Source organism: Streptomyces sp. bgisy130 (genome assembly GCF_057708345.1).
Genome location: NZ_JBYISA010000001.1, coordinates 57,672 through 171,248, shown reverse-complemented (window position 1 = coordinate 171,248; position 113,577 = coordinate 57,672). Strand labels below are relative to the sequence as shown.

The window sequence follows — 113,577 nt, the reverse complement described above, 5'->3', positions numbered from 1 at the left end:
CGCTCGGGGGAGGGTGCGGTGTCGGACCGTTCCCAGGCACCAATCGCATCCTTGCTCACACCGACTTTGCGCGCCAGCTCGGGTCGCTGGAATCCCGCCGTTCGCCGTGCGGCCAGCACGCGCCGACCATCGAACTGGCGAACCGACACTGCACTCTCCTGACTCTGGATCGCGGCCTTCGATGCGCACAGCCTACCCGCGCTTGATGCACAAGCTCACCTAGCGTAGGTTTTGTGCATCACGGCAGGTGGGGGCTGCTCTGGCATCCGTCTTTGGCGCCTTTCGTCTCAGCCTACTGGCTGATCGCGCCCGCTGGCCGGACCGAGCCCATCGACCATGAACGGAAGAGCGCACGCATGCATTCCGCCTCCCCTGCTCACTCTCTGCAACTAGTACAGAGATTAAGAACCAACTCTGGATCTTGACGCGGGTCCGTGCCATGTTCGTTGTCCCCGGGCGGCCCGCCCGGCGATGCGAATGTGAGGAGCACCGCAGGTACCGACAGACGTCGTAGGTCCGCATACAGCGGCGGCGCCCGAGAGCGGGAACTCCCGGACGCCGAACGCTTAACGGCATAGCCCGCCCCGGCAAGGGCGGAGATTGCCCACCATCACCACGCTGATCCCATTCCACCGGGCGCTTCAGCGTGGCAACACGCAAGGGATTGTTGCATGCCTCCTGCCCTGCGCAAAAGGCCATCCGGCCTCGCCTGCGCGGCATCCACCTTCGCCTCGGCGCCACTTTGCTGCGCAGTGGAGCACACCACCACGGATTCGGCCAGCCGCCGCTCCCGCCTCATGAGCGGGAGCGGCCGATGAGCAGCGAAGCCCGCGAGTGGGTATGGGAGAACAGCTCCAGCAAGGGAGCTGGGCGCCTGGTCATGCTGTCGATCGCCGACCGAGTGACCGACGAGCAGTGCATCGCCTGGGCCTCCTTGACGAGCCTGGAGGAGCGCACCAATTCCTCGCGGTCCACGGTCCGCGAGGCCCTCGACCGGCTGCTCGCAAGCGGTGAGCTGGAACAGCTGGACGACCTCGTCGGCCCCCAGCGCAGCACGGTCTACCGCCTGCCCCTCGCCGCGAAGGCCATAGCGCAGGCCACGATGGAGCAGGCCAGCGACGACACGTCGATGGACGAGCCCGAGGCCGAGCCGACGCTGCGGATCTCGGCCCTGCGGCGATGCGGCATCCGCCCCCGCGAGGTGCCGGAATCCCCCGGCACGGTCCGGAATCCGGCAGGTCCGGAATCCGGCAGGTCCGGAATCCGGTACCTCACGACGGAAACCGGCACAGCGACGTACCGGAAACCGGCACAGCGGTGTACCGGAAACCGGTCCCCAGAACCGTAGTGAACCGAAGGTGAACCGTAGGTACAGCAGTAGTGGTACCGCCGTCACCCCGGCCAGCGAGTGGCAGGTCGACCCAGACACCCACACCTGGGCCCGCCAGCAAGGCCACCTCGACCGCCTCGGCCAAGACGGCCTCGCCGCCGCCGACGCGAAGTGGCGTGCCCACCGCGCCGGCTTCAAGCCCCGGTCGGCCGGTGCCTGGGCTGCCGACTGGCGCTCCTGGATCGCCAGAGAGCACGCCCCAGGCCGCCCGAAGCTCTACGCCGTGCCCGGCAGCGGCACCACCCAGCCGAGCGGCATGACCCTCGCCGAAGCCCACACCGCAGCCCTGCTCGCAGCCCTCGACGAGCCGACCGGATCGGAGTAGCCATGGACCGCCGCGAAATTGCCGCCCTGTTGGCCTACATCGGCCGTCTCGACCCCCGCACCAGCCGCACCGATAAGGCCGAGGCCGGCGATCAGCTCGCCCAGTGGCACGAGCTGCTCGGCGACGTGCCGATGACCACGCCGCACGGCTGGGACGCCCGTGCCGCCGCCCGGCAGCACATCAGGACGTCGCCGTACCAGATCCTGGCCGCGGACATCGCCCGTCCGTGGGAGAGCTACCGGCGCGACCGGCTGGCCCGGCACACCGACCCGACGCCTGGGGCTGACCCTGACGACCAGGCGGCCTGGACCGCCGAGCTGGTCGGCACCCGGCGCGCCGTGGCGACCGGCAGCGCTCAGCCCGCGCAGTACCGGGCAATCACCAGCAGCCAGCTCGCCCCCGAGCTGAAGGCACGGCTGCGGAAGAACGGCTCCTGCATACCGCCAGAGGTCCGAGTCGCCCTCGCGCCCTACCGGCCCGCTCGTGCGGCGCGCGAGGCGGCCATCGCCCAGGGCCAGCCCGATGCCCTCGGCGTCAGGTGCGAGTGGTGCCAGGCCCAGATCGGCGAGCCGTGCCGCCGCCGCCGGGTCGCCCCCGACGGCGGCGCACGCGGAACCGCACCACGAGTCACCCCCCACCCGGGTCGCCTCGACCTCGCCGCCGCCCGGCAGGCCCAGGAGACCGAGCAGGTCCAGCCCGCCCTGGCCTGACCGACCGCCCCGTCGGTGCACCTCATCCGGTGCCCCACCGCGACACCACCATCCCCGGCTGCGGCGCCCGCCCTGCGCCGCAGCCGGCCCCCGACACCGCGTCCATCCGCCACCGGCCCCCGACCGGCCGACGCGGCAGCACATCGGAGCCCCCCTTGCGCTACATCACCACCCACCACGCGCCGGCCACCGGCCTGCGCAGCATCAGCGACACCAGCTGGCACACCCGCGGAGCCTGCCACGGCATGGACCTCGAGGACGCCGACGCCGTCTTCTTCCCGCTCCCCCGGGACCACGAAGCCATCGCCGAGGCGAAGGAGCTGTGCGGCTGGTGCCCGGTACGCCGCGACTGCCTCAACTACGCCTTGGAGAACGACCTCAAGGAGGGCGTATGGGGCGGGCTGACCGAGGCCGAGCGGCGCCCCTGGCATGACGGACTGCCTCAACGCCTCGACTACAGCCGCGTGATCGCGTTCTTCAACGGACGCGACGTGCACCTGACCGAGTCCGAGCGCCAGGTCGTCATCAACCACGCCTACGTCCGGGGCTGGCACACCGACCGGCTCGCCGCCGCCCTACAGATCGGCCACAAGCACGCCCGTGACCTACTGCGGCAGGCAGCCCTCAAGGTCTTCGACCGCGACCGCACCCTCGGCGTGCCCCGCCGCAAGAAGAAGCGGACGCCGAGCACCCGGACGACCAGGCGGCCCACCCCCACCAAACCCGCCACGAAGCAGCCCGTGTCCGGCCCAGTGACCTCGCCCACGACGGGCGCCCCTCTCGGAAAGGCGGCATGACCCTGACCCTCGGCATCGCCCAGGACCCATCCCTCCTCCTCGCCATCGGCATTCCCGTCGCCGCCCTCGCCCTGGCCTTGACCGGTTGGGCAGCCCGCCGCCGGAAAGCGCGTACGCCGAATCGTTTCGGCAGCCCGGCAGTCAAGGTCGCCGCCCTCGCTGCGGTCGGCTGCACCGCTTACTCTGCCGACACGAGCTGGCGGTTCGCCGCCGACTTCTTGGACATGGCCGGCGTCGGCGAGCGGATCGGCATGTTCGCGGCAGCCGAACTTGCACTGTTCGCCACTGCATTGATGGCCCGACAGAATCTTGCGGTCCAGGGGGCACCCGGGCTGCCCGGGACGCTGGTCTGGGTCATCACCGGCGTACAGGTGGTGCCTGCCTATGCCGAGAGCGGCCCCATCGGCGGTACGGTCCGCGCCTTCGTCGGCCCGATCATGGCAGCGATGCTCTGGCATCAGGCGATGGGGATCGAACTGCGTCTGCGCACCCCAGGCGCCGCCTCCCACGGCCTGCTCGCCGTCCTGGGTCGGGAGGCACGCGAGCGGCTGCTGTCCCGCCTTGGCATCGCCGCCCGAGATCGCGACGCCGCGCAGATCACCGCAGACCGCGCCACGGCACGCGCCGTCGCCCTCGTCGTCCGCCTCGCCGAACGCACGCCCAAGCAGCAGCAAGGCTGGCGAGGTCGAGGACTCACGCGGCGGCTGTCCAAGGCAATTGGACGGGCAGGAGTCGGCACCGACCCCCGCCAGCGCGCCGAGCTGCTCGACCAGCTCGCCGCCCGCCGGCACGCACTCGCGCTCGCCACGGTCCCGCTGCCCTCCCCCTGGTCCCCGCTCCACGACCAAAAGCCCGCCGTCACGGTCCCCTCACCGAAGGCCCGGCGCACCACGGTCCCCACCGGCAGCCCGCCCAGTGACACCGTATCGATCGGTGACCGGGGGCCAAGCGGGGACCGCGCCCACCGGGGACCGGGAACCGGGGACCACGCGGGGGCCGGGGACCAGATCGGGACCGGGGACCACGCCGGGACCGCACCCACCGGGGACCGGGAACCGGGGACCAACACCGGGACCGGGGACCAGATCGGGACCGGGGACCACGCCGGGACCGCACCCACCGGGGACCGGGAACCGGGGACCAACACCGGGACCGGGGACCAGGGACACAAGGTGCCCCTCCGGCGGAAGCCGACCTCCAGGACCACAACCCGTGGTCCCCGGTCCCGCAGTCCGCAGACGCAGCGTCCTCCGCGCGGGCCGGAGCAAACCGTGGAGCAACTCGTCCAGCAGCTCCGCCCGCATGTCCCGCCCCTGCTCGACCGGGACGGCAACGAGACCGTAACCCGGGTCCAGCTGCGGGAGATCCTCCGGCGCGAGGGCCTCGTGGGTGGCCGGAATGACCGACTGAGCCTCGTCCTGCAGCAACTGCGCAGCGAGACGAGCACGACGACAAGGAGCACCACCCGATGAAGACCTGCCCCCGATTCGCTGCCCTCCGCGATGAGTACGAGCGGGAGATCGGGTTCCTGAACGCTCACTCAAAGCGCCATGCCGGACGGCCGGCGGCCAAGTCCAGCGCGAAGCACGCGGCATCGGCGAAGGAGCGAATGGCTCGGGCTCTCAGCGGCCACGTGGGGCGCTGCCCCGAGTGCGGCTGACCGCGAAGCAGCAGCTCAAAGACCCGCTAAGGGTGGCCCGGCTCCACGCCGGGCCACCGCCCTCTTCCACGAAGGAGATCGCCATGACACACGCAACCGCTTCCGAGCAGTTCGAAGACCGCTTGGTCTGGGCGTTCCTGCACACCCTCCTGCGGTACGGACTGATCCACTCGGCAGTCGACGGCCCCGAAGGACAGTGGTTTGTCCAGATCGGCCCCGATCACCAGGTCCATCACCTGACCGACACGGAGGATGCTTTCGACTTCGTCCTCGAAATCCTGGAGATCGTCGACGACACACTGGGCGGTGAATAGTGACGACCCCGGACCAGTCCCCCTGCCCCCCGGAACCGTCTCGTTCCGTCAACTCGGTCTCGGGGGGAGCAAGTTATCGGCCAAGCTACTCTTCCTCGTTGGGGAAGGCAGCTCGGCCATCACCCGCCCCGGGGGTGGCGGGAGCCGACCAGCACCGGGGGGTGCAGGTCGGCCAGGCAGCGACCGAGGGCGGTCCGCAGCCAGGAGGGGACAAGCCTCCGCGCCCTATGCGCGCCCGTACGCCTGAAAAGCGCAAACGCTCCCCGCTCAAGAGCGAGCGCAAGCGATCCCGCATGTGCAACGTGCGACTCAATGACGACGAGTGGACACGTCTCCATTCAGCGGCGCGCGTTGCACACACGAGCCTGCCCTCCTACCTCGTGCGCGCCGGCCTCGCCGCTGCCGAGGACTCGGAGAACACCGCCGCCGCCGTGGCCAGCCGCCGGGACCAGGTAACCGAGCTGTTCGCGGCTCGCCGTCACCTGGGCATGATCGGCAACAACCTCAATCAGGCCGCGAAGGCGCTCAACTCCGGTGTCTGGCCTGCCGAACTCGATGCCGTCCTCGCCGCGACCCACCGTGCCGTGCAGCGCGTCCAGGATGCGACCGAGCAGCTCCTCCGGCAGAACTGAGACCGAAACCGCCATGATTCCCAGGAAGCACAAGCGCGGAAAGCGCACCATCGGCATCCTTTATTACCTGTACGGGCCCGGCAAGTTCGAGGAGCACGTCGACCCGCACCTGGTGGCCTCCTGGGACCACTGCGCACCCGATCCCGGCCGGGATGACACTGCCACCCTCAAGCAGCTCCAACAGCTCCTGGACCAGCCGGTCGAGAACCTCGACCCGGCGGATCGACCGGAGCGGCACGTGTGGCACCTGTCCGTCCGCAACGCTCCCGACGACCGGATCCTGAGTGAAGAGGAGTGGGACGACGTAGCCCGCCGTATGGTCGCTGCCGCGGGCATCGATGACCCCGAGGAGGGGGCTGGGTGCCGGTGGGTGGCCGTCCGGCACGCCGACGACCACATCCACATCGTCGCCACCGTCGTACGCGAGGACGGCTACCGCCCCGACATCAACAACGATGCCATGCGCGTCCAGGACGAAGCGCGCCTCCTGGAAGCCGAGTTGGGCCTACGCCGTCTCAGCATGGGCGACGGCACCGCAGCGAAGCGTCCCACCAGCGCCGAGCGTCACAAGGCCGAGCGGCAGGGCCGCGAGCGCACCGCGCGGGAGGAGCTGCGCGAGACGGTGCGCCGCGCGGTCGCCGGCGCGACGGGCGAGACGGAGTTCTTCGACCGGCTGGCCGCCGCCGGCCTTCTGATCCGCAAGCGTGTAGCCCCCTCCGGCGACCTGCTCGGCTACAAGGTCGCCCTGCCCGACGACCTCAACAAGGACGGCGAGCCCGTGTTCTACCCCGGCGCGCGCCTCGCCCCCGACCTGTCCCTGCCACGAATCCGGGAACGCTGGTCCGCCGGCGACTCCGACGAGGCTCCCTCGCCAGATGCTCCTGGCTGCGCGAGCCCGGACAACCCCTCTACCGCGCGTCGCCGGGCCGCGTCGGCCGCCTGGGCAGCGCTCCCGATCGTCGAGCACGGCGACGATGCGGTCGCCGCAGCGCACATCGCGGCGGCCGGCGAGATCCTGGACGCGCTCGCGAAGACCTCCGCCGCTCACACACGCCGTGAACTGTGCGACGCGGCCTTCGCGTTCGAACGAGCCTCCCGCTCTCACATCCGTGCAGAACGCGGGCACGACCGGGCGCTGCGGCAGGCTGCCCGCGACCTCGTCCACGGTGGCCCCGCCCTCGGCCGCGGCGAAGACGGCGCCACGACCGCGATGGCGATCGACATGCTGGTCTTCCTCATCAGCGCCGCCATGCACTGGCACGCCAAGAAGGGCCACGCTCAGCAGGCCGAAGCCGCCCGCCAGGCGGCCGAGCACCTGCGCTCCGCCTACCAGGCCGCCGCTGCCCACCCCCTGGGTACGCTCTATCAGCGCGGCAGGCGCCTGGGCAGCCCTCTGGTCCAGCGGCAGACGTCGGTGCTGCGCGAAGCGCTGCCGGAGCTGGCGGAACAGATCCTGGCCGAGCCCGGCTGGTACGGGCTCGCTGCCACCCTGGCCGACGCTGAAGCCGCCGGCCACGACTCGGCAAGCCTCCTCGCCGACGCTGCCGGGCGACGGGAACTCGGCACCGCAGACTCCGTCGCGGATGTACTCGTGTGGCGGCTGCGGCGGACTGCGGACCTGCCCGCCGACACCAGTGGCAGGGCGAACGACACGCACGCAGCGGAGCGCTCGCCACACCCGGCGGGACAGCGGGCACCGGGACGGTCCGGGCACCGGCGCGGATGACCGTGACTGTGGACTTTGTGAATTGAAGCAGGTCAGGAATCTGAGGCACGATCATGAAGCGAGCAGGACACGACGAGGGAGGACACCACGGTGTTTCACCGGATACGCCGCCGTGCGGCAACAAACGAGATGCGGCGCCTACATGACCAGTCATGGGCACAGCTGGAGGGCCTGGTGCCCCCGGAGGCCGAACGAATGCCGGCCGAGCCCCAGCCCTCCGAGCCGGCGTCGGTCGTGGACGACTTCCTCCCGCCGGAGCTGCGCATCCCGAGCCACGACCAGCTCGACGGCCGGATGATGCCCTGGGCCCAGCCGATCGTTCTCGACGAGGATATGGTCGCCTGCGCCGAGTGCGGTGCGTACCGGGACTGGCTCATCCTCTCCACCCGCGACCAGATCTGGCTGCGCTGCCGCCAGGGGCACCAGCAGGAGGAGACGCGACTCGACACGGCCTGGTACAACCGTCATGCTGGCCCCGCGGATGCGACACATGCGACGTTCGAGGATTGCCTGCGGCACCTCGGCCGCTGACCCCCACTCCTACGACCCGGGCCCATGAGCCCGTACTGACCACCGTCACCTAGCACAAGGGGTCAGTTCCACCATGCGCGTTCGCATCGTCGCCGCCCTCGGCGTCACCGCCGCTGCTCTCCTCGCCCTGCCCGCCTGCTCGGCCAACAACACCGGGGCCAAGCAGGCCACTTCCACCTCCGCTCGCGGCAGTAAGCCGGCCCATGCTGGACACAGTGCGCCGTTGTCGTCGACCGCGCTGAAGAAGCGCCTGCTCGACGAGCACGACCTCGGTAGCGGCTACGCCCGCAAGCCCGAGCGTCCCGCCCAGCACGACGACGTCTCCGTTCTTGGCTGTCCCGCCTTGAACGACATGGGCGGTGATGCGGCCATGGGCGGCTCGCTCGCATTCCCGCACAAGGCAAAGACCACCTTCACCTATACAGCCAGCAGCAACTCGGAGGTCTCCGAGGAGCTGTACAGCGACACCGCGGGGAAGCTCTCGACCGGCACCGGCCGGATCTTCGACGCCATGACCGGCTGCCCGCAGTACCAGGTCCTCGTCGGCAGCGCCAAGGTCGACGTGACGACGCAGAGGAGGACCGCGCCCCGGCTCGGGGACGAGCGCTGGAGTCAGCTCCTCACCTTTTCCGCCGATGGGCGCGACACCGTGGTGAAGCAGACCGCGATCCGTAACGGCAGCATGCTGGTCATCGTCTCCGGCTCGCCGGCCCTCGTCGACCAGCACCTCGACGAGGCCCTCGCCAAGGCGGCAGCAACCCGCTGAAGTGCCGTATGCCGGTGCCCCCGACCGCATGGCCGGGGGCACCGGCGCGTCACCAGGGCACCTGGACGGACATGCCGTCGCCCCGATGGCCTTGCCCGGGTAAGTGCGCCCCAAAAGCTCGCAAGCCCGGCCACCCCTCTCGGGGTGGCCGGGCTTGCGAGCGTCTGATCGGGCGGTGAGCGGACAACGTGGGGGGCTGTGAGGCGGGCGAGGGCCGTGGGCGCCATTCCCACGTGGGGGCTCAAGGCCCGGGGTTGGCTTCGGGCGTACCACGGTCCGCCCGCCTCTCCCGCTCCGGCCGAGAGCGGGGGCCTTCACCACCCTACGGTGAACGCCGCCGCCCTCGGACCGGGCGCCGAGGGCAGGTCACCCTGGCCGGGGCCGGTCGAGAACGGCGACGTCCAGCCACCGATCCGACCAGTCGCACCCTGCGAACAGCAACTACCCACCTCCACCTGGTAGAAGGAAAATGATGTGTTGAGACGGGGACGGCATGCCGTCCCCGTCTCAGCTGGCCGGGGCCCGCAGGAGTCGCTCGCGCGTACTCTCGGGCAGGACCCGGCGCAGGACTGGGGCGGTCGAGCTGAGCCCGTTGGCGAACACAGCGACAAGGTCGTGCGGCACGCTGGCGCTGAAGGACGCGGCCCACAGGATCGGTGCGCCCAGCACGGGCTCGGCCCACGCCTGCCATCCGGCCGGCCCCGCCTCGTCAGCCTGAGCCGTCAGGGCGCGCAGGTCGGCGTCCTGAATGAGAGGCGGCATCTCGCCGAAGCTGAGGTGCGAGGCGAAGGTCGGGTCGATCGCTCCCGCGTGGGGCTGATCGATGTCGCGGAGCCAGCCGTGTGCGGTGACCGCATCGAGGACCAACTCGGCGCCGCCGACCGGGACATCGGGCTGGTCACGGGCATCGAGTGCGACGAGGAAGTCGGCGAGAACTTCCCCCGGTACATCGGGCGTGAAGTAGGCGGACCACTGCGCGAGCGGGCTGCTCGCGTCCGCGCGAGCGGAGATCTGCCAGGCGATCGGCATGTCCCCCAGGTGGAACGGCTCGTCCGCCAGAACCCATTGGGCCCAGCAGAGAGTGTCGGGGCTGACATGCAGGACGGTGCTGCGCAGGACCTGGCGGTCCTCCGGTTGATCGTCCGGCTCCTGCCGTCCGCGGACGATCGTCAGGCTCGTCCAGCCGAGGCCGGCGAGCGTGTCGGCGACGGTGTCGTAGAGGCGTCCGTCGTCACCGGCCAGGTGTCGGGGACCGACCCAGTACGCGCTCTGGGCCTTGTTAGGGGTGGGCGGATCGAGCGGGTGCTCGGGGTACAGGGGCGCCTCCAAAGGCTAGGTGTATGGATCTACTTGCCGATGGCAGTACGGCGGGGGCGACGCGGGGGCGCCTGAACGGGCGACTGCCAAGCCAGCTGGACGGCGACCTCGGGCGGCAGATGACCGAGCTGCGTGTCCGCGGCCCACCCTTCAGCGAGGTAAACGACGGGGCGTCCGGCCTCGTCCACGGACTGGATTACCTGCGCGAGTCGGTGCGCCATCGGGAAGAACGGGTTCATCGCCTGTCGCACCGGCGCATCTCGATCGCAGGTCATCAGAAGGTCGATGACATCGCCGACGGTCAACTCCGTGTGGTCCACGGATAGCCTCCTGGGATGTGGGTGGCGGACTGTGCCGCGGGGGTGAGGAGAGCTCGCGTGGAGGACTTCCGATCCGAGCCTTGGCGTCAACGGCGCCGGGAGATCTCCAACACGCGTGCCACGGCGGCGGCGACCACATCGGCCGGCGTCTCCATGTCGAAGGACATCTGGTAGCCGCGGACCTTGGCAGTGCCGGTGACGGCGATCTTCCACCCCTCCCCGTCGCCACCGGGGCGACCGAGCGGGAACCATCCGAGGTAGAAGCGGCCGTCCTTGCTGCTCACGTGCACGTCCCCCCGGTCGTCCACGACCAGATTGAAGTCCTCGGCGGAGATCTGGTCCAAGACGAGCGTGGGCTGGCCCGGGCCGAGTTGCCACTCGCGCAGCCGCAGGGCTTCGGCAGTGGTGGAAAAACCGGGGCTGACAGGGGCCACGATCACGAGCAATCACCTCTCTGACCTGGGGTTTTCCGGGAAGATGTCTACGTTGACATGCCCCTGCGGCCCTTGGCCAGTCTTTCGTGGATCTTTCGCGTCTGCCCCAGGCGAACTGGTGACCGCTGCCATCCAATCGAGGCGTGACAACGGGAAAATGCCAGCGCCCTCGTTTACGGTGCCTTCATGCTGACGGGCATGCACCCTCGTGACGAAGAGCATCGACTCCGTATCGGGGCTCCCTGCTGTGGACGCCATGAGCCGGCCTAGGCGGCAAAGACGGAACCGTCTGGTGCCGGGCAGAATGGCCCCGCCATCGCAAGTGCCGGAGGACTGTACCGGTCCTCCATCGGAGTCGCTAAGGGTTCTGGTTGGCCGACGGTGACGCTCATGTGCCCTGCGTGGTAACGCGATTGCTCTCTTGTCGCTCGCCGCGGCACCAGTCATGTCGTGGCGGCTCTCCAAGATGCGCCGAGCTCCACGAGCCGCCCCCGCAGCAGGCCGCGCTGCTCCTCCAAGTCCTGCGAGGCGGGCGAGAGAAGAAAGATGTTGTCGCGGTACAGGCGATAGCCGATGCGCTCCCACCCTCGGGCAATCTTCGTGTTCACGCGGTCCCACTCGGTTCGGTCTTTGAGGCGGTGGCTGCTGAGGTCGGTGATGCCTGGTGCGCAGGCAATGGCCCGGCAGCCCGGCATGAGCCGGTGGATCGCCTCGGTGGCCAAGCTGACGGCCAGGCCATGGCCTCGCCACTGCCGGTCCAGGGTCACCCGGTCCATGACGAGCAGGCCGGTGCCGATGTACTCCAACAGCTCGCTGACCTCGCCGGTGAACGAGCCGGTCTGCGGGTCGAGGAGCACCTGCGCGATCTCGTACAGCTCCTCGGATTCCTCTTCCATGGCCCAGTAGGCATTCCGCCCGCGGTCGAGATGCACCCGGTAGAAGGTCATCGACCCGATCGCGACGTCCTCCACAGTGCACGAGGGACAGCCCGCGTGAACGCAGTCAGTGGTCGCCGCCGAGTCCTCGCCGCCGTGATGCGTACGGCGCCGGTGGAGGACGGCCACATCCCACCGCTCCAGCGTGTCGGCCTGCGGAGTGTCGCACAGTCCGTCGTCGTAGGAGATGCGCAGGCGCAGCTCGGAGGGGTCGCCGGGCAGCTCGGAGGGCTCGATCACTGCGGCAGCCTAGCGCGGCATAGGCGGCGTGACGGGACGTCCACCAGGGCTCAGAGTGCAGCGCCAGAACAGCCGCCCGCCATGATCGGTGCTGCGGGGCAGGTGCCAGTGTGACCGAGCGCCGTAGTTGGCCCGCCTGGCCAGATGCGTGCTCAGTCGGGTATCACGCTCCGTCTGCGGCCCGACGATCTCGCAGCCGGCGGCCGTCAGATTCCGGTGGCCTGCAGTTGGGCGAAGGTGCCGACCTTCGCTGACCATGCCTGCTGGCCATGTAGAGGACGCCAACCGAGCAGCGAGTCGGAGGTGGCCGTGTCAGGCCAGAGCATGTAGCCGAGCATGACGAGCTCGCACCCCGCCGCATGGGCTGCGTCGGCCGGGAATGCTGGCCAGTCAGGCCAGTGTGAAAGGTCCGTCTCGGCAAGGGGCTCGCGACTCCCCTCGCGAACCACTTGCAGTAGGTAGCCGCTGTCCGCAGCCTTGCAGATGGCATTGAGATCACGGCGGAAATCGGCAGTCGTCACGGCAAAGGACGCTAACAAGATCAGCGTGGCTGCGAATTTCGGGTATGTCAGGTACCGATGTGGACACTGGTCTGGGGCCTGGACCTCAGGCATCAGCCACCACGTGCGACTATCGGCCCTTCCGGCGGTCTGGTTGGCCTGGGGATGCGGTGTTGTTGGCCCGCAGGCGTGATCTTCGGCGCTGGTTCAGATGCCGGTTCCTCGGGCCCGATGGGACGCCGTGGACCAGCTCCACCGAGTACTGAGCATGGATCTGGCCGGGCGGGCCAACTACGGCGCTAAGTCACAGCCAGGACCACCCGCCCCACCTGCACAGATGCGCCAGAAATCGAACACGTGATGCAATAGCTGGTATGCGATGCCCTTCCTTCCCCGAGGATCTTCTCGCCGCGCAATGCGCCTGGGACAGTACGTACCGGGCCCTCGCCGACCCAGCGCGACGAGGAGGAACGACTGCGCTTCGGCGGCATCTGCTTAAGCTGTCGGTGCAGGTGTGGCGGCACCCGCACTGGTCATCGCGCGATGCGGGATGCGGCGAGCGGGTGGCTCTGCGCGGGCGGGCGAGGCAGCTGGAGTCCGGAGCGCCGTAGATGGGCCGTGGCGCCGAGGACCAGGCGTCGGCCGGAACCGGGCCGGCCGAGATCACGCTGGTTTTGCCGGACGGACAGACCGTACGCGTACGGCTTCACGAGAGGTGTGAGACGCGGGGGCAGCACCCGTGGCGCTATCGCATCGGGGTGCCGTCCTGGGTGGCAACGCAGGCGGGCGTGGAAGCAGCCGAATACGGAGTTTGGGTCACATCCGATCAGCTCCAGCCAATCGAGGGGGTGGATCTGTCCCGCGTTCCGACGCAACGGCTCCCGCCAGAGCTCCCTCCGCCGCGGCCCTCGGGGTGGGTTGTGCGGGCCGATCCGGAGCGGCGCGGCGGAACGGTGGTGCATGCCGCAGACTGCCGACAGGCTGGCGGAGGAGGGGTCGAGCTGGGCGCGATGGAGGCGCTCGACGCGCTGATGCGGCCCAGTGCACGGGCTTGTCACGACTGCGACGCCGCTGCCGTGCTCGTGCCCGCGCTGGAGTTGGGGCAGGGGTACGCGTAGCGGCCTTCGCCGGACCAGTGGCTCTCGGCCGAGGAGGGCATGCGCAGCAGGCCCCCGGAACGGGTTCCGGGGGCCTGCTGTTGGAAGGTGATCATTCGGTCATGGGGTGGCTCAGCGGGTGCGCCCCGCGCTGGGGGAAGCCGGCGGGGCCGGGGCCTGGTGAACGGTCCGGCCAAGGCTGCGAGAGGGCGTCGCCGTAGCCCACGCGCCGGGAAACCACACCTGGCTGTACTGCTCGATGGCGCGGCGCAGGCCGTCGAACTCGGCACCCTGCCAGGGCATTTCCCCAGCGCGGTGGTACTTGTCAAATGTGCCGTGGCTGTAGCCGGGCCGCTCGCTCTCGATCCGATCGCGGCGGAGGAAGGTCTCATGGTCGCTGAATGTCAGAACCGTGGAGTCGACTTCGCCCGTGTGCGGATGGATGACCTGGACGCGCAGTCCGCCGTAGGTGAACGCACGTATGGTTGGGGAGAACTCGATCCGCAGCCGCCGCGGATCGCCGGGGATGGGCGTCGCGTAGTACTTGTTCCCGACGACGGTGCTGTTGGCGAAGGGTATTCCCAGCTCGGTAAAGAACTCACGGGCGTACAGGGGCATATGGGCCTCCAGTTTGCTAGCGATGGTGGCGCGGGGGCAGGGCGGGAGATGCAGGCGGAATCGAGCGCGTGCACCCGGCGGTCGGTGTGGCGGTGATCGGGCGCTTCGGTGTGGTGGCGTTGTAGTGGGAAGCGCGGTCGCGCCTGTGCGGCTTGGGCGGGCCGAGTTCCCTGAGCCTCTCGGGGGCGTCCGCCAGCTCTTCACCGAGAGCGGTGAGCGTGGTGGCGGCCTCCGTGAACCGGTGGTGCAGCTCCGAGCCCTCATCGCTGCCGGACGCCTGGGCCTGCTCGGCCGCAGCCTTGAAGAACTCGCTGAGCCGCGCCATCACGCCGAAGTCCGGGTGCAGCACCTGATCGGCGTGGTACTCGGCGCGGACATAGCTGTCGGCTCCAAGCATCCGGTCGGTCAGGTCCCGTATCTGCAACTGGGCGCTGTGGCTGTCCTGCGCGTCTGCCTCGTTAGCTGCCTCAGGCCCGCGGAGGGCGGGGTCGAGGTCCACGGTGTAGCGGGCGACGGTGAGCATTTGCGCCGCCGCACTGGCCATTGCGTTCTCGCGCTGTTCGCCGATGTTCAAAGGCAGGTGATGCACGGTCCGGTCGTTCCACATCGACCGGAGGAAGCCGGCACGCCCGAGCAACTGGACGGCTAGGTCGTCCTCGCCTTCGGCGTCGACGATGCCGAACACATCTCTGCTGATCTTGACGTCAGGTGTCTCGGGAATAGACGGGTCCTGTCAGAAGCCGGGGTCTCAAGGGCTGATCGGTCTGCGGGAACTGCCTCGTCAGCGACGTGGTCCGGGCCGGGCAGGGCGGCTGGTGGTGCTCCAGCGCGGGACGCTGGAGGTGGGGAAGGCGGCCGGTCGGCTAGGGGCGGCTCTCCGGACTTCCAGCGGCGTCGGTGCCGCAGGCTTGGGCGGTCGTACGGGGGTGAGCTGGGCCAGAGCAGCGAGCCGCGGATCGAGGCCGTGCTTGTAGCGGGGGACGGGGGAAGGGTCGGCCAGCGCAGCGGCAGTGGCCGCGATCAGGTACGACGGGGTGCGGGCGGTGAAGTGTGCTTCCGCACGGGTACCCCAGCCGGGAGGTCCGGCCCACAGAGTCGTTGTCTCGTCGTCCGGGTCATGGAGGCGAACGTCAATGAGGGCTCCCGCCTGCCCGTCGGGGGCGACGATCTCCACTGTGCCTCGTTCGGCCGCCCCCTGCTTCCAACCGGCTGTGAGCAGTGGCTGGATGCTGTCGGGCCAGTAGATCGACGGGGGTGCGAGGAAGGGGGCTGCACTGTCGGCCCAGTCGCGGGCCAGAGCAGTGGTAAGGCCGGCGACGATCTCAGCGGGAGTGTTCTGGTTGAAGGTCGCCGTCCAGCGCGGCGTGGAGGCAGCGTCCTCGGAAGCGGTGATCTTCCACAGGTCGTGGTCGTCGCCGAACCAGCCGATTCGGATGCGGTGGTCCGGAGAGGTCACGACGAGCTGACACGGGCCGTCGTCCAGGTGGTGGTGGGGCCAGGCGGCGACCGGTGCGAAGCCGGGGTCGCCGAATCCGCTGGATCCGGCGAGGTAGCGCGGGGAGACGAAAACGTCCCCGTCGATGGTGGGAGGGTGATCGGGGGGTGCCACGGGATCCTGAGAGGTTGAGGGTGGAGGCGGGTCAGTCGGCGGGCAGCATGGCCGCTTCGAGGTCGGCAGGCCGGCCGGTGTAATGCAGCGTGCGCAGTCCCAGTCGGTGGGCGGCGCTGCAGTTGTCGGCACGGTCGTCCACGAACAGCACGCGCTCCGGCTGGACGGATCCAAGGGTGTTCAGGGCGTGTTGGTAGGTGGCTGGGTCGGGTTTGCACACCTCCAGCCGGGCCGAGTACAGGGCGTGGGTCATCAGTCGGCGCCAGTCGTGGGTGTCGAGCACGTCGCTGAGGTGGGCGGGCGCGTTCGACAGGAGCACCATCGGCAGTCCCCTCTGGTGGGTGCGGTGCAGGACGCTCAGGACGCGGTCGTCGGTGATGATCCACATGTTGGTGTCCGCGACACGTAGTTCGCGCAGCAGGCGCCTGCTGGGATGGAATCCGAGGACCTGAGTCCAGTACGCCTGGTCGCTGAGCTGGCCGGCGTCGTAGAGAGGGCGCGCGCTCCAAAAGGCGTTCTGGAAGGTGGAGAGGTCTGCCTCCCAGCTGGCGGTGCGGGCGAGGCGGAGCCACTGAGTGGTGGTGGGCTGGACGCCTAGCACGCCGTTGTAGTCGAGGATTACGGCGTCGGGGCCGGTGTGCGTGGTGGTGAGGGGCACGGGGCGGTGTTCTCCAAGGCGCGATGGGACAGGGCGGCAACGGAGGCGGCGAGCAGGGCGGGGAGCAGTAGAGCCGCGGGCAGAGCAGTGACGCTGGCGAGGGCGCCGATGAGGGCGGGGCCGGCCAGCAGGCCCACGTAGCCGATGACCGCGACCGTGGCCACGGCTCTGGGGCCACCGGTTCCGGCTGCGGTGATCAGTGAGGGGACGGTGGTGGACAGGCCGAGTCCGAAGACCGCCCATCCAGCCAGTGCCCACGGCACACTGGCGGCGAGGACGCCGGTGGCAAGCCCGGCCGCGGCGAGCACCGCGCCGGCCCGGACCACGGCCGGGGCGCCGAAGACGGTGTGGAGACGGTCGCCGGTGAGGCGTCCGAGGGCCATAGCGCCGCTGTAGAAGGCGAATGCGGTGGCGCTTATGGCCGGTGTGGCATGCAGGCTGTGCAGGTGGACGGCGGCCCAGTCGGCGGCGGCCCCCTCACCCAACAGCGATCCCGCGGCCAGCGCCCCCAGAAGCCACAACTTCGCGGGGGACAGCGGCGGTCGGCGTACGTCGGCCCCTCGGTGGGTGGGCGTCGTCGGTTGATCGGCACCGCTCAGGGACTCGGTCGCCGGTGCGACGCCGAGCGCAACCACCCCCATGGCCAAGCCGGTTACGAGGAAGAGGCTGGTGTGCGCGGTGTGGGCGGTGGCGGCGGTCAGGGCGGCGCCGCCGAGAGCACCGAGGGAGTAGGCGGCGTGGAAGCCGGACATGATCGACCGGCCATACGCGTTCTGGCAGCGCACCGCCGCTGCGTTGGCGGCGACGTCCAATACGCCGTGGGCGGCTCCGAAGGCCAGCGCCGCTGCGAGCAGCGAGGCAAGGCTGTGGCACTGCCCCAGGAGGGCGAGGCAGCCGGCGAGGCCGACGGCTCCGCCGGTCAGCAGGGTGGGAAGTCGCTCGGGGAAGGCGAGACGGCCTCCGAATTTCAGTCCGGCGACCATGCCGAGCGCGGCGGCCAGCAGCACCAGGGCCAGCTGTGCGGTGGTCAGGGGGGCGGCTTGCTGTACGGCCGGCATTCGGGCGCCCCAGATGGCCATCACCACTCCCATGCCGAGGAAGTAGCCGGTCAGCAGGCTCCGGCTGCGCCGGGCGGAGGCGGCTGTCGGACTCACGCGACCGGCCTGCCCCTCCGTGTCGGCTGCGGCAACGCCCAGGGCGACAGGACGGTCGGACAAACAGGCTCCTCAAAGGTACGGACGGGATCGGGTGATGGGATGGGGTGTTCACGGGCTGCGCCGGCGGCGGATCTCGATCACGGATTCCCACTGCGGGTGCTCGGCGAGCAGCCGCCTTGCGTACAGGGCCGTGTAGTCGTTGTTGAGACCCCTGACCTCGTTCGGGTGGCGCCATCGCAGAGCCTCGAAAAGCGCCTTCATCCCGACCTTCTTCGCCCCCGCGCCGAGCCTCTCCACGACGAGCTGCTCCAAGGCGCGGTAGATCCAGGGGTGCTGGGCATCGAAGCCGCGGAACCGATCGGTGATCGTCGGGGAAAGACGAAGGCCCGGCAGTCGGTCCTGCGTGATGGTGGGCATGAGCAGTGGGTCCTCTCTTTGCCGAGGGTCAAGAAGATGCGGCGGGCAGCGTGCGCAGCCGGGTGAAGGCGATCGCGAGACCGAAGGCTTGCAGGAGGGCAGCAGCGGTGACGGCGTGTCCGAGATCGGACGGCGGAATCGCCGCGACCAGGAGTCCGGCTGCGGGGAACGGCAGCAGGAGCAGCAGGATCGTCACCGCGAGGGTGCTGCCGAAGACGTCGCGTGGGATGAAATGGGAGCGCATGGTGCGCAGCACGACGGTGAGGCCGCCTTCGCCGGCCATCAGGACGGCGATCAGCAGGAGGTAGCCGCGGTAGGAGTCGGCCTGGGCGACGGCGAGGGTTGCCGTGGCTGCGATGGCAGCGGAGGCGGTGCCCACCGGCCACAGGCCCCAGCGGTCGATCGCCCGGCGGGCTGCGGTGACGGCGAGCAGGGAGGCGACGGCCGCGGCGGACCAGATGAGTCCAGCATCGGACTGGGAACGCCCGAGTTCGTTGACCACGATCACCGGCATGGCTGCCTGAAGAAGGCCGATGGCTACGTTGGAAACGAGCAGGCCACCGACCAGCCAAGCGAGCGCCGGCAGCGAACGCAACGTCCGCCAGCCGGCCCCGAGCCCGCCCTTCTGCGACATGGCACCGACCGGGTGCGAGCGCTGGCGGGGGCTGAGGGCGGCGGCGAGGAGCGAGAAGCCCGCGAGCGTGCTGAGCATCACTGCCGGGCCGCCGTGCTCCAACACCAGGCCCGACACCACAGGTCCGGCGAGCATGGCGCTCTGGTCGATCCCCAGCAGAACGGACTGCACTCGGTGCGCCCGGCCTCCGGCTGTCCGGCTCGCCTCGCCGCCGGCGGTCTCGGCGGCGACGTAACTGAACTCGGTGAGGACGCCAGATACCGGGGCGAGCACCATGACGATCACCGCCGCGAGCGCCCCGGCATCTTGGACCGTCAGCAGGAGCGCAGCGGCGAGGACGACCAGGGCCCGCAGGACGCACGCGGCTCGGAAGACGCATGCGGTGCCGTGGCGGTCGACGAGGGTGCCGGCCACCACGAAGGCGCCCAGCCGGGGCAGCCATTCCAGTGCGAAGGCCAACCCCGTCAGCCCCGCAGACCCGGTAGTGGCCAGGACGAGGAGGGGAATGCCGTAGGTGGTCATCGCGAACGCGGCGCCGTCGGCCGTCCGAGGCAGATAGACGCCACGCAGCAAGCTTGGAGTGGTTGTGCCGGGCTGCTGGGAGCAGACGGTGGGCCCCGTCACTCGGCGGACTGGGGTGCGCCGAGCTGGACTGCCTGGTTCGCGACCAGCCACTGATCCAGCAGATCGCGTGCCCCGGTCAAGTCGGCGAGAGCGTCCGCGCTCAGCTGGGAGTCGGCTGGTGGACCACAGAGGCCGGGCTCCTCAGTGAGGGCCTGTGCCGCGGCCAAGAGTGCGAAGGTGCTCTGAATGCGGCTGGTGAAGTCCGAGGCGGCGCTCGGATAGGAGTGGCGGCGGGCCCACCGTGCCGTCGCGTCGTAGAGGTCCGCCAACTCCGACCCGGAAGTGGTCAGCCCGAGGCAGCCTCCAGGCCGGACGTGGACAAGGCCGAGGCCACGGGCAAGATCGGTTGCCCTGCGGAGGCGGTACTCGGAGAGATCAGCGAGGGTGCCGACCAGTCGGCGCAGGAGTATCGGTCCGTTGTCGTCGATCTCGGCGATCAGGCGGATAAGGGCCGGATAGGAAAGCGCCGAGCAGGCATCCGGCAGGGTGGCCGTCGAGGGGGAGCTGTTCATCGGCGCGGACCTCCCGCCGCGAGTGCCGCCCCCGAGCGAGCGGGTGTGGCATGGGAGAACAGGTCGCGGTGCTGCCACGTCAGTGAGGAGCTCTGGCCATTCGTGCTCGGTGCGGGCGTGGCGGTGGGGGCCGGTAGCCGCGACTGGTTGCTGACCCACGACTTTGGAGCGGGCGCGGTGTCGGGGCGTCCCCAGAGCGGGTGCCGGGCGGCCTGGGTGAGGGGCTGCCCGGCCGACCACGCGGATAGCGCGCCGAAGACAGGCCCGAGTGCCTCGCCGGCACCGGATAGGCGGTAGGGCTTCCCGATGCCAGCGCTGTCGACCAAGCCATCGGCCACGAGCTGTCGCAGCGGCGGGTAGACGTTGGTCCATTCGTTGTCGGGCATGACCGTCTTGGCCAGGGCCCGACCGCTGGCCTCCCCGCGGGACTTCAGTACCCACAGGATCGCGGCGGCGTGGCGCCGGGTGAGGAGGGTGAGGCTGTCCTCGACCTGCTCGATCGCGGGCAGGGGCCGGTCTGCCTTCTCCAGATGTTCCTCCGCCCAGGTGACGATCAGCGGCAGTACCGGCAGAAGGGCGGCGCCGCGATCGGTGTGGCCGTAGGTGACGTGCCGCGCGGTGTGCTCGGTGCGCTGGACGAGGCCGGCTTCACACAGGGTCTGAAGCTTGGGGTGGAGCTGGCCGCTTTGCAGCCAGGCAACCTTGTCGGCGACCTCGCTGTAGCGCAGCGGGTGGCCGGATCCGGATAGCGCCAGCAGGATCCTCACGTGCCATCGCGGAGTGATCATGGCCAGGGCCTCGGAGACGCGGGCGATATCGGCGTCGGTGTCGGAGGGCAGACCGGTGGTAGCCAATGAACGAACTTCCTGGGTGAGTGAACGGGGCCCGTGGGTCAGCGGCTTGGAGCAGTGCCCGCGGCCGGGACGGGTGAAGCGGGCAGTGCTGGCACGGGGGCGGGTGCCGGCTCGGGTGAGGCGGCACGCCCTGGGGGCGAGGTGACGCGACCGAGGCTCTGGAGGACGGCGGAGGCCGTCTTGGACTGGAGGTCGCGCACGGCGACTGCTTCGGCGAGCCGTCGGGCGCAGTCAAGAACGTGCGACACCTCAGGCCCGCCGATCTGCCGATCCGGGTGGACGAGTTGGGCGAGGCGGTCGCGGTGGACGGAGATGCTCTGCTCGGCGACGGCGAGGTCGCAGTGCATGCCGAGAAGGGCGGCGAGCATGCCGGGCGGCTGGTCCTGGCTGTATGCCTCCAGGTCGGCCAGCGGTGCGCCGTACAGGTCCTGGATCTGTCCGGCTATCTCGGGGGACGTGACGTGATCAGGCAATCGGGGGCTTTCACGGTCGGGCCCGGGCCGCCCCGGCACGCTGCGGTGCCGGGGCGGCGGTGGGGAGGGTGGTGGCCACCGGCTGTGACATGCGGGCGGGCCGGGGCTGCTGGCCAGCAGCCGGCATGGTGCGCAGCAGGTCATCAAGCGCGGCTCGGTAGCCGGTGCGGGCGTCGAGCGCGGCCTCCAGCCACTGCGCGTCAAACCGCAGGTCACCTGCGGACAGCTCGGCCATGTCGCGCTCGGCCGCCATGGCGTGGCGGACGCGGTCGCGGACACGGATGACCTGCTCCTCGGCCAGGGCGAGGAACGAGCGCAGCTCCATGGCGCGGGACAACGCGGCGGAGGCGTCCGGACTGGTGGCTGTCGCGTACAGGTCGGCGATGGGAGCGTGAAAGACCTGCTCCAGCCGGCCGTCCAGGGTGCTGGGCTTGAGCCGGACGCTCACCGCAGGCCCCTTCGTCCCGTTGCCGGTTCCGGTGCAGTCGCTGGCCGGAGTGGCGCGCTGGTCTGCACGGCCGGGCCCTGTCGGGCGCCGCGGCTGAGCCGGGCCAGCCTTTCCGCGGCCAGGCCCTGTTTCCCGTACGCGTTAGGGTCGAGGAGCCACTGCACGACCCCGGCTCGCCCGTTCCTCGCGGTCACGGCCATATTCACTCGGTGAGCCATTGCCATAGCTCGATCGTCGAGTTCAATCGGCTGGGATTCGAGGACGGCAACGAGTTCGTCCTCAGCCCTTTCCAGTGCTTCCTGGGACTCTGCGAGCATGCCGTGCCAGCGGACGATCTCTGTGGCCTCACGGTTGGCCTGTGGAGCCGCAGTGACGGCCTTCTGCAGTTCCGCGAGGTTCATATCGAAATGGGCTTCGATTTGCTCGGTGATAACGCCCATGACGTCGTCGACGCCGTCAAGCACAACGGACTCCTTTCATCTGCGGCAGTTCCGTGAGAGGTCGCCGATAGTCAAGAGGGACTCGGCGTACCGGGTTAGTGCTGGCAGGTGTAGACGGTCGGGTAGACGTAGACACCGGAGACCCAGCCCTTTACGCCGGTCTTCTTGTCCGTGATGTAGACCCACCAGCCGGACTTGGTCACCTTGTGGACGGTGAACTTGTGGCTCTTGTAGAGAACCCCGACGGCGGTCGACTTCGACGACGCCTTGGAGCGGATGGTCACGGCGCTGGCGTGGACCTTGTACGGCCCGGACTTGTCACACGAGGCAGAGGCGGCGAAAGACGCCGGGACTGCGGCGTTGGCGGCCGGAGCGGTGACGGCGGGCAGCGCGATGGCCGCGGTCACAGCTGCGGCAGCGGCAATGCGGGAAAGTCGCAAGGAGATTTCCTAACAGTTGAAGGGAGGTAGCGAGGGGGGTATGCGGAGACAGCTAAATCAGTCGAGGCACATGTAGACCTGCCGGAATACGTAGGTGCCGGAAACCCAGCCCCTTTCACCGGTGGTCGCGTCGGTGATGTAGTGCCAGTTGCCGTGGGTCCTATGGACGGTGAACTTGTGGCCGCGGTACAGAATCCCGATGGCGGTCGAAGTCGACGACGTCTTCGAGTGGGTGACCACAGCCTTCGTACCGATTGCCCACGGGCCAGAACGGTCACACGGCCGGGCGATCTGGGCACTACTCGCCGCAGAAGCCGGGGCGGCCATAGCCACCGCCGCCGAGGCAATTGGCAGGGCGAGAACGCCGAGCATCGCGGCGGATACCGCAATTCGGGTTGAGCGCATGCGAAGTAAGCCTCCTTACGGAAGGTGGAATGCGTGGAGAGGTGGCCAGATCTGTCGTCCCGGCAGCCATATAAGAGTCCGGAGAATCGCCGGTTTGGCCAACCGGCGATCGTCGGCTATGTTGCGCCCTGCACGGCCGCTTTGAGGCTCAGCGTGATCGGCCCGGCGGGTGTGGAGCAGGGGCCTTCGGTACGGGAGCCGAGCGCGCGAACGAGGTGGCTGGCCTGACGGGCGGGAGCGGTCCGGCCGTACCGCTGAGCCGGTCGTCGCACCACTGGAGAGCTTCTTCGACCGTGTCGAAGCCGCCCTCGCGCAGGCGGTAGGTCCACGCGTCGCTATCGAGTTCCTCGACCACGACGCGGAATTCGGACGGTGCCTTGTCGTCCAGGGCACGCAGCGCCGCCACGATGACCGGGTCGCCCGGGTCATCACAGGTGTAGGAGTATCCGAGTGCGAATCGATCTCCGTCGGTCATGAGCCGTCGCTCCAGGGCCCGCGTCGCCTCGTCCGCAGGCGACGGGCCCAGGTCGTTGAGCCCGATGGACTGCGGCGGACAGCCACGGTGGATCAGCCACGACTGCCCCATCGCGGGCAGTGGCAGCAGGGCTCGTTCGAAGCGGAACGTCTTTGACCCAAGGTCGCGTTGAATGTGGAGAGCGATGTACTGGGGGTGGCCTGGCACGTCCCAGGTGGCCGAGGAGTCGTACAGGACGTAATAGCTGTGGACGCCGTCGGCAGTGTGGTGCTCGCCGATCGGGATGAGCTGGTCCTCGATCACGGAGATCTGACCGTAATAGGCCCGGGTGGTCTTCTCGTCGGCCTCGAAGCCGTCAAGCCGAGCATCCAGCTCAGGCGCGCGCCGACTTCGGTCGTCAGGCGGGTTCGATTCGGTAGCTGGCATGAAGCCTTTCGATGGGGAATCGGCGCGTCAGCGCCGATGAGCTGAGGTGGTGGGCCACGCTCCCGGCCTGGGGACCCTCGTGGCCGCTTCGGTCGCCGGCATGCGGCGGGCGGAGACCAGCGCGGTGCGCCCGGCTTCGGTCAGAGCGAGCGACTGACCCGCGTGGAGGGGATGACTGGTATCCCGTGAGATGAGCCCTGCCGATTCGAGCCGCTCCACCTCGGCATAGGGGATGCGGATGCCGGAGGCATTAGTTGCCGAGATCCGCCCGATATGGAGGTGCTGGTAGAGCTTGGCGCCGCCGATGATGGCCAGCAGCGCTGTCTGGTCGGCAGCTGAGATTGGTTCTCTGCTGGCCGCTGGCGCCGTGCGGGCAGCGGACTCGATCGGCTCCAGCGCGGCGATCACCTGCGGAGCGGCGGCGTCGCGTTTGTCGGCGGCGTTCTGCAGCTGTTCCACGGCACTCTTGATGCGCGCGAACAGGGCTACATCGACCGGGAACTCGCCGCTGGTCAAGCGGTGGAGGAGGGTGCGGTAGAAGGTCACAGCGTTTTCGGCCTGAGCCAGTTCGCAGTGCCGGTCGACCAGGCCGGCGTGCTGCTCGTCGAGAACACCGCGGTCGCGGTGGGCTCGCAAGGCATCGACGTCGTGGCCGGTGCTGGACTCGATGCGGTGGTCGAGCTGGGGGACCGCGCGCCGGGCGGATTCCGGCGCGGGATCAGGAGGCATAGGCAAGGCTCCGGGTATTCAGCGGGCGTGGTGGCGCGAGGGGGCCTGTGGGAGGTGGGGCAGGCCCGGAACCGCGGAAGGCATGGGCGCCGGGCTGCGGGTCGTGAGCTGCGGGGAGCGGGAGCGGGCCGCGTGGGTGCGCGCGCTCAGCGGCCGGCTGGTCATCCCCAGGCGGCGTCCGACGGTGTCGTAGACGTCGTTTCCGGCCCGTGGCCGGACAGCGACGACGTGGATCTCCTGTCGGTAGGTGGATGTCTCGGGCGCCGGGCGGAGGCCGTAGACGACGCGCCACTCCTTCCGGGAGTCGACAAGAAGCTTGCGATAGCCCTGCAGGTCACCCGTGAGCCGGATCCCGAATCGCTCCGCGTTCACCACTTCTTGCAGGTACGCGAGGGTGAGGTCGCGGATGTCGGTGGGGGCTTGGAGGAGGTCAGTGAGGGCACGAGGATCAAAGCTCAGGCCGAAGGCCGGCCCGGTCATGACGTCGGCTCGTGCTCACCGGAGACCGATGGCTCCAGCTCAGCCTCTTTCGCCTTCTCGGCTCGCGCCGATGGCGGAGGTCCGGGAAGGATCCGGTGCGCGGGTCGGTCCACGGAGGTCATGCACGCCGACAGCGGACCGCCAGGCGAGCGGATCGCGGCGATGGTGTGGGTCAGGAAATCCCGGTGCCACACGAGCATCCCGGACGGGCCCGCTTCAGGGTCCTTGTGCTGCTGGTAGGCGAGCCACAGGGCATGAAGCCAAGCGACGACGTCGGAGTGCTCCTGCCACTGCAGGCACCAGGGAGTGGCCGTGGTGACCTCCGTCCCGTAGGCGGGTAGGAGGAAGTCGTCCACCCAGTCCGAGAGGCCGTCGAGTTCGTCCTCGTACGCCTCGCCCTCCAGCTCCAAGATGGGACGTGGCTCCGGCGGCGCTGCCGGCACCGGTCCGCCGGGCGCTGGCAGGCCGAATGCCGCGAACGGAGAGCCTCCCCCGGCTGCGGGGGTGGCGGCAAGGTGGTCGAGCTGTTGAGCCTGCTGGGCCGACTGCTCCATCAGCCGTCGGACGCTGGCCTCTATCCCCTCCAATTGAGCATCTGGAATGCGGACTGGTTCCAACTCTCCGTCGGCGGGGAGGTCTACGGATTCAGGCATGACAGGAATGGCCTCCTACGAGCCGTGGAAATGGGGAAGCGGGAGATGTGGTGAGCAATTCCGCCCTCGGACTGTCGGCCGGGCACAATGGGGTGCCGTCGGGACGGCGAAGGTGCAATTTCGCCTCAGGTCGCGCTGTTACGGCGTCAGGAAGCGAGCGTCATGTCGTCCTGGGTGAGGGTTTCGCGGCTTGTCTCCGTCAAACGGTCGGCCGCGATCGAGGCGTAGTGCTTCGTCTTCTCTACGCCGATGAAGTCGCGACCTTCCAGCAGGGCCGCCACTCCGGTCGAGCCGGAGCCGGCGCAGAAGTCGAGCACCGTGCCGCCCTCGGGGCTGATCTTGACCAGCTCGCGCATCACCTCGACGGGCTTTTGTGTGATGTGCTGGCGCTGCTTGCCCGAGGGCTGCGAGGCCGAGTACAGACCCGGCAGGTAGACCGGGTTACGGGAAGCGTCGATGGCGCCGTTGCTAGCCCAGATGATGAATTCACAGTTCTGGGTGAAGCGCCCCTTCTGGGGCCTGGCCTGCGGCTTGTGCCAGGCCAGCACACCCCGCCACAGCCATCCGGCCGCCTGGATCGCGTCCGTTGTGACGGGGAGCTGGCGCCAGTCGGTGAACAGCAGAGCGGTGCCACCGGTCTTGGTCAGCCGGTGCGCCTCGGTCATGATCTGTGTCAACCAGAAGCCGTACGACCTTTGGTCCATGTTCTCGCCGGTGAAGTCGGCTAGGCCGTGACCGGCGTCCGCGGAGGTGTACTTCTGCCTCGCAGTTCGCGAGGTGCGCTCCTTCGCGGTGCGCCCGCCCGAGTTGTACGGCGGGTCGGTGATGACGGAGTCGACGCAGTCGTCCGGAAGATCGGCGAGGACGCTGAGGGCGTCACCCTGGTGAAGGGAAAAGGGCAAAGAGGACCCCGATTCGGGTGGGAGTTTGAGGTGGGATAGTTCCCCCGTCGCACGTGTAAGTCCCCGCGAGCCGAATCGGGCATACAGATGCCCAGGGCTACGAGCGGGAGGCGAGGAGAGTCCCAAAACTGTAGAGGCTAATTCGCCGACGACCAAGAAGTGCCGTACTGAGGGGTCGGATTCCGACCCCTCACGTCGACTTTTTGGTCAACTGCCGATCTGGGCCTACTGTTTTTGAACTGCCCGGCGCACACCGCCGCTGGCTGCTCCCACCCTGCCTCACGGAGGTTTCCCCTGCCCCGGCACCCCTAGCTCGTCTCCTGGACCGGCACGGCGAGCGGCAACTCGCCAAAGCCGACCAACCCCTCGACCGCCCACTACTGGCCGCCGCCCCCTCCACCATCCCAAGCGCACGCGGCACGCCGGAACTGCACTCGAAGGACCGCTTCATGACCTCTCGCCCCTACCCACCCCTGCCCGAAATCGATGATCTGCGAGCGGGCCGCACGGGTTGAAGGCGCTCGCCGCTTGCCTCGGCGTCGTCGTCCTCTCCCCCGTTCTCCTCTTCGGCACGGCCACGATGATGGCCACCGCCAGCCAAGCCGCCCAGAACAAAGCCGAGTTCGGCGACTGCCTAACCACCGGCGGCAACACCGACACGGCCACGAAGAAGGTCACCAAGATCCTCGACGGCGCGGACAGCAAGCACGTCCACATCAAAGACCTCACGCTGCCCGCGACACAGATCCCCAACGCCCAGACCATCGTCACCACCGGCATCAGCCTCAAGATGCCGCCCCGAGGCCGGGTCGTCGCCCTGGCCACCGCGATGCAGGAATCACGCCTGCGCAACCTGGACAGCGGCGACCGCGACTCGGTCGGACTGTTCCAGCAGCGGCCCAGTCAGGGTTGGGGCACCGTCCAGCAGCTCCATGACCCCGTCTACGCCACGACACGGTTCTACAAGGCGCTGGAGAAGGTTCACGGCTGGCAGCAGCTGACCGTCGCGCAGGCCGCCCAACGCGTCCAGAAGTCCGGCTTCCCAGACGCGTACGCGAAGTGGGAAAGCCTGGCTACCGCACTGGATAGAGCCATCACCGCGTCGCTCCCCCACTCCGCCCAGGGCAAAGACGCCACGGGCGCTTCATCGGGCGCCCCCTCGACCTGTGTCCCGGGCAAGGACGGCTCCAGCTGGGGTCCCATCCCCGACGGCACCGTCCCGAAGGGCTACAAGATCCCCAAGGACGCCGATCCGAAGGCCCGCAGGGCTATCGAGTGGGCGATGCACCAGCTCGGCACGCTCTACCAGTGGGGCGGCACCTGCACCGCCGCGCACGGGCCTGACCCGATGCACCGCTGCGACTGCAGCTCGCTGATGCAGCAGGCATACGCGCACAGCGGCGTCCAGCTCACCCGCACGACGTACACACAGGTCCACGAGGGCAAGGCTGTCGCCGCCACGCACCTTCGCCCTGGTGACCTGATCTTCAGCCGCGGCACCGCCTCCCGGCCCGAGCACGTCGGCATGTTCATGGGCGACGGCCTCGTCATCGAGGCCCCCAGGACGACCAAGCCGGTCCGGATCACGCCGATCACGGACTGGACGATTCTCGCCGCCCGCCGCGTCCTCTGACGCCGCCCGCCCGGCCCGTCGCCTCTCCTCCGTCCCAGAGCGCGGCGCCCCTCCCCCTTCTCTTCTCCCCTTCCCGCCGGGCCGGGTCTCACCGGGCCTGCGCACGCAAGGAGCCTTTTCCATCACCACGTCACTCGTAGACCGCGCGGTCGTCTACCTCGCCTACAACCCCGGCATCACACCGCAGGATGGTGGCCTGCCCGGCCTCTCCGTCCTGAAGTCCGTCGTCAACAGCATCAATCTTTTCGGCATCATCGCCGTAGTCGGCGCCCTCGCCGTCTCGCTCGGTGTGTGGGCCTGGGGCCATCACTCGGGCGGCCACCAGGCCGAGGCCAACGGCAAGAAGGGCGCCACCGTCTCCGCCGGTGCTGCCCTCGGTCTTGGCGCCGCGAATGGCATTGTGGCCTTCTTCAGCTCGCTGGGGTCGCAGATCCACTGATGCCCAAGCCCCCCTCTCCCCGATCCGCGTACGGCTTCGGCTGGCCGGCTAACCGACGCATCGCGATCGGCGCCCTCACCCTGACCGTACTGCTGGCCATCGCCGTTGGCGTCGCCTTCCTCACCGGCCGCAGCGAGCAGCCCCCGGACCACCCGACACCGACGAGCAGTTCGTCTCCGCCCGCGCCCTCGCCAGACCGGCCGGCGAAAACCGGGTCCGTGCCAAAGCCGCCGCGGACCGCCGAGCCGGTCGCCTACGCCAAAGCCGCAGCGACGATGCTGTGGTCGTACGACACCAGGAATACAAGCCGTGGCCAGCAACTCGACGGCATGCAGGCGTGGATGACCGGCGAGGCGAAGTACGCCGACTGGACCTCCGTCTCCGGCCAGGTCCCTGATCCGGCGTTGTGGTCGCGTATGGCCGACCAGGACCAGCACGCCACCGGCACGGCCGCCGAGGGCCGCTTCCCGAGCACGTTCAAGCAGGCCCTGGCGGACGATCCGTCAGCGATCACCCAGGCATACATCTACGTCGTCACCGTCAACGGCAAGCAGAAGATCGCCTGGAAGAAGCACGGCGGCGGTGCCGAGGAACGCGCCATCACCCTCGCCGTGCAGTGCCGGCCCCACCACAACTGCTCCCTGGCCGCCATCGCCCCCCGCGTCGCGCCCTGACCGCCTGATCCCGAAAGGAGAGAACACTCTCATGGGCTTTTGTGACTTGCCCTTGGCGGACAAGGTCTGCTCGGCCACCGACGCAGCCGGCGGCGCGATCGACTTCGCTTCCAATCCCGGCAAGGCAATCGGCAACTGGATCGCCCAGAGCGCCGGCGAACTCGCTGCCGCGGCAGCCGACCTCGCCGCGAAAGCGGTCAACTCCACCACCCAAGTCGACCTGAGCGCCAGCTGGTTCCGCGACAACTACGAAATGTTGCTGCCCATCGGACTGACCATCCTGGTCGCCACCTTCTGCGCGCAGCTCATCCGTGCCGCCGTCCGACGCGACGGAGAGGCCCTCGCCCAGGCATTCACCGGCACCATGTCGGGCGTCCTGTTCACCTTTGGCGCCGTCGCCGCCACCACCATCGCCATCGAAGTGGTCGACGCCCTGTCCGACGGGCTCTTCAAAGCCTCGCACCAGTCCATCGAGACGGCCGTGCGACGCACTGTGAAGGTCGCGGAGATCGGCGCGCTAACCGACTTGGGCTGGATGGTCGCCACCGTGGCCAGCCTCGGAGTCGCCCTCGGCGCCGTCCTGTACTGGTGCGTGATGCTGGTCCGCAAGGTCGGCATCCTCGTCATGGTTACCCTCGCGATCTTCGCCGGCGCCGGTGGCGGCTGGGAAGCCGCCCGCCGCTGGCGACGCGGCTGGATCGAAGCCACCGCCACCCTCGTGGTCTCCAAGTTGTTGATGACGATCATCTTCGTGCTCGGCGTGGCCGCGATGGGCAATACCTCTCCCAAGGGTGGGCTCGGTGCGCTCGCCGACGTCCTGTCCGGCATCGTGATCATGGTCTTGGTCTTGCTCTGCCCCTATGCGGTGTTCAAATTCGTGCACTGGGCGGCCGAGGGCACAGACGGGGAGTCGATCCACCGCGCCGGTGGTGCCGGTGCCCAGATGGCCCGGCAGCACGCCGAGCGTGCCGGACGCAAGGGCGCTTCCATGGCCGCCACTGCCGGAACGGGCGGAGCAGCCGCCGGGGCCGGCGCAGCCCCCCAAGGCCCCGACGCAGGCTCCGGAGAATTCCCCGGCGACATTGCCGCCACGTCCTCCGGCGGAGACTCGGGGGTCTCGCCCGGCGGTGACGCCGCCAAGTCGGGTCTGGAGAAAGCCGTCCAGCCGCCACCGACCAGCGCCGCCGATGACACCAGCGGTCTCGTAGGCGGAAGTCCAGCAGCAGACGGCTCCGGACAGGCCGCCGCAGCCGGCCAAGCCGGCGGATGGCAGCTCACGCCGCCCACCACAACCCCGCCGCCACAGGGGGCACCGCCCTCCGCACAGCCCGTCAGCGCCTCTCCACCGCCGCCGACCGGCCCCTAACCCCTGCCCGACCCCTGGGGGCGGGAGGTCTCCGTCTCCCGCCCCCAGCCCCGCGCCCAGGACCACCGCTCCTTGTCTGATCTCTCCGTCGCCCCGGTCTCGGTGAAGTTCCCGCACCGGTCCCGCCGCGGCGTCCTCCTCGGCCTCACCCTTTCCCAACTCACCCTTGTATCCGCTGCACTGGCGCTGCTTTTGGTGACGGTCACGACGACCGGGCTGCTCGGCGCCATCGCACTCACACCTCTGTGGGCAGCCGTCGCCGCCCTGGTCATGATCCGCCGACACGGCCGCTCATTGATCGACTGGGCACCCACCGTGGCCCGCTACGCAAACCGCCGCCGCACCGGGCAGACCCTCTGGCTCGCCCGCCCCATCACCAGACCCCGGCAAGACGGCGCCCTACACCTGCCCGGCAACTCCGCCTCCCTCAAGGTCGTCACCCCCGGCGACTCCGCCACCGGCTCCGCCGCCATCCACGACCCGCATCAGCAGACCCTCACCGCCATCGCCCGCGTCAGCAGCCGCGCATTCGCCCTGCTCGACCCCGCGACACAGAACCACAACGTCAACGGGTGGGGCCGAGCGCTGGCGGGCATCGCCCGCACCGGGCACGTCGCCACCGTGCAGGTCCTGGAGCGCACCGTCCCCGATAGCGGCGACACCCTCGCCCGACACTGGAGCCAGCACGGCCGGCCCGACGCCCCGGTCGCCGGGCACGTCTACTCCGAACTGGTCGCCGCCGCCGGGCCCGCGGCAGCACCGCACGAGACGTACCTCGCGATCTCCCTGGACCTCAAGGCCGCCAAGCGCCTGATATCGCAGGCCGGCGGCGGGCTGCCCGGCGCCTTCACCGTGATGCAGCAGACCACGGCCAGCGTCGCCCAGGCCGCCCGGAACGCCGGATTGACGGTCACCGGCTGGCTGAGCGCACGGGAGATCGCCGCCGTCATCCGCACCGCCTACGACCCCAAAGCCCTGTCGGCCCTACAGCAGTGGTCCGAGACCGGCCGCGCGGAAGCCGACCCCGCCGCTGCCGGGCCCGTCGTCCAGGTCGAGGACTGGGACCGGCTGGCCACCGATTCCGCCCGCCACGCCACCTACTGGGTCGAGGACTGGCCGCGCGTCCAAGTCGGCGCCGGTTTCCTCCACGGCCTGATGTTCACCGCAGGGGTCCGCCGCAGCCTGTCCCTGGTGTACGTGCCCCAGGGAATCGAATCGGCACTGCGCGACGTCCAGCGCCGCAAATCGGCAATCATGGCCGACGCCAGCGAACGCGCCCGGCGCGGACAGGTAGACAGCGAAGAGGACAGCGTCGAATACGCCGACGTCAAGCAGCGCGAGCGGCAGCTCATCGCCGGACACGCCGATGTCGCGCTGACCGGGCTGGTCACCGTCACCGCCCAGACCGACGACCTCCTCGATGCTGCCTGCGCGCAGATCGAGACCGCCGCCGTCACTGCCGGCGTCGACCTGCGACGCCTCAACTACCAGCAGCCCGACGCCTTTGCCGTCTCCGCGCTGCCGCTGGCTCGCACCACTCTCTGACCCCGCCGCCCGCTCCACTGATACGGCGGCAGCAAGGACCCCGCACCTTTGAAGTCTCCTCCCCACGCCGACGACGCGAACCCCTACCTCCGCGCCGCCACCGCCGGCATCCGCCACCACACGCGCAGCCTCGCCTCACTCGCCCAGCACAGCACCTCGTCAGTGGACCGTATGCACCTCGACGTGCTGCACGCCCACCTGACCGCGCTCCACCAGCTGCTCGACCAGCTCGCCGAAGCCACCCGACCGTCGCACCCCGCCGCCGGCAGACACCTCGCCACCGCCCACGCACGGCTGTGGCAGGCCGCCGCCGCCGTGCACGACGCCTTCCACGTCCTGCCCGTGGCGGACGAAACCTCTGCAGACGCCGAATGCCACCCCGAGCGGCTGCCCAAGGGACCCCCCGTCCTCACCATCTGCCAGCGCCACCTCGCCGCCGGTCACGTCGTACGCCGCAAAACCACCCCGAGCGACCTCAACACCCCGCTGCACGGCCACACCGCCCCCAGCAGCCAGTAACCCCTCACCGAAAGGCACCACATGCGCGCCCTTAAGCGATCCACCTCCACCGCCGCCATCCTCGCCGCGCTGGCCGGCACCACCGCCCTGGCCACCGCCACGCCTGCCTCCGCCGCCAGCTACCACTGCACCACCAGCAGCTACACCGTCGACGACCCGTCGTTCAACCCCGACTCCGACAACTGGGACTTCGACGTGAAGCTGTGCGCCAAGCGGAGCGGCGGCTACATCTACACCACAGCCAAGGTCAACTGGGACGGTCCCTACTCGGCCCCGAGGAACCGGTTCAACAAGGCACGCTTCCACCTGCAGACCAAGCGAAGCGTGAAGGGCACGGACCCGGTCGTGAAGTACGCCAACTACACCGGCCTGGGACGCGCGCTTGCACACAGCAGCAGCAACGGCAACGGCTCGTACGAAACCGGCACCCTCAAGCACAAGGCGGGCTCCAGCCGTTACCTCGCCGACGGCTACATCGAGCTGGACTGGGCGGGCGATGGCAAGGGCTACCGGAAGCCGCTGATTTTCCGCGCCTCCCCGCGCGTCTGACCCCGCACCGCGTCCAGACCGTCATCACGTGAAAGCCGCCCTGTCATAAGCCACCGCCCCGCGCGCCGCGCCCGCCGCGCCAGCGCCAGCCCCCTGTTCACCCCGCACGGCACGGACCGCGCCTCCCGGAAGACCGCCCGCCGCCAGCTCGCCGAGGCGACCGCGAAGGCCCGCGTTGAAGCAGCCGCCCACGCCAGCGGCACCGGCATGCAGGAGCCGGAGATGCCGGCGCCCCTCTTCCCGCTCGCGGGGCGACCCGGCTCTGCCTCCTCCCGCAACAACAAGCTCAAGCTGCCCGCCCACCGCATGACCACCGCTACCGCGAGCGGGGCATACCCCTTCCTTGCCGAAGGTGGACTCGGCGCGGAAGGCATCTACATCGGTCGCGACGTGCACGCCGAAGCGTCCTTCTGTTTCGACCCGTGGGCGCTGTACGGCAAGGTCGAGGGCTTCACCAACCCCAACGTGGTCCTCGCGGGTGTGATCGGGCAGGGCAAGTCGGCACTCGCAAAGAGCTTCGCGCTGCGGTCGGTCGCCTTCGGCTACCGGGTCTATGTCCCGTGCGATCCCAAGGGCGAATGGACCCCTGTGGCGCAGGCGCTGGGCGGTACCTCCGTCGCGCTCGGCCCCGGCCTGCCCGGCCGACTCAACCCCCTGGACGCCGCGCCACGCCCTGAGAGCATCTCCGAGGCGGACTGGGTCGGCGAGGTCCGAAAGAGGCGTCTCCTGCTGCTCGGCTCCCTGGCCCAGACCGTCCTCGGCCGGGACCTGCTGCCCATGGAGCACACCGCCCTCGACGTCGCCCTCAGCGCCGTGGTCACCCGCGCCCAAGCCGCCGACCGAGCCCCGCTGCTCGGCGACGTCGCCGCCGCCCTCAACGACCCCACCCAGCTCGACGAAGCCGCAGGGATGATGTCGGGACGGCTCGGCGAGGCAGCGTCCGACCTCGCCCACGCCATGCGGAGATTGGTCCACGGCGACCTGGCCGGCATGTTCGACGCACCCTCCACCGTGCGCTTCGACCCCAGCACACCGATGCTCACGATCGACCTGTCCCGGCTCGGCGGAGGCGGTGACGACACCGCCCTCGTTCTCGCCATGACCTGCGCCTCCGCCTGGATGGAGTCCGCTCTCACCGACCCGCGCGGCGGCCGACGGTGGATCGTCTACGACGAGGCATGGCGCCTGATGAGCCATGTCGGATTGCTGCAACGCATGCAGGCCCAGTGGAAGCTCTCCCGCGGCCTCGGCATCGCCAATTTGATGGTGATCCATCGCCTCAGCGATCTGCTCACCGCAGGCGACGCCGGTTCACAAGGCCGGGCACTGGCCGAGGGCCTCCTCGCCGACTGCTCCACCCGCATCATCTACCGCCAGGAGACCGACCAGCTCCAGGCTGCTGCCTCCCTGCTTGGACTGACCTCTGTCGAGATGGATGCCATCGCGCACCTCAACCGCGGCAGGGGCCTGTGGAAGGTCGCCGGACGATCTTTCATCGTGCAGCACCTCCTGCACAGCCGCGAGCTGGCGCTATTCGACACCGACGCCCGCATGCATTGAATCCCCGTCGATTCCGGGTAGTTGATGCCTGCATTCCCATGAACCCGCAGGCGAATACCCCTTCGACAAGAATCGCCCACCTGCGGAGGCACCTATTCCCCCACCCTCATCGGCGCCGAGGGACGCTCACTTCCTCCGAAAGACTGCATGCCAGATACCGAACCGAACGCACTTGACGACCTGAATTGGCACACGGCTGGACTAGATGTCCGGCTGGACGGCTTCGAGGCGGCGGATGAGCAGACCGCCAATGAGTATCGCCGCCAGATCGGCCTGGACGAGCCCTCGCTCGTCCCGCTCGCCGAGCACCACACCGTCGATGGCGTCCACAGCTTCTACGTCCTGCGCGACTCCTCGGCCACCTATGGCTTCCCCGGCATACCCCAGTACGCCGCTCTCTACCTGCAACGGGACCTAGTGTCACGAACGTTCCGCTTCGAGCAAGCCCGGCTGCCTCTCCCCGCGATGGTCCAGTCCTGGCTGATCCACCGAGGCTGTCCGCCGCAGTCCATCGTATTCAGCGCTGAGCCGGGCCGCCCGACCTCCGCGGACGTCGCAACACGGGTCCTGGAACGGCGGCTCATGGGGGACGGAGACCACTTTGCGCTCGGGTACTCCTATACCCGAGACGATCCAAATGACCCGGTCGTCGTGGCGGCGCTGCGTGCGCTCGATGGCCGCGCCTCCTCCCCCTTCCGCGTCGTGGTCCGGGAAACCGATCCCTACGCGTGGACGTACACCCTGCGCGAAGGCGGCTTCGCCACGGTCCACGAAGCCCTCCAGTGGTGCGACGACCGGCTCCAAGGACAGGCCGGACCGCTCCCCCCTGTCTCAGCACCGGCGTCGCCCAACCGCCCGACTCTCGCGCCGAAGGCACCTGCACCGCGCCCGCCGGGCCGATCGCGCTGAGCATCAAGCCCACCGTGCGCGGCGAAACATCGACGACAAGCGCCGCTCAGCCAAGCCGGCGATTCTCCGGCTCCCCCCGCCCAAGCCGCACACACGCCACCGCTAACCCGAACCGAAGCACCTCGAAGGCGAGTGGAAGCTCCCCCGCGAAATCCACACCGAGTTCATGCTCGTGCAGTTACAGCCCAAGGGCAGGCGATTCCTGCCCACCACGGGTACGACGCTCGTCCGGCGTCTAAGCAGCCCCGCCCAGCCTCCGCCACCTCTCCGCCGCCACGCATGCCCCTGCCTCAGACGCGTGCGCTAATCAACCGACGCGCCCCCTGACCGAGCCCGGCACTGCACCAGCTCAAGTAACACGCACCGCACAAGACGTCGTGCACGACAACGCCCACACCAAGCCTTCCCGACCCCCTCAGCCCCAGGGAGCCCATGCCCCTTCACCGCGCAGACCTGTCCTCCTTCGCCTCCACCCTCGCCGCCCGTCTGCCCGGCACCTGGACCAGCGAATATCGCCAGCACGCCGCCTACCGCGACCAGTTCCCCCTCCAGGAAGAGCTCTGGGACAACGGCCTCGCCAGCTGGGCATTCTCCGAGTTCGTCCTCCGCCACCACGCGCAGCTCGACGGCCCCGCCGGACAGCGGCTCTGCGTCATCGACCGCCCCCAGCACCGCCACCAGTTCCTCGTCGCGCCCCTCCGACCCGACGGCCTCAAGCCACACCACTTCGACGGTGTGATCGAGCCCAACGGCATCAAGGTCTCTGGCGACCCGCTGCGGGCTGCCGCCGCGGTCACCCGACGCCTCTTGCCCCACTACAGGTGGGCGCTGATCGACGTACACCGCAACGCCCTGGTACAGCCCAAACCGCCCCTGCTTCACGTCCCACCCGAGGCCAGCCAGGTCATCACGCTGGTCTGGCATGAAGACGGAGTGCTGGGCACTCCCTATGCCAGCGTGCCCGAGGAGGCACGGGAGCACCTGTACGCGCACGGCTTCCAGTACCACCCGCACCGAGCGGCCTTCCTTCTGCCCACCGCGTACGGCGAGGCAGAGCGCGCACTTCGCATCCAGGCGGTAGCCCACCAGCTCGCGAAGCAGGGCATCGGCGTGAATCTCCGCCATGCGACACCACCCTCAACCAAGTCCCACCAGCGCCGCCGACGACCGCTCCCGCCACCACGCCAGGCAAGCCCCGAACTTCCGCACGTCGCTGACACCGACCGACCGCTCTCCGGAGACCGATCTGCCCACCCCCCGCATCACGATCGTCATCGCGACCCGCCTGCACGACGACCGTCTCGACTACCTGACCGCCATGCATACCAGCCTCACCCGGCAGACCGTGTCGTGGGAAGCCGTGATCGCTATCGACGGCGCGGACCCCGCCCGTCTTCCGGCCCCGCTGGCCGGGGACCGGCGCATCCGTACCCTGGCGCTGCCTCGCCCGGTCGGCGCCGCCTGCGCCCGCAATCTCGCTCTCAATGAGGTCCGCACCCCATATGTGAACTGGGCGGACGACGATGACGAGTTCACCAACGATGCCATGGCGAGGCGGCTCAACGTCCTCGAATCAACCGGAGTGGGCTGGTGCGCAGGATGGAGCGAGGACCGTCACCCCGACGGCTCGACCGCCCTGTGGCGCTGTCCCACCCCGCCCGGCCTGCACGAGGCCGGTGATGTGTGGGCGTACTGGAAGTGCCCGTCAGACACCATTCCGCTTGGCCCCACCACAATCCTGGCTCGCACCGAACTGGTGAGGGCGGCGCCAATGGGCGGCCTCGTCCAAGGCGAGGACTACATGGCGGCGATCGGCGTCACCAGCCTCGCCCCGGGGATCCTGCTGCCCGTCCCGGTCTACCGCTACCGCAAGCACCCAGGCCAGATGACGAAACAGACCACATACGACCAGCTGGAAGCCGCGGCCCGCGAGCACGCCTGGAACTACGGCCGCAGCCTGCGCGCCGCCCTCCGTCCCGGGGAGGCCCTCACCCGTGGCTGACGCACAGATCATCCTCACCCACAGCCTTCACACCGGTCTCGTCGCCATCGCCACCGGCGAGAAGTACTCCTGGGCGCAAACCGCCCTGAAAGAGCACGGGTTCCAGAGGGGCGAAGCCGGTGAGTACCGCCTGCCGAGGACTTCCCACGCCACGATGGCCGGACTGACCCTGCGCGCCGAGCGTCACCGCGCCACCATCAGCGTCAGCAGCCGGCCATTCATCGGCGACATGGCCAGCGGCATCGCCCCCCTGCTGCCCGGCCAGTGGAATACACAGGTCGACATCTACTCCCATCCCCTGTGGCAAGAGGACCTCGTCCCGTGGCTGTGGGACAGCGGCGAACTCGGCCGCGCCGTGTGCGCCAAGCGCGTCCCCTACGCGGCCACCCTCACCAACACCGAGACAGGCACCACCCTCCTGCTCGCCGAGCGCCCCGGGCACCCACGCGACTATCTGATCGGGGCCTTCGCGCCCATGCCCGTCGAAGTGGGCTTCGCGGATCCGCACGCCCCGCGCAGCATCGTCCTGCCGCCCTCCCCCGGTCTCGCGGCACGAGCGATCACCGATCGATACCTTCCGGCCTACGACCGCGCCGTCCATGCCCACTGCACAGACGCCGTCGCCGCGGCGCTCGCCCGCCTCCGCAGCGAACACAGCACCTGGACGACCATGGTCGCCTCCGGCCGGTACAGCGACGCCACCCCGCTCGATTTCGATGCCCTTGGAACCTCAACCGAGGAATTCCTGGACAACTCCTGGCGCGACTTCCTCACCGTGCTCGACCACGCTCCTCCGCTACTGACCCGGTGCCGTCCCACCACCACCCAGTGGCCCGAGGACGCCACCGCCCTCGCACGCCTGGCCGGAACCCTGGCCGACGCCCAAGCCGTCCACGAAGAACTGGCCGCCGGCATCCCGTTCACCCGCGAAGAGCACGTCACACGAACCTGGACTCCCATCGAGACCTGGCTCACCCACGGCGAAGCGTTCCTCCGCCAGGCACGCACCTGCGCCCCGCAGGTGCGCAACAGCCTCGCCGCCGCGTCTCCACCTCGCGCGCTCCCGCCGGGCACCCCCGCACCCCGCCGCTGAGCACCACGCCCGTACGTCCCCCCCCAGGGCGTCATTGGCCACTACCGCTGGCGCACCGCCGATGGGGCGGCGCCCAGCCCTCCGCGCAGGCGCTGTACCCCTCCCACCCGGTAGCCGCCCATCGGTGCCCGCGCCCAGCCACGACAGAAAGCTCCGCACCTTGGATCCATCCGCCCACTTCGCCTTCGATACACATCCGGAGCACGGCTTCGTCGCCACCGCCACCGCGGCCATGCCCGCGCATCTGGCCCACTGGTACCTCACTCGGGAGACGTTCGAGCCCGTACCCGGCTCACCGGGCCTCTTCCGACTCACCGAGCCCGAGCGCGACGGCCCGCGCCGCACCCGGCAAGCCGTCCACGACCTGCGCCGCCACGGATACGACGCGCAAACCGACGTCGCTCTCGATCCGGCTGCCTCGGCCAGCCCGTCTCGTCCCATCCAGTCCAACAGCCTGTCGGAGCGGCGCAGCCGGATCGCACAGGCCGCCGCTGGCCAGTCGCCTCAGTACGGCATGACACCAACGGCTGCACTGCCACCCGCACGGTCAGCCCTGCCGGAGCCCGGCTACGCGCCCACCGCCCCTTCCCCCGGCCGGTCGCGATGATGGCCACGCGCCATCCGATGCGCATCACCCACGGCGGGGCGCCCAGGCCATCGGCGCAGGCGGAGGCGATGCGATGGCCCTCTGGCTCACCGAGGCCGAGCAACTGATCGAACTCGCTCAGGCTGTCCCCACTCGCTAGACCACCGCTGCACGGCCGGCCACGTCAACCGCCGTTCTCGTCCCGCCGGCGGCAGTGACGAGCACAGCCCGGTACCGCTGACGCCGACCACCAGGAGCAACCGATCCCCACATCCCCCACGCCCTCGACCGCCGAACTTCGCGCCTCTGCCCGTGACTTCCGGCTGCGGATGGCCGTCATCGACCGCGAGGTGGAGATCGCTCTCGACACCACCCGCGACCGCCACGGTCGGACCGTCCACCATCACACCGCCACGGCAGCCCGCGCACGCCGGAACCACGCAGCCGTCGAGGCGTACGCCATGGATCTTGCCCCGCGCGCCGGTGAGCTGCTGACCGCCGCCCACCGCGCTCTCGACGAGCTTCCTCCCGCCCGGCACACCTCCGGGTGGCGAAGCGTCCTCGACAGCCTCGCCGCGTCCCACGCCGAGATCATGCGCGTCCTTGATGCGCCCCCCACTCCTGGCTCGGACGCGGAGCGCGAGCAGCACGCAAGCTTGTGGCCGCATCTCGCCGCCTGGGCCGATTACGGCTCCATCGCCGCCGACCTCACCGCCCAGCATCACCAGCCCGCGCCCGAACTGGCCGACGAGGAACGGCAGATGTGGACCGAAAGGGCCCAGGCTGCACAGAGGCGTGGTGAGCTGGAGCTGATGGAGTCGTGGTACGCCGCCGACGGCCGACGGATCACTCTCGCCTATCTGGTCGAGGACGACACCTCCACCACGATTGCTCTGGCCGGTGACCCGGACGGGCCGGAGTGTCAGGTGATCGGGCACTACGACAACGAGTACGCAGCCGGGCAGGCGCTACCGCGCCCCGCTCCCCCTGGGGTACTGCGGCCGGACGTCTCGCGCTTCAACCGCCCGGAGCCCGTGCCCGAGGTGTCCTTGCAGGAACTGCGCCGGGACGTCGTCGAGGCCCGCACCGCTGCGGACGTCTCCGAAGCTCTGCTCGCCACCACCCAGCGCGGCTACGACGCGGGCCCGCTGGTCCGCCTCCAGGAACTCCTGAAAACGGCAGGCCAGTTCGCCTTTGCTCTGGAGAGTGTGCAGGGCCGCCAAGTCGCTGCCCGGCTCCACGCGCTCGGCCGACAGGTCGAATTCCTCGCCCGCGAAGTCCACGAGGCAGCCGATGACCTCGGCGAGACCATCGCCGTCCTGCCGCCCCATCGCACCCCCGCACCGCGGATTCGCCCGCGACCCGCCCTGGACACCACACCGCCCGCACCACCGCCGCGCACCACAGCAACCGCACGCCACCGCTAGAGCACCGTCCCGCCCCGGTCGACGCACCGACGCGGACACGCCTGAGCAGGCACCCCAACTTCCCGTCTCTTGCACGTCTTCAAGGAGATTCACCTATGGCCGTCCGAACGCATTGGATCACCGAACACTCCTGTGGCCACTCGGTCACCCACGACCTGTCCGACCGCCCCGCCGACCGGCGGGCCGGCTTCGCCCGCTGGCTCTCGGGGAGAGACTGCACCGACTGCTGGAAGGCGGCGCGTGACGCCGACACCGCGTCCAAGGAGCAGTGGCTCGCCGCCAAGCGCGCCGAGGAGCAGCAGGCCGCCGCCGAATGGGCCGAGAAGTTCGACATGCCGCCGCTGGAGGGCCCGGACAAGGCCCTCGACTGGGGGCAACGCTCCCGTCACCAGCTGATGGCCGCCGCGCACACCGCGTTGGCCATCGAGGGCGCCTGGGACGAGGCGGACTGGGCGGAGCTGGAGGAGAAAGCCCGCTCGATAACCCGGGCTGGCTGGTGGATCGACCAGCGTGACGCGGACGGCTCCGACCTGCTCGAACTCCTCGACGCGGCCAACGAGGCAGACCGCGGCACGGAGAACCCGTTCCGCTAACCGGGCGCAACATAGACGACGATCGCCGGTTAGCCAAACCGGCGATCCTCCGGACCATTGATCCTTCCACCGCCGCTCCTATCCGCGTGGAAGGACTTGCATGACATCGCCCTTCTGGACGCCCCCGCCCACACCGGCGTTCGCGCCAACGCCCGACCCACTCACACCCGCCCGGGACATCACCCACGCCCACTTCGAACCCGGAGACCAGGTCGTCATCCTCAAGGGCGTTGCCGGCGGGGAACTGTGGGGAGATGCACTGCACGTCGTTGCCCCCTCCTGGCACACGCCCACCGACGAGGACGGATGGCGACTGCGCGACGCCACCGGAGGCGCGCAGACATACATCACAGGCCACCCCCGGTACCTGGTACATCTCTCGCGCCGCTGCCCGGACTGCCTGATCCACCTGCGCGCCATGGAAGACCACCTTCTGCCGAAGCACGCCGAGCACGACGCGCTGATCGACTGCGGCTGGTACACCACCACCGCCCTTGGCCAGCTGGTGCACATCGCCGACGCCCGGAACTGCCGGTGACCCTCCCCGTACGCCGTCCGGGCCGAGCCCGCGCCCTCCTCGACACGGAAGCCCGAGCCACCTCGCATCCCGCCGACATGTCCTGGCCGATCCGCCTGGCAGGGGATCTGCGCGAACTCGACGCCGACTGGCGCGAATCGGCCGAGGTATGCGCGAATGCCGCGTGGGCGGCGCGCTCCGCGGGGCACAGCGTTCTGGGCCTGCTGAGCCCGGAGCAGGTCGCCGCCGCCGGCGTCGATCCGGTCACCAGTCGCACGTTCCGGCATCTGTACCTGAGCGCCCTTCGGTTCGATTTCCGCTGCCCCACCCTCCAAGCGGTCGTCGAACAGCTCCCGAGCGCGCTCGGGTCACTGGATTGCTACAGCCGCGCCCTGTACGCCTTCGCCCTGCTGGGCCAGTCCCGCCCCGAGGGCCTGGCATTGATGGACGAGGTACTCGCGGAGGCAGGGGAGCACACCAAGACGCTGCACGTTCTGCTGCACGGTCTCTGGCTGGGCCAGGACTTGGAGCAAGGCGCGGAGCGGCTCCTGGCTCTCAGCTCCCGACCGGGCTTCGACGCTGACAGAGACTCGATCATGCTCTTCCGCGTGGCCGGCGCCCAGCGTCGGCTAGGCCGATACGACGAAGGGCTCGCTGCCATCGACCGGGCGCTGGACCTTCTCCCGCCGGGTGACATCACCGTGCACGCCGACCTGGTGCGCGAGCGCTCCCTGATCGCAGCCGCACGCGACCTGCCCCGCCCCAGTCCCAAGGAAGGAACAGCAGCGTGATCACCCGCGTCAACGACCGCTCCCACACCCCGCACGGCCCGCTCAGTGGGGCGCTGGGATACGCGGTACCCATCGTGGGCGTTCTGACCGAGCACGCCGTCGTCGCATATTGGCCGGGGCTGGACTCCTACCTCCTGGACAACGAACAGGCCACGTGGACAGCCAAACAGTGGGCCGAACACCTCGAAGACCCACTCCTGGAGCATCCGTTCACCGCCAGCCCCAAGGGCGACCGGCGGGCGATTTTCCACCTCGATGCGCGGCTCCACCCCGACGACCGGGAGCTGTCCCGTGCGGAGTGGGCTGAGGCAGCCCACCGTCTCGCCCGGGCCGCCGGCATCGAAACGCCGGGCGACACGAACGGCTGCCACTGGGTTGCCGTCCAGGGCAAACACGGACGCCTCGATCTGATCGCCAACCTCATTCGCCTCGACGGCACTTGGCAGCGCCAGCCAGCCGACATCCTGCGACGACTCTCCGGCGAGTCCCGTCTCATCGAAGGGGACCTGCGCCTCACTCCCCTAGGGACCGCAACCCCACAGCAGGGCAGCACCCAGGATGCACCGACCGCGTCAACGCAGTTCGCCAGAATTCTCGCCCAGCTCGCCAACGAACAGGACGGCCCGCTGGTCGCTGTGCGCGGCCTCGTCGAGCACACCGCACACCGCTTCGCCGAGCACCCCGGTGCCGCCGGCGCCGACACCGCGCACCGCCTGGAGCTGATCGCTCAGCGCCTCTACGGCATCCAGCAGGACCTCCAAGCCACCGCCACCCGCCTGAACGCCCCATCCCCGCCGCGCGCAGCCGTTCCGGCACCGCCTGCAGCCAAAGCGGCCACACGCCAATCACGTTAGGAGAACCGTTTGCCCCGTGCCGACCGCTATCTGAGCATCCGACGCGATCCGCAGTCCGATGAAGTCCTCGCCCGCGGCGGCGCCCCGGAGGCCCACAGCCTCCTCCAGCGCACCGGCTTCGTCCCCGTCGTACGAGCCCACGAGACATACCACCGCGCTCCCACTGACCTCTCTGCCCACGACGAGGCTCGCCTCGCCACCGAAGGGGTCGCCCGCCTTCGATCCGCCGGCTACCACGTCGACTGCGACAAGGACTTCGACACCGACGCCCGCCCGGTGCACTATCTGCCGCTCGGGGCTTCGGTGGCCCACCTCGCCGAGCGCATCCGCGAAGCCACCACGACCGACGAAGTGGCTGACGTCCTCACGGAGCTGACCGCCCCTCACGACGGCGTCCTCGCCGCCCTCGACGACGTGCTCGCCACACTCGCTGAGTTCCACGAGGGCCTGGGCGACGCGGCCGACCCGCACGTCGCCCGACGCCTGCGCTACCTGGCCGACGCGCGCCTGGGCGTCATCACGAGCGATCTCTCCTACACCCGTAACTCCCTCGCCGACCGCCACGCCCCGCACCCTGGCCGCAGCATCTGCACCGAGCAGGTCCCGGCGGACGAGCGCGAGCGCTCCGCCGGGTGCGCCTGCCCGCCCCTGCCGCACACGGTTCCGGCACCCCCTCCCCCGCCCGTGGCCGCCGCAATGCGCCGCTGACCCACCCGCCCAAGGACACCATGCACGACCACGAACACTCCGAGCGTCTCGCCTCGTACGCCGACGTCCTCGCCAGCGAACTCCCTGACGGCTGGACCAGCACCTACATCCCGCCCGAGCACAAGGGCGACCTCACCGAACTGGGGGACCGGATCTGGGACCTGGACCTCGTCGCCGAGTCCCTCGCCCATCACCCGCTCCAGCAGGCTGCCGTCCTGACCCGATCGGACGGTGCCCGGCTCGCCGTTCTCCACCGTCACGACGAGCGCGACGGCTTCCTCATCGCCGCCGTCGCCCCCCGCGACCTGCCCGACGAGGCATACCGCGATATCCACGAGCCGAACGGCATCGCGTTGACCGACGACCCCTTCCTGGGGGCCGAGCAGGTCGCCGGTGACCTGCTGGCCCGCTACGACATCGCGCTAACGCAGGCCCGGCACAACGCTGCCCAAGGAGTGCAGCCGTCACTGGCGGACCGGGTCGTCCTGACCTGGCAGCACGACGGCGGCCTCGCCGCCTCCCCTATCTGTGAGAAGGCCGGCTCTGTCCTGGCCGCCAACGGCTTCGTCCGTGACAGCGCCGGTGTGTACCGCCTCAACGGCGACGACACCCTTGCCCAGGCGCGCGCTGTGCGCGAGACCGGTCGGCAACTCGACGCTCTCGGCATCGACACCGCCCTTCAGCATCCCTCGGGCCGGATCGCACCCGCCGCCACACCTGCCGTTGCTCGACCTGCCCCTGCTGCCCGCATCTCAACGACCAGGACTCGATGAATCACGATCTGAACTGGGGACCTCATGGGTAGTAGGGCCGACGAGTGCGGCACCGACGTCGAGATATACCGCAAGCCCCTTACTGACACGATCCACGCCGACACTCCCAGCGGCGCCCCCGAGCGGCTCCTCGACCTGCTCGACCAGCTTGGCCTGGAACGCCGGGAAGTTCTTACCGCCGGACCCGTCTACATCTGGCACGAGGTTCCCGAGCACCTTCATGGGGACGAGCAGAAACGTCTGGCGAGCCGCGCGATCCCCGCGCTCCTGGTGGCCGGATACAAGGTCAACTGCGCCCCCGGTGTCTTCGACGGGGCCGCCTACCAGCAGGCCGTGCAGGAGATCCGTTCCCGTCGAGCCCGACCGGCTTCGACGCGCCCGGCTCCTGCCGTCCCCTCCTCGCGCCCCGAGCCGTCCCGGCGTATCCCGTGGGGCCGCCAGTGCCTGCACCGCACAACCGACCGGAGAGTTCCGTAACACCCCGCACACCCCCACCGATCACCCACCACCTCAAGCCCAGACTCGCGACCGCACTGTTCCGCCGATACCTGCACGCCTGCGTCGTCCGGGACCGCGGCATCCCGCTCGCCACTGGCCGGTCCGACGGTGCCCTGGGGGAATCCCGCCGCCTCGGACACCGCACCTGACCCCCTTGCCCCTGCGCTCCGGGAGGACCATGCCCGACCCCACCCCCTACGCCGCCACCCTCGCCGAGGACATCGCACATGGAATCGACCAGATGGCCGAGCACCTCGCCCAGGCCCCACCTCGCAAGGCAGCCAAGATCCTGGGAAAGCTCCTCGACGCCCACGAAGGCGTCCTGGGGCGGATGACCCGACTAGTGGCCATCGGCTCCCAGATCGCCCAGCACCGCGCCCAGGACGGCACCCTCCCGCCAGAGGTCGCCCTCGCCCTGGGCCGGGCTGCCAACGAACTCAACGACATTGCGCTCGACCTCGACGAGCACGCCGACGACATCCGCCGCCTCGCCAACCCGCCGACCGCCGCACACCCCGCAGTGGCCAAGCCGGTGGCCTCCGACATGGTCGTCAGGCGGCACCGGTGAAGAAGCACAAGCAGCCGGCTGGCGGCCCGGGTGAGCAGGCCCAGCAGCACTACCTGGTCGAGCCGCGGTACCTGGCCGGCGGCGGCGACGTACGGCATGTCAGCGAATTTCTGCGAGCCTCGGGCTGGAAAGACCGGTCCAAAAGCGGCGGCCCGCTGACCTTCGACAGCCCCGACCGCACCATCCGCGTCGCCTACGACCCGTACATCCAGCCCGGCGGATGGATCATCCGCGCCGAAGCCACACGTGAGCAGCCGGCCTGGCACGTGACTTTGGGCCGTCAGACCCCGGTGGAGATCGTCGCCGGATTCACCGACGCCCTCACTCAGCCCCGCTCCGCCCACGCCCCCAACCCCTGGGCCCCGCTTCACCAGCACGGCTGGACAACCGAGCAGCGCCGACACCCCACGGCGACCAGCCCGGACGACAGCAGCTGGATGCAGTTCCACCAGACCGCCCCAGGCACGGCGTTCTGGTGGGCAGGGGCACGCACCGAACACGGCAGAGCGTGGGAGGCCCACCTGTCCCCCACCACTCCGATGCACCTCGTCCAGGCGCTCACCACAGCCCTGGCCGACCCGCAGCCGGTTATGCGGCCCCGCGGGACCGTTCCGCCCTCCACCCGCGTCCGCACCACCTCCGTCTCCGTGCTGCCCTCCCAGCTCAGCGCGTGGCAGCAGACCCGAATCACCGCCGCCCGCGCCGCCGCCTGGGCCCGTAACTCCTGGGCCACCGCCCAACCCCGCAACCGCACCGCCCGGCCCCACGCGGCGGCCGGAAGCGCCCGCGCCACCCGCTGAACCGCCCCGCATCCACGAGGAGATCCATGCCCGCACCCACTCCGGACGACGTCCGCTGCGCCGCCGAAACCCTCTCCCACCTCACCGAGCACCTGCGCGAGGACCCCGACCTCGACGAGGCAATCGCCCTGATGGAACCCCTGCTCGACGAGTACACCGGGCTGCCCATGCAGATCGGCGACCTCCTGCGCGCCCTTGCCCGCGCGGCACTCGCGCACCCGGGCATCCCGAACCGCACGGCCGTGTACGCCCTGGTCGATGACCTGCGGACCGCCGCGTGGGAGCAGACAGACCAGCACACCCTCCAGTACACCCTCGACAAGCTGCGCGCCCTTGCCCGAAGTGCGCCTTCCACCACGGCGGGGTCCTAGCGGTGCCGGTCAGCTCACAGCAACTCGTCGCGTTCGCCTCCTCCTACGCCTGGCGAACCCCCTTCGACATCACTCCCCGCTACCTCGCCGGCCCCGGCGACGCCCGCCACGTCACCCACGGTCTCGCCGCGGCCGGATGGACCCGCACGTCGGACCCCCTCAGCCCAGAAATCGCCCTGGCGAGCCCGGACAAGCGCTACCGCCTGCAATTCAACCCGCAGTCCGCCACCTCCGCCTGGTGGCGGCTGCGGGCCGAGCCCATCTACACCAAGTCGTGGAGCGCCGAATTCGGCGAACTCGTACCCGCCGAGATCCTCAGCGCATTTACCGACGCCCTGATCGCTCCGCCACCCGCCGAACAGGTCAACCCCTTCAAGGCGTTGGAGTCGTCCGGCTGGGTGATCGACGCGCAGGACGCCGCCAGCTCACCCGACGCCATGTGTCACGTGGAACTGCAGACCGACCGCAGCAACGGCAGCATGGCGCACTGGCAGGTGGAGACGACGGAGCCGGCCCCCGGCATGCTGGGGGCCCGGATCTGGCACGCCTCGTTCGACCTGTACACACCCGCCCACCTCGTGGATGCCTTCATCACTGCGCTCGCCGACCCAGCCCCGCTCCAGCGCGGCAGGTACGAACGCACCGCGCACCACAGCGTCGTGCCGAAGCCGAGCCGCCCGCTCACCCCGGAGCAGGTCCTCGACGCGCACATCACCCGCCTCGAGGCCCTCCGCACGCAGGCAAGCGCCACCCGCCTCCGGCAGGAACCGGCCGCCACCACGGCTCCAGCCACGCCCACGAGCGCAACCGCACCTCTGCGGCGCTGACCAACCGACCGCCACCGGCCCGCAGCCCCACCGCTGCGGGCCGGTGAGCCGCACTCCGAAAGCCCCCTGCCCCCTGTGAAGACATCCCCCCACGACAACCACAAGCAACATCTGGAGCAGCTGGCCGCCTTCCTCCGTGAAAGCAACCAGATCCTGGCCGACTGGCACGCCTACTCCGAGCATCACACCGACCTTTACGGCTGGCTCGACGACGATGACGCCTACGCGCGGCGCGCCAGCCTCCACGATGCCGATATTTGGAAGGCGTTCAACCGGATCCGTCCCTGCGCCGGAGCACTTGTCGCCACCGCTGAGGCACAGCTGCAGCGTCTCCCGCCCCAAGCCGTTCAGTCACGGTGGGTCTGGCAGCTCAGCGTCCTCGGCATGGCGCTCGACAGCCTCGCCCATCTTCACGACGATTGGCTCGTCACCTGCGACAGCCTGCCCCCTTCGGCTCGGCCGGGAACCAAGGTCTACGACGACGCACTGGCCAAGCGCAACGCGGAAGCCTGGCCGGAGATTGACGAGTGGGCGTCGTCTGGCGAAGTCCTCCTCGAAATCCACCGTGCCGCCCTCCAGGCTCCCTCAGAACTCGCCCCGGCTCCGGTGCGAGCCCCCGCACCACTGGCTACGGCCAACCGCACAGCTACGGCCCGCCGGTGAGCGAGTCCGACATCGTCGATGTGGCACTGGTCGCCCCGCGCTACCTGGCCGGCGGCGGCGATCCCTCGTGGGTCACCGCCCCCTTGCACCGATCCTGCGACTGGAGTGCCCAACCCAACCCGCTCGTGCCGCACCTGGTGCTCACCAGTCCCGACCGAAGGGCCGTGCTGCGTCTGGGACCGGACCCCGACGGTCCATGGTGGAACCTCCAGCACGCACCCGTGGACAACTGGCGGGCCTGGTCGGTGAGCTTCGGCGCCCGCACCCCCGTCGAGATCATCGCCGGACTCACCGACGCCCTCACCGACCCGGCCGCCGCCCAGGTGCCCGCCCCCGATCCCTACGAGCCCCTGCGTCAGGCCGGATGGCTCGACGGCCACGACCACGACGGCCTCACCTCCCCCGACGGCCTCGCCCACGTGGAGCACTTCACCCACGGCTTCACGGACTGCTGGTTCGCAAGGACCGCGGTCAGCGAGGACCCCGAGGGTCTGATCTGGCGCGCGTACCTCAGCGGCGACACACCTGCGCACCTGATCACCGGCTTCACCCGCGCACTCGCCGAGGAAGCCCCGCTACCCCGAAACCCCTATCCCCTGCGCGTCCCCCTCAACGCCCGCCGACAGACCCACGTGACCACCACGCAACGCCCCGCCGCCGAAGTCGACTTCGCCCTGGAACGCCGCGTCAGGGCCCTTGCCGATCGGTCCAAGCAACCAATGCCCGCCCCCGTGCCGCCGCCGGCGCCGCCGCCCCGGCGTACCCGCTGACGCCGTCCCTCCCCGACATCCCTGGAAACATCCCCCCTTGCCCAACCCCGCCTCCCCATCACCGGCCTCGAACGACGGCTACGACATAGCCTTCAAGATCCTCCTCGTCCTTCTCGCCGTCGCCGTCCCCCTGTCCAACTTCGCATGGCTCGGAGGAAACGCCGCAGCTCTCCTCACCGACACCGGCCCCTCAGCTCCGTACCAACCGATCGGAGCCCTCCTCCACCCCGAAAAGCTGTGGCCCGGCCTCGACCACACCGCGCTGCTGTTCGGCACCCGTATCACCCCCATCGCCGTGTTGCTCGCCCTCGCCGCTGTCGGCGCCTGGTGGTGGTCGCGGCGCAAGAGCGCCTCCGGCGGAATGAAGAAGCCCATCCGGGGGCTGGCGCGCAAGAGGGACATCGAGGCCCTGCTCGCCAAGGCGATGACGGCCAAGGCCCAGTCCCTGCGCCCGAGCCTGAAGGACGCCAAGCACATCGCTCCCCGTGAGACCGGCGTCCTCCTCGGCGATCTGCAGGGCACCCGGCATGAGGTGCGGATGGGCTGGGAGGACGTCGCCGTGGCGATCATGGCTCCCCGCTCCGGCAAGACCACGAGCCTGGCCATCCCCTCGATCCTCAGCGCCCCCGGCCCTGTCCTGCTGACCTCGAACAAGGCCGGCGGCGACGCCTACACCGCCACCATCACCGCGCGGGCCGAGGTCGGCCGGGTCTGGTCGATGGACCCCCAGCAGATCGCCCACGCCGAGCGCACCATGTGGTGGAACCCCCTGGCGGATGCCAAGACCCTTGACGGTGCCGGCCGCCTCGCCGGGCACTTCCTCGCCGCAAGCGTGGACGCCTCCCAGCAGGGCGACTTCTGGTCCAAGGCCGGATCCAACATCCTCTCCCAGCTCTTCCTCGCCGCCGCGCTCGACGACCGCCCGATCACCGACGTGATGGCCTGGCTGGCCTTCCCCGCCGACCGCACCCCGCTGGACATCCTGCGCGACCACGGCCACACCGCGGTCGCCGCCCAGCTCAAGGGCACTGTCGAAGGCCCGCCGGAGACCCGCGACGGCATCTACGAAACTGCCCGCCAGTACGCTGCCGCCCTGCTGAACTCCGAGATCGCCGCGTGGGTCACCCCGCAGGAGGACACCCCTGAGTTCAAACCGTCGGAATTCGTAGACAGCACCGACACGCTCTACCTGCTGTCGAAGGACGGCGGCGGCGGTGCCTCAGCACTGATCGCGGCATGCGCGGACTCGGTCATGCGGGCCGCGACCGCCCGCGCCGAACGAGCCGGCGGACGACTCGACCCCCCGATGCTGGCGATCCTCGACGAGGCCGCCAACGTCTGCAAGATCAGCGACCTCCCGGACCTGTACTCCCACCTGGGCAGCCGCGGCATCATCCCGATCACCATCCTCCAGTCCTACCGCCAGGGCCAGAAAGTCTGGGGCGACGCCGGCATGGACGCGATGTGGTCGGCCTCCACCATCAAGGTCATCGGCCCCGGTATCGACGACCCCGACTTCGCCGACAAGCTGTCCCGGATGATCGGCGACCACGACGTGGAGAGCACGTCTATCTCGCACTCCGAGTCCGGCAAGTCCACCAGCGTGTCCATGCGACAGGAACGCATCCTGGCGGCCGACGCCATCCGCGCCCTGCCCAAGGGCAGCGCCCTGGTGCTCGCCACCGGAATGCGCGTCGCCGCCCTCGACATGAAGCCCTGGTACCTGCAGCCCGAAGCGGACGAGATCTCCGCCGCCTCGGAGCGTGCCTCGAAGGCCATCACCGAACGCGCCGTCGCCAAGACCACCCCGAAGCAGAGCGACTTCACAACGGCCGCGTAAGCACTCCGGCCCCGCCAACCTGCCTCTCCTTCCCCGCGCCTCACTGAACCGCCGCGGCCGGGACGACACACGCCGTCCCGGCCGCGGACGGACCGCGCGACCGAGCAGATCACCCGCACGCTCTGACAAGCCCCTGACAGGAGACCCTGATCGACACCTACGAACCCTACGAACTCGACGACATGACACCAGCCGCAGCACTCGACGCCGTCATCGCCGACGTTCGCTCCCACCCCGTCGGCGCCGGCCCCGGCGGCTTCTTCACCGCGCTGCGCCACATCGACCTGCTCAGCCATCTCGCCCTGCGCTTCGCCGGCGACGCCCATTACCACCTCGACTCTGCTCACGAAACGGGCTCCGCCTGGCATCCGGTCGAGGCACTCACTTACGCGGCCGTCCCGCTCAGCAGAGCGCAGTACCACTACGCGCAGGCCATGGTTCCGCTCGCCACGCTCAGCAAACCGAACCCTGACACGTCCACGGCTGCGCGGCTTCACGACATCGAGCATCACAGCGCGCTGCGCATGCGTCTCCACGCCGCCGCACAGTCCCTCGACGAGGCCCGCAGCACCCTGGGCACGCCCACCCCGACACGGCTTCCGTCCCCCGCCGCCCCGCCCCCGGTGGCGACATCGGAACAGACCGTTTCTCGCCGGGCCCGCTGAGCAACCGCCAGCCCCGTACCCCAAACCCTCCCCTGGACCGCCTTGTCATTTCTGAACATCCCCGATGTGTTCATCGGCTCCACCGACGACGGGCACACCTTCGTCGTCCTCAACCGCCGCATCCGCGACGCCGACCGGCTGCTGAAGGATGCCGGATTCCTCGCCTGTGAACATCTCGGTCGCACGCTCTACCTGCTCCCACCGGGCACGACCCGGGACGCCCACGAGAGCGCCGGGGACGCAATGGACGGGCTTCTGGCCCGCACCATCGACATCGTCGACCTCTCCTGGACAACGCGCTGGAGCCCCGATACTCCCGACGCCGATCCGGACCTCCGCTTCCAGTTCACCGACGGCACCGTGACGGCCACAGCCGAGACCATCACCGCCCGCTCCCTCCTGGAGCAGCACGGCTTCGCCCTCGCGGCGGACGGCTCCACCTATCAGCCGCCGCCCGGGCTGGAGCAAAGCCATCTACTGGGTGCCGTCACGGCCGCCGAAGCGCACGCCTACACCCACGGCCTCACCGTCCACGTCGGCCTCGGCATCCCCACACCGATGGACATCCCGGCCGCGCCCCGCCGTGCATCACCTGTGGCCCCCAGCCCGCCGTCCGGACCGGCGACCCGTCGTCGCCCGCGCTGATTCCACACCCGCCGCCCTTCTCAAGGGCATGCCCCGGAGACCTGTTGACCACCGACATCGATCTCAACGAGCAGATCTACCACCTGCGCCACCTCGGCGACGACTTCATGGCCCTCCACGACCGGGTCCGCGGGCTCGCCACCTCGCCAGGAACAGAAACCCTTCGGCAGCTCGCACCCCTCGTGCTCGAAAGTCAGGAGCTGGTCGGGAAGGTGCTCCAGTCGCTGTCCGCCCTCGACGGTAGCCCTTACGCAACCGTGAGCGGCAGCCGACAGTCGCTCAGGGGTCTGGGGGGCCTCGTTGCTGCCGCGTCCCAGGCCAGTTGGGACCTCGCAAACGCCCTGGCCGTCAACCCCCTGGACGGCATCGGCTTCGGCGGACCGCGCCACGACGAGGTCAGCATCCGCGAAGCCAGGCACGCCCGTGACGCACCGGAGATGGCCGGCCACCTCGGCGACGCCGAATGGGACCTCAACGTGTGCGCGGCCTCCTGCCACCAGCTGGCCACCGGCATCAGCCAGGATCTCGAACGCGCCTTGCCCACCACCCGACAGGCGCTGCAGAAGATCAGCCCCACTCAGTGCGAAGCACTGAGCTCGCTCGCGAAGGGCGGGGCCACGATGCAGACCCGCGACCACGGCTCGGCCATCGTCCTCTCCCCCGACCACGCCCGCATCACCATCGCCACGCTCCAATCCCTGGACAAGCGCGGCCTGGTCCACCTCGACACCTCGGTACCGCTCCACCGAGGGCGGAGTATCACCGTGACTGCCGAGGGGCATCGCGCGCTTGCCCAGCACCGCGCCCGCACCGGTGCCACCACGACGCCGACAGCCGCGGCGGCCATCCCCACGGTTGCGGCCAAACGACAGGGCCGCCGATGAGCGCCGCCCTGACCGAGCAGACCGTCCCCTCGATGCCGCCGTCCACACCGTCGAGCGCCTTCCCCACCCTGAACGGAGTCCGAAATGCAGTTCCTCGATCTGGCGAAGCAGACACGCCTCCTGAGCCAGACGGCGCTCACCCTGGAATCGCTGCGCACGGAGATGGCCGGGGTACGTGCCGGCGAGATCGCTAAGCCGGTCCGGGAACTGTGTCCGATCACTCGCCGAGCGCACGAGCTGGCGGCGCAGTGCACACAGCAGGTCGCGGACCTTGCCGCCAGCCAGTACGGGGCCATGAAGGACGGCATGAAGAACCTCGCCCTTCTGGCTGAGGCATCCGCCCAGGTATCGCTCTCCGCGGGCCTGTGCGCCCTCGCCATCCACTCCCGCACCGAAGTGCTGCTGTACGAGGACGCCGACGCGACCCCGGCGGCGAGCCGCTCCGTCCTGGCGGACGCCATCAGCAGGATGGATGCCTCGGCCGGGGTGTACCGCGGGCTGGCCCAGCGGCTCTCCCGCCGCCTGGCCTCCGCTGCCGCCCGTCAGGAGGACCAGCGCCTCATCGCCCGCGCCCAAGCCGACCGGGGCATCACTGATACCGCCGACGGTCGCCGCACGCCGGCCCAGCACGGCGCCCGCACCAATGCCACCACGATGCCGACAACCGCGCCGGTCACCCCCACGGTTGCGGCCAAACGGGAGGGCCGCCGATGAGCACGTACACCCACGATGACCGGGTCATGGTGTCGCCTCCGTACATGGCAGGCGCCGGCGACCGCATCGCCGACGTGCTCGGCCCCCTCATCCACCTCTTCAGGTGGAAGCACGAGCACGATGCCGCCACCGGGCACGTCGCAATCGACAGCCCCGACGGCAGCCTGTTCGTCGACTTCGTTCCACTGCACCGGCGCGGTCAGTGGTTCACCGTGGCGCACCATGAGCCGTACTGGGAAGTGACGTTCAGCAGGCAGGCGCCGCTGGAGGCGGTAGCTGCGGTCACCCAGGCGCTGCCCCAGCTGCTCGGCGATACCCGTCACGCCGACCGCATCCCGATCACGGACATGCCCCTGGGCCAGATCGCCGACCTGAACGACTGGACCTCCGAGGAGAACACCTTCACCTCGCCCGACCTGTACTGCCGGCTGCAGCACACGCCCGGCGAGGAAATCGCCTGGCAGGTCGAGCACGCCTACTTCGAGGGCGCGCCGCTGGCCACTTTCACGCAAGACACCCCTGAGTGCCTCGTCCGCAACTTCTTCGCCCACCTGACCGCGCCAATGGCGGTGGAGCGGATCTTCTCCGACATCCCCCTCAGCACGCGGCATGGATACAGCGCCTTGATCACACCGGTCCGCGGGTCCGGAGTGAATCCCCCGATCCATCACGCCCTTGCACAGCTCGACCGTCCCGGCCGCCCCGGCCGCCCCGGCCGCCGCCGCTGACTCCCTGATCGCCCCGGAGCCATCCTGACCGAGAAGACCGCCTCCCTTGAGCCCGCCGAACAACTCCTCAATCTGGCGGCCGACTTCACCCGATTCAACGACGCTCACCAGCTGCACGCGCTTAACGGGCCAGCCCCCGCCACCCTGCTGAACCCCCAGACGGAATCTGCGCAACACCTGGCCCGGTCCGCGCTCGCCATCGTGGACACCCTCAATGCCCAGCCGATGTACACAGCCCGCCATCCACGCGGTATACGCACGCGTGCGCCAACTCGCCCATCTCGCGTCCGACGCGGCCGACTATCTCGTCGATGCCGTGGACCTTCTCGACGACACCCGCGCGGGGCTGCCCGTTGAGCTGGGCGACGGCTTCCTGGCGGTCGTGACCGAGCAGGAGGCCCGCCGGGGAGCCGGCCGGTGCTTCACCCTTGTTGCGAGCCTCACCGCCCTGGGCGCCGAGGACGCCCTGGCGACCGCTGAACTCTTCGTTGCCGAACACCGGCACCGGGGCTTCGTACCCGAATACCAGCCGCCCGCCCTGTCCCCCACCCAGGACACCACGCTGCGCGCGGTGGCGCGCGGCGACGTGGCGATCACCAGCGGCAAGCCCTATCTGCGCCGCGAAGACCTCCGCATCAGCATCAGCACCATCCGCTCCTTGGAGAGCCGCGGCCTGGTGATGCGCGAGGACTGCCCGGACTGGTTCCGCGACGAGCGCGTCCACCTCACCGCAGCCGGGCGCCGCGGCCTCGCCGCCTCCTTCGCCCGGCCCCACTCCACCGCACCCGCCGCAACACGCCCACCCGCCCGACCAGCCGCGACCGCAGCACGAGCCGCGGTCCGCTGACCTCAACACCCGGAGTCTCCACGACGCCTTCCGACACCCCAACAGCACACGATCTCGCCCGGGCCCTCGCCGACCAGATCCCCCCCGGCGCCGCACCCCGCGACGTGACCGTGCACTTCAGCGCCCGCCGACAGGCCCCAGCCGAGTACCGCCACCGCGGCCGAGGCGGACCCGTCACGGTCTTCGCCCAAGCACTGCACGCCCACCTCTACGGCCTCCCCACGGACGACGAGCCGCTGCCCACCGCCCTCGACACGCTCCTGCAGGCCACACACACCGCCACCGCGCCCGAGCAGCAGACCGCGATCCTGCGACAGGTCGCCGACCAGCTGCGCAACGGTGCCGAGATCATCCAGCGCTACCAGTACCGGGCCCAGTGGGACCGGCTCCCTGACGACGTCGCCGAGCAGCTCCGTGACGCCCACGACCAGGCCCAGCAGGTCGCCCAGACCCTCGACCTCGTCGCCCCCGCCTTCAGCAGCCCTCCCGCCGCGCCCGAGCTGCCCGGCCCGCAATCGCGGAACACCGCCGCCCCGCCCGCACGCCCGACTCCACCGGCCGGGCGCCGCCGCTGACCTCCGGCGACAGCCCCGCCGGGAAAGGCCCCACCCTGACCACTGCCGATCCCCTCCACGCCCTCCTCACCCAACCCCGCTGCTCGCTTGGCGTGTTCGTCCCCGCCGGCCTCCATCCGGTATCCGCCGAGCGCCGTCACCTCGACCAGCTCACGCAGGCAGGTGCCAACCTGTTCGAGGTCGGCCTGGCCACCGAGGACGCCATCCTCGACGGCCCCGTCATCCAATCCGCCTACCACCGCGCGCTGCGACGCGGAAACGTCCTCGATGCCGCCGTCCGCGCCGTCGAGCATGCCGCCGGCCTCCGGCCGACCGTCGTCATGACCTACTGGGAGCCCGTCCGCCGCCACGGCCCCGAGCACCTGGCCCGCCTGTTCGCCGACGCCGGTGCCGCCGGCGTGATGGTCGTCGACCTGCCCGCCCACCATGCGGCCCGCTGGCACGACACCGCGCGGGACGCGGGCCTTCGCACCCCACGCCTCACCCCGCGCACCACCCCCGACACCAGCCTCCCCGCCGCGGTCGCCGACGCCTCCGGATGGCTCTACGCACCCGCCAGCACAGCCCCGACCGGCTACCGCGGCCCGCTCGACCTCCCGGCGCTCGCCGACTTCACCCGGCGCCTGCGCGCCGTGAGCCCGCTGCCCGTGGTCTCGGGAGTAGGGATCTCCACCCCGGCCCTCGCCGCGCGCGTCGCCCCGGTCGTGAACGGCGTCGTCATCGGCACCCCGGTCGTCCGCGCCCTGACCACCGACCCGGGACAAGCCCCCGCCCTGACTGCCGCGTTCGCCCAGGCCCTGAGGGAGACCCGTGCCTGATCGCCCCGCACCGGCTCAGACCCTCGACCGGATCACCACCGACGCCCTGGCCCTGCACCGTGCCCTGCGCACCAGCATCACCGACGACGCGCATGCGCTGGCCGCGTGGATCACCGAGACCCAAGACCTCGCCGACACCGCCCTGTATCTGTTCCGCGCCCTCGCACAGCACACGCCGCACACCACCTCCGCGGACCTGCTGCTCCTCGAACGGGTCGCGCACATCGCCAAGGCCGCCCAGGACGCGGGCGCCGAACTGGCCACCGCCCTCGCCCGGGCCGTGGAGAACCGGCGCCGCCGAGCCGACGCCGTGTCACAGCGGGTGGTCCTCATCGGGCCCTCACCGCAGCAGTTCATCGAGTCAGCCACCGACCTCCTCGACCGCATCCCCGCCCTCTACCACGCCATACACCGCGACCGGCTGGTCCCGCCCAACCCGCCGACGCACTTGCCGCATTGAGAGCGCGTTCCCCCATTCCCCACCCCAGGACAGACCATTTCAGATCAGCCCCGATTCCGCGCCCTCTCCCTGGGCGCGGGAGTTCAGTCCAGCACCCTCCTCGCCCTCTCCGCCGAGGGCACCCTCCCGAAGGTCGATCACGCGATTTTCGCCGACACCGGATGGGAACCCGAAGCCGTTTATGCCCATCTAGACCGCCTGGAACGGGAAGTCGCCAAGCCCGCCGGGATTCCAGTTCTGCGCGTGTCGTCCGGGAACATTCGCAATGACGCACTGAACCCGGATCACCGGTTCGCCTCCATGCCCCTCCACATCCTGAACAAGGACGGGCGTCCGGGAATGACCCGAAGGCAGTGCACCGGCGAATACAAGATAAAGCCGATTAAAAAGAAGGTCCGTGAGCTACTCGGGCACCCCTACCCTTCGCGCATCCCCAAGGGGGTGTTCGTCGAGCAGTGGGTGGGGATCTCCACCGACGAGTTCCACCGAGCCAAGGACGCCGACGTGAAGTACATGCGCAATCGGCATCCGCTTCTGGACCTCGACTGGAGCAGGGCGGACTGCGTCCGCTATCTCACCTCGCTCGGACTGGCCGAAACACCGAAATCCAGCTGCCTGGGATGCCCGTTCCACGGAAATGCGCAGTGGCGGCACATCAGGGATACGTCCCCGTCCGAGTGGGCGGACGTCGTCGAATTCGACGCGGCCATCCGGCAGGGGAACGCCCGCGCCAACGCATCCGGTAACCGGTTGCTCGGGGAGGCGTTTCTGCACCGCTCCCGCGTCCCGCTGAGCCAGGCGCCGATCGACCACGTCACGGCCGCCGAACGGGCGGCTCTGGGCGTCGGCGAAGGCGAGGCCGACGAGTTGGAGACCGGCGTCACGGACGGCTGCTCGCCCTGGTCCTGCCGCGGTGACGTCGAGGCCGCGGTGCAGGACGACTTCGGGCTGGCCGCTTGATACTTGATCTCTTCGCGGGGCCGGGCGGCTGGAGCAGGGCACTGAGCGTCCTCGGGGCCCAGGACCTTGGTCTGGAGTGGGACCAGTGGGCCTGCAAAACTCGTACTGCCGCTGGGCAGTTGACGATTCGGACCGACGTGGCGATGTATCCGACGTGGCCCTTCCTCGGTCGGACCCGCGGACTGATCGCGTCCCCGCCGTGCCAGGCATGGTCGATGGCCGGCAAACGCCTCGGTCTGATCGACCAGCCCCTGGTCCACCAAGCGGTCTCAGACCTCGCCGCTGGTCGCGACACCCGCGCAGCGCTCCTCGGCGCCTGCCAGGATGTGCGTTCCTTGTTGGCCGCCGAGCCCATGCGCTACCTCCACGACCTGAATTCGGTCGGAGAGCCGGAGTGGGTCGCCATGGAGGAAGTACCCGACGTCCTCCCGCTGTGGAACCAGTACGCGGTGATCCTGCGCCGCTGGGGGTTCTCCGTGTGGACCGGCATCCTCAACGCCGCGGACTACGGCGTACCCCAGACGAGGAGGAGGGCGATCCTGCTCGCCTCCCGCGTCCGCACCGCCCAGCCACCCCCACCGACCCACGCCCAGGCCGCCGAGCCCGAGACACTGTTCGGGCCGGGCCGCGCCCGCTGGGTCAGCATGGCGCAGGCCCTGGGCTGGGGAGCGACCGACCGGCCTGTGCCTACCGTCTGCGCCGGCGGTGGACCCGGCGGCGGCGCCGAGCCCTTCCCGTCCGGCTCCCGTAAGGCGCTCTCCACTGCCCGAGACCGTGGCACCTGGACACCTCACCCGGACACCCCCCACCAGCGCTCCGGCCGGGCAGGAACCGAGCCTGCCGGCCACTCCGGCGCCCAGGGCGAACAGGCAGCGGGCCGTCGCGTGCCGGTGCCTGGCTGGTCGTGGTCCTTGCGGAGCAACAACCAGGCCCACGCCACCGTCCGGCCCCTGTCCGAGCCCGCGGGAACGCTTTTCTTCGGGCACCGCTCGAACGAATGCACCTGGGTAGCCGAACCCGCTGCCCCGCCGGCCGGGGACGCGGAGTCGCCCGTCGTCCCGGCGCCCATCCGGATCACCGCCCAGGAGACGGGAGTTCTGCAGACCTTCCCCGCCGACTACCCCTGGGCCGGCAACAAGGGCCAAGTCTTCAGCCAGATCGGCAACGCCGTACCGCCCCGCCTCGCCGCCCACCTCCTCGCCCCGCACCTCGGCAAGACCCTCACCCCCGACGACTTCACCCTGGCCGCCTAATGCCCCACCCCACCGACCCGTACGAGGGCGACGACCTGGACGACCTGCCACCGCCACAAGCCGTGCACTACGCCGAACAAGCCCTGCTCGGCGCCCTCCTGCTCGAACCACACCGGCTCGACACCATCGGCCACCTGGAGCCACACCACTTCGGCAACCACGCCCACAACGCCCTGTTCACCGCCATACGCACGGTCTCGTCCCCCGACCCGAAGCAGCACGCCAAGGACACGGCATGGCTTGGCGCCGTACTGGCCAAGGCGCGGCACGAAGCGCCGGGGCTGACCGCCTCATACCTGCACACGCTCATCCAAAGCTGCCCCCGGCCCCAGCACGCCACGGCCTACGCGGGCATGATCCGCGCCGATCACGCCCGCCGGACGCTGCGCGAGCACGCCGACCGGCTGTGCCAGACCGCCACCGACACCACGCTGCCGGACCCGGCCGTGGCCGTCCTTGTGCAGGCCGATGCCCTCGGTGGCTACCTCGACGAACTCACGCCCCAGTTCACCCCGCACCCCGGCTCCCTACCCCGCACCCCTGCACCACCGCCGCCCCCGCCCGAGGCCGGAGAAGAAGCCCTCGACGAGGAGCGACTGCTGCTTGCCACCGCCACCGCCCACCCCAACGAAGTGGCAATCATGCGGTGGCTGCAGCCCGACGACTTCACGCACCCTCTGCACGCCGGACTGTGGCAGTGCCTGGTAGCCCTGACGCGGCGCGATACACCCGTCGACCCCGTGACCGTCCTGTGGGAAGCGCAGCACCGTGGCCTCCTCAGCACCGGGGCCGAGCCGAGTGAGCTGCTCGACCTCCTCGCCGGACCGGTCGGCTCCCCGGAGTACTGGGGCGAGCGGATCCTCCAGCGCTCCGTCCTCCAGGTCGCCCACCACATCGGTCGGCGCATCGAGGCGTTCACCCAGGACCCGGCGACCACGCCGTACCAGCTCGTCGTCGGCAGCCGCCGCGCTCTTGCCGACCTGACCGCCGTACGCACCCGGTGGCAGCACGCCACCTCACCCGCCCCGGAGAGCAAACCCGCGCGCACCAGGGGCACGGCGGCACCCCGGACCAGTCCACCGCGGACCACAGCTCCGCACACACCACGCATCTCCCGCTGACCCAAACCCGCCGACGACCGGCCCCCTTGGCCCGGCACCGGCAGAAAGAGCACTCCTTGGTGACACCCCCCTCCATCGACGCCCACGTCCGCCTCGACACCCACCCCACACACCCCAGCGCTGTGATTGCCACCCTCACCGGCACCCAGGCCCACATCCCCCACGTGAGCCTGGAAGCCGCCGACTGGCACGTCGTCACCAAGAACACCCTGGTCCTGGCCCGCATCGACCACGAAGAGCCCTACTGGGCCGAGAACGCGGTGCAGCACATGCACCATTTTCCCTGCACGTGACGGAAGTTGAATATCTAGGTGGTGCCATCTGCGTTCCGTCAATGACTACGGGGCTCTGGCGGCGCACGGCACCCAACCCCACCAGGCCCTTGGGGAAGACCTGCTTCACGTGAAGTATCGGATAGGAACCGGCCACCTGCCCGTCCTGACAAGGAGTGCCGTCGCGTTCGCGTGTGCCGTTGTTCTCGCCACCGGGCGCTTCCCGCGCTGAACGGCGCTGTCGCGGCGAAGGCGAAGCCGCAGTCACGGGGCCAGCGGTGCGACGGACTGTAGGGGCCGAGGACGTGCGCCCCGGCCGTCACCCGGGCGGTATCACCAGCCGTCCGGAGCCGCAGTGGGGCGAGTTCGACTACACCGCCCCGGCAAGCAGACACGGACACAAGTGTGGCTCCGCGGACGGGGGATGCCGCGGAGCCACCCTCGCACCGTACCGTCCGTCTGCCCCTTTCGCAGGGCCTTGCGCCTAAGACACCACTTCACTTGGTGAGTCGGTGTCTAAGGGCACCGGGCTGGTCGTCCCGCCTCGCCGCGAGCGCGGGCAGAGCGAACTGCTCGCCTGGAAGGAAGAGCACAATCCCTCCCATCGCAAGTGCGTGCCGCGTCAAGCACGCCTTCGCCCGCATGAAGAGCTGGAAGATTCTCCGTGACTGCCGATTGAAGGGCGACGGGGCGTCCACCACACCATGAGCGACATCCGCCCGACTGCACATCCTCGCCCTCGCCGTATAGCCCGAAAGGGACATCAGCCGACGGCGTTCTTCACACCTCTCAGAAGATCATTGCGGGAGAAGCCTTAGCGAACGCCCGTTGAGCAGCACACGCTCTCACAACTCACGAACAAGGCCACGGCTCCCCAAGGCATGAGGGATCCTGAGGGGCGAGGAAGAAGCACCCGGGCCCTTCGGCATTGTGAACCTCAGGTGGCCATGACAGCGCCGCGCTGGCCACATTCTGAGGGCGGAAAGCCTCGTTCTCTCAAGATCGACCTGCGGAGCCGCCGGACCCGCAGGGCCTTCAAAAACCCACTGCTCACCATCGCCGACCAGAGGCCGCGCCAAAGTGCTGCTCAGCCGGCCGGTAGCAGCGGGATGGCACTTCGTGGGGCAGCGACCTCTATGCCCTGGCGGAGACCTGCCCGCCAGATGACCCCGGTTGTCGTGACTCCGGCCGCCAGGCGGTCGTAGAGCTCCAAGACGTGCTCCATACCACTAGGGGGTTGTCGCCGCTTCCGTAGGACCAGCCGGTAGCGGTCCTGCCAGTCCTGTAGTTCGGCGATAGTGACTGCCGAGGTATACCAGCATGCTGCGCGCACCCGGCCCACGAGGGGAGCGGGCAGCCGGAAGGACAGTTGCTCGGGATAGCCGCCTTCTCGCGAGCCTGGCCAGCGTCCCGGGCATCGGGCGCTTGGCGGGCAGGCTGGCCATGGATGGTCCCAGCCTCGCTCTCTCAGCTCCGATCGGACACCGAAGAGCACTAAAGCATCGAGAGTGTCGAGGAGTTCTCCCTCGTGTCGCATGACTGCCAGCCTCTGGCGCCAGGCGGACCGCACTTCGGTGATGCTGCGGCGGCTCAGCCGATCGGTGCTCCACCTGGGATGGGCCGCCAGATCAGCCCGCCGCTTCCGTTCGTGGTTCAACAAATCGCGCACATTAGCCCGTGTCCCGTAGGGCAGTCGCGCCGTTACTGGAACGCTTCCCTCCTCCGTCACGGCGTTCATCATGCACGACATAATTTGCAAACTTTATGGCGTCAGAAAAGCGGACTGGTGGGCAATTCCTCGGCTTGCGGCGCTAAGTAGGCATGCGCACCCTGGGTTCCGATCGGGAAATCCGACAGGTGCTCCCGGAACGGAACACGAAGGGAAGACGAGATGACGTCCATACCAGCGGTGAAGGAATCCTCCTTCGAGGTCCACAATCCCCAGTCGGCCGCCCAGGAATGGCAGCGCCTCGCTGGGAGCGAGTACGCCATGAACCAGGTCATCAGCGCCCTGCCGAGTCGACTGCGGCTGCCCAAGGGCGCTTCGCTGAACGAGGGAGCAACTGTCGGCTTCACCTCGACGACCACCCTCTCAGGGCCGCTCCACCCACCCGAGGAGGTCACGGCGCGCGAAGCCGTGGAGAAGGTGAAGAACACCTTCATGGCCAGGACGTTCACCGGCCAGAACGGGGAGCAGGTGGCCGCCTGCGCCACGATCACCGAGGCACCCGGAACGAGCTACAAGACGGTGGATGTGTTCGTCCTCGAAGCGGCAGACGGGGATTTGCTCCACGCAAACGAACTCGTGGTCGCCTCGACAGGCGCGATGGAGGAGCGCGACGGCTGGTGGGACAGGGTCGTCAGTTGCCTTGGCCGCGACTGCGGCGGCGTGTGCCTCAGTGCCGCGGTGTCGTGTCCGAAGGTGAACTGGGCCGCCTTCCTCATCTGCCTCGCAGGCCGATGCGGGGTGTGCGTAATCAAGTGCGGCGCCTGTGCCACCTGCGACTGCTCCTGGTGGTGCAAGTGGGCAGCCGGGTGCTGCGAAGACTGACCGGGAGAGGCGACACGTGAAGGCAGTGCAATGGCTGGAGGTTCCCGTCCAGCCATCCTCGCGAAACAACGAATCCCCAACAGTGAAATACGAGACCGGAAATGCGGTAATCGTATACGGGCCGTGCTCGGCATACGTCGGAACGGCCGACGAGGATATGGTCGGAACGCTCGCAAGTCACCCGGATGTGCGACTGCTGAGTTTTGAAGACCTGAAGCGAATCGATCCTTTTCCAGGTCTTCCGCTGACGTGGGAAAGCCTGGAGGGACAAATCCCTGACCATGATGGTCAGCATCACCGAAGTCGGCGAGCGATCGGCCTGGGAGATATGATTTCGGCGATCACCCGTCGGGCTCGAATCCCGGAATGCGGGAGCTGCGCGCGAAGGCGCACAGGGCTCAATCGAATCATCGTGTGGGGCTGGTGGCGAAAGCGTCCGGCACACGCCTGAACCGCCGGACCGGTGATGCACCAGCACCCTCAAGGAGCGGTCGAGGGCTCAGACAGCATGCGGGTCGGGGCCCTCAATCCTCCTGCAGTTCGGGAGCGCCATGCGCGCTTTCACGCTCGCCTTCACCGGGCGTCAGCGAACCGGCAAACGCCGCCCTGGGCGCCGCGGGCTGCGGAAGCCGGCAGAACTGTCTCCCTGACTGCGACACCATGGCGGAACACCTCAGCAGCTTCGGCTGCGAACGCAGCCCGTCCGCTGAGGTGTTCCGACCATGAAGGAGCTGTAGAACTCGGTCAAGAGCAGTTCTCCCGTGCCCTCGGACCGAGAACACGCCTTGACTTAGCGGACCCGCAGCCATCATCCCCCGCCGCACGCCCTGACCGGGCCGGTGCTTGACTTGATGGCCCTGAGCGGAGCGTGCAGGCTGCCCCTGGCACGCCGGCAGGCTACCGACATCAAGGAGAAGCCCGCAGTCAGCGGCCCATTCGGCGCTGCGCGTCGAACCGAAGCAGCACCCGTACCAGACGCCATATTCCGGCCGCCGCTCCGAGCAGTGCACCCCCCACCAACACGCCCTTCTTCGCTGAACCAGAGATGTCAAAGGCTAGTGCGAGAGCCAGAGCGACGGCGAAGACCGCCGCAGCCAGCGCGACGGCAGTCACCAGGGCGAAAACGATCTCCACCGTCATTGCGTCCTTTTCGCACCGCGACTCACGCCCCATGTCCATGCTGCAAGTCTCACATCACGGTCAAGCCATGGCGCCTGAGCCGGACAGCCTGTCTCATGTGCGGAGGTGCACCTACCAATTGAGATGACCTCTAACTCGCCGTTCGTTCATGGCTTTCGTCGGGCTGCGCGTCGAAAGCGGGATGGGTGGCTGCCCGGCACCGTGCAGGGCTGCCCTACCCGCGCTTTGCAGGTCGGGCACGACACGCGTGACACGTTCCGGGACAGGTCCTCGGTAGTGGTTCCCCCACTGCGCGAAGCTTTCCTCCCGTCGCCTTGTGCCCGTTTGTGGGCTGCTTCCTTCTCCCGGGACTGGACCACCAGGAGGAGCCGTTCGTCGTGACCGCCGAAGCGTCGTACCAGCTGCCCGTCCGGGGCATCGTCGAAGCAGTCCCGGCCTGGGCCAGCCTTGCATACCGGACAGTGCCGCTGGAGCCACTTCCTGCGGGCAACCTGGTCCTGGAGCACTCCGAGCTTGTGACCGTTGTAGACACGGGCCCTGGCGGCCTTCAGCAGGTCGATCTCCGCCCGGGTCAGCGGCACCCCACTGTCCGGCAGCTGAGAGATCGCCCGCAGCAGCGCCCGGACATCACCAAAGCGCTCCTGCCTCAGGGCAGGGGCCAACTCCGCCAGATGCTCCCGCCGCTGCACGGCGGCCTCCTCTGCCCGGCGCTGACGCTCCTCCTGCTCCCGCTTCGCATCCTTACCGGTCAGGGCCACGAGCTTGCCCTTGCGCCCCCGCGTCTTCATGACCTCCCGGCTGTGCTCCATCAGCCACTCCACAGCTGCGTCGCGAGCCTGCTGCAACACAGGGGGTGCGGGAGACCTGCGCCGGAGGATGTCGTCACACTCCCTGACCAGGGCCCGGGTGACGCCGATCTCACGGGAACGGCGTGCGGTGGCCAGCCGTAACAGGAGGCGCCGCACTTCCTCGGTCATCCGCGCCGGCTGCTCGCACATCTCGGTATGCGTGCGCGCCGAGGGACGGACCACGGGCTGGTCGGGCAGATCATCCAGTGCCGGGGTGACAAGACCCGCAGGGCCCAGGGAGCACTGCTCGGGGCTGAACCACTGGGTGCCGCGGGCGGTCTGGGTTCCGATCAGGACGCCACGCCTGTTGCCACGGCTCTCGCACCGGACGCGGTGCACGTACGGCAGACGCTGCAGAACCCGGTGGTCCACCGGCACATCGGCTCCGACCACGATGCGGCCCGCAGTCTCCAAGTCTGCCCAGTTGGGCGGGACCGCCGCGTTCATATGGATGTTCAGTCCGTCGCCGTCGCCGAGCCGCAGCTGCACCAGGGAGCCGGCCGGGGCCGGCCCCGGCTCCGAACACACCACCTGGCCCGGCAGTTGCTGGGTGCGCATCAGTTCTTCGGCAGCCGCTTTCACATACAGGTGATCCGCGCTGGTCACGTCGCGGGCCCGGCGCGCGCACGGCAGCCGGTCGGTGTCCGAGTCGGCGTGATGGGCGAAGTGGCACACCCGGTCCACGTAGAGCTTCGTCGTCAGCTGCCGGCCGCAGCCGCCCAGCCAGCTTCCGCACCAGAACGTCTGCCCCGCATACTGGCGCCGGAAGGCGTCCAGCTCGATCGCCTCAAGTGGCAGGATCAGCGGTTCCTCCGAGTCCGCGCTGCCCAGCACCGCTGTCTGAATCTGCCGCCTGTCACCCTGCATGAACACCGACCCTTCGTCCCAACTCATCGTTCCACCAGATGTGTTGAGGATGCAGGTGATCGAGGTGTTCAAGCCTCAGCGCTCGCCGCGATCTGCTCGGACCGGTGCCGCACGCAGACCATCCAGCCCGGCAGCGCGGCACCTGTCACCACGAGCGACTGCCTCGACACCTGGACCATCTGGGCAGGACCGAGCGTTGACCACCCACCAGGGCACTGCAGCCTTGCCCCACACGCCAGCGCCAGTGATCGCCGAGCTGGGCACAGAACTCGCGCGTGGCACAGGCATCCGACGCCGGCTACATCCCCGAGCGCCCCGGCAGCCGCACAGCGCACCACGACGCTCCCTGCCGCCGTGCAAACCTCACCCACGGCCCGCCACCCGCCAGCCCCGGGCTCCTGTCCCCGAATACAAGACGAGCCCCGACACCACGCCGTCGGCCATCCGGCGGCCAAGGCCAGCCCTGCAGTCAGTCGCACGCGCTGATCACCGGCGTGTGGGAGACGGCTGCTCGCCCGCTCGTCCCGCTAGACACCGCTCCGCGGCAGGCTGCACGAGGGGCCCTGGTGCAGCAAGTTCGGCTGCGCGCCGTCCGTCCGGGGCGTGGAGACCCCGTAGTTCGCCGCCGCATTCCGTCACTGTCAGAAACTGTGAAGCCAGCTCCCTCCGGTCTCGACTTCGCATATGGACTACACCAATAGACCTGCAAAAAAATCCATGGAAGCGCACAACCATTCACAGGGCTCCGAATACATGAGGCGATCTTCAGCCAATTCGGAGTGCATCACCCTGACCTGCCAGTAGGCATACTAATGGTTTCCATCTTTCCGAGAACACCCATTCGAGGGACGCCGGACGCGGCGAACTCCCTCTAGGATTTCACCCGTTCTCACAGCTCATGCAAATTGCATGGCGACGCGAAAACGGGATGAAGTGAGTGACGGAACGGGGGAGGCCGGCAGCGTCCGATCGCGGCTGGCTGGCAACGTCAGCAATGGGAAGGCGGGTTCACGATGATCGGGGTACACAACGGCATGGCGTCCGGTTCGGTGCCGGGCGCAGAGTGGGTGAAGGCGTCCGCGTGTGACGCGCTCAACTCTTGCGTGGAGGTTGCGAGGGTCGGTGAAAACGAGATCGCGGTGCAGAACTCGCGATTCCCTGACGGCCCCGCACTCGTGTTCACGCGCGACGAGATTGTGGCATTCTTCGGCGGGGTTCTGAACGGCGATTTCGACAGCATGACTGTCTGAAAGCCATCGGCCAAGGTTTGCCTTTGGCCAATGGAATGCTATTTCCTGGCGCGGGCGGGAGGTACCTGTCCGCGCTAGGAGTGTTCATGTCAGGTCGAATTTTGGCTTTGGTGGGTGGACATGGGCAAGCGCCCCCGTCCACCCCGCAGGCGGCGGCCAAGCTCGTCGGCGCCCTGCTGCGGCACCTGCGCGACGAGAAGAAGCTCGATCAGCACGAGGCCGTCGAGGCGGTTCCGGAGTTCAATTCGATCTCCACGCTCAGCCGCTACGAGAACGCCAAGACCCCGCTCAAGCCAGAGAACGTCACCGCGCTCCTGCGCTTCTACAAGGCACCGGAGGACATCTTCCGTGACGCCGAGGCGCTCTTGCAGTGGCGTGCGGACCAGCGCTGGTGGTCCGCGTTCTCCGACGTCGCAGACCACACCCTGACATCCCTGTTCGCGCTGGAATCCACCTCGAAGGTGGTCCAGGTGTACCAGGAGAACAACGTCCCCGGGATGCTTCAGACCGCGGGCTACGCCCGGGCCCTGATGGCCGACTACGCCCAAGCGCAGGTCGACCCCGAGAAACGGCGCGAGGCTTTCGCAGCCATCGAGCGCCGCCTGCAGATGCGGATGCGCCGGCAGCATCTCCTCGACCAGCCACAAGCCCCCCTCTTCCGGGCCCTCATCGCGGAATGGGTACTGGACAAGCAGCTGGGCGGCATCATGGTCATGCGGGAGCAGCTGAGGTACCTGCTGAACGTGGCGGAGAACAAGCCGAACGTGCACATCCGGATCCTGCCCGGAAGCGCGCTGCGGAAGGGCTCGCCGCTGCACCCGGCGATAACCCTGTTCAAGCCCTGGGAGGGCGCGGAGAACCGTTCGGTCTACCTGGAGAACAAGAACGTCAGCGGCGAACTCCTCACCGACATGGGGCAGATCGAGACGTTCATGGCGTCGATGGACTACTGGTGGCAGCAGGCTTTGCCCAAGACAGCAACAATGGAGCGCATCCAGCACTACATCGACCAGCTCGTCAGCGGGGCACCCAAGTAATCTGCACGTCACCCGATGCGGGCGACGCCACCGTACTCGATCCACTCCTCAGACCGCTGCCGGGGCGCGATGTCGCTGTCGGGGTGCCAGCGCGAGACTTCGACCGGCTCGGATTCCTCCAACAGGTCCAAGCCCTCGAAGAAGCGCTGGACCTCGCTCTTCGATCGGACCTGCCCCCAGGAGCCATCGGTGATCTCGCACATGAAGTCGGTGATGCTATCGCGGAGTTCCGCGTCGTCACTGGCGAGCTGAGAAATGACCAGATAGCTGCCACGCGGTAGCTGCTCGACAACGTTCCGCACGAGGCACCAGGGGTCATCTTTGTCGGGAATGCAGTGAAGGACCGAGACGAAGAGGGCCGCGACCGGCTTGTCGTCACGCAGCAGTCGCCGGACCGCGCGGCTGTCGAAGATGCCAGCGCTGTTGCGCATGTCGGCGCCCAGGACGGCCGTCGTGATCGGGTCCTCCGCCAACATCATCTCCCCATGGGCCAGGACGACAGGGTCGTTGTCGATGTACACGACCTCGCTGGTGGGATCGACCTCCTGGGCGACCTGGTGCACGTTGGGCCGTGTCGGCAGCCCCGAGCCATGGTCGAGGAATCGGCGTACCCCGTGCTCCTGTGCGAGATAGCGCACGGCTCTCACCAGAAACGCGCGGTTGACCAGCGCGAGTTCACGGGTGCTGGGGGCGAGACGGAGTAACTCCGCACAGGCGTCCCGGTCGACTTGGTAGTTGTCTGTGCCGCCGAGAAGGTGGTCGTACATTCTGGCAACGCTGGGCTTGCTGAGATCGATGATGAGCCGCTCCCCACACTCTCGGGCGCACACGTCCCCGTAGACGCTGCGTGTCTCCGACAGCAGAGGCCCCATGCTAAGAGGGCCAGTTGAGCCAGGGCTACCCGCCTCCACCAACGAGGCATGCCATTTGATGGCATTTCAAGCAGCGGTGTAACTCATCAAGGTGCGGCGCACACCACGCCTCTGACCAGGGCATTCGCCAGCAGCATATTCACCTGGCGCGGCTGGGGAGCAGTGCCAGCACGGCGCGGTGTCGGAGCATCTCGAAGTTGGCCGGCGTCATGCCCATTGCATGGCCGGCCTCCAGGGAGGAGAGGCCGAGCTTGTACCGCAGAACCAGCGCGTCGGCCTCATTGCGATCGAGCAGGCGATGCAGTCCGCTCTCGGTGCGGCGCTCGCAGACTCGGCGGGAGAGAAGATTCCAGGCGTATGCCGCTGGAGAGCAAGTGCGCAGTGCGGCGTCCCACCGGTCGCCGAGGTCGTGCAGCACGGCCCGGGCGATGGTGGTGCCGATGCGAGCGGATCCCACCGTGACCGCGCAGAAGCTCTGGTAGACGGCCCACTGGTCGCGACAGAAGGCGAAGTAGGAGACCGGCAGCCGCCTCGGCAGTGGCGGAGTACCCCGGGAGGGGCCGCGGTGGTCGTCGAGTTCGGCGTCAGGGCGCCGCCCGCATGGACCGTCGCGCATCAGCATGGCTCTCCTCCTCACTGAGTTGAGGATCGGGCAAGGCAAGGCAGAGGCGAGCAGCCGGCGTTAGGGCCAATGCGCAACAGCAATACGGTGCGGGCCGCCACTCGAGGACACCGGATCGCTGCGCCGTCGGGTAGGCCCTCGCCCGCAAGTGGCGGGCGAGGGGATGATTCCGCAGCGACGGCTCAGACGGTGCGGCGGCGTACCTTCAGATAGACGATGCAGCTGCGGTCGGAGACAGCGGCGGCCACCATTCCGACGAGGACTTCCACCGCAAGAGGCTGCTGGCGGACCGCAGCAGCCGCGAGAACGCCAATGAGCAGAACAGAACTGAACCGGAGCGTCAGCAGAAGAACGCTCGAAATCCCGGTTTGTACGACGGCGGACAGCGGAATGCTAATCTCTGGCGCTGCCGGAAGGATCCTTGCGAGCTTCCGGCGGACGACGTGCTGAATCAATGTTCGCGCTCCTCGGTGCGTTGTTGAGAAGGCACGAGTAAGAGGGCCTCGAGTTGGTTGACGTCAGCCTCGGGGTCCTCTTTTCGTGCCGTCTCGGACGCTAGTCGCACAATCCACTTGCCGGCGCCGTTGACCTCCGTGAAAACGGAGCCGGGCACTCCTGATCACGCGGTGGCAACTCGCGGCGTTGACAGCGATTAGGCGCTTGAACGCTCACGATGGGAAGTAGGTGCACAACATTCTCAACGAGGTCGATCGAAACTGATCAGCCCATCCTGCAAACCCCGCACGCATCACACGAGTCCCACCACTCGTTTGGGTGAAAAAGGCCCTCTCGGGGCCGGAGCCCCTGCAATCCGCAGCCACACGCTCCCCGACCCGGCTCGCGGAAGAACCCCACGGCGCGCCGGGTGGCGCTTCGGTAGACGCTTGCAGCAGCCGAACCAAGCCCACACTCCTGGCGGCACACTGCTCTACGAGAGGACCGCGCACCTGTCAGCAGCGGACTCCACCAGCGCTCCTCTGTCACCGCCGGGAGGCACCGGCCTCCGGATGGGACGCCCAGACCAGATGACCGGCCTGAGGGCCAACGGCTCCCCCTCTGCCCAGCACCACGCCCAGACCGGCCCCTTCCCGCCGGGATCGCCCCCTGCCTTGGCTGATTGGCATCGGTCAGCGGAAGCACCTCAACTGCCCATGGCAGACTGGCCCGCTCGCGTAGGCCGGGGGTTGCAAGCTTGTCTTTTCGTACGCACGCAGTTGACCTGATCAACTCCTCGTGGGGTATGCACACCCTCAACGAGCTGCTCATCGAGCTGGTGCTCGCGCTGATCAGGGAACTGGATGAGCAGGCAGGAATGGCCGGCGACGATGACGCTGGACGGGCCTTTGCCGCCCTGTACGACAGTGCTTCGAAGACGACGGTGAACCAGGCGGGCGAGGCCGCGCACGTCATGGGGCGAGGAAGCGAGTCCCTGCTGCAGACGGCCAACAACTACATGGCGACGGAGAGCAAGGTCGCGGAGGACATGCTCGCCGCGATCGGGCAGCGCAGCACGTCCGAGCCGTACTCCGGCAAGTCAGCGGACTGTGCCCCGGCGCCCCGGGGCCGCGGGAACGAACTGCCCGAGGTCATCGGGGAGACCTCCGCAATCGACAAGTACCTCGTCGGTGACCGCTTCCGCGGCGACCCGGAAAAGCTCAGGTCGGTGGCACGAACCTGGCGAAAGGCGAAGAACATATCTGAGCGCGTCCTGTCCGACGCGCAAGATTGCTGGAAGACGGCCGCCCGCAACCACGAAGGGAAGACCGCAGAGGCGGTCAACGCCTTCTTCACCAAGTTCGTGGGCCATGACCACCCGCCGGCCAAGGCCGAGCCGGCATGCACTCTGCTGGCCAATCTGCCAGCTGCCTGCCAACAGCTCGCCAACGCCTGCGACAGGTACGCCGACCACGTCGAAGCCGCCAGCAAAAAGTCCTGGGGAGAAACCGCCTCCGACGCGTTATTCGACAGCGGCGGCGACTCCGTCTGGGACAACCCCGCCTTCGGAGGCAACGGTGAGGACGGGGGCCTCCACGCGGCAGTCTCTGGCGACGACCGCATCATGGACCTCGCCAGCCTGGGCCACAGTCTGGACTCCTCGCAATCGCGCGTACGCGTTCCGCAGCCCGACCCGGCCCCCTGGAAACCCAGCCCGATCCTTCCGCCCGGGCTCCCTCTCCCGCTGCCTCCTCGAATTCCCATCATGATCCCGGCCGGCTACACCAAACCCGATCCGAGCCTCTACCGTCCCGCAATGCCACCCCCTGTGCCCCCCGACCCGCGGTTCCCGCCGCTGACGCCCACCGAGCGACAGAGCTTCAACCGATGGGCACACAGCCTTCGCGACGGGGGCTTCTCCGGCGGCACCAAAGCCGAAAGGGACTACCAACACCGAACCGCGGGCTACCCCGAGAAGGAGGTCCCGATCGATCCGCGCAAGTCAGCCCTCGGCACACTGATGGTGGACGGCCTGCGCGACACCGACGGCATGGCCGTGGAAGCGAAGTTCGTCAAGAGGCCGGGATGCACGTACCGGAACCTCGACGACCTGGAGAACAGCGACAACTTCCAGGAGAAGGTACTCCACAAGAAGGACGAGAAAGAGCTGTACAAGTACAAAGCGGCCATCGAGTACCCGGCCCACGCGGGCCGCTTGCGCGGCGTGGAGGTTGCCACCAATGACCCCGATGCCGTGCCCTACTGGGATGCCCTGCTCGTCGCCCACGGGGTCAACGGCTACAGCAGGCACGTGCCCTGACCCCAATGGCGATCGAAGAGGATGGGAAATGAGCGAAGACGCCGGCAACTTCCGAACCATGTTCATCTTCAGCCCGCCCGAAGGCGCTCCCCAGGGATGGGGCCTCACCTTCCCCGCCTTCGCCGACGCCTTGCGCGCGAAAGAGCCCGAGGCGGTCGTGGAGGCATGGAGCGGGCATTACACAGGAGAGACGCTCTCCTTCCAGTTCCACACATCCCGCGGCGAGATCAACGAAGGGATGATGGGAGTCGAACCGAACGGCGTAGCAATCGAGGACTGCACCGCCGCCGAAGCGGCCGACTTCGCCAGCTGGCTCCAGCAAACCATCGTGCCGACCGATAGCGGGCTCATGGTGAACATCCGCGAAGGCGTGGAGTGGGAATTGCCACTGGTGGAACTCCGTAGCGGGACGCTGACCGAGCTGGAACAGTGCCTGCTCGAACACGTTGGCCAGGTCCTCCGGCATGAGGAGGAGCAGCTCGGTTAGCCAGCAGTACCTCCCACCACCTGCCGGTCCAGCCGCTTCAAGGCTCTCAGCAACTGACCACGCCTCCAACCGCCGACGCCCCCTGCTCGACATCCCCTGAATGCCTGCACACGGGCCGCAGGTGAGCGAAGGTTAAGGCGTGAACAGGCGAGATGACCACTCGCCAGTGAAGACGGGGAGGCCGGCACAGGTGGGAGACCAGGAGACAGCGGCGAACGGAGCTCGTCCCCAGCGGCAGGGCCGGGCCTGGACCGAAGACGAGTGCGCCGACCGCGTCGCAGAGATCCGTGAAGGGAACGGGGTCGACGTCATCGCTGCACGGCAGATCGCACCAATGACGGAAGGGCGGTGGGCCGGAGCAGCACGCCCACCATTCCGCGACAGGAGGCCACTGGATGCCGCCAGCCAGCCGGTTGACGCCGGCAGCTTCCCCCTCGATAGCCTGCCGCCCTCTACGGCAGGCCATCCCCACCATGAGGGGCAGAGCTGACAACTCCTAACCTATGCGGATCCGTCCACTGACGGAGCTGGGGCATACGGCTCGACCTCATGCCACGCCGGCGGGCCTCCAAGCTGCCAGTCGAGCGGCAACTGCGATCCGTCCAGCGAGGCACGGGCCGCATTGACGAAACGCATCTGGCCCTCAACCAGGGCGGCGTGTATCCCCTGCAAGTCCTCACGCTTCTTGGGCGAGTTGTCGACCAGTTCACAAAAGCGTCCCACAGCCCCCGTCAGCTCTGAAGCAGCCGCCGCCACTTCACGCGGCGCAACCAGACTGACCGTGGTCAGCGCCGAGTGCCACGGCACCCAATCAGCCGTATGGGGCCGGTCCTCGAGGAACGCCTCACGAAGTTCCATCTCCAGCGTGGCGAACGCCTGCAAGAAGGCCGCATACGCAGCCGTCCGGTTGTCCCTGATCCACTGCTGATTCTGCCCCCGCCGTCCGACCACACCGCCGGCGACAACACCTACGAGCGTGGCGGCAACGCCACCCGCGCTCGAGATCACCAGCTCCCACGGAACAGCCAAGACAACTCCCCCCACGCCGAACAGGCCACTTACCGATCAAGGCTCAGCCCAGAAGCCCAGACCCTAGCGGATCATGGCGGACCCGCTCACCCGGCCTTGTCGAGATGACCAACCAACGACTCGCCGAATCACACTGGGCCCCACCCATTGACGTCATTTTCGGGTTCTGGCTCAACTTCTGTGAAAACTGTCGCTCGGCAAATCGCGGCCCGATTGTCAGCTTTCCTGTGCTAAAGCGGCCAGGTCGTGACGGTTGCCGACAATCGCTCGACCACAGCCCGGAGGCAGACGGTCCGCCACCATCTCCACAGCTGCCTCAGCGGTGTCAGCCTCACCGACGGACTCCACCCTGGACGGCCCCGCCACGACGAAGCCTCCGCCCGGTCGTGGGGCGATGTAGGGCACGTCCCACGTGCAGGGATGTTCGGTGCACCGGCTGAAGTGCAGCTCCCACATGCCAACCCAGGGGAAGAGCTGCCGCAATCTGGGTTCGGCGTAGGCGGAGCGCACCAGATCACCGTCCACGCGATCTGAAGCGAGTAGCCTCGTCCACTCGGCCTCGATGACGTGCTCCGCCATGCCCGTTGAGTCCATAGGAGAAGGGTGTCAGAACCTCGCATCGAGCGATGGGGCGTGCAGCAAGCGCCTCGCCCTCCGCAGGTGCAGCACCCTACCTCCACAGAAGTTGAGCCAGAGCCATTTCTCGTGAACATCCCCGCCGTTTCCGACCGGCAGCTGCTGTTCAAACCTGCAGACAACCGCTGCCGCTAAACGTGAACAAAGTCAAGCTTCGGTGGCTGGCGCCCGGCCAGCCGGTCCAGTACGCGCATCCACAGCACGGGCTGGGTCTCGGCCATGTTGTGCCCGAAGAGGGCGAGGGTGTCGGCTTGGTCGAGATCAGCGTACGAGCCCGGCTGGCCGTCCGAGCCGAAGTCTGCTTGAGGGCCTCGGCGGCGGTGGCTGTGCACAGACGGGTGTTGCCGTCCAGATGGTTGGTGCCGAGCCCGGCCCGCGCGATGACCGCGAGGGTGTAGTACTCCTCCAGGAACAACTGGCCGGTGGTGTAGAAGCCGATAGAGCCCGGGGCCGCACACCGTCAGCAGATGCCGCGACCGGTCGACGATCCGCTCCATGGCGGTGGGCCAGTCCGTCTCGGTCAGCCGGCCCGCCTCCCGCACCAGCGGGCGGGTGAGCCGGTCCGGAGCGGCATTCGCCTGCCAGGCGAAGAGCTCCTTGGGACCGAGACGTCCCCGGTTGCCCCTGTCACCGGCCCGGCCCCGCACCCCCAGGATCTGGCCCGCGTCGACCGCCACGTCCATCGCATCCCCGTTGGAGTGCAGCAGCGAGGTCGTGGGAACCCATCGCTCGACATCGCGTACGGTCACTCCGTCCGCGAGCTAGGTATCCACCCGGACCGGCCACTCCTCCCCCAGCCCGTATGGCGTACGCGGCCCCCACGGCTCCGCAATGCGATCGGGCGACGGTCCCACCTCCCACCTCCGCCTGCTGCCAGGAGAATCAGGGCCGAGATAGCCGTACCCGTCCGGTGTCGCGGATAACAGTCGGCCGCCGTGGGGGCACCACTCGGCCAACTGGCCGTAGCGCGACGCACCATCCAGTGGTGAGCCTGCGGAACTCACCGGTCGGCGAGGTATGGCATCGGCAGGCGGTCGGCCGGTCGATCGGCTCGCCAACTGTTCGTGATGTCCTGCCCGCTGAGGACTTCCACCGGAGAGCTGGGGCTCAGTCGTGCTCAGGCTGTGCTTGCTGGGCCAGGAAGTGTGCTGCTGCCTCGATCGCTTCCTTCTTGAGCTTTTCCACTGGTACACCCCAGCTGTCGCGCCAGTCGTCGAGGTTGTAGGCGCACACGACGAGCGGCTGCAGTGCGTCCGGGTAATCGAGGTCCCAGGCGACGTCGCGCCAGATCCGGAAGGCGCCGGCCGCAGGGTCGAGGGAACCGTCCACCATGCGCCCGGCGAGCCAGGAGGCCAGGGCCCACTTCGCCGACCGGGGGTCGGGTGGTACCTCTATTTCCAGCCCCAGCTCGTACAGCACCCGCTCGAAGAGTTCCGGCGCCTCGAGCTCTTCGCTGCGCCCGAGGCCGGCCAGCATCGCAAGGGACTCGCTTTCGACCCCGGCAAGCAGTGCGTCCAGACCGACCTGAATGAGCATGTCGGACCCGAAGTATCCGCCGAAAGCTCTCTCGTGCGCGAGCCGGCTCAGCTCCTCGAGAGCCTCATCATGAGTCACCGGGCCTCCTGTCAACTGACTGAACCGCAGCCTCCTTACAGCCGCGACAATCGAGTTCCCGCCCCAGGCGATCGATCTCGCGGAGCTGATGCCGTAGCGGCCTGCTGCCTTCAGCTGGCCAAACAGGGCACCCACGTGAGTTTATCGGGGCCGGTATGACTACCCACTCCCCCGAGTGACCGCCATCCGGATCCTGCACGGCCACCAGCGCGCCGGCGCTATCAACAGACCATGATCAAGACGACTGCCCGCGCCCTCGCGGCCGCGACCCTCGCCCTGCTGCCCCTCGCCGCCACCGCCCCCGCACACGCCGCCGAGACCCTCAGCCTCCACGACGCCATCGAAACCCTCCCCCAGGCCGCCGAGTCCCGCGACGGCTACGAGCGCACCAAGTTCAAGCACTGGATCGACGAGGACAAGGACGGCTGCAACACCCGCAACGAGGTCCTCCTCGCCGAAGCCGTCACCCAGCCCACCATCGGAGCCGGCTGCAAAATCACCGGCGGCACCTGGCGCTCCTACTACGACGACACCACCGTCCAGGGGCCGTCCGGCCTCGACATCGACCACATGGTGCCGCTGGCCGAAGCCTGGGACTCCGGCGCCTCCCAATGGACCGCGTCCCGGCGCCAGGCTTACGCCAACGACCTCGGCGCCGAACGCTCCCTGGTCGCCGTCACCGCCAAGAGCAACCGCTCCAAAGCCGACCAGGACCCCGCCCAGTGGATGCCGCCGGCCGCCGACGCCCAGTGCACCTACCTGTCCGACTGGGTGAGCACCAAGCTCCGCTGGTCGCTGACCGTCGACCGCGCTGAGCGCGACACCCTGCGCCAGCTCGCCGCCGGCTGCGAGAGCACCGACGTGGAGTTCGACCGGGTGTAGCCAACGCGTCCGGTCCGGCTGGATTCATCCCCGCTGTTTGCTGGGCCCCAATGTGGACTCACGGGGCCCAGCAGCATGAGCAGAGGACTCGGTGTGGACACAAGATCTGACTGTGGCCGTTCAGGAGGAAGTTGCCGAAGCGGTAGCCGTGGCCGGGCTTGTCGGACAAGGTCTAGCCCATGATGGTGACCGCGTGGCACCCTTACGCCCCACCCAGCAGACGGCACGATCACGGTGGGTTCGGTGCGTGCTGCGCCCATCGTCCCGGCCTGCCCTCGCAGGCCGGTGGCCCCTGAGTTGCAACCGAGCTCCATGGGCACGCCAGCCGGCCGTCCGTCACCGACGGCGATGACCCACCGGCCGCCTTCGCGTAGCAGCGGCAGACCCTCACTCACCGAGCCCGCGGCGACGACGTCGAGTGCGACGTCGGTGCCCCTCGGAGCGGTAGCGCGGATCTGTTCGGCGACGTCTCGTGCCCGATCGACGAGGGCACAGACAGGCCCTGGAGGGCGGCGCGTGCGTTCGGATGTCCGGTTGGTGGCCGACATCACGCGCTGGCTGTGCCGTGTACTCCTGGCCGCTGCAACCAGCTGCTCTCTCCTGGTGTGTTCCTCAAGTACCCAGGAGAGAGGACAACGGCCTTGACCACGCCCCCTGCCCCGGCCCCACCGAGCGCCGCGCAGCGGCCCGGCTACCGAGACCGGTTACGGGCCCGCTATGCCACAGCCGCCGAGGAGCGCATCGAGAAGGCGAGAGCCGCCGCTGTCGAACTCGGGCACACCGGCCCGGTGCCCTGGGACGACCTTCGCGCCGCCTACACCCGGCCGTCTCGTACCCCGTGGAAGTCATGCCGGATGCTCCTGGCCGGATCCTTCGGCGCGGCTCTGATGATGGCGCTCGTGGTGGGCTTTCTCGCCATGGTCACGCTGGCCCTGGAAGCCGAGCAGAAGAGGGAGGCCACCGCGGCAGCCAAGAAGTCGCAGGTAGCGCCGTTGTCGGTCGAGGAGGAGAAGAAGGCTGGCCGGGCCCTGGCAAAGGGTGGGGGGAAGGCCGCGGCGGTGGGGTTCGTTGTGGCCTTCGCCTGTTCCTCCTATCGCCGAATGTCGGACAAGCGGGAGGGGCTGCGCAAGGGGTACGTCAAGGACGGCGACCAGGTGGTGACCGAAGCCTTGGACGCGCTCCCATCCCTTGCTGCTCTCGCCTCCGCTCCAGCGGGCCGTACGCGGACCGAAGCGTTGACTGACGTGCACGAGAAGGTCTCGGAACTGATGATTGCGGTGAGAAACAGCGCGGAAGCCGCTGCAGGGCTGCAAGCCAAATACGCGGCTGACCAAAGGCGTCTGCGTGAGCACGGGCAGAAGGTCCGCACCGCGTTCGCCGACAAGCTCAGCGAACTTGTCGAGGACCGGGAGCGGGCGGCCCGCGAGCTCGGCGCCATGGCGCTCACCGTGGCGGCCCGTCAGTCTCAAGCGGCATACGGGGCACTCCTCGATGCCGAGGCTCTGCCCGCCGAGCCGGGCCCGGAGGTAGAAGACGTGAAGGGGCTCGGCGGGGTGTTCGCAATCGCCGGTGTTGCAACTGCGGCCTCCCTCGTCATCGCGCCAGCAGCCGGGGCGGAGGGAGCAGGGCTGCTGTTCATCCCCCTCACGGTGTTCACTCTGGCCGCCTTCCTCTCGGCGGCCTACACGCGCAAGCTCCACCAGCTGGGACGGGTGGTCGCGTTGTTCAGCCACAGGGGCCCCGGCGCCGGCGGGGCCTTGTAGCCCCCTGCGACGCAGCCGGCTGACGTACGAGCGCTGCGGCGGGCACGGTGCCCAGGACCGATGGCCGCCGCCACGGACGCCTCGCGTCTGTCCGACAAGTACGGCCACGGCTACCGCCGCGTATGGGCGGTCGGTCTGCTGGGCGCAGGTGCCTGCCGCACGGATCCGGTGAGCGGCTACCCAGTCGGCACCCCCGATCAACTTCAGCGCCCCACCCACGCCGGGGCTCTGCATGACCTGTTCCCTCATCGGATTCCTCGCCCTTGCCATAGCCTGTTTCGTCTTCGCCCTGTCCAGCTCGCCGGGATGGGCCCTCTACTCGATCGCCAGCGGTGTGCTCTTACGATGGCGCTGGCCAGTGCCGCGTTCAGCCAGCATCAACGCTGGGTGGATCTGGGCGGACTGATCCAGCGCGTCTCACTCACGGTCGGCTGGACCTGGCAGACGCTGCTCGCCGTGCGCATTCTGCACACCTGACGGTCGCCTCTGCGCGTCGAATGCCCTCCACGACCCCGTTCCGCCGGTCTCATGCCGTGGCGGACGGGGTGAGGCACTCATCCGCCCCACATGGCTCAACTTGAACTTTCACCGCGTGCGCTTCGCGGTAGTCGCAGGGAAGCTGGGCGAAGTAGCACCCATGGATGAGTACCGGTTATTGCTGTAACGCCATCTCATTCCCGGGGATCCGGCATTTCAGAAGCTCTTGTCGGAGAACCGGCTTCAGCGGGACGGGAATCTGAGCCTCGTTGACTGTTCGAGTTCCCGTTCCACTAGGGAAATTTCTGTGGCCAACCGCAGCGAGGGGTAAGCATTCAGATTGGAGAAGGCAGGCCGTGGAGAGTTTTCGAGAGTCATCCGGAGCGGTCGATTCCTTGATACGTTCCAGACTCAGAGATATTACCGCCCTGACAGAATTCAGTAACGGTGTCATTTCGCGGGAGTGTCTGCAAGAGGCCATAACTGAACAGAAGCCTGAAGACTGGGGAGTGAACGAAGACCAGTTGAACCTTGCGACACGGCTCGCCGTGGACGAGGAGTCTATGGTCGACGAGTTGCTGAAGCAGCTACACACTACCAACGTGATCACCGGGGCTGACTATGATCGCGAAAAATTCGACCGGTACCGTAGCCGGGTAGCCGCAAAATTCCAGCATGAAGGAAACGCCACCTATATATTTCCGGAAGAGGCGCGACTGCTGTACGCGGTCGCGGAAATAATGGCACCTTCGCGCGTCCTCTTCATGGGTTCTTACTACGGATATTGGGCGGCTTGGGCCCTCCCTGGGATCGTTGCCGCTGGAGGTGAGGCGATTCTGATCGATCCGGACCAGAGGGCCCTCGATCTTTCCGTAGATAATATGCGGCGATTGGGTTATGCAGATTTCTGTACGTTTGTCTGCGAGGATGCTATAGCGTATCTGGAGCGCAATCGAGCGCTATGCGATCTCGCGGTTTTGGATGCTGAAGGTCCGATATCTGAAGGGCCGGTAGATAGGCGCAGCAAGGCAATCTACGGACCGATAACATCCGCGCTGACTCCCCGGCTGCGAGCTGGTGGCGTCTTGTTGGCTCATAATATTCTCCTCACCAATCTCACGGACAATGCCTATTTCGAGCAAAAGATCGCCAAGAATTGTGAGCAGTTCGCAGAATTCTTCGGACTTGTCGCTCGTCACTACGACCGCGCCCTCACCTTCCCGACGTCCGAAGGGGTCGGCGTCTACCGCCGTGCCACAGAAACGGGCACAGGGGCGAGCAGCACCGGGGCTGGTTCAATGCCTAGCAGGCATATGCAACGAGAGCGCTGGCACCGCACAGCAACGGTGCGCACCCGGCCGCAGCGCATCTGGAAGCAGGAAGATTCCGACGGGCACTTGGTCTTCTCCACTAAGCAGATCCCGGTCGCTGCCCATCCGCTTCTATTGGACCGACTGGACGAGGCCAACTGGGAGAACCTCCACACACAGCACTTCTACCGGTTCATGGCGTTCACGATCCGACTTGAGCAATATGTGGTCAATCCCGCCGTCCTCGCCATTGCGCACCGTGATGTCCCGTTGAAAGTAAGGGGGCAGGACGCGTACGAAGCTCACCAAATCTACGTGGATGAGGGCTACCACGCTCTTGAAGCCGTTGAGCTGACACGCGACGTCCACCAGGGTACGGGAACTGAACCCATTGTGGGCCGGGGCGTGGAGATAGACCGACGTCTTGAAGAACTGCTGGCTGGTCTGCCATGCGATCGGACACGGGCTCTCGCCCGTCAACTCTTCGTGGCTGTGTCCGAGACGATGATCTCATCCACGCTGTCGATCATCCCGCGCGACGAGTCTGTAGCCCGCGCTGTTCGAGCGGCAATCGCCGACCACGCCGTCGACGAAGGGCGCCATCATTCATTCTTCGCTGGCTACCTGCCACAGCTGTGGCAGCAGCTGGCCCCAAAGGAACAGGACCTCCTTGCGCCGTTCCTGCCGCGCTTCATAATGGAGTTCACCGCTCCGGATGTAGAGGGCCTGCGGCGGGAGCTCGTCGGCTACGGTTTGACATCCTGTGAGGTCGATGACATCTGTCATGATGTGTACTCGCCCTCGCGTTTGCGTGAGGATGCCTCAATTGCGGGTGGGGCCACGCTTCGCTATTTGGAGCGGTGCGGAGCACTCGACCGTTCGTGTCTGTCGGATGCTTTGGGCGCGGCTGGCCTTGTGTCGTGATGCGACTCCGAGGCTGCCCGGTGGCACGTGTCGTCTGGAGCAACAACCTCCGCCGACTGTCAGCCGACAGCCGAGCCCTGATGACCGTCACCCTGATCGGCTCCACCGCGCTGTTCGCGCTCAATCCCTTTATCGCCGTCCATCTCCCAGAATACGCTCCTGGTGCCGGCCCGATAGGTGTCACGCTCGCGTCCTCCGCGATGGTTGGTGGCGTCGCGGCACTGTTGCTGTCGGCGATCGGCGGTGGCACTCACAACGGCCGCGCTTTGATTGCTCGCTGGTCCATCGCCGGACTCGCCGCAGGAGCCACCACTCTGGCATTCCTTCCTTCTGTGCCTCCAGGACTCCGACCATTCACAGTGATGGTGGGAATGGTGTTGCTGCGAGGATGTCAAAATCTGTACAGCAACGCTTCTCGGAGCCTGCATCTGTTGACCAACGGTCCGAACATAGACGCGGGTGTGCTGTTCGCCACCGTGGGCACGTTCTTCGGGATCGGGTCGGCGATGGGGCCCGTGCTCGGGGGGATACTGCTGGCCGTCGGGGGGCTCGGTACGGTCTTAGCGACGGCTGCCACGATGTTCCTTGTCTGTCTGATTCCGCTGCTGTGGGGAATCCGGCGGTTCGTTGGCTCATCGATCGACACTTCGCCTGTAGTTGCTGTGGTCCCCGGCTTGGTGCAACGACTGCGACCGAGTTCGGGCAGGGCAGCACGTATCTGCCTGGGAATGGGTGCGGCGTACATTCTGGATGCCCAGAGCATCGCCTACATACCGCTCACCATCGAGCATCACTACCCCTTGGGAGACCGGCTCACGGTTGCCTTCTTCACCACGAACGCCGTGTTGCTCGTCGTTGGCTCGGTTCCTGTCATGCGTGCCATGCAGCAGAAGATTCCGCAGGTTGAGTGGCAGGTGGGAATCGGTGTCACCGCACTGCTCACGAGTCTGGTGTTGCTGCGCTGCGCGGCCTCCGCTCTGGCGGCACTCCTGGCTTCCGCGGTGCTCTACACGCTCGGGGAGATCGTGGTCATGGCCATCGGAATGGTGCTGATCAGGGCTGAGATGGAGCGAGACGAGACAGCGATGGCAAGGAACGTTGCGTTTCTCAATTTCACCACTACCACCCTGGGAACCGGAGCGGGGCAGTACGTGGGAACAGCCGTGGCGGCCCTTCGTTCACCCCTTTGGCACGCCGTCGTATGGACGGTGGTCGCGGTGGTGAGCGTCGCGGTGCTCTGGCAACCACGAGCATCAGTGATGACCGCCGAGCGGACCGATTTCAGAGGAATGAAAGGGGCGCGATGAACACCGTGATTATCGCCTCGGTAGCCGAGCGCGGCATGCACCGCTATCTGTCCGGCTGCCGCAGGGTTTTAGGGAAGGGTTCTCGTCGAGGTGGCAGGTAGAGGGGCAGTGGGTCAACACAATGTCTCCAGTACCCCAGCTAGCCGCCGTAGACGAAACGGCCCATCTCGTGCGGGAAGGCCATACCCGTTCCCGCCTTGGGCTTCCCCACCGCGGGGTGCAACCTGCCGATCGCGCTGCTCCGTGGGCGGAGTACGGCCCAACTTCACGCCCCAAGGCATCTAGCGACCCACGGGCTACACCTCGTCGGCGGAAGTGAACGGTCCACCCGCACGTCCACCTGACGACGTGAAGACCATGAGGGAGGAAACGGCGATGGAGAGCCAAAGCGCGTCCGAGGCGTCGGCCAGGACACTCACCGGAGGTTTCATCCGGCCGGTGGAGCGCGGCGACCTGGAGCAACTTCGAGCTTTCTACAACTATGCAGTTGTGCATTCGGACGCCACGTTGGACACCGAGGAGAAGACAGCGAGGGAGTTTGAGGACTGGTTTGCAGAACACCAGGGACGCCATCGCGCAGGGGTGTACGTCTCGGATGGCGGCTCCGTCTCCGGCTATGCGTCGCTTTCGCCGTTCTCCCGTCGCGGTGGCTACTACCCGTTGGCGGAACTCTCCGTCTACCTTGCCCCTGAGTGCCGGGGACGGCGATACGGCCTCCGGCTCACGGAGTGGGCGTTGGAGGAGGCATGGCGGCGCGATTTCTCCACCGTTGTTGCCTTCGTAACTGCTACCAATGAGGCGCCGAACCGAATCCTGCGCAACTGCGGCTTCGTGCACACGGGTGCGATACACCAGGCCGGCCGGAAGTTCGGCAAGTACGTCGACCTCGACATCTGGCAGACCTTCCTTCGAGAGCCCGGCTCAAGCGACCGCAACCTCGAAGACCGGTGAAGAACTGAACAACCTGCGGAAGGCACTGATGCTGATCAATAAGTGGGACGCGGCCATGGATGATCTCGAATGGAGAGAATGGCTGGCGAACGGGCACGACTTCGGTCAAGTCATCGCAAACGGAAGAGGACGCACTGTGCCGGTTGTCGTGCCGACCCACTTCCTTTACGACGGCAGCGATGTCATTCTTCTGCACCTGGCCCGGCCCAACCCCATCTGGGCAGCTCTTGAAGAGAACACCACAGTGCTCCTCTCGGTCGTCGATGACTGGGCGTACATTCCCACTACTTGGCGGGCGGCTGCCACCGCGCCGATCGAGACCGGAGTGCCCACCAGCTACTACAGTGCAATCCAGATCACGGCGACGGCGAATATCGTCGATTCCCCGGCGGGAAAGGCTCAAATCCTGCGCAGACATCTGACGCACCTACAGCCTGCCGGAGACTTTGCACCCGTTGTCCCCGATAAGCCGCCTTACGGCAAGTTGCTGTCCGCGCTACGCGGCCTGGAACTGCACGTCACCTCTGTCGCAGCAAAATTCAAGTACGACGATCACAAGCCAATGGGCTTCCGCAGAGACATTGCGGATCACCTCGAAGGTCGTTCCGATGAGCACGACGCCGGGGCCAGGAGAGAGCAGCTCCGACGGATCGAAGCATGCGGGGAGTTGGATCCGTAAGGCATCGTTGCACCCAACCGGGGAGCATCCGAATGTCTGCAATGCGGCGTGATGCTGGACCCGGCGGTCGTACGCCGAGCCCCGCGGCGGGCCGCAGCCACCGGGTGGAGCGGCGGCTCCGCAATCTGGAATGGGACCCCCGCCCGCGGCACCACCGAGCTGACCGGCGGACTCGCGCATGAGCTCTGGTAGACGACCGGCAGCGCCTGTACGGCCTTCCCGCAGCCCGGGCGGACACCCCCGAGCACCGCGGACGAGTACTTGTGCGCGGACGACCCGGCCGCCACGCTCCCCCGGTACGCGGCGGAGCTGGCACGCGACCCGGGTGACGCGCACCCCCTCGCCGGCCGGCCCCTCGCCGCGGCCACCCTCACCCGGCCCTCCGCCCGGCCCTCAGCCTCCTGGAACGCTTCGCGGGCCCGGCCGTGTCCCTGCCGGGCCCGGAAGGAGACCGACCCGGTCGGACCTGACCTTCCCACCGCCCACGCCCCTGCTCCGGCTCCTGTATGCGCCTTGAGTACACTGGTGGTGCAGTCCACACCTTTTGTCTCAGCGCCTTCGCAGGAAGATCGGTGCGACTGCGGCGTGCACGATCCCCTGGTTCGGAGTTCGGCGATGGACGGAGAGCGCCCGGGTACACCCCCGGCATTCACCGTGCAGTGGCAGGAGTGGCTGGCCGAAAGTCTACTCAGCGGGGTCGCGCACGATGAGATCGTCACCGTAATGCGGCAACGGGGCTTCCCCCCTGCGGTCGCTCGGCAGCTGATCACAACTCAAGAGGAAGCCACTGTCTTCCGCGTGGCGCACCGACTCCTGGGCGAACACCGAAAGCTTCGTTCACTGACGGATGCGCTGAGCGACCAGTGGAGCCAGTCGCCGCGGGCGACGGCGGTTCCCGTGATGGATCCGCCGGACCCGGAGACGTTCTTCGAGCACTTCTACTTCGCGAATCGCCCAGTGGTCGTCCGCGGCCTCGTGGACAGGTGGTCGGCGCTTCACAAGTGGTCCCCGGACTATTTCGTCCAGGAGTTCGGAGACACGGTGATCGAGATATCGACGGACCGGCAGGACGACCCCCGGTTCGAGGAAAACTTCCTCGCTCATCGCCGCGAGGTCACCATGCGCGAGTTCGTGACCCACGTCATGGCGGAAGAGGGCAACGACCGGTACGTGGTGGCCCGGAACCGGTTGCTCCAACGCCCCGCTTTCCACCGGCTGCTGGACGACATCCGCCACCTCCCCGGGTTCCTCACTCCCGTCGCGCTCGACCACGCGAAGCTGTGGTTCGGGCCGGCGGGCACGGTCACGCCTCTGCACCATGACGACTCCAACATCCTGTTCGTCCAGATCCGGGGCTCGAAGCTCGTGCGCCTGGTGGAGCCGCACAACCTGCCATGCCTCTACGGGGACCCGGGCGGCCGCAGCCCCGTGGACCTCGGCGGTGTGGACCTAACCAGGTTCCCGGCGATGAGGAACGTTACTGTGACCGAGGCGACGGTGCGCGGGGGCGAAGCCCTCTTCCTTCCACTCGGCTGGTGGCACTGGGTCGCTTCACTGGAGACGAGCATCTCCCTGTCGTTCGTCGGCGCGTTCGACCTGGCCGGCCACTCCACGAGCTGGCGTTACACCTGAACCCGCACAGGCCGTCCGTCCCGGTTGCGGCCCGTACCCGACCGGCCGACACTGGGAAGTGCCTGTTCGGAGGGGCCCTGGCACCGTCGGGCCGTGAGGAGCCGAACATGAACGAACAACCGGGCAGCGCGACCGGGCGGAACCGTGAGCAGGCGCAGTCCCAGGCGCGGTCGGACGGCGCCGCGTCCCTCATCGCCTACTCCGTAGCGGATCGCCCGCTGACCATCGAGCCCGCGGCAGCAGACCGAGCCTGGATGTGCGCGACGCTCCAGCACTTCGCCAATCGCTGCCTCCCTCTTCTGATAGCCAATCAGAGCGGTTGGATCCTCCTCAACGACACCCGCTTCAGGGCGCGCTGGTCGGGGAGGGAGGAGCCGGACTCGTTGAATATCAGCCACGCCGGCAGGCCGGACCGGCCCCCGCCTCTGGCGCACAGTCAATTTGGGTACGGAATCATCACGTGGAGCATCCCCTACCTCTTCCGGACTCCTCCCGGGTTCAACCTCCACGTCCGCGGGCCGACGAACTGTCCGAAGGACGGCGTGTCCGCCCTGGACGGCATCGTGGAAACGGACTGGACGGCGGCGACCTTCACCATGAACTGGAAGGTGACGCGACCGTTCACGGACATCGTCTTTGACGAAGGGGAACCCTTCTGCATGGTCGCTCCGCAACGGCGGGGAGAGCTGGAGTCGTTCCACCCGGAAATCCGGGACATCGAGTCGATACCAGCGGACAACGCCCGCTTCCAGCTCTTCAAGAGCTCCCGGGAGGACTTCACGGCCAGGCTGAGACGGGGCGATCTGCCGGCCGGCAGTTGGCAGCGCGACTACTTCCGCGGCCGCGACGCCGGAGCCGACGGCACCGAGCCGGCACACCAGACCCGGCTCCATCTCGAACGGTTCCGGGAGCGGCAGTGAACCGGCCGGCCCACGACATCCACCACGACCACCCGGCCACCGGGCCCACCAGATGGGTGACCGATGACGAGCGGGCAGCGTACGAACGGGATGGCGCGGCCCTCCTGAAGGGAATCGTCCCCCGGACGAGTGGGTGGCCTACATGAGCGCCGCGATCGACCAGCTGACGCAGCATCCCGATCCGTCGTCACAGAACTACGCGGAGGCGGGGCAGCCGCGCTTCTTCGGACAGTCGTCCCCGTGGCTGCTCGACCAAGCCTTCAAAGCGTGTGCGCTGTCCGGGCCGATGCCCCTCGTCGCGCGCCAGGTGCTGACCGGCGCCGACAGCCTGAACTTCTTCTACGACCAGGTCTTCGTCAAGGAACCGGGCACGCCCAGAACCACACTCTGGCACCAGGACTATCCCTATTCCCCGCTCAACAGCGAACAGATCCTGCGTATCTGGGTACCGTTCGACATCGTGACGGATCAGAGCGGCGCACTCTACTACCTCAAGGGGTCGCACCTCTGGGGTGTGGTGTACGAGGCGCCCGGCTCCGGGCGGATATCGGACTGGCAGCCCGATTTCGACGCGGAATACCTGGAGCACCGCTGGCTGATAGGGGAGTCGGAACCCGGAGACGCGCTGCTGCGCCACCCCAAGACCGTCCACGGGGCCCGCGCGAACAGCTCCCGGACGCCTCGCCGGGCGGTGGCCGTCGTCTACACCGGGGACGACGTGACCTGGGATCCGCATCCGGCGGACGTGTTCCACAACAAGGGCCAGACCGGCCACGTGACCCCGCCTGCCCTCGGAAAGGGAGACACCCTCGACTGCGCCCTCTTCCCCAGGGTGTGAGCCGCTCGTGACGGCGCTGGTTCACGACGCGGAGACCTGATGGCGTGCCGCGTTCAGGACATGCAGGGCCGAGGCCGTGAATCCCGCGTGGTGCTCCCCGTCGTCACAGCAACGGATGAGCCCATCCTCGTCCTGCCAGCTCGCGAGCAGCAGGACGCCGTCGCACACCTCCCGCTGTCCGGCCTCGCCGCGAAGGACACGCTCCTCCAACGCCGCGATCCAGCCGTGCCGGTCCGCTCCGGACACGTCCCACAGCCCCCCAGTCCCCGCCTCCGTTCTCCCGGCGGCCCAACCACAAGGCCGCCTGGCCGCCGGCGAGGCGGCCTGCGCAGCGCGGGAGAGGACCGCGTCGACCTCGCGCCTCACCCGGCCGCGGTGGGTCCATCCGTCGGCGCGACCGAACTGCCCCACCGGGTACGGCCCCGGCTCCAGGGCCCGGCGGACCATCGTCAGAGCCAGTGCCACCACCAGGGTCGCATGGTGTGAACGGGGCCAGTTCTCGGGGCCGGACCGTTCCTCCGCGTAGCGGGGCCAGCTCCCGTCCTCGCGCCGGGAGCTCTCCAGGAGGTCCAGGAAGGGTGCGAGGTCCACCGCGACGCGGCCGTCGCAGACGGAGAGGGCACCGCACAGCAATTCCGCGGCGAGATCGACGCGGCCCGTGGCCACAGCACGCCGCAGCAACACGTCCAGCAGGTCACGGACGTCCGACAGATCGATGTCCGGCCACACGGCACGGCGCTGCCCGAACTCGGTCGCGTACATCGCGGTGTGCGCCATCGCATAGCTCTCCTGCTCGGTGACCAGCAGGACGTTCGGGTCAGACACGAGGGAAGAGAGGGACAGAACCTCGTCCGGTCCGTTGCCGACGCTGATTCCCAGCACGCGGAGGAAGAAGAGCACGTCCAGACGGCGGTGCGGAGGGCGTTCGGTCCACAGGGGCACGCCGCTGCGTATGACCGCCCGTACCAGGCGACCTGCGGAACCGTCCTCGCCCATGGTCACCAGGGCCGCGTACGGCAGGCCATAGAAGTTGACGAAGTCACCGTTCCGGACGAGGAGATGGCGATAGCCGGGCCTCTCCACCTCCTGCCGAAGGTGCCGAAAGAACTTCTCCTGCACACCGTCGGCGGGGTGGAGCCGTGCCCGTACCAACGCGAAGAGGGAGGTATCGACGAGCGGCTTCACACCCCCCGGGGCGGGGCCGGCCGCACCGACCGAACACTTCGGGAGCTCACGGCAGAGCCACGTGGTAGCGGCGTCCTCCAGGGCAGAGGCTGCCGACACCAGTGGCCGTGACGTGTCCGTCGTGGGGTCGGTGTTCACGTCGGCGGATCGATGGCCCCCCGTGTCTGTTCGGAAGCCGACGGCGGGTCGATGGCCGGCGGGATCATGTCTCCCGGCTTCTTGCCGGTCGACAGCCCGGACAGCCATTTCGCCTGGCCCTTACCGCTCAGTCGCCACTGGTTCGCCTCTTTAGCGAGCCATTCGAAGTTGTCGGCGAAGCAGCCCGTGTCACAGACCTGGCCCCTGTCACGTTCGGCCTGGACCAGCGGGCCCAGGTAGCGCCAGTACCACTCGACGGGCCACCGCTCGAAGACAAGGCCGCCGTAGAGGGTGCCGTTGCGAACCAGCACGCCCGCGGTTTCGAAGAAGGACGCCACGGACGTCCAGGCGTCGTAGCCGTCGGAGATGCGGGGGTTACGGGCCCGAATCGCGTCGTAGTCGACTGTGGACGGATCCATACCCTCTTTGAAGTGGTCGAGGTACCAGAGGAAGCCTCGCCGGACCGGCCCGTCCCTCGTCATGTCGTACAACTTGATCAGAAGTTGCGCGTCCTCGTGAGTGGGGCCTTCGGGGGCGTTCGATGTGGTCATGCACCCTCCAGACGTAGAGCCCCCTCCATCAGAGTCTCCGGCGGCTCCCGTCGGCGCCGCAACCCGGTACCGTCCGTTCGGGCGACGACCGCACGGCGCTCGTGCCTGTGCCCGTGGTGTTCGCCAGGTCCTCTCGCAGGCACTGGAAGGCGGCGGCCTGCGCATGTGCGGCCAGTTCGGCCCACCGCTGCTGGTCCTCCTCCCCGGCGACGACCGGGGGCAGCGTGAACCGGTCCGGTAGGTAGGTAGGTAGGGTCTGCGCCGGATCATCGCTCCGTAGGCGTCGCTGAGTTTGTGCACCGTTCGATCACTGGTGCAGGGCTTCGCAGTCGCGTGCCGAACGCAGGTTCTGCATCAGCCAGCCGAACGTGTGCTCGGTAGGGGTCACCTCCGCCTGCGCGGAGAGCACGGGCTCCACCTCGGTACGTCCACATTGCGGCACGGGCCACCTCCGCCTGCGCGGAGAGCACGTCCCGCACCGAACTCATCGTCACCACCCGTCGGGCCCACCTCCGCCTGCGCGGAGAGCACTTCCTCGGAGCCTGGGACGACGCCTACCGGCCCGGCCCACCTCCGCCTGCGCGGAGAGCCCGTGCGTTGCCGCGTCGCGCCGGCGGATCACGTCGGCCCACCTCCGCCTGCGCGGAGAGCCCCGCGCGAGGCGCTGGAGGTCGGGGTGCTGGTCCGGCCCACCTCCGCCTGCGCGGAGAGCCCGCGCGTTCGGCAGCCTTCGCGGCCTCCTCAGCCGGCCCACCTCCGCCTGCGCGGAGAGCCCGCCGGCCTCGCCCCCGACGGATGCCGGTTCATCGGCCCACCTCCGCCTGCGCGGAGAGCCCTGGGTCATCACCGGCGTCCAGGTCATCCCCGCCGGCCCACCTCCGCCTGCGCGGAGAGCCCTCTCGGTCAGGCGGTCAGCCACGGTCGGCTCCCGGCCCACCTCCGCCTGCGCGGAGAGCCCCCCCGACTCGTCCCTGACATGCCCCTCCTCGCGGCCCACCTCCGCCTGCGCGGAGAGCCCATGCCCATGTCCTTTCATGGTGGTTGATGCCGCGGCCCACCTCCGCCTGCGCGGAGAGCCCCCTTCGCGACCTGGGACATTAGGGGTGCTTTGCCGTTTCGTAATCTTCTCCTGCGGTGGGTTGTGCTGAATTGAACGAGATCAAGGTGAGTCCCTCGAAGTCGCGAAGGTGTCGACGGCGTTGCCCGGCCATCCGCATGGCGAAGCCTTGTTCGTTATCGGCTGGGTAGATCAGCACGGCGATTCCGTCTCCCGTGCAGTTGGCTATGGCTTCCCATAGTTCGTCTCTGACCTTTGCTGAGACGGTGCCGACGTACAGCTCTGGGGTGACCTCCAAGAGCCAGCGGGTCAATGCTCCGCGCAGGTGGTCTGGTACCGCCGTTGCGGACAAGGTGATCATCGACGGCATGGGCCACGACCGATCCAAAGTGGTGTCATTGGCCACCTTCGCGGGCGTGGTTAATGCCGCCTGGTACGGAGCCCGTCACGGGGTCCCACAGATCGACGAGTTCTTCCTGCAGGTCGTCCGTTTGGTCATCGGTGATCTCCGGTGCGAGGAGACGCTGTACGTCGGTGACGATGCGCGGCATCAGCCGGAAGAGGCGCAGGCCCTCACGGAAAGACCTGCGTGCGGCCTGCTCGGGGTTGGGAGCATTGTGGAGGGTGAAGGCGAGGGGGAGGGTGAGTTCGGCTTTGTAGAGGTCGGCGATGTCGTAGATGAAGGACTGCTGGTTGCCGCTGTGAACGAAGCCGAGTGCGGGTGTGCAGCCCATGGAGATGATTGCGGCGTGGACAATCCCGTACAGGCAGGTGTTGGCGGAGGACAGGGCTAGGTTGACGGGGTCTTGTTGGTCCCAGGCTGCGGGGTCGTAGACGCGTTTGAACCTGCCAATGCGGTGTTGCTGGGCGAGGAGTTTGTATAGGGCTTTCATCCGCTGCCCTTCCAGGCCGCGGAGATTTTCCAGGGAGGTTCCTGAGGGCACGGTGCCGTGGCCGAAGCGCTGTTCGTACATGCGCCGGGCGACGGCGAGGTGTTCGTGGGGGTCGGCCCAGGCGTGTGCCTGGGTCTCCAGCCATCGGGTACTCAGGGAGCTTGGCACGGTGGCGCTGTAGGTGCGGACTCCGCCGGCACCGGTCGCCACGACGGTGGTGCCGTGGCGGGCAAGGGTGGCCAGAGCCCGGGTGGTGATGCTGGTGCCGGGCCCGAGCAGCACGCAGCTGAGGGCGGCGGTGGGCAGATAGACCGTTTCGGTCCCGCGGGCTTCGGTGGTGACGACGGCGCAGACGCCGGTGTCGTCTTGTTGGATGCGGACCAGGTCGAGGTAGAGGAAGGACAGGGAGTCGGCGGTGCGTGGCAGCATCGCGACGGTGGGGGCGGCGAGTTTGCGTCGGGCGTTGGCGGGTGTGGTCATGGTGTGTGCCGGCTTGCTGGGGCCAGGGTGAGCAGGCCGCAGCCGTAGGCTTTGCCGCGGCCGATGCCGTCGAGGATGCGCTGGCGCAGCAGCTCGGTGTCCTTGATGTGGGCGATGCCGTCGAAGCGGGTGCGGGCGTGGGTGATACGACGTTTGTCCTGAGCGCGTTCGCCGCGGGCGCTGTCAAGGGGGGTGGAGTGAGCGGTGGTCAGGTGCAGGCCGCTGTGTTCTTCGGCTTGGCGTTGCCACCAGTGGTCGGCGTCGGCGCCGGAAAGCGGGATGACGGCGGGGGCGCCGGTGGTGGCGCGGGTGGTGTGGCCTGGTTTGCGGACGGCGTTGGCGGTGATGCGGTAGCGCACGGCGAGGCCGGGTCGGAGGGCCTCCAGCAGGGGGGTGAGTTCCTTGGTGGCTGCGGTGGCGTAGCCGGTGGGGAGTTTGTCGAGGTCGGGCTGCAGGTGGCTTTGCAGGAGAATCACGGGGGCGGGGCCGGTGTCCTCGGTGCGGAAGAGGACGCCGGCCTTGCGTCGGGCCTGGTCCCCGAGGTGGTCGGGGAAGAGCTGCATCAGGCTGTGGTGCAGGGCCACGGCGCTGGAGAGGTCTCTGCGTGCCTGGCGGTGGTGCAGGTGGGGCTGGATGCGGGTGAGCCACAGCTTTGTCATCGCGCAGTTCCTTCGCTGCGGGCGGTGTCCAGGTAGGCGGACAGGGCGGTGAGGTAGGCGGTGCCCAGCCCTGCGCACTGGTCGGCGGGCCCGGGCAGGGTGCGCTGGTAGAGGGTCCGCGCGCGGAAGGTGCGGGCTCCTTGCGGATCGTCGTTGAGTTCGCTGACGGCCACGGTCCCCTCCTGGTCCGCGTTCTGCTGGTGGACCAGGGCTCGGGGTGACAGGTGGTCGAGGGGGGCGTCGGAGTGGAAGTCGATCCGTACGTCGCCGGATCGGGGTCGGGGCCGGGCCAGGGGCAGGTGCACGAGGTGGTGGAGCGGGTTGGGGAGCAAGCCGAGCAGGAGCGGGCCCTCGGGCGGGCAGGATCGCCGCCCGAGGTAGGGCGGCCAGTGCGGTGCGAGCAGGGCTTGTTCGCAGGTGCGCAAGGTGTCGGGGTCGCCGGTGAGGCACGCGGTGAAGGCTGCATCCGCAAGGTAGGAGCGGTGCGAGAGCAGAGTGCTCTGTGCGGGTGGGCGTTTCTTTCCTTCGGCGGTGGTGACGGTGCCCTTGGCGGGCAGCCCGCCGCCGACGGTGTGCAGGTCGCGCAGCAGGACACCGGGCCGGTCGGTGCGGGTCGTCAGGGACAGGCGGGCGATGTCTTCGGTGCTGTGGTGGCGTGCGCGCCCCAGGCACGCGGCGAGCAGGCCGATGATGCCGGAGCGGGTGGGGTGGGTGAGGGTGTCGCGTTCGTTGTAGTGGCTGCGGGTTCCCCATGACTGCAGGGGCCCGCTCAGGTGGAGCAGGAGCCCGAGTGCGGTGTCCGGGGCGCTCACGCAGTGGCCTCGCTCAGTGCCGCGGTGACGGCGCCGGTGATGAGCTCGTCGAAGGAGTCGACGCGCGAGCCCAGGCCGGCCAGGTCCTTGTCCTCCAGGCTGGCCCATCCGCTGTGCAGCACACCGCGCGATCCCAGCAGCCGGCTGGCGGCCTGGGCGTAGTCGGCCAGAGCCCGGCGGGACGGCTCGGCGAACCCACCGGAGCGCTCAGCGCCCACCGGCTTTTCGAATGCCGCGGCGTAGGACAGCGGGCGGTCGGAGCGGACGCTGAGGTGCACCAGGTCAGGGATGGTGTGCGGGGCGGTAGAGGTCTTCTTCGCCTCGGGCAGCGACAGCACGAACGCCTCACCGAACGCGGTAGCCAGGGTGGTGGCGGCTGCGACGTCACCGCCGATGTTGCGCAGCAAGTCGGCCAGGTCGAGGGTCGCGTAGCGATAGAACACGCCGGCGCTGAACTCGCTGCTGCCCATGTGGGCGCTGCCGGCCGTGTCCCGCCAGGCGTCGGTGATGTCGTCCACGGCGGCGAAGTAGTCCACTTCGACGTCGGTGCCATGGGTGGTCAGGGCATGCGCGAGCTGTACCGCGCCGTCGACGCCGGCATCGTCGACTTCCGCGAGCATCCGCCCGAACAGGTTGATGATGCCGTTGCGGCTGCGCAGGACGGCGTCGATGTCGGCTTGCGGCAGGATGCTCTTGACGCCCTTCTTCATGTCCTTGGCGCCCTCCAGCTCGTCCCGGTGGGCGTGGGCCAGGTCGGCCAGTTCGGTGACGGCGGACGTGGGCACGTAGACCATGGCGTTGGTGCTCCAGGCCGGCTCTTCCTCCGAGGGAGGGTCGGCCTTGATGCTGCTGCCGGCGGCGATGTGCTGGCCCGCACGCCGGGCCAGGTCCGCCGGCCAGTCGCGCTCCTGCTGCAACTCCCGTTCTACGGCCTCTCCGATCCTGCGGGTGCGCAGGGCCTTTTCGCCGATGCTGCGCTGGAAGTACCGGCGCACCGCGCGCTTCCAGCACTGGCTGGAGACACGGGTCCGCTCCCGGTCGCCGTACTGCACCGTCTTGACGGAGTTGGTGTCGTCCCGGTTGAGGTTGGCGTAGGGCACGCTCTGCAACACATGGAAGTCGATGTACCGGCCGGCGATGGTGTGCTGCTGTGCGGTGGTGGTCACGGTCTTGGATCTCCTTGTGATGTCGATCGAGGCGAAGGGGCGGACGGTCAGTTGGTGGATGCGGGGGTTGTCGCTGTGTGCTGTGCCTCGTTGTCGGCTTCGCGGGCGCCGGCAAGATCGGCGGCGGCGCGAGCGCGGTAGTAGTCCTGCAGCCACCAGCGGGCGATCCGCCGGCGTTGCTGGGGCCAGTTGCGCAGGTCGACCAGGAGGCGTGCCCAATCCGGTGGGGCGCCGCGGTCACACAGCTGCCGTACCGCGGCGGGAAGGTGACGGTGCAGGCCCGCGCTGCTCTGCTTGCACAGCAGATTCAGCCGTGTCTCGGCGGCGCTCTCCCGGATGCCCTTGTGCGCACCGCGTGCGACGGCAGTGGCAAAGGCCAGCCCGAGGCTGTCGCCGAAGCGCTCGCGGCGCTGCTGCTCAGCCTCCGCCCGACGGGCCGCCCGCTGCTCGGGGATACCACCGCCGTTGTCGACGGGCTGCTCGTCGGTGCTGTCGCCGCGGCCTCGCGCGGGGACCGGGGCGGCTTCCGGTTCGGATGGGCCGCGGCGGTGGTGCGCGGCGATGAGTGCGGCGACGGCGTAGAAGGCGAGCTGGCTGTCGGCGTCCCTGGCAACGGTGGCGGGAAGCCGCGGGGCGACGATGCGGTGCATGCGGGGCACGTCATCCAGTGACTTGCCCACGCCGCTGCGCAACGCGGCCTTCGCACCGGTGTCCTTGGCCACCACCTGGCTGATGGCACGGACGAATTCGCGGGCTTCGGTCAACCATGCCGACGGGCCGGCGGCACCGAGCCCGGTGCCTGCCTGCTGGAGATTGGTGGGAAGGGGGGTGGTGGTCATCGGTCAACTCCCTGGGCGGGCCGCTTGGCGCCGGCGGACTTCTTCTTCGGGCGGCCTCCGTAGAGTTCAATGCGCGCGAACTCCCGGGCCCGGGCCCCGCGCGCCGTGCCGGAGGCCGCTTCGGTCACGTAGTCGTAGATCTGCTCCGCACTCGCACGGAACGCCCCTGCGGCACCTTCGAAGCGGCCCTCTTCCAGCCGCTTCCAAAACTCCCTCTCTGCCTCGGGCCAGTACCGTGCGGCCGCGGCAGCCGACCAGGAGCAGTCACAGACCTTGGAGTTGGTGAACTGCGCCCACGCCTGCTTCGCCGCCCGCTCCAGGCGCTGTCCGTATCGCTCGCCTGCCAGACGCAGCTGACCCACCAGGCGTGCCGTGTCCAGGTCGCGTTCCTGCATCAGGTGCAGCACAGGCGCGGTGGTGGCGGAGACGACCTGGGTGTCCTTGGCCTGGCCCTCCTGCTCGATCCCCAGAGCCTGGATCCGAAAGGTCTCGTCGAAGAGCTCGGCCGCGGTGGCGATGACAGGGGGCCTGCGGCTCTCCACCCCGGGCGGATCGCTCAGCAACAGCGCATCCAGGTCCCGCCACAGCCCCCGCCGGGCATCGGCGTAGCGGGCGTAGCGGTTGCCGGCCTGGCTGATCTGCCAGATCAGGAAGTCGTCGTCGCGGGGGATACGTTCGCGGTAGGCCCAGGTGATGTAGGCACCCCTCGTTTGGGTCCCGGCCCCGTCCGGGACCAGCAGCAGCGCGTGCTGGCTGTGTCCCACCAGCTTCGACATCGGACCGGTCACCACGCCCGTGAGCGTCAGCGGATCCGTCAGCTCGTTCCGCTCCCACGGGCACGGATCAGCCGCACGCTGATAGCGGCGGGCGCGGTCCGGTTCGGGAAGACCGGCCAGCAGCGTCTCGAACAGCGTCGCCCCCACGGGGTGGTAGGACAGGGCAGTCCGCAGCGGGCCCGCTACACAGTTGGCCTCCTTCACCGGCCCGACGGTCCGCGCCGAGCAGCGGCCCGACGGCCCGTAGTACCGCCACACCAGCAGATGCTCCAGAGCCTGCGCCGAGGCGACCGCCACCGGACGCGCATCAGCGGCGTGCTCAAACCAGGCGTGGTTCGAGCCTGAAGGGCGTGTGGTCACCAGCTTGTTGAGTCCCGCCGTCTTGTCGCACTGGTCCTTCAACCGCGGGTCCTGAAGAAAGGGATAGACGGGGTCGTAGAGGCGGAAGCGCTCTGCGAACTCGGTGAAGTACCGATCGATGCCGTCGGGATCGAACCGGCCGGCATCACGGGCATCGAAGCGTGCCTCGTGCCAGTCATCGGCCGTATCAACTGCGGTGATCCGGGTGGTCAGTGCGTACAGCACCCGGTACAGCGCGGACAGCGCCGGAGGCAGTGAGACCGCCAACGCACTGATCTCGTGGGCGCGGACGAACAGCTCGCGCAGACCGACGGCCTCAGGCCGCCGGTCAGCAGGCACCGAATCCACCCATCGCACGGGGAACGCCGGCTCGGTGAGCAGATCGTAGAGGTCAGTGGACATGACACCTCTCTGCGAGAACTTCAGTAGGCTTCGATCCAGCTCCCCGCCAGCGCGGGGGTGACCCGTGTGAGGTAGGCGTATTGCAGCCTTTGCAGGTCGAGCTCCCCGCGGAGGCGGGGGTAGGACTCAGCTGCACACTCCCCCGCCAGACGGACGCGTCTGTTCGGTGCTGTTGCAGCACGCCAAGCAGACAGTGCTATTAGAAGTGTGAGGTAGGTGTTCCGGGGGTTGAAGTTTCCAATCCTTCGCTGGTGAACGAAACTGTTCGCCCGCCGATCGAATGCGACCAGTCACCAGTTGCCGAGCGGTGCATCGGCAGCACGCACAGCTCCCGCAGCGCCGCGTGCCGCTCCCACGAGGCAGGCACCCGCTCCTCGTCTCCACGCTCTCGCACCCACCGTCCCGGAACCGGGACAGTCTGGCGCATCACCACACGCGCATCCCTCAGCGACAAACGGCCGCCCCGCCCCCAGCCCGGAACTGCCACGTTCCCTTCGGGATCCAGAGTGACCGCACCGCCCGGCTGGACGAACACACACACTGCACGTTCCGAATCGGCCCCCAGCCTCGTCGTCAGCAGCGTCTCGTCGACCACATCGCCGTCACGGCTCAGCTCGGACAGATCGACCATCCCCCGGGGAGGGTTGATCATCGTTTGCGCGGCAAGGGTCTCCTGGGCCAGCACCTCCCCCAGGTGCTCGGCATCGAGCCGCTCCTGCAGTTCACGGTCGGACGCCTCCACCAGGCGGTCACAGAAGTCCTCGGCATAGACCGCATCGACGAGGCCCTGGACGTCTCCGGGCACCGCGATCGACGAACCCTTGCGCTCATTCAGCAGACTGCTCGTGCGCCGTAGCAGTGCTTCCGGATACACCGCCCCCCACCTCCTAGGAGCCCGTACCTCCCCCTGCGCATCGACGGGCTCCAGAACCGTCAGCCGCGGATGGTCGCCCACCCACGCCGGCCGACCGCCCTCCTGCGCTTCCAGCCCCTGACGGTCATGCCGCATGCACCGCCCTGCCCGCTGCAACAACTGCGACAGCGGAGCCAGATCACTGATCACAACATCGAAGTCCAGGTCCAGCGACTGCTCCACCACCTGCGTCGCCACCAGCACCGACACCGGCGGCCGACGACGCCCGGCACCGGGCTTCCCGAACGCCTGCTCACACCTGTTGGTGATCGCCAACCGCTGTGCCGCCGGAAACCTCGAATGCAGCAGCAACAATCCGTCTTCAGCCTCTGCCAGCTGCGGAAACTCCGCCCGCAACAGCCGATACGTCTCCTGCGCCTCCGCCACGGTCGTACAGCACACCAGAGCACACCCGCCTCGCTGCACCAACGACCGCAACTCCCCCACCACCGCCAGCCCACGCTCCGGCACCGCTCCCGAAACCCCCTCCACCCCTACCGTGAGAGTGCGCACGTCGATCTGCCGGCCGCGCTCGCTCCCGACCGAGCGCGGTGCAGATACCTCGCCGCTGCTCCCGCTGACATACAGCCACCCCGGATACACCGGAGCCACCTCGGACGGCTCACTGAAGCCGCACCCTCGCCGATAGGCATCCACCAGCGACGAGGCCGACCGTCCCGACAGCGTCGCCGAGAGCAGAACCACCGGTGCCCCCGCAGCGCCCAGCCACTCCAACAACCGCATCAGCAGCCTGTGCATCCACGGCCCGTAGGCATGGGCCTCGTCCACCACCAGGACCTTGTTCGACAGCCCCAGCAGGCGCAGCATGTTGTAGTGAACCGGCAAGACCCCCGCCAGCGCCTGGTCGACTGTTCCCGTCGCCAACGGTGCCAACAATCCACGCTTGGCACCCCTCAACCACCGCCCCGCCGTCAACGCCGAACACGCGTCACTCACCACCCCACCCGACTCGTCCGCCGGCTCCGCATACACCTCGCTCAGCCACGCCATGCTGTGCAGCAGGACTAGCGCACGTTCACCGGCGACATTGCGCTCTGCGAACTCCGCCACCCGGCCGTGCATCGCATCCGCCGTCGCCATCGTCGGCAGGGCGAAGAACAGGCCCGACGCCCCCGATGCCCTCGCCATCACCGACGCTGCGTGCAACGCCGCCTCCGTCTTCCCCTCCCCCGTCGGCGCCGTCACCAGCAACAACCCAGGACCATCGACCAACCTCGGCAACTCTTCGGCGACCGACGCCTGCAGTGCATTGGCAGCGAAATCAAACTGCTCCCCGAACGACTTCTCCGGCCACTGCGCAACACCCAACCCCGCCTCAGCCACCCACGCCCCGGCCGCAGTCACTGCACCCGCCCAATGCGCCGCCAGCTCCCCCTCACCAGCAACCCACCCCTCAGCCGGAAGACGCTGGCAAATCACCGCCTCCTGGCTCGCCAGCCAGTCCGCCACGATCACCAGCCCCAGCACCACCACCGCCACCGACGCCGGCAACACCCCACTCACCACATCGTCCGGGCCCGCCCCCACCAACCGACGCACCGCCTCGGCATGAGCAACCCGCTGCGCCTCCCACCCAGGCCCCCCAAGCTCCGCCACACACGCGCCCTGCGCCACAATCCGGCGCTGCGGAGTACGGTGCACCACACCGTGGTGGCCACCGAGCAACTGCGCGACCTGGTGATATGCCGACCGGCCCACCGACCGCCCCGTGGCATAGCCCCACTTCTCGAACACCGGCGTCAAGCCCCAATGCGTGGCCGTGTCGTGACCGAACTTCTGCCCTGACCGCTCGGCCTCGAGCGTGTCCCCAAGATCGCGCACCAACTCCGCGTAAACGTCCGGCACTAACCCCTGGAATCCAGGAATGGCCTTCCCGACATCATGCAGACCGGCCCACAGGCTGATCAGACGCCGCAGACGCGCCTCCTCTACCCCAACAGCCTCTGCCAACCTGCGACGAGCAGGCTCCGTCAGGACGCGATCCCACAGAACACCAGCCACCGCAGCGGTATCCAACAAATGGCAAACCAGCGGATACCGCCGATCCAACCCGCGGGACTTGCCCCACACCCGAGCATCGACAAATGAGTCCACGAACCCCACCCCGATCACGACGCTGTGACACCACAAGGCATAGCAGCACGCACTGACAACGCCCCGGGCCAGCGAGCCCTCGCACCCCGCTCGAGGCATGGGCTATCGGACCCCCACACGAAGGCGAGTTCGACCGGTACATTCACAGGGATGCACAGCACACGCTCCTTGAACCAAGAATCAGCAAAGCGCTCCTAACACCGCAGGTCACGAAGAGCGCTCTCCGCGCAGGCGGAGGTGGCCCGGAGCTGGAGAACGGCGCGCGGGAGCTGCGGGGGCGCTCTCCGCGCAGGCGGAGGTGGCCCGAACGGGGCCAGCGCATGAGCCCCGCCGAGACCGCGCTCTCCGCGCAGGCGGAGGTGGCCCGAGGTTGTACCTGCTGCGGCACGGGCACAAGGCGTGCTCTCCGCGCAGGCGGAGGTGGCCCGCTGCCTGGGGTAGCACGATGCCGAGAGCCGATGTGCTCTCCGCGCAGGCGGAGGTGGCCCGGGAGACGGCGGCTCCACCCCGTGAAATGCGGGGTGCTCTCCGCGCAGGCGGAGGTGGCCCGTATCCGATAACCCGCGCGGCCCAGCGGGGAGTGTGCTCTCCGCGCAGGCGGAGGTGGCCCGGCCGTCCAGGACACCAATGGCGCCGGGCAGGCGTGCTCTCCGCGCGAGCCGAGGTGGGCCGTACTGCTCCTCCCATTCCACGCCGGTCAAATCGTGCTCTCCGCGCGAGCGGAGGTGAGCCGCAATTGTGCGGGCCTGCCCACCGCGGCGACACAGGTGAGCGGCGTGCGCCGGTCAGTGCCTGCGAGAGGCCGTGCGGCCCCGATAGATTCAGGCGGGTGCATGACCGGCATTCCTTGAATCACGAATCGGCAAAGCGCTCCTAACACCGCAGGTCGCGAAGGGACCTCTCCGCTCAGGCGGAGGTAAACCGACCACCAACCTGATTGCCCCGGGCGAGACATGGACCTCTCCGCTCAGGCGGAGGTAAACCGCGGAGCAGCATCCGAGACTCTTCCTCACCCTCGACCTCTCCGCGCAGGCAGGCGGAGGTGAACCGAAGTTCGCCACTGGTGGTGTCCTTCCCGGGTAGTCCTCTCCGCGCAGGCGGAGGTGAGCCGGTCACCCGCCCGCGGTTCACGATCGGGGAGGAGTCCTCTCCGCGCAGGCGGAGGTGGGCCACCCGGTCGCAGGCCGAAGCTCTCCTCGCCCAGGTGCTCTCCGCGCAGGCGGAGGTGAACCGCTGCGCGGCCGCGGCATCTGGGATCCGCTCGCGTCCTCTCCGCGCGAGCGGAGGTAAGCCGCTGGCCCCGGCGGTGACCGCACCTTGGGGCGAGTGCTCTCCGCGCAGGTGGAGGTGAACCGGAGGCGCACATCGGGTCCCGCCTGATGTACCAGTCCTCTCCACGCAGGCGGCTGTGAGCGGTCGCGTGGGCCGGTCAGTGCCTGCGAGAGGCCGTGCGGCCCCGGTAGATTCGGACGGGTGCATGACCGGCGCTTCTTGAATCACGAATTGGCAAAGTGCCCCTAGCCCCGCAGGCCGCGAAGGGTGCTCTCCGCGGGAGCGGAGGTGAGCCGACTCCGCAGTGCGCTTCGCCGCCATCTACTTCGTGCTCTCCGCGGGAGCGGAGGTGAGCCGTCGCTCCGGCTGCTCGACCCGGAGCGCGGTCCGTGCTCTCCGCGGGAGCGGAGGTGAGCCGGCAGAGAAGGAGCGGGAGCGCGAGCAGCTGCGGTGCTCTCCGCGGGAGCGGAGGTGAGCCGGCTTTGGAGAGGGCTTGGGCTCCGCCGATGCAGTGCTCTCCGCGGGAGCGGAGGTGAGCCGGGTGGTGTCCTCAGTCCAACGGGTGGTCATGAGTGCTCTCCGCGGGAGCGGAGGTGAGCCGGAGCCGAACGGGCGGTTCGTGACTGTACTGGAGTGCTCTCCGCGGGAGCGGAGGTGAGCCGTACCGGAACCGGGCCGTGGCCATGCACCAGGCGTGCTCTCCGCGGGAGCGGAGGTGAGCCGACCTGGAGGGACCGGCAGTTGAGTAGACCGCTGTGGTCTCCGCGCGGGCGGAGCTGATTTATACCTGACCGGTGAGGCCGACGGCCGTGTGAGGTGCTCTCCGCGCAGGCGGAGGTGAGCCGAAGCTCCTGGACGAGCGCTCGACCGAGTGGGGGTCCTCTCCGCGCAGGCGGAGGTGAACCGAGGCTGACCCAGCCGCAGGCGGGGCAGTGGCCGTCCTCTCCGCGGAGGCGGAGGTGAGCCGATGTCCGCGCCGCCACCGGGAGAGGCAGCCGGGTGCTTTCCGCGAGAGCGGAGGTGAGCCGTCATCCGCTGGCCACGCCGAGGGGGCGGCTGTGAGCCTGTGAGACGTCCAGCCGCCGGGTACATTCGGGCAGGTGCATGACCGGCGTTCCTTGAACCACGAATCGGCAAAGCGCTCCTAACACCGCAGGTCGCGAAGGGTGGTCTCCGCGCGAGCGGAGGTGAACCGGCCGACGACCAGGCCGCCGCGGCCGGCCCCGAGTGGTCTCCGCGCGAGCGGAGGTGAACCGTACGCGCCGGCTGGCGTCACCCTCAGCGGATCGTGGTCTCCGCGCGAGCGGAGGTGAACCGAATTCCACGCCACACATCGGCATTTCCGGAGAGTGGTCTCCGCGCGAGCGGAGGTGAACCGTTTCGAGCCGAACGGCTTCCCGTCCGGGTCCGGTGGTCTCCGCGCGAGCGGAGGTGAACCACACCTTCAGGCCACTCTAGACGCGGACTTGACGTGGTCTCCGCGCGAGCGGAGGTGAACCGCAGGCACCGCGAACCGCATGGATCAACGCCATGTGGTCTCCGCGCGAGCGGAGGCCAACCGCAAGTGAACCGCAGCTTCGCACCCTGCTGCTGGAGCGCGGGGTTGTGGTCTCCGCGCGAGCGGAGGTGGGCCGGCGTACACCGGCTTGCGGTTGGGTGAGATGTTGTGCTCTCCGCGCAAGCGGAGGTGGGCCGCGTGCCAGGACCTCACCGGCCGTGGACTTGAAGTGCTCTCCGCGCGAGCGAAGGTGAACCGTCGCTGAATCCGCCGGAGAGATCCCGTCCACCGCCCTCTCCGCGCAGGCGGAGGTGAACCGGAGGGACACGATGGATGAACCGTTTGGGCCCGGCCCTCTCCGCGCAGGCGGAGGTACCTGAAGCGGGAGGCCAAAGCCGCTCGCACCGTCCTCTCCGCGCAGGCGGAGGTGGGCCGATGCCCTCGGCGAGCGCGGCACCCTCGGGCTTGTGCTCTCCGCGCAGGCGGAGGCGGGCCATCGAGCCTCGGTGCCAGGGCGCCGGGCACCGCGTGCTCTCCGCGCGAGCGGAGGTGGGCCGCCGTGAACGTACGTCACTTCCACCTCCGCCGGGTGCTCTCCGCGCGAGCGGAGGTGAGCCGGTGTACGCGGTATTCGGCTGGAGCCCCCCGATGCGGTCTCCGCGCGAGCAGAGGTGAACCGCTAGCCCAGGACCTCGTAGGGGTAGGTGGTGGTGTAGTCCTCTACGGGCATGGCGGCGTGCCTGGCGTAGTCGGCACGGTCGCGTTGGTGTGCTTCGGTGAGGGGCGGGTGCTGGGGCGGGCTCTGAGGCGCAGGCCAGAGCTGGAGGAGGTGGCGCTCGCCGCGGTCACCGAGGCCGGGCTCGCGATTGTCCGTGTGGCAGTGCAGACGCAGGCGCACCCAGGCGCCGCTGTCGGGGGCTGCTGTGATGTGGAGGGGTGGCTGGTCGGGGGGCCAGGCGTCGAGGATGTCGCCGGCCTCGAGCGTCGACAGCTGCACGGGGGAGGTCGTGGTCTGGAGGCTGAGTTCCTCAGCGGGGTCCCAGGCGGGATCGGTCTCGGGCGCTGGCGGGCTGTCGTGGACCTGGAGAGCGATGCGGACGGGGCCGGTGTCGGTGGCGGTCAGGACGATCGCACTGGATTTGCCTGCGGGTCCGCAGTGCCAGCCATAGGGCATCTCGTCGGGGTAGTCGTCGTGCTCGGTGAAGCCGATGAGGTAGCCGCTCTCCCCCACCTCGAAGGTGAAAGATGCTTCACGGACCAGCATGGGTTGACTCCTTCTTTGAGCAGGGTGTCTGCGTCCCGGTGACGGAGGGAGGCAGACACCCTGGTCTAGCGCAGCGCGGGGCTGGTCGTCAGGCGATCACGTAGAAGGGGTCGTGGTCCATGACGTGGAACTGGCGCCGCCAGTTGGTGATGCCGGCGCCCTGGGCGTCGTTCTCGTTCTTCTTCACCCAGGTGATGGTGCGCTGGCTGGCGGGCAGGTGGGTGCCGCCTTCGTAGGTGGAGGCGAAGGGGTACTCGTCGCAGGAGGTCCGTCCGGCGCGGCGCATGTCCGGGGGGACGGGGTGGTTGCAGACGGCCTGGCGGTTCTTGCGCTGCTGTGTGGCGTTGATCATCCAGTGCAGGGGTTTGCCGCCGTTGGGGTCGCCGTAGTGGCCCCCGTGGGAGCGGAGTTTGCGGATGCCTTCGGAGATGCGGGGCAGGGTGATCAAGTTGATGGCGGTGGGGGCCTCGGTCATGGCGCAGCCGGTGGTGCCGTAGTAGTTGTCGCATCGGTAGACGGCGGAGGCGTAGGAGGTCTTGCCGGGGCTGTAGCCGGGCTTGGTGAAGGTGTAGCCGTAGGTGGTCTTCGCCTTGGGGTTGATCTTCTTTCGGGCGATGGTGCCCGTGGTGTAGTTGACGGTGCCGGAGGCGGCGCTGTCGAGACTGTGGCCCTGCGGGAAGTGGACGCTGGCCTTGGTGCCGCCGCCGGAGGAGGCGGAGACATTCAGGTGGACGCCCTTGCCGGCACGGGTGGTCTTCGCCTTGGAGACGGTGAACTTCTCGCTCCAGTTCGCGGAGCTGGCCTTCAGGGTCATCTGGTGCTTGACGTTGAAGTCGGCGGTGCCTTCGATGACGGGACGGCCGTTGATGACCTTGATGACGTCGACGTGGACGGCGACCCATTCGCACTCGCTGAACCGGTTGATCGTGATCCGGTTGATGGTGCACGAGGCGGCGGCGATCGCGCTGCGGCCCGCAGCGTCTGTCTGGTGGGTGGTCGGGCGGATGGTGACCCGCAGCTGTCCGGCATTGGGCGGAGCGGCTGTGGCGGACGGTGCTGCGGCTGTTCCCAGCGCGCCCAGGAGCACGGCTCCCGTGGTGAGCAGCTTTGCCAGTTTCAAGTTGTGCCCCCTGTGGTGGTCACGGCCGACCAAGGGACCACAGGTCAACTCCGCGCTCCCCCGATCGCGTTGACGGCATCAAAGCACAGGCTCGACACGCACTGCTCACCTTTTGGTGGACTTCGATGGAAGGGCGCGGGAATCGGCCAAAGTGTCCGGTTCCCGCCGACAGTGCTCAGCTTCGACGCGCTCCCCGCATCGCGAGGCTGAGTACGCGAACAGGCAACAGGCCCGAGGCGCAGCAAGAGGAGCCCCAGACAGCTCGGCGCGGCCGGGGCCCCGGTGGCCGGGTGGCGGGTTCGGGTCCGTCCAGCCCAGAGAGCCGCTCGGGCGCGGTCACTCAGCGAGAAGCCGGGACGCTAGAGGGCGCGGGGCAGGAACGGTCCGGGGCGGACCCGAACGGGGCGGAACACGGATAGGCCGGACGACGGACATAGCGTCTCGGTCAGGCTGCCACAGGAAGGCAGATCCGGTCTGGCCTGCCCGCGGGCACGTCCGGAGGAAGCGGCCCGTGCCGCGCCGGTCTCATGGGGCCGGCGTCAAGGTGGTGTTGGTACCAGAACAGCCGGCTGCCTCCTTCTGCAGTTTGGTCCGCTCGGCGCGGTCGACCGTCAGCTTCCAGCGGAGCTTCGCGGATACCCAGTCGGCGACGTAGGTGCACGTCGCGTCCTTGGCTGGCGGCATCCATTCAGCCGGGTCCTTGTCTCCCTTGGTGCGGTTGGGTCCAAGGCTGACGGCGACGAGGCTGCGTTCGCTGCCCAGGTCGTTGGCGTACTGCTCACGGCGCTGGGCGGTCCACTTCGAGGCGCCGGAGTCCCATGCTTCAGCCAGGGGAACCACGTGGTCGATGTCGAGCTTGCGAGCATCGGTGACGGTCTTGTCGTCGTAGTACGAGCGCCAACTACCGCCGGTCAGCTTGCAGCCCTTGCCCTGGCGCGGCTTCTTCACAGCCTCGGCGAGGAGGACTTCCTTGCGGGTGTCGCAGCCGTCGTGGTCCTCGTCGGTCCATAGCCGGAACTTGTCCCGCTCGTATCCGCTACGGGATTCGCGGGCCACCTTCAGTCGGCTTATCGAGTCCGACAGACGCAGGGTGCTGTCCTTGCCGTCGGAGGAGGCGCTCGGTTTCGTCGAGGGCGGCTTCGCGTCTTGGTGAGGTGTACCGGGGGTGCACGCGGCTGCGGAGAGCGTCAGCAGCGAGCAGGCCAGGGGGGAGGCCAGGCGGCGCGCGGAGAACATAGGGCTCCCGGGTCAGGTGAGGTGGAGTCAGCGTCATGGGTCTACCCACCGCACCTGGTCGCGTCAACCGACGAGTCAATGGTCGGGTGGCCCGCGCGCTGCCCCAAGCATCCGAGGAGCGTGTGTGCCACGTCCGGGTGACTTGCGCGGTTGTGGCGAACTGTCCGGCGGGCGAAGGGCGTCTGGCTGACCATGGAGATCTCCGAAGAGCACCTGTGCGAGCCGGGCCTGGTCGTTTTCGACATCACCGCAGCCGACGAAGCGACCGCTACCCAGGCCGCGACCGCGCTCGGCGGGCTGTGGCTCTCCTCCGGGCCCTCCACACCTAGGCGCACCCCAGGGGAACCTGGTGTAACGGTCCGCGCCTACGCAGATCTTCGCCGCGGCCCGTTGCCCCGCAGCGGTCCTGGCCCCAGCACCCGCTGAACACTCCACCGCCAACCCTCAGCAACGGGCGCCACCGCATCGACTCCGGCTCGACGCAGCTTGCAGGCCAGTGCTCCATCTCGGGCAACGTCCCCCGAGTAGGGGCGAGGTCATCAAGTACGGGTTGGCCGGCCCAAGACGCCCAGATGGAGGTGCCCGCGGTGGGCATGCACCTGGTGCGGCCAACTCAGTACATTCAAGGAATGCGCCACCAGCATTCACAGGATCACGAATTGGCAAAGCGCTTCTAACGATGCAGGTCGCGAAGGGGCGCTCTCCGCGCAAGCGGAGGTGGGCCGGCACTGGGGTCGATGTCTGAGCCGTAGGCCGGGCGCTCTCCGCGCAAGCGGAGGTGGGCCGTACCTGTCGGTCTCGGCCGCGGACACGCTTGGACGCTCTCCGCGCAAGCGGAGGTGGGCCGTCGGCCGTGCTCGGCGTACTGGTTGAGCTTCCGCGCTCTCCGCGCAAGCGGAGGTGGGCCGGCCGTCTACGCGCTCGTGTTGACGTACGACGCGCGCTCTCCGCGCAAGCAGAGGTGGGCCGAGATCAACCAGCAGGCCCGGGAGCGCCGCGAGGCGCTCTCCGCGCAAGCGGAGGTGGGCCGCCGGGCATGTCGACCAGGTCTCCGCAGGTGGCGCGCTCTCCGCGCAAGCGGAGGTAGGCCGCCCCACGTCAGAGCAGGGTTTGAGCAGGATTCGCGCTCTCCGTGCGAGCGGAGGTGAGCCGCGACGGTCCTCAACGGCATTGTGCGGGCCTGTCCACCGCGGCGACACAGGTGAGCGGCCGTGCGCCGGTCAGTGCCTGCGAGAGGCTGTGCCGCCCCGGTAGATTCAGGCGGGTGCATGACCGGCGTTCCTTGAATCACGAATCGGCAAAGCGCTCCTAACACCGCAGGTCGCGAAGGGTCCTCTCCGCGCAGGCGGAGGTGAACCGGCGTCGTCCGGGCCAAGTGCGGCGCCGGCCGGGTCCTCTCCGCGCAGGCGGAGGTGAACCGACCGACTGCCTCTTCTACGTCGTCGATGACCCGTCCTCTCCGCGCAGGCGGAGGTGAACCGTGTGTTCCGCGTGCGATTCATGTGCGACTGGCGTCCTCTCCGCGCAGGCGGAGGTGAACCGGCACGGACACTGTGTGAGGAAAGGGGTACTGAGTCCTCTCCGCGCAGGCGGAGGTGAACCGGTGCTGGACGGGTACATGCAGATCGTGGACCAGTCCTCTCCGCGCAGGCGGAGGTGAACCGTAGGCCCGACCCACGTCGATGTAATGGTGGCTGTCCTCTCCGCGCAGGCGGAGGTGAACCCGCCGTCGGCGCGCGAAAGGACCCGAAGTGACCGTCCTCTCCGCGCAGGCGGAGGTGAACCGAACGCTCTGGACACCCGGCGCCGCGGTGGGCCGTCCTCTCCGCGCAGGCGGAGGTGAACCGTCGAGGACACCTTGCGCGAACCGGGCCTTGGCGTCCTCTCCGCGCAGGCGGAGGTGAACCGGCGGGGGGCGAGGAGTTCCCCATCCCGCAGCAGTCCTCTCCGCGCAGGCGGAGGTGAACCGTCGAGGACACCTTGCGCGAACCGGGCCTTGGCGTCCTCTCCGCGCAGGCGGAGGTGAACCGGAAAATGTGGGACGCCTGCGTGTACGCGTGCGGTCCTCTCCGCGCAGGCGGAGGTGAACCGCCAACGCCCGGGAAGAGGTGCTGAACTTCTTGGTCCTCTCCGCGCAGGCGGAGGTGAACCGCGACGCTCAGCGTCGTGTGGGCCCACGGCGGCGTCCTCTCCGCGCAGGCGGAGGTGAACAGCACGCCCGCGACCGGTCAGAGGCTGCTGGTGTGTCCTCTCCGCGCAGGCGGAGGTGAACCGTTGTCCGCCAGTGCCCGGAGCTGGCGTACGACGTCCTCTCCGCGCAGGCGGAGGTGAACCGAAGGACTACGGCGTCATCGGCTTCGTCCGGGCGTCCTCTCCGCGCAGGCGGAGGTGAGCCGCGCCAGGCCGTCGCCGACCGGCCGGAGGAGATGTGCTCTCCGCGCGAGCGGAGGTGGGCCGGCGCGGAGAAGGCCAGCCCCGGCTCTCCCCGGTGCTCTCCGCGCAGGCAGAGGTGAACCGTCCTGGCCAGCATCCCCGTTCAGGAGCATCGTGTGCTATCCGCGCTGGCGGGGGTGGGCCGATGCCTGGCGCCAGCAACACCCGGGCGCGTGGGTGCTCTCCGCGCAGGCTGAGGTGGGCTGATTCATGGCGTGGCCGTCAAGTTGGAGTTGAGGGGCTCTCCACGCAAGGGGCAGATGGACGACCCCGATTGCTTCGACGCAAAGCAACATAGCGCGGGATCGCCGGTTAGCCAAACCGGCGATCTCGCGGATCATTAGTAGTCCACCGCCAGTACTTGACCACGCGTCGAAGGGAACCGCCGAGACGGCCATCAATGCAACTTGCTCCACGCCCTTCAGCGCTCTATGCACCCGTGTACACCGTAAGGAACAGGTAACGTGCGCCTCCCGATCCCATGAGGCACATATCTGCACCCCAGGTCGATCGCGTCGAAGAAATCAGAGCGCCATATTTTCCCGGGGCAACCCGGGAAAGAGGTCGACCCGTATTGGGTTAGCCCACTCATCGACGTCGACCTCAGCGCGCGATGAGAGCCGCACTCTTATGGCAGTTTCAAACTGTATTGGCTGCGCGTAAGCAATGCCATTTTTTACACCGGAGAATCTGAAGTGCACGAACTTACTAACGAGATACAAGGCGCCCGGTATAGCCCTAGGAGCATCCGCGCCACGTGGGACGGAACGGGGAGTGTGGAGGACGCTTCCAGGGCATTGGGGTTCTCGCGGGCGAAGGGGTACGACCTGGTTCGTCGCGGGGAGTTCCCGTGCCGTGTGCTGCGTATCGGCCGTAGCACACGTGTCGTCACCGCGTCCCTGCTCCGCGTGCTCGAAAGCGGAGAGCCGGAGTACAGCGGCGGCCACACCGGACACTGCACGCCGTCGTGACCCGCCACACATGACCTTCCGCGGAAACAAGCCGACGTGGCTTGCTTCACGAGAACGGGTTCTCGCGAGCAGAAAGCCCTACAGCACCCAGAGCGCCGCGGTCGAGAAGGCCATGGCCGAACACGTCCGGGACGCCTTCAGCAAGCCCGGGAACACCTTCCCCAAAAAAGCGCGGGCAGGAATGCCCCCAGACACGACATCCCCCTGAACCGCCTGTACCACGACGCCAAGCCCAGGTCCGACAACCGCGCGGAGGCCATCAAGGCGTGCAAGGCACATTGGGGAACCGGATACAGCCGGGGAGGCAAGCTGGAGTGCGACGAGTACCCCTTCGCCGCCACCTATAAGTCGGCGTGTGGGCAAGGACGGCCAGGGTGCATGCCACCACTGACGCGGGGATCCCGCAAGCGCTCATCCTGGTGCGAACGTTCGGATGGCTTAGGCCACTTCGCGGGGCCCGATGCCAGGCCGGACCAGGTTGAACACTTCTCGGGCGGCGTAGCGTTTGAGACAGCGGATGACCTCGCGCCGGGTCTTGCCCTCCGCGATGCGCCGCTCATAGTAATTGCGGGTGCGCGCATCGAACCGGAGCCGTGACTGCACGATCCGATAGAGGGCAGCGTTGGCCTGCCGGTCGCCACCGCGGTTGAGCCGGTGGCGACGCTGACGACCGGAGGAGTGCTCCACTGGGCTGACCCCGCAAAGCGCCGCGAACGCCGCTTCGCTCCGCAGGCGTTCTGGGTTGTCCCCCATCGTGATCAGCAAGGTGGCGGCACTATCCGGGCCGATCCCCACCGGGACAAGCAGCTGTGGAAAGTGCCGCTGCACCAGCCCAGCCAGGCGCCGCTCCAGGTCACGAATCTGCCCGGCCAGTTGATCAATCCGCTGAGCCAACAGACACAGGGCGATCCGGGTGGCCTGCTCCACGGCATCCTTCTCCCCGTCGTCACCCTCACGAATTTCGAATTGCCCGCAAGTGCGGACCAAGGCCGGAGTCTTTAGACCGGCCAGTTGCTCGCGCAGATCCGGATCGGCGGTGACCAGGACCGCCTTGAGCTGATTGATTGCCTGTGTGCGGGCATTGACAGCGGAGTCTTTGGCAAGTTTGAAGAGACGGGCGCACTGCACCGGACCGTCCCCAGTCTTAGCCTGGGAGCGAGCGCGGCCACTGAGCACCGCCCGGGCCGCCTCCTGCGCATCCACCGGATCCGACTTACCTCGCCGTCGACGAACCGAGCGATCAGGCCGATTCACCTCGAAGACCTCGACCCGGCGAGCCCGCAAGTAGCGGGAGAGGGCAGCTCCGTAGCTTCCGGACCCTTCCACCCCGGCCCTGTGCACCGTACCCAGCCGGCTGGCCCACTCCCAGAGTCCGCGATAGCCCACCGCCGTGGCGGGAAAGGACGCGGTGCCCATAACCACGCCTAGCGTGGAGAGTGCAACGGCCACATGAACATCCCGGTGCGTATCCACGCCAAGGATGACCTCGCCCGCAGCAGGCTGACCGTGTTGAGAACTTCGGGCATTCGTCACGGCGCACCTCCTGCTCTAGAAGCCAGGCCCACGCCACCGGGCCCTCGAGCCGGTCAGGAGTGAGACAGTGCCCATTTCACAGCACGGCCATCCATGGGACACGCCTCAACAGCCCGGCAGCAGTACATCCCGCACTGGTGATCGACGAAAGGCCGACCGGACACACGGGTCCGATTTCTCACGAGCCAGAACCCAGCGCGCGGGGACATCAACCGGTATACCCATCCCTGTCCCCGAGCGGACCTTTACGGCCAGCTGAAGCCATGACCGTACATACCGTTCGCACGCTGGACTCCCTGCCCGTCCCCGCTATCCGATGGCGTGTTCCTCGGCGCAAACCTTGTGGGACGGTTTCGCGTCGTCGTCGAGAAGGCTGGTGGGTTTCCCGCAGTGCCAGCAAGGCTGCGGTTCGGGCAGGAAGCGGGCGGGGTCACTCCAATCGACTATCCGTTGTCTCGGCACCAGGTTCGACGGCGACGGCTGAGGACGCACTCGATCCTGCGAGGTGCGCTGCTTCGGGATGGCCGGGAGGGCGTCGGTCTCGATGGTGATGCCAAGCTCGACGCTGTCGATGCCACGGCGCTGCAGGGGCGCACTGGGAGTCCAGATCTGATCGCCGAATTGCAGGTGCTGTTGGCATCGTTGCCGGAGAAGTGCAGGTCGTGATCCGCCGGAGTTGGTTCGGGCTCGTCGGATGTGACCTCGTCTTGGTAGTCGGACCACGTGGCGTGGTCGTCGACGGGGACCCACATGAAGCTTCCGGTCCGGTGGTCTTTGCGGCTGGGCAGGAAGATGGGCACGACGCTGCCGGTGGCGGCGCCGATGATGGTGCGGCCGACGGTGACCCCGAGCCGATCACCTCGGTCGCCGGCGTAGCCGCTCACGATTCCGTCAGAGGCGCGTGGGGTCTCCCAGAACAGGTGGCGTTTGCCGCATCCGGTCTTCGACTTGCCAGTCGGGCACGGTCGCACGGCTGCTGCGGTGCAGAGCCAGTCGGCGAGGACGCGGAATCCTCCGATAAGGGGGAGGTCGGAAGCGACGTCGGTCG

Annotated in this window: 119 protein-coding genes, 3 pseudogenes and 4 CRISPR repeat arrays (1 of these 126 cut by a window edge); of the genes and pseudogenes, 71 read left to right on the top strand and 51 right to left on the bottom strand. The window is 68.5% G+C overall.

All coding sequences use genetic code 11. From position 1 onward, the window contains the following. Positions 1–149: the 5' end (the start) of a helix-turn-helix domain-containing protein gene (locus AC3EUV_RS00850; protein ID WP_432141107.1), read on the bottom strand. 709 nt of this gene lie to the left of the window's left edge; the window shows 149 of its 858 coding nt (coding positions 1–149); the start codon lies at positions 147–149; the stop codon falls past the left edge of the window. Between the two features lie 665 nt (positions 150–814). On the opposite strand from AC3EUV_RS00850, the gene AC3EUV_RS00845 reads away from it, so the two are divergent. From AC3EUV_RS00845 to AC3EUV_RS00795, 11 genes are all read left to right on the top strand, one after another. Further along, complete coding sequence (locus tag AC3EUV_RS00845) at positions 815–1,348, top strand: hypothetical protein (RefSeq protein ID WP_435601891.1); 534 nt, start codon at positions 815–817, stop codon at positions 1,346–1,348. 10 nt (positions 1,349–1,358) lie between these two features. Next, positions 1,359–1,715, top strand: a complete 357-nt coding sequence (locus AC3EUV_RS00840) for a hypothetical protein (protein ID WP_435601890.1) — start codon at positions 1,359–1,361, stop codon at positions 1,713–1,715. Positions 1,716–1,717: 2 nt separating this feature from the next. Further along, positions 1,718–2,425 (top strand): zinc finger domain-containing protein, encoded by a 708-nt coding sequence (locus AC3EUV_RS00835; protein WP_432141105.1) that lies wholly within the window; start codon positions 1,718–1,720, stop codon positions 2,423–2,425. Between the two features lie 155 nt (positions 2,426–2,580). Continuing rightward, complete coding sequence (locus tag AC3EUV_RS00830; RefSeq protein ID WP_432141104.1) at positions 2,581–3,222, top strand: WhiB family transcriptional regulator; 642 nt, start codon at positions 2,581–2,583, stop codon at positions 3,220–3,222. Then, a complete protein-coding gene (locus AC3EUV_RS00825) occupies positions 3,219–4,694 on the top strand; it encodes a hypothetical protein (protein WP_432141103.1) in 1,476 nt (491 codons plus the stop codon). Before AC3EUV_RS00830 ends, AC3EUV_RS00825 begins: the two co-directional genes overlap by 4 nt. Beyond that, the gene (locus tag AC3EUV_RS00820; RefSeq protein ID WP_432141102.1) at positions 4,691–4,882 is read left to right on the top strand and encodes a hypothetical protein; all 192 of its coding nucleotides are present in this window, start codon (positions 4,691–4,693) and stop codon (positions 4,880–4,882) included. The genes AC3EUV_RS00825 and AC3EUV_RS00820 overlap by 4 nt, the downstream gene beginning before the upstream one ends. Positions 4,883–4,965: 83 nt before the next feature. Next, positions 4,966–5,196, top strand: a complete 231-nt coding sequence (locus AC3EUV_RS00815) for a hypothetical protein (protein ID WP_432141101.1) — start codon at positions 4,966–4,968, stop codon at positions 5,194–5,196. A gap of 227 nt (positions 5,197–5,423) precedes the next feature. After that, positions 5,424–5,828, top strand: a complete 405-nt coding sequence (locus AC3EUV_RS00810; RefSeq protein ID WP_432141100.1) for a plasmid mobilization protein — start codon at positions 5,424–5,426, stop codon at positions 5,826–5,828. A 13-nt stretch (positions 5,829–5,841) separates the two neighbouring features. Then, on the top strand, positions 5,842–7,554 hold the full coding sequence (locus tag AC3EUV_RS00805) for a relaxase/mobilization nuclease domain-containing protein (RefSeq protein ID WP_432141099.1): 1,713 nt from the start codon (positions 5,842–5,844) through the stop codon (positions 7,552–7,554). 129 nt (positions 7,555–7,683) lie between these two features. Beyond that, positions 7,684–8,085, top strand: a complete 402-nt coding sequence (locus AC3EUV_RS00800; protein ID WP_432141098.1) for a hypothetical protein — start codon at positions 7,684–7,686, stop codon at positions 8,083–8,085. Between the two features lie 73 nt (positions 8,086–8,158). Further along, complete coding sequence (locus AC3EUV_RS00795) at positions 8,159–8,851, top strand: hypothetical protein (RefSeq protein ID WP_432141097.1); 693 nt, start codon at positions 8,159–8,161, stop codon at positions 8,849–8,851. Between the two features lie 507 nt (positions 8,852–9,358). Here the strand turns inward: AC3EUV_RS00795 and AC3EUV_RS00790 are convergent. The 5 genes from AC3EUV_RS00790 to AC3EUV_RS00770 form a co-directional block, all read right to left on the bottom strand. Further along, positions 9,359–10,180: an SPDY domain-containing protein gene (locus AC3EUV_RS00790; protein ID WP_432141096.1), complete on the bottom strand. Its 822-nt coding sequence runs from the start codon at positions 10,178–10,180 to the stop codon at positions 9,359–9,361. A 17-nt stretch (positions 10,181–10,197) separates the two neighbouring features. Beyond that, positions 10,198–10,443 (bottom strand): hypothetical protein, encoded by a 246-nt coding sequence (locus AC3EUV_RS00785; protein WP_432141206.1) that lies wholly within the window; start codon positions 10,441–10,443, stop codon positions 10,198–10,200. A 131-nt stretch (positions 10,444–10,574) separates the two neighbouring features. Further along, positions 10,575–10,928 (bottom strand): SPDY domain-containing protein, encoded by a 354-nt coding sequence (locus AC3EUV_RS00780; protein WP_432141095.1) that lies wholly within the window; start codon positions 10,926–10,928, stop codon positions 10,575–10,577. Positions 10,929–11,365: 437 nt separating this feature from the next. Continuing rightward, positions 11,366–12,097: a hypothetical protein gene (locus AC3EUV_RS00775; RefSeq protein ID WP_432141094.1), complete on the bottom strand. Its 732-nt coding sequence runs from the start codon at positions 12,095–12,097 to the stop codon at positions 11,366–11,368. Positions 12,098–12,303: 206 nt separating this feature from the next. Next, complete coding sequence (locus AC3EUV_RS00770) at positions 12,304–12,618, bottom strand: hypothetical protein (RefSeq protein ID WP_432141093.1); 315 nt, start codon at positions 12,616–12,618, stop codon at positions 12,304–12,306. A gap of 353 nt (positions 12,619–12,971) precedes the next feature. Between AC3EUV_RS00770 and AC3EUV_RS00765 the strand changes: the two genes are divergently transcribed. After that, complete coding sequence (locus AC3EUV_RS00765; protein ID WP_488187835.1) at positions 12,972–13,208, top strand: hypothetical protein; 237 nt, start codon at positions 12,972–12,974, stop codon at positions 13,206–13,208. After that, entirely contained in the window at positions 13,209–13,715 is a 507-nt protein-coding gene (locus AC3EUV_RS00760) for a DUF6233 domain-containing protein (RefSeq protein ID WP_432141092.1), read from the top strand. Here AC3EUV_RS00760 and AC3EUV_RS00755 read toward each other — a convergent pair. The 20 genes from AC3EUV_RS00755 to AC3EUV_RS00660 form a co-directional block, all read right to left on the bottom strand. After that, positions 13,652–13,810 (bottom strand): hypothetical protein, encoded by a 159-nt coding sequence (locus tag AC3EUV_RS00755; RefSeq protein ID WP_432141208.1) that lies wholly within the window; start codon positions 13,808–13,810, stop codon positions 13,652–13,654. The genes AC3EUV_RS00760 and AC3EUV_RS00755 overlap by 64 nt on opposite strands. A 16-nt stretch (positions 13,811–13,826) precedes the next feature. Next, positions 13,827–14,312: a hypothetical protein gene (locus AC3EUV_RS00750; protein WP_432141091.1), complete on the bottom strand. Its 486-nt coding sequence runs from the start codon at positions 14,310–14,312 to the stop codon at positions 13,827–13,829. A 16-nt stretch (positions 14,313–14,328) separates the two neighbouring features. Further along, a complete protein-coding gene (locus AC3EUV_RS00745) occupies positions 14,329–14,997 on the bottom strand; it encodes a hypothetical protein (protein ID WP_432141090.1) in 669 nt (222 codons plus the stop codon). A 96-nt stretch (positions 14,998–15,093) separates the two neighbouring features. Next, positions 15,094–15,921, bottom strand: coding sequence for an SPDY domain-containing protein (locus AC3EUV_RS00740; RefSeq protein WP_432141089.1), 828 nt, complete (start codon positions 15,919–15,921; stop codon positions 15,094–15,096). 31 nt (positions 15,922–15,952) lie between these two features. Next, complete coding sequence (locus tag AC3EUV_RS00735) at positions 15,953–16,579, bottom strand: HAD family hydrolase (protein ID WP_432141088.1); 627 nt, start codon at positions 16,577–16,579, stop codon at positions 15,953–15,955. Next, positions 16,540–17,733, bottom strand: a complete 1,194-nt coding sequence (locus AC3EUV_RS00730) for an MFS transporter (protein WP_432141205.1) — start codon at positions 17,731–17,733, stop codon at positions 16,540–16,542. The genes AC3EUV_RS00735 and AC3EUV_RS00730 overlap by 40 nt, the downstream gene beginning before the upstream one ends. 111 nt (positions 17,734–17,844) lie before the next feature. Continuing rightward, positions 17,845–18,153, bottom strand: a complete 309-nt coding sequence (locus AC3EUV_RS00725; protein ID WP_432141087.1) for a hypothetical protein — start codon at positions 18,151–18,153, stop codon at positions 17,845–17,847. Between the two features lie 28 nt (positions 18,154–18,181). Next, entirely contained in the window at positions 18,182–19,309 is a 1,128-nt protein-coding gene (locus AC3EUV_RS00720; RefSeq protein ID WP_432141204.1) for an MFS transporter, read from the bottom strand. A 98-nt stretch (positions 19,310–19,407) separates the two neighbouring features. Further along, positions 19,408–19,923 (bottom strand): hypothetical protein, encoded by a 516-nt coding sequence (locus AC3EUV_RS00715; protein ID WP_432141086.1) that lies wholly within the window; start codon positions 19,921–19,923, stop codon positions 19,408–19,410. Next, positions 19,920–20,777: a winged helix-turn-helix transcriptional regulator gene (locus AC3EUV_RS00710; protein ID WP_432141085.1), complete on the bottom strand. Its 858-nt coding sequence runs from the start codon at positions 20,775–20,777 to the stop codon at positions 19,920–19,922. Before AC3EUV_RS00710 ends, AC3EUV_RS00715 begins: the two co-directional genes overlap by 4 nt. 38 nt (positions 20,778–20,815) lie before the next feature. Further along, positions 20,816–21,250 carry a hypothetical protein gene (locus AC3EUV_RS00705; RefSeq protein WP_432141084.1) on the bottom strand — a complete coding sequence of 145 codons (435 nt, stop codon included), beginning with the start codon at positions 21,248–21,250 and terminating at the stop codon, positions 20,816–20,818. A gap of 10 nt (positions 21,251–21,260) precedes the next feature. Then, positions 21,261–21,698 carry a hypothetical protein gene (locus AC3EUV_RS00700; RefSeq protein WP_432141083.1) on the bottom strand — a complete coding sequence of 146 codons (438 nt, stop codon included), beginning with the start codon at positions 21,696–21,698 and terminating at the stop codon, positions 21,261–21,263. Beyond that, entirely contained in the window at positions 21,695–22,162 is a 468-nt protein-coding gene (locus tag AC3EUV_RS00695; protein WP_432141082.1) for a hypothetical protein, read from the bottom strand. Before AC3EUV_RS00695 ends, AC3EUV_RS00700 begins: the two co-directional genes overlap by 4 nt. Before the next feature lie 71 nt (positions 22,163–22,233). Further along, positions 22,234–22,578: an SH3 domain-containing protein gene (locus tag AC3EUV_RS00690; protein ID WP_432141081.1), complete on the bottom strand. Its 345-nt coding sequence runs from the start codon at positions 22,576–22,578 to the stop codon at positions 22,234–22,236. A gap of 57 nt (positions 22,579–22,635) precedes the next feature. Continuing rightward, positions 22,636–22,983, bottom strand: a complete 348-nt coding sequence (locus tag AC3EUV_RS00685) for an SH3 domain-containing protein (protein ID WP_432141080.1) — start codon at positions 22,981–22,983, stop codon at positions 22,636–22,638. A gap of 148 nt (positions 22,984–23,131) precedes the next feature. Continuing rightward, positions 23,132–23,884, bottom strand: a complete 753-nt coding sequence (locus AC3EUV_RS00680) for a hypothetical protein (protein ID WP_432141079.1) — start codon at positions 23,882–23,884, stop codon at positions 23,132–23,134. Between the two features lie 27 nt (positions 23,885–23,911). Continuing rightward, entirely contained in the window at positions 23,912–24,613 is a 702-nt protein-coding gene (locus tag AC3EUV_RS00675; RefSeq protein WP_432141078.1) for a hypothetical protein, read from the bottom strand. Positions 24,614–24,631: 18 nt separating this feature from the next. Beyond that, positions 24,632–25,093, bottom strand: a complete 462-nt coding sequence (locus tag AC3EUV_RS00670; protein ID WP_432141077.1) for a hypothetical protein — start codon at positions 25,091–25,093, stop codon at positions 24,632–24,634. Continuing rightward, a complete protein-coding gene (locus AC3EUV_RS00665; RefSeq protein ID WP_432141203.1) occupies positions 25,090–25,647 on the bottom strand; it encodes a DUF4913 domain-containing protein in 558 nt (185 codons plus the stop codon). The genes AC3EUV_RS00670 and AC3EUV_RS00665 overlap by 4 nt, the downstream gene beginning before the upstream one ends. Positions 25,648–25,892: 245 nt before the next feature. Next, positions 25,893–26,648, bottom strand: coding sequence for a DNA-methyltransferase (locus AC3EUV_RS00660; protein ID WP_435601888.1), 756 nt, complete (start codon positions 26,646–26,648; stop codon positions 25,893–25,895). Between the two features lie 511 nt (positions 26,649–27,159). Between AC3EUV_RS00660 and AC3EUV_RS00655 the strand changes: the two genes are divergently transcribed. The 9 genes from AC3EUV_RS00655 (at position 27,160) to AC3EUV_RS00615 (ending at position 35,842) form a co-directional block, all read left to right on the top strand. Then, positions 27,160–28,281 carry a C40 family peptidase gene (locus AC3EUV_RS00655; protein ID WP_432141072.1) on the top strand — a complete coding sequence of 374 codons (1,122 nt, stop codon included), beginning with the start codon at positions 27,160–27,162 and terminating at the stop codon, positions 28,279–28,281. Positions 28,282–28,402: 121 nt separating this feature from the next. Beyond that, complete coding sequence (locus AC3EUV_RS00650; protein WP_432141202.1) at positions 28,403–28,720, top strand: DUF6112 family protein; 318 nt, start codon at positions 28,403–28,405, stop codon at positions 28,718–28,720. Continuing rightward, a complete protein-coding gene (locus AC3EUV_RS00645) occupies positions 28,720–29,394 on the top strand; it encodes a hypothetical protein (RefSeq protein ID WP_435601887.1) in 675 nt (224 codons plus the stop codon). Before AC3EUV_RS00650 ends, AC3EUV_RS00645 begins: the two co-directional genes overlap by 1 nt. Before the next feature lie 31 nt (positions 29,395–29,425). Next, positions 29,426–30,760 (top strand): SCO6881 family protein, encoded by a 1,335-nt coding sequence (locus tag AC3EUV_RS00640; protein ID WP_432141070.1) that lies wholly within the window; start codon positions 29,426–29,428, stop codon positions 30,758–30,760. A gap of 72 nt (positions 30,761–30,832) precedes the next feature. Then, positions 30,833–32,305, top strand: coding sequence for an SCO6880 family protein (locus AC3EUV_RS00635; protein ID WP_432141069.1), 1,473 nt, complete (start codon positions 30,833–30,835; stop codon positions 32,303–32,305). A 48-nt stretch (positions 32,306–32,353) separates the two neighbouring features. After that, the gene (locus tag AC3EUV_RS00630) at positions 32,354–32,824 is read left to right on the top strand and encodes a DUF6238 family protein (protein WP_432141068.1); all 471 of its coding nucleotides are present in this window, start codon (positions 32,354–32,356) and stop codon (positions 32,822–32,824) included. Between the two features lie 21 nt (positions 32,825–32,845). Further along, positions 32,846–33,373 (top strand): hypothetical protein, encoded by a 528-nt coding sequence (locus tag AC3EUV_RS00625; protein WP_432141067.1) that lies wholly within the window; start codon positions 32,846–32,848, stop codon positions 33,371–33,373. 45 nt (positions 33,374–33,418) lie between these two features. Then, positions 33,419–34,933: a VirB4 family type IV secretion system protein gene (locus AC3EUV_RS00620; RefSeq protein WP_432141201.1), complete on the top strand. Its 1,515-nt coding sequence runs from the start codon at positions 33,419–33,421 to the stop codon at positions 34,931–34,933. Between the two features lie 147 nt (positions 34,934–35,080). Then, positions 35,081–35,842: a hypothetical protein gene (locus AC3EUV_RS00615; RefSeq protein ID WP_432141066.1), complete on the top strand. Its 762-nt coding sequence runs from the start codon at positions 35,081–35,083 to the stop codon at positions 35,840–35,842. A gap of 303 nt (positions 35,843–36,145) precedes the next feature. Here AC3EUV_RS00615 and AC3EUV_RS00610 read toward each other — a convergent pair whose 3' ends face one another. Beyond that, positions 36,146–36,967, bottom strand: a complete 822-nt coding sequence (locus AC3EUV_RS00610) for a hypothetical protein (RefSeq protein ID WP_435601886.1) — start codon at positions 36,965–36,967, stop codon at positions 36,146–36,148. Between the two features lie 142 nt (positions 36,968–37,109). Between AC3EUV_RS00610 and AC3EUV_RS00605 the strand changes: the two genes are divergently transcribed. The 33 genes and pseudogenes from AC3EUV_RS00605 (at position 37,110) to AC3EUV_RS00445 (ending at position 64,016) form a co-directional block, all read left to right on the top strand. Then, a complete protein-coding gene (locus AC3EUV_RS00605) occupies positions 37,110–37,844 on the top strand; it encodes a glycosyltransferase family 2 protein (RefSeq protein WP_432141200.1) in 735 nt (244 codons plus the stop codon). After that, the gene (locus AC3EUV_RS00600; protein WP_432141064.1) at positions 37,837–38,937 is read left to right on the top strand and encodes a hypothetical protein; all 1,101 of its coding nucleotides are present in this window, start codon (positions 37,837–37,839) and stop codon (positions 38,935–38,937) included. The genes AC3EUV_RS00605 and AC3EUV_RS00600 overlap by 8 nt, the downstream gene beginning before the upstream one ends. A 160-nt stretch (positions 38,938–39,097) precedes the next feature. Further along, positions 39,098–39,544 (top strand): hypothetical protein, encoded by a 447-nt coding sequence (locus AC3EUV_RS00595; RefSeq protein WP_432141063.1) that lies wholly within the window; start codon positions 39,098–39,100, stop codon positions 39,542–39,544. A 308-nt stretch (positions 39,545–39,852) separates the two neighbouring features. Continuing rightward, complete coding sequence (locus tag AC3EUV_RS00590; protein ID WP_435601885.1) at positions 39,853–40,950, top strand: hypothetical protein; 1,098 nt, start codon at positions 39,853–39,855, stop codon at positions 40,948–40,950. 95 nt (positions 40,951–41,045) lie between these two features. Further along, the gene (locus AC3EUV_RS00585) at positions 41,046–41,543 is read left to right on the top strand and encodes a hypothetical protein (protein WP_432141061.1); all 498 of its coding nucleotides are present in this window, start codon (positions 41,046–41,048) and stop codon (positions 41,541–41,543) included. 100 nt (positions 41,544–41,643) lie between these two features. Beyond that, positions 41,644–42,081, top strand: coding sequence for a hypothetical protein (locus AC3EUV_RS00580; RefSeq protein WP_432141060.1), 438 nt, complete (start codon positions 41,644–41,646; stop codon positions 42,079–42,081). Positions 42,082–42,158: 77 nt separating this feature from the next. Further along, entirely contained in the window at positions 42,159–42,851 is a 693-nt protein-coding gene (locus tag AC3EUV_RS00575) for a hypothetical protein (RefSeq protein WP_432141059.1), read from the top strand. Then, on the top strand, positions 42,848–43,705 hold the full coding sequence (locus tag AC3EUV_RS00570) for a relaxase/mobilization nuclease (RefSeq protein ID WP_432141058.1): 858 nt from the start codon (positions 42,848–42,850) through the stop codon (positions 43,703–43,705). Before AC3EUV_RS00575 ends, AC3EUV_RS00570 begins: the two co-directional genes overlap by 4 nt. A 9-nt stretch (positions 43,706–43,714) precedes the next feature. Next, entirely contained in the window at positions 43,715–44,413 is a 699-nt protein-coding gene (locus AC3EUV_RS00565; RefSeq protein WP_432141057.1) for a hypothetical protein, read from the top strand. Positions 44,414–44,433: 20 nt separating this feature from the next. Next, the gene (locus tag AC3EUV_RS00560) at positions 44,434–45,186 is read left to right on the top strand and encodes a hypothetical protein (protein ID WP_432141056.1); all 753 of its coding nucleotides are present in this window, start codon (positions 44,434–44,436) and stop codon (positions 45,184–45,186) included. 24 nt (positions 45,187–45,210) lie between these two features. Next, positions 45,211–45,663 carry a hypothetical protein gene (locus AC3EUV_RS00555; protein ID WP_432141055.1) on the top strand — a complete coding sequence of 151 codons (453 nt, stop codon included), beginning with the start codon at positions 45,211–45,213 and terminating at the stop codon, positions 45,661–45,663. Between the two features lie 199 nt (positions 45,664–45,862). Further along, positions 45,863–46,252, top strand: a complete 390-nt coding sequence (locus AC3EUV_RS00550) for a hypothetical protein (RefSeq protein WP_432141054.1) — start codon at positions 45,863–45,865, stop codon at positions 46,250–46,252. Further along, positions 46,249–47,052 (top strand): SPDY domain-containing protein, encoded by an 804-nt coding sequence (locus AC3EUV_RS00545; protein WP_432141053.1) that lies wholly within the window; start codon positions 46,249–46,251, stop codon positions 47,050–47,052. Before AC3EUV_RS00550 ends, AC3EUV_RS00545 begins: the two co-directional genes overlap by 4 nt. A gap of 26 nt (positions 47,053–47,078) precedes the next feature. Next, positions 47,079–47,423 (top strand): hypothetical protein, encoded by a 345-nt coding sequence (locus AC3EUV_RS00540; protein ID WP_432141052.1) that lies wholly within the window; start codon positions 47,079–47,081, stop codon positions 47,421–47,423. 2 nt (positions 47,424–47,425) lie between these two features. Then, positions 47,426–48,250: an SPDY domain-containing protein gene (locus tag AC3EUV_RS00535; protein ID WP_432141051.1), complete on the top strand. Its 825-nt coding sequence runs from the start codon at positions 47,426–47,428 to the stop codon at positions 48,248–48,250. 75 nt (positions 48,251–48,325) lie between these two features. Further along, positions 48,326–48,913: a hypothetical protein gene (locus AC3EUV_RS00530; RefSeq protein ID WP_432141050.1), complete on the top strand. Its 588-nt coding sequence runs from the start codon at positions 48,326–48,328 to the stop codon at positions 48,911–48,913. Further along, complete coding sequence (locus tag AC3EUV_RS00525) at positions 48,910–49,683, top strand: SPDY domain-containing protein (protein WP_432141049.1); 774 nt, start codon at positions 48,910–48,912, stop codon at positions 49,681–49,683. Before AC3EUV_RS00530 ends, AC3EUV_RS00525 begins: the two co-directional genes overlap by 4 nt. 37 nt (positions 49,684–49,720) lie before the next feature. Beyond that, a complete protein-coding gene (locus AC3EUV_RS00520) occupies positions 49,721–51,523 on the top strand; it encodes a type IV secretory system conjugative DNA transfer family protein (protein WP_432141048.1) in 1,803 nt (600 codons plus the stop codon). Between the two features lie 182 nt (positions 51,524–51,705). Next, positions 51,706–52,188 carry a hypothetical protein gene (locus AC3EUV_RS00515; protein ID WP_432141047.1) on the top strand — a complete coding sequence of 161 codons (483 nt, stop codon included), beginning with the start codon at positions 51,706–51,708 and terminating at the stop codon, positions 52,186–52,188. Positions 52,189–52,230: 42 nt separating this feature from the next. Further along, positions 52,231–52,833, top strand: coding sequence for a hypothetical protein (locus AC3EUV_RS00510; RefSeq protein ID WP_432141046.1), 603 nt, complete (start codon positions 52,231–52,233; stop codon positions 52,831–52,833). 44 nt (positions 52,834–52,877) lie between these two features. Next, positions 52,878–53,717 carry a hypothetical protein gene (locus AC3EUV_RS00505; protein ID WP_432141045.1) on the top strand — a complete coding sequence of 280 codons (840 nt, stop codon included), beginning with the start codon at positions 52,878–52,880 and terminating at the stop codon, positions 53,715–53,717. 84 nt (positions 53,718–53,801) lie between these two features. Then, positions 53,802–54,431 carry a hypothetical protein gene (locus tag AC3EUV_RS00500; protein ID WP_432141044.1) on the top strand — a complete coding sequence of 210 codons (630 nt, stop codon included), beginning with the start codon at positions 53,802–53,804 and terminating at the stop codon, positions 54,429–54,431. Continuing rightward, a complete protein-coding gene (locus tag AC3EUV_RS00495) occupies positions 54,428–55,159 on the top strand; it encodes an SPDY domain-containing protein (protein WP_432141043.1) in 732 nt (243 codons plus the stop codon). Before AC3EUV_RS00500 ends, AC3EUV_RS00495 begins: the two co-directional genes overlap by 4 nt. A gap of 262 nt (positions 55,160–55,421) precedes the next feature. Next, positions 55,422–56,006 carry a hypothetical protein gene (locus tag AC3EUV_RS00490; protein ID WP_435601884.1) on the top strand — a complete coding sequence of 195 codons (585 nt, stop codon included), beginning with the start codon at positions 55,422–55,424 and terminating at the stop codon, positions 56,004–56,006. Between the two features lie 104 nt (positions 56,007–56,110). Next, positions 56,111–56,581 carry a hypothetical protein gene (locus tag AC3EUV_RS00485; RefSeq protein WP_432141041.1) on the top strand — a complete coding sequence of 157 codons (471 nt, stop codon included), beginning with the start codon at positions 56,111–56,113 and terminating at the stop codon, positions 56,579–56,581. Between the two features lie 35 nt (positions 56,582–56,616). Further along, entirely contained in the window at positions 56,617–57,399 is a 783-nt protein-coding gene (trpA, locus tag AC3EUV_RS00480; RefSeq protein ID WP_435602044.1) for a tryptophan synthase subunit alpha, read from the top strand. Then, positions 57,392–57,859 (top strand): hypothetical protein, encoded by a 468-nt coding sequence (locus tag AC3EUV_RS00475; protein WP_109894198.1) that lies wholly within the window; start codon positions 57,392–57,394, stop codon positions 57,857–57,859. The genes trpA and AC3EUV_RS00475 overlap by 8 nt, the downstream gene beginning before the upstream one ends. A 69-nt stretch (positions 57,860–57,928) precedes the next feature. Beyond that, on the top strand, positions 57,929–58,819 hold the full coding sequence (locus AC3EUV_RS00470) for an adenine nucleotide alpha hydrolase family protein (protein ID WP_432141198.1): 891 nt from the start codon (positions 57,929–57,931) through the stop codon (positions 58,817–58,819). Further along, on the top strand, positions 58,816–60,072 hold the full coding sequence (locus tag AC3EUV_RS00465; protein ID WP_432141040.1) for a DNA cytosine methyltransferase: 1,257 nt from the start codon (positions 58,816–58,818) through the stop codon (positions 60,070–60,072). Before AC3EUV_RS00470 ends, AC3EUV_RS00465 begins: the two co-directional genes overlap by 4 nt. Continuing rightward, complete coding sequence (locus AC3EUV_RS00460; protein WP_432141039.1) at positions 60,072–61,193, top strand: DnaB-like helicase N-terminal domain-containing protein; 1,122 nt, start codon at positions 60,072–60,074, stop codon at positions 61,191–61,193. The genes AC3EUV_RS00465 and AC3EUV_RS00460 overlap by 1 nt, the downstream gene beginning before the upstream one ends. 56 nt (positions 61,194–61,249) lie before the next feature. Then, positions 61,250–61,486: a hypothetical protein gene (locus tag AC3EUV_RS00455; protein WP_432141038.1), complete on the top strand. Its 237-nt coding sequence runs from the start codon at positions 61,250–61,252 to the stop codon at positions 61,484–61,486. 497 nt (positions 61,487–61,983) lie between these two features. Further along, positions 61,984–62,215, top strand: a pseudogene (locus AC3EUV_RS00450) (IS5/IS1182 family transposase); the annotation flags it as partial. 1,141 nt (positions 62,216–63,356) lie between these two features. Next, the gene (locus tag AC3EUV_RS00445; protein WP_432141037.1) at positions 63,357–64,016 is read left to right on the top strand and encodes a hypothetical protein; all 660 of its coding nucleotides are present in this window, start codon (positions 63,357–63,359) and stop codon (positions 64,014–64,016) included. 924 nt (positions 64,017–64,940) lie between these two features. Here the strand turns inward: AC3EUV_RS00445 and AC3EUV_RS00440 are convergent. Both AC3EUV_RS00440 and AC3EUV_RS00435 read right to left on the bottom strand, forming a co-directional pair. After that, positions 64,941–65,195, bottom strand: coding sequence for a DUF6332 family protein (locus AC3EUV_RS00440; RefSeq protein ID WP_432141036.1), 255 nt, complete (start codon positions 65,193–65,195; stop codon positions 64,941–64,943). A 107-nt stretch (positions 65,196–65,302) separates the two neighbouring features. Next, positions 65,303–66,871, bottom strand: a complete 1,569-nt coding sequence (locus AC3EUV_RS00435; RefSeq protein ID WP_432141035.1) for a zinc finger domain-containing protein — start codon at positions 66,869–66,871, stop codon at positions 65,303–65,305. A 1,013-nt stretch (positions 66,872–67,884) separates the two neighbouring features. Here AC3EUV_RS00435 and AC3EUV_RS00430 point away from each other — a divergent pair. Together AC3EUV_RS00430 and AC3EUV_RS00425 are read left to right on the top strand one after the other, a co-directional pair. Then, positions 67,885–68,121: a DUF397 domain-containing protein gene (locus AC3EUV_RS00430; RefSeq protein ID WP_432141034.1), complete on the top strand. Its 237-nt coding sequence runs from the start codon at positions 67,885–67,887 to the stop codon at positions 68,119–68,121. A gap of 86 nt (positions 68,122–68,207) precedes the next feature. Further along, the gene (locus tag AC3EUV_RS00425) at positions 68,208–69,158 is read left to right on the top strand and encodes a helix-turn-helix domain-containing protein (protein ID WP_432141033.1); all 951 of its coding nucleotides are present in this window, start codon (positions 68,208–68,210) and stop codon (positions 69,156–69,158) included. A gap of 8 nt (positions 69,159–69,166) precedes the next feature. On the opposite strand, the gene AC3EUV_RS00420 is transcribed toward AC3EUV_RS00425, so the two are convergent. From AC3EUV_RS00420 to AC3EUV_RS00410, 3 genes are all read right to left on the bottom strand, one after another. Next, complete coding sequence (locus tag AC3EUV_RS00420; protein ID WP_432141197.1) at positions 69,167–69,955, bottom strand: SAM-dependent methyltransferase; 789 nt, start codon at positions 69,953–69,955, stop codon at positions 69,167–69,169. Between the two features lie 214 nt (positions 69,956–70,169). Beyond that, on the bottom strand, positions 70,170–70,646 hold the full coding sequence (locus AC3EUV_RS00415; RefSeq protein ID WP_432141032.1) for an RNA polymerase sigma factor sigma-70 region 4 domain-containing protein: 477 nt from the start codon (positions 70,644–70,646) through the stop codon (positions 70,170–70,172). A gap of 188 nt (positions 70,647–70,834) precedes the next feature. After that, on the bottom strand, positions 70,835–71,107 hold the full coding sequence (locus tag AC3EUV_RS00410) for a hypothetical protein (protein ID WP_432141031.1): 273 nt from the start codon (positions 71,105–71,107) through the stop codon (positions 70,835–70,837). Between the two features lie 785 nt (positions 71,108–71,892). Here AC3EUV_RS00410 and AC3EUV_RS00405 point away from each other — a divergent pair. After that, positions 71,893–73,407, top strand: coding sequence for a restriction endonuclease fold toxin-2 domain-containing protein (locus AC3EUV_RS00405; RefSeq protein WP_432141030.1), 1,515 nt, complete (start codon positions 71,893–71,895; stop codon positions 73,405–73,407). A gap of 28 nt (positions 73,408–73,435) precedes the next feature. Next, entirely contained in the window at positions 73,436–73,894 is a 459-nt protein-coding gene (locus AC3EUV_RS00400; RefSeq protein ID WP_432141029.1) for a hypothetical protein, read from the top strand. A 501-nt stretch (positions 73,895–74,395) separates the two neighbouring features. Here the strand turns inward: AC3EUV_RS00400 and AC3EUV_RS00395 are convergent. From AC3EUV_RS00395 to AC3EUV_RS00380, 4 genes and pseudogenes are all read right to left on the bottom strand, one after another. Next, complete coding sequence (locus AC3EUV_RS00395) at positions 74,396–74,923, bottom strand: hypothetical protein (protein WP_432141028.1); 528 nt, start codon at positions 74,921–74,923, stop codon at positions 74,396–74,398. 216 nt (positions 74,924–75,139) lie between these two features. Beyond that, a complete protein-coding gene (locus tag AC3EUV_RS00390) occupies positions 75,140–75,502 on the bottom strand; it encodes a DUF6193 family natural product biosynthesis protein (protein ID WP_432141027.1) in 363 nt (120 codons plus the stop codon). A gap of 206 nt (positions 75,503–75,708) precedes the next feature. Further along, positions 75,709–76,308, bottom strand: a pseudogene (locus AC3EUV_RS00385) (molybdopterin-dependent oxidoreductase); the annotation flags it as partial. Between the two features lie 358 nt (positions 76,309–76,666). Then, positions 76,667–77,173: a hypothetical protein gene (locus AC3EUV_RS00380; RefSeq protein WP_432141026.1), complete on the bottom strand. Its 507-nt coding sequence runs from the start codon at positions 77,171–77,173 to the stop codon at positions 76,667–76,669. Positions 77,174–77,404: 231 nt separating this feature from the next. On the opposite strand from AC3EUV_RS00380, the gene AC3EUV_RS00375 reads away from it, so the two are divergent. Then, positions 77,405–78,055: an HNH endonuclease family protein gene (locus tag AC3EUV_RS00375; RefSeq protein WP_432141025.1), complete on the top strand. Its 651-nt coding sequence runs from the start codon at positions 77,405–77,407 to the stop codon at positions 78,053–78,055. 344 nt (positions 78,056–78,399) lie between these two features. On the opposite strand, the pseudogene AC3EUV_RS00370 reads toward AC3EUV_RS00375, so the two are convergent. Next, positions 78,400–78,543, bottom strand: a pseudogene (locus AC3EUV_RS00370) (Zn-dependent oxidoreductase); the annotation flags it as partial. A 153-nt stretch (positions 78,544–78,696) separates the two neighbouring features. Between AC3EUV_RS00370 and AC3EUV_RS00365 the strand changes: the two are divergent. The 9 genes from AC3EUV_RS00365 (at position 78,697) to AC3EUV_RS00325 (ending at position 88,856) form a co-directional block, all read left to right on the top strand. Beyond that, positions 78,697–79,818, top strand: coding sequence for a hypothetical protein (locus AC3EUV_RS00365; RefSeq protein WP_432141024.1), 1,122 nt, complete (start codon positions 78,697–78,699; stop codon positions 79,816–79,818). Between the two features lie 60 nt (positions 79,819–79,878). After that, positions 79,879–80,295: a hypothetical protein gene (locus tag AC3EUV_RS00360; RefSeq protein ID WP_432141023.1), complete on the top strand. Its 417-nt coding sequence runs from the start codon at positions 79,879–79,881 to the stop codon at positions 80,293–80,295. A 356-nt stretch (positions 80,296–80,651) separates the two neighbouring features. Next, the gene (locus AC3EUV_RS00355; protein WP_435601882.1) at positions 80,652–82,529 is read left to right on the top strand and encodes a diiron oxygenase; all 1,878 of its coding nucleotides are present in this window, start codon (positions 80,652–80,654) and stop codon (positions 82,527–82,529) included. Positions 82,530–82,609: 80 nt separating this feature from the next. Beyond that, positions 82,610–83,836, top strand: a complete 1,227-nt coding sequence (locus AC3EUV_RS00350) for an MFS transporter (protein ID WP_432141021.1) — start codon at positions 82,610–82,612, stop codon at positions 83,834–83,836. 357 nt (positions 83,837–84,193) lie between these two features. Continuing rightward, complete coding sequence (locus AC3EUV_RS00345) at positions 84,194–84,787, top strand: GNAT family N-acetyltransferase (RefSeq protein ID WP_432141196.1); 594 nt, start codon at positions 84,194–84,196, stop codon at positions 84,785–84,787. Positions 84,788–84,815: 28 nt separating this feature from the next. Beyond that, a complete protein-coding gene (locus tag AC3EUV_RS00340; protein WP_435601881.1) occupies positions 84,816–85,466 on the top strand; it encodes an FMN-binding negative transcriptional regulator in 651 nt (216 codons plus the stop codon). 615 nt (positions 85,467–86,081) lie between these two features. Beyond that, a complete protein-coding gene (locus tag AC3EUV_RS00335; RefSeq protein WP_432141019.1) occupies positions 86,082–87,098 on the top strand; it encodes a cupin-like domain-containing protein in 1,017 nt (338 codons plus the stop codon). A gap of 107 nt (positions 87,099–87,205) precedes the next feature. After that, complete coding sequence (locus AC3EUV_RS00330; protein ID WP_432141018.1) at positions 87,206–88,018, top strand: DUF6065 family protein; 813 nt, start codon at positions 87,206–87,208, stop codon at positions 88,016–88,018. Between the two features lie 133 nt (positions 88,019–88,151). Beyond that, positions 88,152–88,856 carry a phytanoyl-CoA dioxygenase family protein gene (locus tag AC3EUV_RS00325; RefSeq protein WP_432141017.1) on the top strand — a complete coding sequence of 235 codons (705 nt, stop codon included), beginning with the start codon at positions 88,152–88,154 and terminating at the stop codon, positions 88,854–88,856. Between the two features lie 21 nt (positions 88,857–88,877). Here the strand turns inward: AC3EUV_RS00325 and AC3EUV_RS00320 are convergent, their stop codons facing one another. The 13 genes from AC3EUV_RS00320 to AC3EUV_RS00260 all read right to left on the bottom strand — a co-directional run bounded on the left by AC3EUV_RS00320 (position 88,878) and on the right by AC3EUV_RS00260 (position 107,592). Further along, positions 88,878–90,287: a DUF6895 family protein gene (locus tag AC3EUV_RS00320; RefSeq protein ID WP_432141016.1), complete on the bottom strand. Its 1,410-nt coding sequence runs from the start codon at positions 90,285–90,287 to the stop codon at positions 88,878–88,880. Beyond that, complete coding sequence (locus tag AC3EUV_RS00315; protein WP_432141015.1) at positions 90,176–90,730, bottom strand: DUF4760 domain-containing protein; 555 nt, start codon at positions 90,728–90,730, stop codon at positions 90,176–90,178. The genes AC3EUV_RS00320 and AC3EUV_RS00315 overlap by 112 nt, the downstream gene beginning before the upstream one ends. Before the next feature lie 380 nt (positions 90,731–91,110). Then, a CRISPR array of direct repeats spans positions 91,111–91,809; the repeat unit is 29 nt; unit sequence CGGCCCACCTCCGCCTGCGCGGAGAGCCC. 18 nt (positions 91,810–91,827) lie between these two features. Continuing rightward, positions 91,828–92,157, bottom strand: coding sequence for a type I-E CRISPR-associated endoribonuclease Cas2e (cas2e, locus tag AC3EUV_RS00310; protein WP_432141195.1), 330 nt, complete (start codon positions 92,155–92,157; stop codon positions 91,828–91,830). A 25-nt stretch (positions 92,158–92,182) separates the two neighbouring features. Beyond that, positions 92,183–93,160: a type I-E CRISPR-associated endonuclease Cas1e gene (gene cas1e / locus AC3EUV_RS00305; protein WP_432141014.1), complete on the bottom strand. Its 978-nt coding sequence runs from the start codon at positions 93,158–93,160 to the stop codon at positions 92,183–92,185. After that, entirely contained in the window at positions 93,157–93,819 is a 663-nt protein-coding gene (gene cas6e / locus AC3EUV_RS00300) for a type I-E CRISPR-associated protein Cas6/Cse3/CasE (RefSeq protein ID WP_432141013.1), read from the bottom strand. The genes cas1e and cas6e overlap by 4 nt, the downstream gene beginning before the upstream one ends. Further along, positions 93,816–94,631 carry a type I-E CRISPR-associated protein Cas5/CasD gene (gene cas5e, locus AC3EUV_RS00295; RefSeq protein WP_432141012.1) on the bottom strand — a complete coding sequence of 272 codons (816 nt, stop codon included), beginning with the start codon at positions 94,629–94,631 and terminating at the stop codon, positions 93,816–93,818. The genes cas6e and cas5e overlap by 4 nt, the downstream gene beginning before the upstream one ends. Further along, on the bottom strand, positions 94,628–95,797 hold the full coding sequence (gene cas7e / locus AC3EUV_RS00290) for a type I-E CRISPR-associated protein Cas7/Cse4/CasC (protein ID WP_435601880.1): 1,170 nt from the start codon (positions 95,795–95,797) through the stop codon (positions 94,628–94,630). The genes cas5e and cas7e overlap by 4 nt, the downstream gene beginning before the upstream one ends. Before the next feature lie 47 nt (positions 95,798–95,844). Further along, positions 95,845–96,636, bottom strand: a complete 792-nt coding sequence (gene casB, locus AC3EUV_RS00285; protein WP_432141010.1) for a type I-E CRISPR-associated protein Cse2/CasB — start codon at positions 96,634–96,636, stop codon at positions 95,845–95,847. Beyond that, positions 96,633–98,174 (bottom strand): type I-E CRISPR-associated protein Cse1/CasA, encoded by a 1,542-nt coding sequence (gene casA, locus AC3EUV_RS00280; RefSeq protein ID WP_432141009.1) that lies wholly within the window; start codon positions 98,172–98,174, stop codon positions 96,633–96,635. Before casA ends, casB begins: the two co-directional genes overlap by 4 nt. Before the next feature lie 199 nt (positions 98,175–98,373). Then, entirely contained in the window at positions 98,374–101,202 is a 2,829-nt protein-coding gene (cas3, locus tag AC3EUV_RS00275; protein WP_435601879.1) for a CRISPR-associated helicase Cas3', read from the bottom strand. Between the two features lie 399 nt (positions 101,203–101,601). Further along, positions 101,602–101,935: direct repeats of the CRISPR family, unit length 29 nt. A gap of 805 nt (positions 101,936–102,740) precedes the next feature. Further along, positions 102,741–103,197: a CRISPR direct-repeat array (repeat unit 29 nt). Positions 103,198–104,651: 1,454 nt separating this feature from the next. Beyond that, complete coding sequence (locus tag AC3EUV_RS00270; RefSeq protein ID WP_432141007.1) at positions 104,652–105,236, bottom strand: hypothetical protein; 585 nt, start codon at positions 105,234–105,236, stop codon at positions 104,652–104,654. A gap of 88 nt (positions 105,237–105,324) precedes the next feature. Continuing rightward, on the bottom strand, positions 105,325–106,356 hold the full coding sequence (locus AC3EUV_RS00265; protein ID WP_432141006.1) for a NucA/NucB deoxyribonuclease domain-containing protein: 1,032 nt from the start codon (positions 106,354–106,356) through the stop codon (positions 105,325–105,327). 525 nt (positions 106,357–106,881) lie between these two features. Beyond that, on the bottom strand, positions 106,882–107,592 hold the full coding sequence (locus tag AC3EUV_RS00260; protein ID WP_432141005.1) for an HNH endonuclease family protein: 711 nt from the start codon (positions 107,590–107,592) through the stop codon (positions 106,882–106,884). 192 nt (positions 107,593–107,784) lie between these two features. Here AC3EUV_RS00260 and AC3EUV_RS00255 point away from each other — a divergent pair, with 192 nt between their 5' ends. Together AC3EUV_RS00255 and AC3EUV_RS00250 are read left to right on the top strand one after the other, a co-directional pair. Next, the gene (locus tag AC3EUV_RS00255; protein ID WP_432141004.1) at positions 107,785–108,018 is read left to right on the top strand and encodes a DUF6207 family protein; all 234 of its coding nucleotides are present in this window, start codon (positions 107,785–107,787) and stop codon (positions 108,016–108,018) included. Positions 108,019–108,921: 903 nt separating this feature from the next. Continuing rightward, a CRISPR array of direct repeats spans positions 108,922–110,109; the repeat unit is 29 nt; unit sequence GTCCTCTCCGCGCAGGCGGAGGTGAACCG. A gap of 611 nt (positions 110,110–110,720) precedes the next feature. After that, on the top strand, positions 110,721–110,996 hold the full coding sequence (locus AC3EUV_RS00250) for a helix-turn-helix domain-containing protein (protein WP_432141003.1): 276 nt from the start codon (positions 110,721–110,723) through the stop codon (positions 110,994–110,996). 438 nt (positions 110,997–111,434) lie between these two features. Here AC3EUV_RS00250 and AC3EUV_RS00245 read toward each other — a convergent pair whose 3' ends face one another. Further along, on the bottom strand, positions 111,435–112,529 hold the full coding sequence (locus AC3EUV_RS00245) for an IS110 family RNA-guided transposase (RefSeq protein WP_432141002.1): 1,095 nt from the start codon (positions 112,527–112,529) through the stop codon (positions 111,435–111,437). Positions 112,530–113,577 lie beyond the last annotated feature (1,048 nt).

Excerpts from the sequence above, each read along its gene's own strand:
- AC3EUV_RS00430 (WP_432141034.1), top strand. The coding sequence starts at position 67,885 with ATGATCGGGGTACACAACGGCATGGCGTCCGGTTCGGTGCCGGGCGCA.
- AC3EUV_RS00785 (WP_432141206.1), bottom strand. The coding sequence starts at position 10,443 with ATGACCTGCGATCGAGATGCGCCGGTGCGACAGGCGATGAACCCGTTC.
- AC3EUV_RS00720 (WP_432141204.1), bottom strand. The coding sequence starts at position 19,309 with ATGACCACCTACGGCATTCCCCTCCTCGTCCTGGCCACTACCGGGTCT.
- AC3EUV_RS00610 (WP_435601886.1), bottom strand. The coding sequence starts at position 36,967 with ATGGCGGAGATTCACGCCGATGCCCTGCTTCGCGAGCTGGTGGGCTAC.
- AC3EUV_RS00500 (WP_432141044.1), top strand. The coding sequence starts at position 53,802 with ATGCAGTTCCTCGATCTGGCGAAGCAGACACGCCTCCTGAGCCAGACG.
- AC3EUV_RS00340 (WP_435601881.1), top strand. The coding sequence starts at position 84,816 with ATGCTGATCAATAAGTGGGACGCGGCCATGGATGATCTCGAATGGAGA.
- AC3EUV_RS00665 (WP_432141203.1), bottom strand. The coding sequence starts at position 25,647 with ATGGAGCAGTCGGCCCAGCAGGCTCAACAGCTCGACCACCTTGCCGCC.
- AC3EUV_RS00760 (WP_432141092.1), top strand. The coding sequence starts at position 13,209 with ATGGGCCGTGGCGCCGAGGACCAGGCGTCGGCCGGAACCGGGCCGGCC.
- AC3EUV_RS00750 (WP_432141091.1), bottom strand. The coding sequence starts at position 14,312 with ATGCCCCTGTACGCCCGTGAGTTCTTTACCGAGCTGGGAATACCCTTC.
- AC3EUV_RS00725 (WP_432141087.1), bottom strand. The coding sequence starts at position 18,153 with ATGCCCACCATCACGCAGGACCGACTGCCGGGCCTTCGTCTTTCCCCG.
- AC3EUV_RS00360 (WP_432141023.1), top strand. The coding sequence starts at position 79,879 with ATGGCCGCCGCCACGGACGCCTCGCGTCTGTCCGACAAGTACGGCCAC.
- AC3EUV_RS00580 (WP_432141060.1), top strand. The coding sequence starts at position 41,644 with ATGACATCGCCCTTCTGGACGCCCCCGCCCACACCGGCGTTCGCGCCA.
- AC3EUV_RS00255 (WP_432141004.1), top strand. The coding sequence starts at position 107,785 with ATGGAGATCTCCGAAGAGCACCTGTGCGAGCCGGGCCTGGTCGTTTTC.
- AC3EUV_RS00575 (WP_432141059.1), top strand. The coding sequence starts at position 42,159 with ATGTCCTGGCCGATCCGCCTGGCAGGGGATCTGCGCGAACTCGACGCC.
- AC3EUV_RS00715 (WP_432141086.1), bottom strand. The coding sequence starts at position 19,923 with ATGAACAGCTCCCCCTCGACGGCCACCCTGCCGGATGCCTGCTCGGCG.
- AC3EUV_RS00335 (WP_432141019.1), top strand. The coding sequence starts at position 86,082 with ATGGACGGAGAGCGCCCGGGTACACCCCCGGCATTCACCGTGCAGTGG.
- AC3EUV_RS00805 (WP_432141099.1), top strand. The coding sequence starts at position 5,842 with ATGATTCCCAGGAAGCACAAGCGCGGAAAGCGCACCATCGGCATCCTT.
- AC3EUV_RS00425 (WP_432141033.1), top strand. The coding sequence starts at position 68,208 with ATGTCAGGTCGAATTTTGGCTTTGGTGGGTGGACATGGGCAAGCGCCC.
- cas2e (WP_432141195.1), bottom strand. The coding sequence starts at position 92,157 with ATGCCGTCGATGATCACCTTGTCCGCAACGGCGGTACCAGACCACCTG.
- AC3EUV_RS00835 (WP_432141105.1), top strand. The coding sequence starts at position 1,718 with ATGGACCGCCGCGAAATTGCCGCCCTGTTGGCCTACATCGGCCGTCTC.
- AC3EUV_RS00270 (WP_432141007.1), bottom strand. The coding sequence starts at position 105,236 with ATGCTGGTCCGTGAAGCATCTTTCACCTTCGAGGTGGGGGAGAGCGGC.
- AC3EUV_RS00825 (WP_432141103.1), top strand. The coding sequence starts at position 3,219 with ATGACCCTGACCCTCGGCATCGCCCAGGACCCATCCCTCCTCCTCGCC.
- AC3EUV_RS00445 (WP_432141037.1), top strand. The coding sequence starts at position 63,357 with ATGACGTCCATACCAGCGGTGAAGGAATCCTCCTTCGAGGTCCACAAT.
- AC3EUV_RS00390 (WP_432141027.1), bottom strand. The coding sequence starts at position 75,502 with ATGGCGGAGCACGTCATCGAGGCCGAGTGGACGAGGCTACTCGCTTCA.
- AC3EUV_RS00615 (WP_432141066.1), top strand. The coding sequence starts at position 35,081 with ATGCCAGATACCGAACCGAACGCACTTGACGACCTGAATTGGCACACG.
- AC3EUV_RS00350 (WP_432141021.1), top strand. The coding sequence starts at position 82,610 with ATGACCGTCACCCTGATCGGCTCCACCGCGCTGTTCGCGCTCAATCCC.
- AC3EUV_RS00515 (WP_432141047.1), top strand. The coding sequence starts at position 51,706 with ATGACACCAGCCGCAGCACTCGACGCCGTCATCGCCGACGTTCGCTCC.
- AC3EUV_RS00405 (WP_432141030.1), top strand. The coding sequence starts at position 71,893 with ATGCACACCCTCAACGAGCTGCTCATCGAGCTGGTGCTCGCGCTGATC.
- AC3EUV_RS00680 (WP_432141079.1), bottom strand. The coding sequence starts at position 23,884 with ATGCCAGCTACCGAATCGAACCCGCCTGACGACCGAAGTCGGCGCGCG.
- AC3EUV_RS00625 (WP_432141067.1), top strand. The coding sequence starts at position 32,846 with ATGCGCGCCCTTAAGCGATCCACCTCCACCGCCGCCATCCTCGCCGCG.
- AC3EUV_RS00550 (WP_432141054.1), top strand. The coding sequence starts at position 45,863 with ATGCCCGACCCCACCCCCTACGCCGCCACCCTCGCCGAGGACATCGCA.
- AC3EUV_RS00345 (WP_432141196.1), top strand. The coding sequence starts at position 84,194 with ATGAGGGAGGAAACGGCGATGGAGAGCCAAAGCGCGTCCGAGGCGTCG.
- casB (WP_432141010.1), bottom strand. The coding sequence starts at position 96,636 with ATGACCACCACCCCCCTTCCCACCAATCTCCAGCAGGCAGGCACCGGG.
- AC3EUV_RS00845 (WP_435601891.1), top strand. The coding sequence starts at position 815 with ATGAGCAGCGAAGCCCGCGAGTGGGTATGGGAGAACAGCTCCAGCAAG.
- AC3EUV_RS00810 (WP_432141100.1), top strand. The coding sequence starts at position 5,424 with ATGCGCGCCCGTACGCCTGAAAAGCGCAAACGCTCCCCGCTCAAGAGC.
- AC3EUV_RS00415 (WP_432141032.1), bottom strand. The coding sequence starts at position 70,646 with ATGCGCGACGGTCCATGCGGGCGGCGCCCTGACGCCGAACTCGACGAC.
- AC3EUV_RS00590 (WP_435601885.1), top strand. The coding sequence starts at position 39,853 with ATGGCCGTCATCGACCGCGAGGTGGAGATCGCTCTCGACACCACCCGC.
- AC3EUV_RS00685 (WP_432141080.1), bottom strand. The coding sequence starts at position 22,983 with ATGCGCTCAACCCGAATTGCGGTATCCGCCGCGATGCTCGGCGTTCTC.
- cas1e (WP_432141014.1), bottom strand. The coding sequence starts at position 93,160 with ATGACCACACCCGCCAACGCCCGACGCAAACTCGCCGCCCCCACCGTC.
- AC3EUV_RS00645 (WP_435601887.1), top strand. The coding sequence starts at position 28,720 with ATGCCCAAGCCCCCCTCTCCCCGATCCGCGTACGGCTTCGGCTGGCCG.
- AC3EUV_RS00675 (WP_432141078.1), bottom strand. The coding sequence starts at position 24,613 with ATGCCTCCTGATCCCGCGCCGGAATCCGCCCGGCGCGCGGTCCCCCAG.
- AC3EUV_RS00640 (WP_432141070.1), top strand. The coding sequence starts at position 29,426 with ATGGGCTTTTGTGACTTGCCCTTGGCGGACAAGGTCTGCTCGGCCACC.
- AC3EUV_RS00375 (WP_432141025.1), top strand. The coding sequence starts at position 77,405 with ATGATCAAGACGACTGCCCGCGCCCTCGCGGCCGCGACCCTCGCCCTG.
- casA (WP_432141009.1), bottom strand. The coding sequence starts at position 98,174 with ATGTCCACTGACCTCTACGATCTGCTCACCGAGCCGGCGTTCCCCGTG.
- AC3EUV_RS00440 (WP_432141036.1), bottom strand. The coding sequence starts at position 65,195 with ATGGACATGGGGCGTGAGTCGCGGTGCGAAAAGGACGCAATGACGGTG.
- AC3EUV_RS00765 (WP_488187835.1), top strand. The coding sequence starts at position 12,972 with ATGCGATGCCCTTCCTTCCCCGAGGATCTTCTCGCCGCGCAATGCGCC.
- AC3EUV_RS00755 (WP_432141208.1), bottom strand. The coding sequence starts at position 13,810 with ATGATCACCTTCCAACAGCAGGCCCCCGGAACCCGTTCCGGGGGCCTG.
- AC3EUV_RS00560 (WP_432141056.1), top strand. The coding sequence starts at position 44,434 with ATGCACGACCACGAACACTCCGAGCGTCTCGCCTCGTACGCCGACGTC.
- AC3EUV_RS00260 (WP_432141005.1), bottom strand. The coding sequence starts at position 107,592 with ATGTTCTCCGCGCGCCGCCTGGCCTCCCCCCTGGCCTGCTCGCTGCTG.
- AC3EUV_RS00320 (WP_432141016.1), bottom strand. The coding sequence starts at position 90,287 with ATGGCTGTCCGGGCTGTCGACCGGCAAGAAGCCGGGAGACATGATCCC.
- AC3EUV_RS00800 (WP_432141098.1), top strand. The coding sequence starts at position 7,684 with ATGCGGCGCCTACATGACCAGTCATGGGCACAGCTGGAGGGCCTGGTG.
- AC3EUV_RS00670 (WP_432141077.1), bottom strand. The coding sequence starts at position 25,093 with ATGACCGGGCCGGCCTTCGGCCTGAGCTTTGATCCTCGTGCCCTCACT.
- AC3EUV_RS00330 (WP_432141018.1), top strand. The coding sequence starts at position 87,206 with ATGAACGAACAACCGGGCAGCGCGACCGGGCGGAACCGTGAGCAGGCG.
- cas6e (WP_432141013.1), bottom strand. The coding sequence starts at position 93,819 with ATGACAAAGCTGTGGCTCACCCGCATCCAGCCCCACCTGCACCACCGC.
- AC3EUV_RS00460 (WP_432141039.1), top strand. The coding sequence starts at position 60,072 with ATGCCCCACCCCACCGACCCGTACGAGGGCGACGACCTGGACGACCTG.
- AC3EUV_RS00815 (WP_432141101.1), top strand. The coding sequence starts at position 4,966 with ATGACACACGCAACCGCTTCCGAGCAGTTCGAAGACCGCTTGGTCTGG.
- AC3EUV_RS00585 (WP_432141061.1), top strand. The coding sequence starts at position 41,046 with ATGGCCGTCCGAACGCATTGGATCACCGAACACTCCTGTGGCCACTCG.
- AC3EUV_RS00495 (WP_432141043.1), top strand. The coding sequence starts at position 54,428 with ATGAGCACGTACACCCACGATGACCGGGTCATGGTGTCGCCTCCGTAC.
- AC3EUV_RS00400 (WP_432141029.1), top strand. The coding sequence starts at position 73,436 with ATGAGCGAAGACGCCGGCAACTTCCGAACCATGTTCATCTTCAGCCCG.
- AC3EUV_RS00435 (WP_432141035.1), bottom strand. The coding sequence starts at position 66,871 with ATGCAGGGTGACAGGCGGCAGATTCAGACAGCGGTGCTGGGCAGCGCG.
- AC3EUV_RS00795 (WP_432141097.1), top strand. The coding sequence starts at position 8,159 with ATGCGCGTTCGCATCGTCGCCGCCCTCGGCGTCACCGCCGCTGCTCTC.
- AC3EUV_RS00820 (WP_432141102.1), top strand. The coding sequence starts at position 4,691 with ATGAAGACCTGCCCCCGATTCGCTGCCCTCCGCGATGAGTACGAGCGG.
- AC3EUV_RS00555 (WP_432141055.1), top strand. The coding sequence starts at position 45,211 with ATGGGTAGTAGGGCCGACGAGTGCGGCACCGACGTCGAGATATACCGC.
- AC3EUV_RS00315 (WP_432141015.1), bottom strand. The coding sequence starts at position 90,730 with ATGACCACATCGAACGCCCCCGAAGGCCCCACTCACGAGGACGCGCAA.
- AC3EUV_RS00540 (WP_432141052.1), top strand. The coding sequence starts at position 47,079 with ATGCCCGCACCCACTCCGGACGACGTCCGCTGCGCCGCCGAAACCCTC.